Annotated in this window: 138 protein-coding genes and 1 tRNA gene (2 of these 139 cut by a window edge); 55 read left to right on the top strand and 84 right to left on the bottom strand. The window is 61.3% G+C overall.

Annotation, left to right across the window (positions count from 1 at the left end; genetic code table 11):
* The 3 genes from RPMA_RS12850 to RPMA_RS12840 all read left to right on the top strand — a co-directional run.
* Positions 1-35, top strand: the 3' end of a protein-coding gene (locus RPMA_RS12850; protein ID WP_211913162.1) for a YaiI/YqxD family protein. The gene continues 442 nt to the left of window position 1, outside the view; the window shows 35 of its 477 coding nt (coding positions 443-477); its start codon lies off the left edge, out of view; the stop codon is at positions 33-35.
* Between the two features lie 9 nt (positions 36-44).
* Positions 45-1,859, top strand: a complete 1,815-nt coding sequence (locus RPMA_RS12845; RefSeq protein WP_211913161.1) for an ABC-F family ATP-binding cassette domain-containing protein — start codon at positions 45-47, stop codon at positions 1,857-1,859.
* A gap of 151 nt (positions 1,860-2,010) precedes the next feature.
* Positions 2,011-3,090 (top strand): D-TA family PLP-dependent enzyme, encoded by a 1,080-nt coding sequence (locus RPMA_RS12840; RefSeq protein WP_211913160.1) that lies wholly within the window; start codon positions 2,011-2,013, stop codon positions 3,088-3,090.
* 121 nt (positions 3,091-3,211) lie between these two features.
* Here the strand turns inward: RPMA_RS12840 and RPMA_RS12835 are convergent, their stop codons facing one another.
* The 9 genes from RPMA_RS12835 to RPMA_RS12795 all read right to left on the bottom strand — a co-directional run bounded on the left by RPMA_RS12835 (position 3,212) and on the right by RPMA_RS12795 (position 13,562).
* Entirely contained in the window at positions 3,212-4,444 is a 1,233-nt protein-coding gene (locus RPMA_RS12835) for a BaiN/RdsA family NAD(P)/FAD-dependent oxidoreductase (protein ID WP_211913159.1), read from the bottom strand.
* Positions 4,445-4,558: 114 nt separating this feature from the next.
* Complete coding sequence (locus tag RPMA_RS12830) at positions 4,559-5,476, bottom strand: SDR family NAD(P)-dependent oxidoreductase (RefSeq protein WP_211913158.1); 918 nt, start codon at positions 5,474-5,476, stop codon at positions 4,559-4,561.
* 11 nt (positions 5,477-5,487) lie between these two features.
* Positions 5,488-5,940 carry a MaoC family dehydratase gene (locus RPMA_RS12825; protein WP_211913157.1) on the bottom strand — a complete coding sequence of 151 codons (453 nt, stop codon included), beginning with the start codon at positions 5,938-5,940 and terminating at the stop codon, positions 5,488-5,490.
* A gap of 207 nt (positions 5,941-6,147) precedes the next feature.
* Positions 6,148-7,878: an AMP-binding protein gene (locus RPMA_RS12820; RefSeq protein WP_211913156.1), complete on the bottom strand. Its 1,731-nt coding sequence runs from the start codon at positions 7,876-7,878 to the stop codon at positions 6,148-6,150.
* Between the two features lie 154 nt (positions 7,879-8,032).
* Positions 8,033-8,917, bottom strand: a complete 885-nt coding sequence (gene mmsB, locus RPMA_RS12815; protein WP_211913155.1) for a 3-hydroxyisobutyrate dehydrogenase — start codon at positions 8,915-8,917, stop codon at positions 8,033-8,035.
* Positions 8,918-8,982: 65 nt separating this feature from the next.
* Positions 8,983-10,044, bottom strand: coding sequence for an enoyl-CoA hydratase/isomerase family protein (locus RPMA_RS12810; protein WP_211913154.1), 1,062 nt, complete (start codon positions 10,042-10,044; stop codon positions 8,983-8,985).
* Positions 10,041-11,186 (bottom strand): isobutyryl-CoA dehydrogenase, encoded by a 1,146-nt coding sequence (locus tag RPMA_RS12805; RefSeq protein ID WP_211913153.1) that lies wholly within the window; start codon positions 11,184-11,186, stop codon positions 10,041-10,043. The genes RPMA_RS12810 and RPMA_RS12805 overlap by 4 nt, the downstream gene beginning before the upstream one ends.
* 80 nt (positions 11,187-11,266) lie before the next feature.
* A complete protein-coding gene (locus tag RPMA_RS12800) occupies positions 11,267-12,763 on the bottom strand; it encodes a CoA-acylating methylmalonate-semialdehyde dehydrogenase (protein WP_211913152.1) in 1,497 nt (498 codons plus the stop codon).
* Between the two features lie 172 nt (positions 12,764-12,935).
* Positions 12,936-13,562, bottom strand: coding sequence for a TetR/AcrR family transcriptional regulator (locus tag RPMA_RS12795; RefSeq protein ID WP_211913151.1), 627 nt, complete (start codon positions 13,560-13,562; stop codon positions 12,936-12,938).
* Between the two features lie 149 nt (positions 13,563-13,711).
* On the opposite strand from RPMA_RS12795, the gene RPMA_RS12790 reads away from it, so the two are divergent.
* Together RPMA_RS12790 and RPMA_RS12785 are read left to right on the top strand one after the other, a co-directional pair.
* Positions 13,712-14,482 (top strand): enoyl-CoA hydratase, encoded by a 771-nt coding sequence (locus tag RPMA_RS12790; RefSeq protein WP_211913150.1) that lies wholly within the window; start codon positions 13,712-13,714, stop codon positions 14,480-14,482.
* A gap of 230 nt (positions 14,483-14,712) precedes the next feature.
* Positions 14,713-15,996 (top strand): MFS transporter, encoded by a 1,284-nt coding sequence (locus RPMA_RS12785; protein WP_211913149.1) that lies wholly within the window; start codon positions 14,713-14,715, stop codon positions 15,994-15,996.
* Between the two features lie 99 nt (positions 15,997-16,095).
* Here RPMA_RS12785 and RPMA_RS12780 read toward each other — a convergent pair whose 3' ends face one another.
* On the bottom strand, positions 16,096-17,652 hold the full coding sequence (locus RPMA_RS12780; RefSeq protein WP_211913148.1) for an acyl-CoA carboxylase subunit beta: 1,557 nt from the start codon (positions 17,650-17,652) through the stop codon (positions 16,096-16,098).
* Positions 17,582-18,550 carry an IclR family transcriptional regulator gene (locus tag RPMA_RS12775; protein ID WP_211913147.1) on the bottom strand — a complete coding sequence of 323 codons (969 nt, stop codon included), beginning with the start codon at positions 18,548-18,550 and terminating at the stop codon, positions 17,582-17,584. The genes RPMA_RS12780 and RPMA_RS12775 overlap by 71 nt, the downstream gene beginning before the upstream one ends.
* Before the next feature lie 353 nt (positions 18,551-18,903).
* Between RPMA_RS12775 and RPMA_RS12770 the strand changes: the two genes are divergently transcribed.
* Positions 18,904-20,058, top strand: a complete 1,155-nt coding sequence (locus RPMA_RS12770; protein ID WP_211913146.1) for a TAXI family TRAP transporter solute-binding subunit — start codon at positions 18,904-18,906, stop codon at positions 20,056-20,058.
* A 191-nt stretch (positions 20,059-20,249) separates the two neighbouring features.
* Positions 20,250-22,451 (top strand): TRAP transporter permease, encoded by a 2,202-nt coding sequence (locus RPMA_RS12765; protein ID WP_211913145.1) that lies wholly within the window; start codon positions 20,250-20,252, stop codon positions 22,449-22,451.
* A gap of 86 nt (positions 22,452-22,537) precedes the next feature.
* On the opposite strand, the gene RPMA_RS12760 is transcribed toward RPMA_RS12765, so the two are convergent.
* Together RPMA_RS12760 and ilvA are read right to left on the bottom strand one after the other, a co-directional pair.
* Positions 22,538-22,990 carry a hypothetical protein gene (locus RPMA_RS12760; protein WP_211913144.1) on the bottom strand — a complete coding sequence of 151 codons (453 nt, stop codon included), beginning with the start codon at positions 22,988-22,990 and terminating at the stop codon, positions 22,538-22,540.
* A gap of 232 nt (positions 22,991-23,222) precedes the next feature.
* Positions 23,223-24,740, bottom strand: a complete 1,518-nt coding sequence (gene ilvA, locus RPMA_RS12755) for a threonine ammonia-lyase, biosynthetic (protein WP_211913143.1) — start codon at positions 24,738-24,740, stop codon at positions 23,223-23,225.
* Positions 24,741-24,869: 129 nt separating this feature from the next.
* Between ilvA and RPMA_RS12750 the strand changes: the two genes are divergently transcribed.
* A complete protein-coding gene (locus tag RPMA_RS12750) occupies positions 24,870-26,027 on the top strand; it encodes an acyltransferase family protein (RefSeq protein ID WP_211913142.1) in 1,158 nt (385 codons plus the stop codon).
* Between the two features lie 6 nt (positions 26,028-26,033).
* Here RPMA_RS12750 and RPMA_RS12745 read toward each other — a convergent pair whose 3' ends face one another.
* Entirely contained in the window at positions 26,034-27,446 is a 1,413-nt protein-coding gene (locus RPMA_RS12745; protein WP_211913141.1) for an O-antigen ligase family protein, read from the bottom strand.
* 252 nt (positions 27,447-27,698) lie between these two features.
* Between RPMA_RS12745 and RPMA_RS12740 the strand changes: the two genes are divergently transcribed.
* Both RPMA_RS12740 and RPMA_RS12735 read left to right on the top strand, forming a co-directional pair.
* Positions 27,699-27,953 (top strand): hypothetical protein, encoded by a 255-nt coding sequence (locus tag RPMA_RS12740; protein WP_211913140.1) that lies wholly within the window; start codon positions 27,699-27,701, stop codon positions 27,951-27,953.
* A 5-nt stretch (positions 27,954-27,958) separates the two neighbouring features.
* A complete protein-coding gene (locus RPMA_RS12735) occupies positions 27,959-29,104 on the top strand; it encodes a site-specific integrase (RefSeq protein WP_211913139.1) in 1,146 nt (381 codons plus the stop codon).
* Between the two features lie 24 nt (positions 29,105-29,128).
* On the opposite strand, the gene RPMA_RS12730 is transcribed toward RPMA_RS12735, so the two are convergent.
* Positions 29,129-29,338, bottom strand: coding sequence for a helix-turn-helix domain-containing protein (locus tag RPMA_RS12730; protein ID WP_211913138.1), 210 nt, complete (start codon positions 29,336-29,338; stop codon positions 29,129-29,131).
* On the bottom strand, positions 29,335-29,493 hold the full coding sequence (locus RPMA_RS12725) for a hypothetical protein (RefSeq protein WP_211913137.1): 159 nt from the start codon (positions 29,491-29,493) through the stop codon (positions 29,335-29,337). Before RPMA_RS12725 ends, RPMA_RS12730 begins: the two co-directional genes overlap by 4 nt.
* Positions 29,494-29,576: 83 nt before the next feature.
* On the opposite strand from RPMA_RS12725, the gene RPMA_RS12720 reads away from it, so the two are divergent.
* The 16 genes from RPMA_RS12720 to RPMA_RS12645 all read left to right on the top strand — a co-directional run bounded on the left by RPMA_RS12720 (position 29,577) and on the right by RPMA_RS12645 (position 37,037).
* Entirely contained in the window at positions 29,577-30,362 is a 786-nt protein-coding gene (locus tag RPMA_RS12720; protein WP_249225653.1) for a DNA cytosine methyltransferase, read from the top strand.
* Positions 30,359-30,583 (top strand): Lar family restriction alleviation protein, encoded by a 225-nt coding sequence (locus tag RPMA_RS28555; RefSeq protein WP_211913136.1) that lies wholly within the window; start codon positions 30,359-30,361, stop codon positions 30,581-30,583. The genes RPMA_RS12720 and RPMA_RS28555 overlap by 4 nt, the downstream gene beginning before the upstream one ends.
* A complete protein-coding gene (locus RPMA_RS12710) occupies positions 30,580-30,789 on the top strand; it encodes a hypothetical protein (RefSeq protein WP_211913135.1) in 210 nt (69 codons plus the stop codon). Before RPMA_RS28555 ends, RPMA_RS12710 begins: the two co-directional genes overlap by 4 nt.
* Complete coding sequence (locus RPMA_RS12705; protein ID WP_211913134.1) at positions 30,786-31,421, top strand: hypothetical protein; 636 nt, start codon at positions 30,786-30,788, stop codon at positions 31,419-31,421. Before RPMA_RS12710 ends, RPMA_RS12705 begins: the two co-directional genes overlap by 4 nt.
* Positions 31,418-31,603 carry a hypothetical protein gene (locus RPMA_RS12700; RefSeq protein WP_211913133.1) on the top strand — a complete coding sequence of 62 codons (186 nt, stop codon included), beginning with the start codon at positions 31,418-31,420 and terminating at the stop codon, positions 31,601-31,603. The genes RPMA_RS12705 and RPMA_RS12700 overlap by 4 nt, the downstream gene beginning before the upstream one ends.
* Positions 31,600-32,505: a hypothetical protein gene (locus RPMA_RS12695; protein ID WP_211913132.1), complete on the top strand. Its 906-nt coding sequence runs from the start codon at positions 31,600-31,602 to the stop codon at positions 32,503-32,505. Before RPMA_RS12700 ends, RPMA_RS12695 begins: the two co-directional genes overlap by 4 nt.
* Before the next feature lie 25 nt (positions 32,506-32,530).
* Positions 32,531-32,743, top strand: coding sequence for a hypothetical protein (locus tag RPMA_RS12690; protein WP_211913131.1), 213 nt, complete (start codon positions 32,531-32,533; stop codon positions 32,741-32,743).
* A complete protein-coding gene (locus RPMA_RS12685) occupies positions 32,740-33,042 on the top strand; it encodes a hypothetical protein (RefSeq protein WP_211913130.1) in 303 nt (100 codons plus the stop codon). The genes RPMA_RS12690 and RPMA_RS12685 overlap by 4 nt, the downstream gene beginning before the upstream one ends.
* A complete protein-coding gene (locus tag RPMA_RS12680) occupies positions 33,039-33,320 on the top strand; it encodes a hypothetical protein (protein ID WP_211913129.1) in 282 nt (93 codons plus the stop codon). The genes RPMA_RS12685 and RPMA_RS12680 overlap by 4 nt, the downstream gene beginning before the upstream one ends.
* The gene (locus RPMA_RS12675) at positions 33,310-33,819 is read left to right on the top strand and encodes a hypothetical protein (protein ID WP_211913128.1); all 510 of its coding nucleotides are present in this window, start codon (positions 33,310-33,312) and stop codon (positions 33,817-33,819) included. Before RPMA_RS12680 ends, RPMA_RS12675 begins: the two co-directional genes overlap by 11 nt.
* Entirely contained in the window at positions 33,819-34,085 is a 267-nt protein-coding gene (locus RPMA_RS12670; RefSeq protein ID WP_211913127.1) for a hypothetical protein, read from the top strand. The genes RPMA_RS12675 and RPMA_RS12670 overlap by 1 nt, the downstream gene beginning before the upstream one ends.
* A 39-nt stretch (positions 34,086-34,124) precedes the next feature.
* A complete protein-coding gene (locus RPMA_RS12665; protein WP_211913126.1) occupies positions 34,125-34,499 on the top strand; it encodes a hypothetical protein in 375 nt (124 codons plus the stop codon).
* Between the two features lie 31 nt (positions 34,500-34,530).
* Positions 34,531-34,749, top strand: coding sequence for a hypothetical protein (locus RPMA_RS12660; protein ID WP_211913125.1), 219 nt, complete (start codon positions 34,531-34,533; stop codon positions 34,747-34,749).
* Positions 34,750-35,039: 290 nt separating this feature from the next.
* Positions 35,040-35,204, top strand: coding sequence for a hypothetical protein (locus RPMA_RS12655; RefSeq protein WP_211909136.1), 165 nt, complete (start codon positions 35,040-35,042; stop codon positions 35,202-35,204).
* A gap of 374 nt (positions 35,205-35,578) precedes the next feature.
* Positions 35,579-35,782 (top strand): hypothetical protein, encoded by a 204-nt coding sequence (locus RPMA_RS12650; protein WP_211913124.1) that lies wholly within the window; start codon positions 35,579-35,581, stop codon positions 35,780-35,782.
* A gap of 463 nt (positions 35,783-36,245) precedes the next feature.
* Entirely contained in the window at positions 36,246-37,037 is a 792-nt protein-coding gene (locus RPMA_RS12645; RefSeq protein ID WP_211913123.1) for an outer membrane protein, read from the top strand.
* Between the two features lie 677 nt (positions 37,038-37,714).
* Here RPMA_RS12645 and RPMA_RS12640 read toward each other — a convergent pair.
* Both RPMA_RS12640 and RPMA_RS12635 read right to left on the bottom strand, forming a co-directional pair.
* Positions 37,715-38,800 (bottom strand): helix-turn-helix domain-containing protein, encoded by a 1,086-nt coding sequence (locus tag RPMA_RS12640; protein ID WP_211913122.1) that lies wholly within the window; start codon positions 38,798-38,800, stop codon positions 37,715-37,717.
* An 8-nt stretch (positions 38,801-38,808) separates the two neighbouring features.
* Positions 38,809-39,396: a hypothetical protein gene (locus RPMA_RS12635; RefSeq protein ID WP_211913121.1), complete on the bottom strand. Its 588-nt coding sequence runs from the start codon at positions 39,394-39,396 to the stop codon at positions 38,809-38,811.
* Between the two features lie 883 nt (positions 39,397-40,279).
* Here RPMA_RS12635 and RPMA_RS12630 point away from each other — a divergent pair.
* Complete coding sequence (locus RPMA_RS12630) at positions 40,280-40,489, top strand: hypothetical protein (protein WP_211913120.1); 210 nt, start codon at positions 40,280-40,282, stop codon at positions 40,487-40,489.
* Positions 40,490-40,601: 112 nt separating this feature from the next.
* The gene (locus RPMA_RS12625) at positions 40,602-40,832 is read left to right on the top strand and encodes a hypothetical protein (protein ID WP_249225652.1); all 231 of its coding nucleotides are present in this window, start codon (positions 40,602-40,604) and stop codon (positions 40,830-40,832) included.
* A 370-nt stretch (positions 40,833-41,202) separates the two neighbouring features.
* Here RPMA_RS12625 and RPMA_RS12620 read toward each other — a convergent pair whose 3' ends face one another.
* From RPMA_RS12620 to RPMA_RS12545, 16 genes are all read right to left on the bottom strand, one after another.
* Positions 41,203-41,490: a septal ring lytic transglycosylase RlpA family protein gene (locus tag RPMA_RS12620; RefSeq protein WP_211913632.1), complete on the bottom strand. Its 288-nt coding sequence runs from the start codon at positions 41,488-41,490 to the stop codon at positions 41,203-41,205.
* 209 nt (positions 41,491-41,699) lie between these two features.
* Complete coding sequence (locus RPMA_RS12615) at positions 41,700-42,065, bottom strand: hypothetical protein (RefSeq protein ID WP_211913119.1); 366 nt, start codon at positions 42,063-42,065, stop codon at positions 41,700-41,702.
* A complete protein-coding gene (locus tag RPMA_RS12610) occupies positions 42,050-42,463 on the bottom strand; it encodes a hypothetical protein (RefSeq protein ID WP_211913118.1) in 414 nt (137 codons plus the stop codon). The genes RPMA_RS12615 and RPMA_RS12610 overlap by 16 nt, the downstream gene beginning before the upstream one ends.
* Positions 42,460-42,687, bottom strand: a complete 228-nt coding sequence (locus RPMA_RS12605) for a hypothetical protein (protein ID WP_211913117.1) — start codon at positions 42,685-42,687, stop codon at positions 42,460-42,462. The genes RPMA_RS12610 and RPMA_RS12605 overlap by 4 nt, the downstream gene beginning before the upstream one ends.
* The gene (locus tag RPMA_RS12600; RefSeq protein WP_211913116.1) at positions 42,671-42,925 is read right to left on the bottom strand and encodes a hypothetical protein; all 255 of its coding nucleotides are present in this window, start codon (positions 42,923-42,925) and stop codon (positions 42,671-42,673) included. The genes RPMA_RS12605 and RPMA_RS12600 overlap by 17 nt, the downstream gene beginning before the upstream one ends.
* The gene (locus tag RPMA_RS12595; protein WP_211913115.1) at positions 42,925-43,344 is read right to left on the bottom strand and encodes a hypothetical protein; all 420 of its coding nucleotides are present in this window, start codon (positions 43,342-43,344) and stop codon (positions 42,925-42,927) included. Before RPMA_RS12595 ends, RPMA_RS12600 begins: the two co-directional genes overlap by 1 nt.
* A gap of 277 nt (positions 43,345-43,621) precedes the next feature.
* Positions 43,622-44,161 carry a hypothetical protein gene (locus tag RPMA_RS12590; RefSeq protein ID WP_211913114.1) on the bottom strand — a complete coding sequence of 180 codons (540 nt, stop codon included), beginning with the start codon at positions 44,159-44,161 and terminating at the stop codon, positions 43,622-43,624.
* Between the two features lie 235 nt (positions 44,162-44,396).
* A complete protein-coding gene (locus tag RPMA_RS12585) occupies positions 44,397-45,026 on the bottom strand; it encodes a hypothetical protein (RefSeq protein WP_211913113.1) in 630 nt (209 codons plus the stop codon).
* Between the two features lie 9 nt (positions 45,027-45,035).
* Positions 45,036-47,471, bottom strand: coding sequence for a hypothetical protein (locus tag RPMA_RS12580; protein WP_211913112.1), 2,436 nt, complete (start codon positions 47,469-47,471; stop codon positions 45,036-45,038).
* A gap of 18 nt (positions 47,472-47,489) precedes the next feature.
* Positions 47,490-48,068 (bottom strand): hypothetical protein, encoded by a 579-nt coding sequence (locus RPMA_RS12575; RefSeq protein WP_211913111.1) that lies wholly within the window; start codon positions 48,066-48,068, stop codon positions 47,490-47,492.
* A gap of 482 nt (positions 48,069-48,550) precedes the next feature.
* A complete protein-coding gene (locus RPMA_RS12570) occupies positions 48,551-49,312 on the bottom strand; it encodes a DUF2793 domain-containing protein (protein ID WP_211913110.1) in 762 nt (253 codons plus the stop codon).
* A gap of 1 nt (position 49,313) precedes the next feature.
* Entirely contained in the window at positions 49,314-51,017 is a 1,704-nt protein-coding gene (locus tag RPMA_RS12565) for a hypothetical protein (protein ID WP_211913109.1), read from the bottom strand.
* Positions 51,018-51,545, bottom strand: a complete 528-nt coding sequence (locus RPMA_RS12560) for a DUF6950 family protein (protein WP_211913108.1) — start codon at positions 51,543-51,545, stop codon at positions 51,018-51,020.
* The gene (locus RPMA_RS12555) at positions 51,530-52,087 is read right to left on the bottom strand and encodes a hypothetical protein (protein ID WP_211913107.1); all 558 of its coding nucleotides are present in this window, start codon (positions 52,085-52,087) and stop codon (positions 51,530-51,532) included. The genes RPMA_RS12560 and RPMA_RS12555 overlap by 16 nt, the downstream gene beginning before the upstream one ends.
* Entirely contained in the window at positions 52,087-52,740 is a 654-nt protein-coding gene (locus RPMA_RS12550; protein ID WP_211913106.1) for a hypothetical protein, read from the bottom strand. Before RPMA_RS12550 ends, RPMA_RS12555 begins: the two co-directional genes overlap by 1 nt.
* 65 nt (positions 52,741-52,805) lie before the next feature.
* Positions 52,806-55,607 carry a phage tail length tape measure family protein gene (locus RPMA_RS12545; RefSeq protein ID WP_211913105.1) on the bottom strand — a complete coding sequence of 934 codons (2,802 nt, stop codon included), beginning with the start codon at positions 55,605-55,607 and terminating at the stop codon, positions 52,806-52,808.
* Positions 55,608-55,640: 33 nt separating this feature from the next.
* Here RPMA_RS12545 and RPMA_RS12540 point away from each other — a divergent pair, with 33 nt between their 5' ends.
* The gene (locus tag RPMA_RS12540; protein WP_211913104.1) at positions 55,641-56,624 is read left to right on the top strand and encodes a single stranded DNA-binding domain-containing protein; all 984 of its coding nucleotides are present in this window, start codon (positions 55,641-55,643) and stop codon (positions 56,622-56,624) included.
* On the opposite strand, the gene RPMA_RS12535 is transcribed toward RPMA_RS12540, so the two are convergent.
* The 26 genes from RPMA_RS12535 to RPMA_RS12410 form a co-directional block, all read right to left on the bottom strand.
* On the bottom strand, positions 56,609-57,316 hold the full coding sequence (locus tag RPMA_RS12535; protein WP_211913103.1) for a hypothetical protein: 708 nt from the start codon (positions 57,314-57,316) through the stop codon (positions 56,609-56,611). The genes RPMA_RS12540 and RPMA_RS12535 overlap by 16 nt on opposite strands.
* 11 nt (positions 57,317-57,327) lie before the next feature.
* Complete coding sequence (locus RPMA_RS12530; protein WP_211913102.1) at positions 57,328-57,570, bottom strand: phage tail assembly chaperone; 243 nt, start codon at positions 57,568-57,570, stop codon at positions 57,328-57,330.
* Positions 57,571-57,695: 125 nt separating this feature from the next.
* Positions 57,696-58,142 (bottom strand): hypothetical protein, encoded by a 447-nt coding sequence (locus tag RPMA_RS12525; protein ID WP_211913101.1) that lies wholly within the window; start codon positions 58,140-58,142, stop codon positions 57,696-57,698.
* Between the two features lie 133 nt (positions 58,143-58,275).
* A complete protein-coding gene (locus RPMA_RS12520; protein ID WP_211913100.1) occupies positions 58,276-59,529 on the bottom strand; it encodes a phage tail tube protein in 1,254 nt (417 codons plus the stop codon).
* A gap of 50 nt (positions 59,530-59,579) precedes the next feature.
* A complete protein-coding gene (locus tag RPMA_RS12515; RefSeq protein ID WP_211913099.1) occupies positions 59,580-60,038 on the bottom strand; it encodes a hypothetical protein in 459 nt (152 codons plus the stop codon).
* Positions 60,038-60,382, bottom strand: coding sequence for a hypothetical protein (locus RPMA_RS12510; protein WP_249225651.1), 345 nt, complete (start codon positions 60,380-60,382; stop codon positions 60,038-60,040). The genes RPMA_RS12515 and RPMA_RS12510 overlap by 1 nt, the downstream gene beginning before the upstream one ends.
* Positions 60,379-61,008, bottom strand: a complete 630-nt coding sequence (locus RPMA_RS12505) for a head-tail connector protein (protein ID WP_211913098.1) — start codon at positions 61,006-61,008, stop codon at positions 60,379-60,381. Before RPMA_RS12505 ends, RPMA_RS12510 begins: the two co-directional genes overlap by 4 nt.
* Before the next feature lie 3 nt (positions 61,009-61,011).
* Positions 61,012-61,395: a hypothetical protein gene (locus RPMA_RS12500; RefSeq protein ID WP_211913097.1), complete on the bottom strand. Its 384-nt coding sequence runs from the start codon at positions 61,393-61,395 to the stop codon at positions 61,012-61,014.
* A gap of 54 nt (positions 61,396-61,449) precedes the next feature.
* Positions 61,450-61,716: a hypothetical protein gene (locus tag RPMA_RS12495; protein ID WP_211913096.1), complete on the bottom strand. Its 267-nt coding sequence runs from the start codon at positions 61,714-61,716 to the stop codon at positions 61,450-61,452.
* Between the two features lie 69 nt (positions 61,717-61,785).
* Positions 61,786-63,132, bottom strand: coding sequence for a phage major capsid protein (locus RPMA_RS12490; protein WP_211913095.1), 1,347 nt, complete (start codon positions 63,130-63,132; stop codon positions 61,786-61,788).
* The gene (locus RPMA_RS12485) at positions 63,129-63,818 is read right to left on the bottom strand and encodes an HK97 family phage prohead protease (protein ID WP_249225650.1); all 690 of its coding nucleotides are present in this window, start codon (positions 63,816-63,818) and stop codon (positions 63,129-63,131) included. The genes RPMA_RS12490 and RPMA_RS12485 overlap by 4 nt, the downstream gene beginning before the upstream one ends.
* 35 nt (positions 63,819-63,853) lie before the next feature.
* Entirely contained in the window at positions 63,854-65,080 is a 1,227-nt protein-coding gene (locus RPMA_RS12480) for a phage portal protein (protein WP_211913094.1), read from the bottom strand.
* The gene (locus RPMA_RS12475; protein WP_249225649.1) at positions 65,080-66,879 is read right to left on the bottom strand and encodes a terminase large subunit; all 1,800 of its coding nucleotides are present in this window, start codon (positions 66,877-66,879) and stop codon (positions 65,080-65,082) included. Before RPMA_RS12475 ends, RPMA_RS12480 begins: the two co-directional genes overlap by 1 nt.
* A gap of 25 nt (positions 66,880-66,904) precedes the next feature.
* Positions 66,905-67,351: a P27 family phage terminase small subunit gene (locus RPMA_RS12470; protein ID WP_211913092.1), complete on the bottom strand. Its 447-nt coding sequence runs from the start codon at positions 67,349-67,351 to the stop codon at positions 66,905-66,907.
* A gap of 124 nt (positions 67,352-67,475) precedes the next feature.
* The gene (locus RPMA_RS28550) at positions 67,476-67,865 is read right to left on the bottom strand and encodes an HNH endonuclease signature motif containing protein (RefSeq protein ID WP_408056526.1); all 390 of its coding nucleotides are present in this window, start codon (positions 67,863-67,865) and stop codon (positions 67,476-67,478) included.
* Between the two features lie 145 nt (positions 67,866-68,010).
* Positions 68,011-68,298: a hypothetical protein gene (locus RPMA_RS12460; RefSeq protein ID WP_211913090.1), complete on the bottom strand. Its 288-nt coding sequence runs from the start codon at positions 68,296-68,298 to the stop codon at positions 68,011-68,013.
* A 63-nt stretch (positions 68,299-68,361) separates the two neighbouring features.
* Positions 68,362-68,541, bottom strand: coding sequence for a hypothetical protein (locus tag RPMA_RS12455; RefSeq protein ID WP_211913089.1), 180 nt, complete (start codon positions 68,539-68,541; stop codon positions 68,362-68,364).
* A 226-nt stretch (positions 68,542-68,767) separates the two neighbouring features.
* Positions 68,768-69,220: a hypothetical protein gene (locus RPMA_RS12450; RefSeq protein ID WP_211913088.1), complete on the bottom strand. Its 453-nt coding sequence runs from the start codon at positions 69,218-69,220 to the stop codon at positions 68,768-68,770.
* 9 nt (positions 69,221-69,229) lie between these two features.
* On the bottom strand, positions 69,230-69,760 hold the full coding sequence (gene nusG, locus RPMA_RS12445; protein WP_211913087.1) for a transcription termination/antitermination protein NusG: 531 nt from the start codon (positions 69,758-69,760) through the stop codon (positions 69,230-69,232).
* Between the two features lie 369 nt (positions 69,761-70,129).
* Positions 70,130-71,035: a hypothetical protein gene (locus tag RPMA_RS12440; RefSeq protein ID WP_211913086.1), complete on the bottom strand. Its 906-nt coding sequence runs from the start codon at positions 71,033-71,035 to the stop codon at positions 70,130-70,132.
* Positions 71,032-71,868, bottom strand: coding sequence for a hypothetical protein (locus RPMA_RS12435; protein WP_211913085.1), 837 nt, complete (start codon positions 71,866-71,868; stop codon positions 71,032-71,034). The genes RPMA_RS12440 and RPMA_RS12435 overlap by 4 nt, the downstream gene beginning before the upstream one ends.
* Entirely contained in the window at positions 71,868-72,164 is a 297-nt protein-coding gene (locus tag RPMA_RS12430) for a DUF2312 domain-containing protein (protein ID WP_211913084.1), read from the bottom strand. Before RPMA_RS12430 ends, RPMA_RS12435 begins: the two co-directional genes overlap by 1 nt.
* Entirely contained in the window at positions 72,161-72,463 is a 303-nt protein-coding gene (locus RPMA_RS12425; protein ID WP_211913083.1) for a hypothetical protein, read from the bottom strand. Before RPMA_RS12425 ends, RPMA_RS12430 begins: the two co-directional genes overlap by 4 nt.
* Before the next feature lie 57 nt (positions 72,464-72,520).
* Positions 72,521-72,937: a hypothetical protein gene (locus RPMA_RS12420; RefSeq protein ID WP_211913082.1), complete on the bottom strand. Its 417-nt coding sequence runs from the start codon at positions 72,935-72,937 to the stop codon at positions 72,521-72,523.
* The gene (locus RPMA_RS12415) at positions 72,934-73,311 is read right to left on the bottom strand and encodes a hypothetical protein (RefSeq protein ID WP_249225648.1); all 378 of its coding nucleotides are present in this window, start codon (positions 73,309-73,311) and stop codon (positions 72,934-72,936) included. Before RPMA_RS12415 ends, RPMA_RS12420 begins: the two co-directional genes overlap by 4 nt.
* Positions 73,312-73,412: 101 nt before the next feature.
* Positions 73,413-74,228: a DNA-methyltransferase gene (locus tag RPMA_RS12410; protein ID WP_211913080.1), complete on the bottom strand. Its 816-nt coding sequence runs from the start codon at positions 74,226-74,228 to the stop codon at positions 73,413-73,415.
* A gap of 62 nt (positions 74,229-74,290) precedes the next feature.
* Here RPMA_RS12410 and RPMA_RS12405 point away from each other — a divergent pair, with 62 nt between their 5' ends.
* Positions 74,291-74,524, top strand: a complete 234-nt coding sequence (locus RPMA_RS12405) for a hypothetical protein (RefSeq protein ID WP_211913079.1) — start codon at positions 74,291-74,293, stop codon at positions 74,522-74,524.
* A gap of 110 nt (positions 74,525-74,634) precedes the next feature.
* Positions 74,635-74,874: a hypothetical protein gene (locus RPMA_RS12400; protein ID WP_211913078.1), complete on the top strand. Its 240-nt coding sequence runs from the start codon at positions 74,635-74,637 to the stop codon at positions 74,872-74,874.
* 32 nt (positions 74,875-74,906) lie between these two features.
* Here the strand turns inward: RPMA_RS12400 and RPMA_RS12395 are convergent, their stop codons facing one another.
* The 6 genes from RPMA_RS12395 to RPMA_RS12370 all read right to left on the bottom strand — a co-directional run bounded on the left by RPMA_RS12395 (position 74,907) and on the right by RPMA_RS12370 (position 77,780).
* Positions 74,907-75,257, bottom strand: a complete 351-nt coding sequence (locus RPMA_RS12395; RefSeq protein WP_211913077.1) for a hypothetical protein — start codon at positions 75,255-75,257, stop codon at positions 74,907-74,909.
* 50 nt (positions 75,258-75,307) lie between these two features.
* Entirely contained in the window at positions 75,308-75,847 is a 540-nt protein-coding gene (locus RPMA_RS12390) for a hypothetical protein (protein WP_211913076.1), read from the bottom strand.
* A complete protein-coding gene (locus RPMA_RS12385; protein WP_211913075.1) occupies positions 75,844-76,422 on the bottom strand; it encodes a GcrA family cell cycle regulator in 579 nt (192 codons plus the stop codon). The genes RPMA_RS12390 and RPMA_RS12385 overlap by 4 nt, the downstream gene beginning before the upstream one ends.
* Positions 76,419-76,967 carry a hypothetical protein gene (locus RPMA_RS12380; protein WP_211913074.1) on the bottom strand — a complete coding sequence of 183 codons (549 nt, stop codon included), beginning with the start codon at positions 76,965-76,967 and terminating at the stop codon, positions 76,419-76,421. The genes RPMA_RS12385 and RPMA_RS12380 overlap by 4 nt, the downstream gene beginning before the upstream one ends.
* A gap of 63 nt (positions 76,968-77,030) precedes the next feature.
* Positions 77,031-77,336 (bottom strand): hypothetical protein, encoded by a 306-nt coding sequence (locus RPMA_RS12375; protein ID WP_211913073.1) that lies wholly within the window; start codon positions 77,334-77,336, stop codon positions 77,031-77,033.
* A 192-nt stretch (positions 77,337-77,528) separates the two neighbouring features.
* Complete coding sequence (locus RPMA_RS12370) at positions 77,529-77,780, bottom strand: hypothetical protein (protein ID WP_211913072.1); 252 nt, start codon at positions 77,778-77,780, stop codon at positions 77,529-77,531.
* A gap of 93 nt (positions 77,781-77,873) precedes the next feature.
* On the opposite strand from RPMA_RS12370, the gene RPMA_RS12365 reads away from it, so the two are divergent.
* The 14 genes from RPMA_RS12365 to RPMA_RS12300 all read left to right on the top strand — a co-directional run bounded on the left by RPMA_RS12365 (position 77,874) and on the right by RPMA_RS12300 (position 85,758).
* Positions 77,874-78,554, top strand: a complete 681-nt coding sequence (locus RPMA_RS12365) for a S24 family peptidase (RefSeq protein WP_211913071.1) — start codon at positions 77,874-77,876, stop codon at positions 78,552-78,554.
* Positions 78,555-78,583: 29 nt separating this feature from the next.
* Positions 78,584-79,018 (top strand): hypothetical protein, encoded by a 435-nt coding sequence (locus RPMA_RS12360; protein ID WP_211913070.1) that lies wholly within the window; start codon positions 78,584-78,586, stop codon positions 79,016-79,018.
* Between the two features lie 113 nt (positions 79,019-79,131).
* Positions 79,132-79,914 (top strand): hypothetical protein, encoded by a 783-nt coding sequence (locus RPMA_RS12355; protein WP_211913069.1) that lies wholly within the window; start codon positions 79,132-79,134, stop codon positions 79,912-79,914.
* A gap of 362 nt (positions 79,915-80,276) precedes the next feature.
* Positions 80,277-81,035 (top strand): Rha family transcriptional regulator, encoded by a 759-nt coding sequence (locus RPMA_RS12350; protein WP_211913068.1) that lies wholly within the window; start codon positions 80,277-80,279, stop codon positions 81,033-81,035.
* A 10-nt stretch (positions 81,036-81,045) separates the two neighbouring features.
* Positions 81,046-81,666, top strand: coding sequence for an Nmad5 family putative nucleotide modification protein (locus RPMA_RS12345; protein ID WP_211913067.1), 621 nt, complete (start codon positions 81,046-81,048; stop codon positions 81,664-81,666).
* 1 nt (position 81,667) lies between these two features.
* Positions 81,668-81,880, top strand: a complete 213-nt coding sequence (locus RPMA_RS12340; protein ID WP_211913066.1) for a hypothetical protein — start codon at positions 81,668-81,670, stop codon at positions 81,878-81,880.
* Positions 81,880-82,182, top strand: a complete 303-nt coding sequence (locus tag RPMA_RS12335) for a hypothetical protein (RefSeq protein WP_211913065.1) — start codon at positions 81,880-81,882, stop codon at positions 82,180-82,182. Before RPMA_RS12340 ends, RPMA_RS12335 begins: the two co-directional genes overlap by 1 nt.
* 2 nt (positions 82,183-82,184) lie before the next feature.
* On the top strand, positions 82,185-82,352 hold the full coding sequence (locus RPMA_RS12330) for a hypothetical protein (RefSeq protein ID WP_211913064.1): 168 nt from the start codon (positions 82,185-82,187) through the stop codon (positions 82,350-82,352).
* The gene (locus RPMA_RS12325) at positions 82,352-83,122 is read left to right on the top strand and encodes a hypothetical protein (protein ID WP_211913063.1); all 771 of its coding nucleotides are present in this window, start codon (positions 82,352-82,354) and stop codon (positions 83,120-83,122) included. The genes RPMA_RS12330 and RPMA_RS12325 overlap by 1 nt, the downstream gene beginning before the upstream one ends.
* Positions 83,119-83,364: a hypothetical protein gene (locus tag RPMA_RS12320; protein ID WP_211913062.1), complete on the top strand. Its 246-nt coding sequence runs from the start codon at positions 83,119-83,121 to the stop codon at positions 83,362-83,364. Before RPMA_RS12325 ends, RPMA_RS12320 begins: the two co-directional genes overlap by 4 nt.
* Positions 83,364-83,525 carry a hypothetical protein gene (locus RPMA_RS12315; RefSeq protein ID WP_211913061.1) on the top strand — a complete coding sequence of 54 codons (162 nt, stop codon included), beginning with the start codon at positions 83,364-83,366 and terminating at the stop codon, positions 83,523-83,525. The genes RPMA_RS12320 and RPMA_RS12315 overlap by 1 nt, the downstream gene beginning before the upstream one ends.
* Entirely contained in the window at positions 83,522-83,917 is a 396-nt protein-coding gene (locus tag RPMA_RS12310) for an HNH endonuclease (RefSeq protein ID WP_211913060.1), read from the top strand. Before RPMA_RS12315 ends, RPMA_RS12310 begins: the two co-directional genes overlap by 4 nt.
* Entirely contained in the window at positions 83,914-84,375 is a 462-nt protein-coding gene (locus tag RPMA_RS12305; protein ID WP_211913059.1) for a hypothetical protein, read from the top strand. Before RPMA_RS12310 ends, RPMA_RS12305 begins: the two co-directional genes overlap by 4 nt.
* 87 nt (positions 84,376-84,462) lie before the next feature.
* Complete coding sequence (locus tag RPMA_RS12300) at positions 84,463-85,758, top strand: hypothetical protein (protein ID WP_211913058.1); 1,296 nt, start codon at positions 84,463-84,465, stop codon at positions 85,756-85,758.
* 1 nt (position 85,759) lies between these two features.
* Here the strand turns inward: RPMA_RS12300 and RPMA_RS12295 are convergent.
* Positions 85,760-85,836: transfer RNA gene (locus tag RPMA_RS12295), tRNA-Arg, on the bottom strand.
* Between the two features lie 118 nt (positions 85,837-85,954).
* Here RPMA_RS12295 and RPMA_RS12290 point away from each other — a divergent pair.
* From RPMA_RS12290 to RPMA_RS12280, 3 genes are all read left to right on the top strand, one after another.
* Positions 85,955-86,266: a PilZ domain-containing protein gene (locus RPMA_RS12290; protein WP_211913057.1), complete on the top strand. Its 312-nt coding sequence runs from the start codon at positions 85,955-85,957 to the stop codon at positions 86,264-86,266.
* Between the two features lie 149 nt (positions 86,267-86,415).
* Complete coding sequence (locus RPMA_RS12285; protein WP_211913056.1) at positions 86,416-86,634, top strand: hypothetical protein; 219 nt, start codon at positions 86,416-86,418, stop codon at positions 86,632-86,634.
* Positions 86,635-86,727: 93 nt separating this feature from the next.
* Complete coding sequence (locus RPMA_RS12280) at positions 86,728-87,021, top strand: hypothetical protein (RefSeq protein WP_211913055.1); 294 nt, start codon at positions 86,728-86,730, stop codon at positions 87,019-87,021.
* Here the strand turns inward: RPMA_RS12280 and RPMA_RS12275 are convergent.
* Positions 86,990-87,196, bottom strand: a complete 207-nt coding sequence (locus tag RPMA_RS12275) for a hypothetical protein (RefSeq protein ID WP_408056525.1) — start codon at positions 87,194-87,196, stop codon at positions 86,990-86,992. The genes RPMA_RS12280 and RPMA_RS12275 overlap by 32 nt on opposite strands.
* A 465-nt stretch (positions 87,197-87,661) precedes the next feature.
* Here RPMA_RS12275 and RPMA_RS12270 point away from each other — a divergent pair, with 465 nt between their 5' ends.
* Complete coding sequence (locus RPMA_RS12270) at positions 87,662-88,021, top strand: GrlR family regulatory protein (RefSeq protein WP_211913053.1); 360 nt, start codon at positions 87,662-87,664, stop codon at positions 88,019-88,021.
* A 6-nt stretch (positions 88,022-88,027) separates the two neighbouring features.
* Here the strand turns inward: RPMA_RS12270 and RPMA_RS12265 are convergent, their stop codons facing one another.
* Both RPMA_RS12265 and RPMA_RS12260 read right to left on the bottom strand, forming a co-directional pair.
* Entirely contained in the window at positions 88,028-90,709 is a 2,682-nt protein-coding gene (locus RPMA_RS12265) for a PAS domain S-box protein (protein WP_211913052.1), read from the bottom strand.
* Positions 90,710-90,821: 112 nt separating this feature from the next.
* A complete protein-coding gene (locus RPMA_RS12260) occupies positions 90,822-92,888 on the bottom strand; it encodes a PQQ-dependent dehydrogenase, methanol/ethanol family (protein WP_211913629.1) in 2,067 nt (688 codons plus the stop codon).
* A gap of 348 nt (positions 92,889-93,236) precedes the next feature.
* Here RPMA_RS12260 and RPMA_RS12255 point away from each other — a divergent pair, with 348 nt between their 5' ends.
* Positions 93,237-94,799: a long-chain-fatty-acid--CoA ligase gene (locus tag RPMA_RS12255; RefSeq protein WP_211913051.1), complete on the top strand. Its 1,563-nt coding sequence runs from the start codon at positions 93,237-93,239 to the stop codon at positions 94,797-94,799.
* 87 nt (positions 94,800-94,886) lie between these two features.
* Here the strand turns inward: RPMA_RS12255 and RPMA_RS12250 are convergent, their stop codons facing one another.
* The 6 genes from RPMA_RS12250 to RPMA_RS12225 form a co-directional block, all read right to left on the bottom strand.
* Entirely contained in the window at positions 94,887-95,738 is an 852-nt protein-coding gene (locus RPMA_RS12250) for an NUDIX hydrolase (protein WP_408056524.1), read from the bottom strand.
* A gap of 46 nt (positions 95,739-95,784) precedes the next feature.
* Positions 95,785-96,723 (bottom strand): dihydrodipicolinate synthase family protein, encoded by a 939-nt coding sequence (locus tag RPMA_RS12245; RefSeq protein WP_211913050.1) that lies wholly within the window; start codon positions 96,721-96,723, stop codon positions 95,785-95,787.
* 70 nt (positions 96,724-96,793) lie between these two features.
* A complete protein-coding gene (locus RPMA_RS12240) occupies positions 96,794-97,675 on the bottom strand; it encodes an SDR family oxidoreductase (protein WP_211913049.1) in 882 nt (293 codons plus the stop codon).
* Between the two features lie 135 nt (positions 97,676-97,810).
* Entirely contained in the window at positions 97,811-98,671 is an 861-nt protein-coding gene (locus RPMA_RS12235) for a MaoC/PaaZ C-terminal domain-containing protein (RefSeq protein ID WP_211913048.1), read from the bottom strand.
* Positions 98,672-98,809: 138 nt separating this feature from the next.
* Positions 98,810-99,199: a Zn-ribbon domain-containing OB-fold protein gene (locus RPMA_RS12230; RefSeq protein ID WP_211913047.1), complete on the bottom strand. Its 390-nt coding sequence runs from the start codon at positions 99,197-99,199 to the stop codon at positions 98,810-98,812.
* A gap of 2 nt (positions 99,200-99,201) precedes the next feature.
* A complete protein-coding gene (locus tag RPMA_RS12225) occupies positions 99,202-100,350 on the bottom strand; it encodes a thiolase domain-containing protein (protein WP_211913046.1) in 1,149 nt (382 codons plus the stop codon).
* A gap of 109 nt (positions 100,351-100,459) precedes the next feature.
* On the opposite strand from RPMA_RS12225, the gene RPMA_RS12220 reads away from it, so the two are divergent.
* Positions 100,460-100,606 (top strand): hypothetical protein, encoded by a 147-nt coding sequence (locus RPMA_RS12220; RefSeq protein WP_211913045.1) that lies wholly within the window; start codon positions 100,460-100,462, stop codon positions 100,604-100,606.
* On the opposite strand, the gene RPMA_RS12215 is transcribed toward RPMA_RS12220, so the two are convergent.
* From RPMA_RS12215 to RPMA_RS12195, 5 genes are all read right to left on the bottom strand, one after another.
* The gene (locus RPMA_RS12215) at positions 100,590-100,871 is read right to left on the bottom strand and encodes a helix-turn-helix domain-containing protein (RefSeq protein ID WP_211913627.1); all 282 of its coding nucleotides are present in this window, start codon (positions 100,869-100,871) and stop codon (positions 100,590-100,592) included. The genes RPMA_RS12220 and RPMA_RS12215 overlap by 17 nt on opposite strands.
* 11 nt (positions 100,872-100,882) lie before the next feature.
* Entirely contained in the window at positions 100,883-101,191 is a 309-nt protein-coding gene (locus RPMA_RS12210; protein ID WP_211913044.1) for a type II toxin-antitoxin system RelE/ParE family toxin, read from the bottom strand.
* Positions 101,192-102,020: 829 nt separating this feature from the next.
* Positions 102,021-102,458, bottom strand: coding sequence for a DUF1489 family protein (locus RPMA_RS12205; protein WP_211913043.1), 438 nt, complete (start codon positions 102,456-102,458; stop codon positions 102,021-102,023).
* 4 nt (positions 102,459-102,462) lie between these two features.
* Entirely contained in the window at positions 102,463-103,431 is a 969-nt protein-coding gene (locus RPMA_RS12200) for a hypothetical protein (RefSeq protein WP_211913042.1), read from the bottom strand.
* Positions 103,432-103,544: 113 nt separating this feature from the next.
* Positions 103,545-104,201 (bottom strand): glutathione S-transferase family protein, encoded by a 657-nt coding sequence (locus tag RPMA_RS12195; RefSeq protein WP_211913041.1) that lies wholly within the window; start codon positions 104,199-104,201, stop codon positions 103,545-103,547.
* Between the two features lie 143 nt (positions 104,202-104,344).
* Between RPMA_RS12195 and RPMA_RS12190 the strand changes: the two genes are divergently transcribed.
* Positions 104,345-105,073, top strand: a complete 729-nt coding sequence (locus tag RPMA_RS12190) for a DUF599 domain-containing protein (RefSeq protein ID WP_211913040.1) — start codon at positions 104,345-104,347, stop codon at positions 105,071-105,073.
* Positions 105,074-105,107: 34 nt separating this feature from the next.
* Here RPMA_RS12190 and RPMA_RS12185 read toward each other — a convergent pair whose 3' ends face one another.
* Entirely contained in the window at positions 105,108-106,043 is a 936-nt protein-coding gene (locus RPMA_RS12185; protein ID WP_211913039.1) for a hypothetical protein, read from the bottom strand.
* A gap of 114 nt (positions 106,044-106,157) precedes the next feature.
* Here RPMA_RS12185 and RPMA_RS12180 point away from each other — a divergent pair, with 114 nt between their 5' ends.
* From RPMA_RS12180 to RPMA_RS12170, 3 genes are all read left to right on the top strand, one after another.
* The gene (locus tag RPMA_RS12180; protein WP_211913038.1) at positions 106,158-106,496 is read left to right on the top strand and encodes a DUF3253 domain-containing protein; all 339 of its coding nucleotides are present in this window, start codon (positions 106,158-106,160) and stop codon (positions 106,494-106,496) included.
* 62 nt (positions 106,497-106,558) lie between these two features.
* A complete protein-coding gene (locus RPMA_RS12175; RefSeq protein ID WP_211913037.1) occupies positions 106,559-106,930 on the top strand; it encodes a type II toxin-antitoxin system RelE/ParE family toxin in 372 nt (123 codons plus the stop codon).
* A complete protein-coding gene (locus RPMA_RS12170) occupies positions 106,927-107,268 on the top strand; it encodes a helix-turn-helix domain-containing protein (protein ID WP_211913036.1) in 342 nt (113 codons plus the stop codon). Before RPMA_RS12175 ends, RPMA_RS12170 begins: the two co-directional genes overlap by 4 nt.
* On the opposite strand, the gene RPMA_RS12165 is transcribed toward RPMA_RS12170, so the two are convergent.
* Together RPMA_RS12165 and RPMA_RS12160 are read right to left on the bottom strand one after the other, a co-directional pair.
* A complete protein-coding gene (locus RPMA_RS12165) occupies positions 107,269-108,069 on the bottom strand; it encodes a YdcF family protein (RefSeq protein WP_211913035.1) in 801 nt (266 codons plus the stop codon).
* 161 nt (positions 108,070-108,230) lie between these two features.
* Positions 108,231-108,409 carry the 3' end of an aldo/keto reductase gene (locus tag RPMA_RS12160; protein ID WP_211913626.1) on the bottom strand. 640 nt of this gene lie beyond the right edge of the window, so only the last 179 of its 819 coding nucleotides appear in the window; the start codon falls outside the window, past its right edge; its stop codon occupies positions 108,231-108,233.

Raw genomic sequence — 108,409 nt, 5'->3', positions numbered from 1 at the left:
AGCGCGATCAGGCCAGCGCCCCGAAACAAAGTTGAACTGACGTCATGGCTCCTCCGCTCATCCAGCTCAAGGATATCTCGCTGACCTTTGGCGGCACGCCGCTACTCAAGGGCGTCGAACTCACGGTAAGCCAAGGCGACCGCCTCTGCCTGATCGGCCGCAACGGCTCCGGCAAATCGACGCTGCTGAAGATCGTGGCCGGCACCGTGGAGCCCGACAGCGGCAGCCGCTTCGTGCAGCCCGGCGCCACCGTGCAGTATCTCTCGCAGGAGCCGGACTTTTCCGGCTATCCGACCACGCTCGCTTATGTCGAAGCCGGCATGGCCGATGGCAATGATCACTATCAGGCACAATATCTGCTCGAACAGCTCGGCCTCACCGGCCAGGAAGACCCTCAGCATCTCTCCGGCGGCGAAGCGCGGCGCACGGCGATCGCGCGCGCATTGGCGCCCTCGCCCGACATCCTGCTGCTCGACGAGCCCACCAACCATCTCGACCTCACCACGATCGAGTGGCTGGAAGGCGAGTTGCTGAGCCGTCGCTGCGCGCTGGTGCTGATCAGCCATGACCGCCGCTTTCTCGGCAATCTCTCGCGCGGCACCGCCTGGCTCGATCGCGGCCAGATCCGCCAGATCGATCGCGGCTTCAACAATTTCGAGGAATGGCGCGATGAGGTTCTGGCCGAGGAAGAGCGCGACCAGCACAAGCTCGACCGCAAGATCGTCGATGAAGAACACTGGCTGCGCCACGGCGTCTCTGGCCGCCGGAAGCGCAACGTCAAGCGCCTCGCCGGCCTGCACGAGCTGCGCGCGCAGCGGCGCGACTATCGCGGCGCGCAGGGCAATGCAACGCTGGCTGCGGCCGAAGCGGACAAATCCGGCAAGCTCGTGGTCGAAGCCAAGGGCATTTCGCGCAGCTATGGTGACCGCAAGATCGTCGATGAATTTTCCATCCGCATCCAACGCGGCGACCGCATCGGCATTGTCGGCCCGAACGGTGCCGGCAAGACCACGCTGGTGAACATGCTGACCGGCGCGGAAGCACCGGATAGCGGCAGTTTCCGCCTCGGCACCAATCTGGAAATGGCGACGCTGGACCAGCATCGCGAAAGCCTCAATCCGAAATGGTCGCTCGCCGAAGCCCTCACCGGCGGCCGCGGCGATCATGTGATGGTCGGCGGCAAGCCGAAACATGTGGTCAGCTACATGAAGGACTTTCTGTTTGCGCAGGAGCAGATGCGCACGCCGCTGGAAGTGCTCTCGGGCGGCGAGCGCGGCCGGTTGATGCTGGCGCGCGCGCTGGCCAAGCCGTCCAACGTGCTGGTGCTGGACGAACCGACCAACGACCTCGATCTCGAAACCCTCGACGTGCTGGAAGAAATGCTCAGCGATTACGAGGGCACGGTGCTGCTCATCAGCCATGACCGCGACTTCCTCGACCGAGTCGTCACCTCGGTGATCGTGCCGGAAGGCAATGGCAAATGGGTCGAATATGCCGGCGGCTATACGGACATGCTGGCACAGCGCGGCGCGGACCTGACGCGCGAGGGTGTGAAGGGTGGCGCCGAGGCGGTGAAAGCAGCGAAGGCTGAGTCTGTTGCCGCGGCGCCTACCGCGAAGAAGAAGCTGAGCTTCAAGGACAAGCACGCGCTGGACACATTGCCGGCGACCATGGCGAAGCTGCAGGACGAGATTGCGAAGCAGCAGAAGCTGCTGGATGATCCCGCGCTATATACGAAGGATCGCAAGAAGTTCGATGCGGCGAGTGCCGCGATTGCGAGCGCGCAGCAGCAGCTCAGCGAGTCCGAAGAGAGATGGCTGGAGCTGGAAATGCTCCGTGAAGAGATCGAGAGTGCGTGAGTTTGGGGCTGCATCCTTCGAGGCTCGCTGCGCTCGCACCTCAGGATGACGGCAGAGTTTATACTGCGAACTGAATGGAAGCCGTCATCCTGAGGTGCGCGCATCTTGCGCGCCTCGAAGGACGACGGCGAAGCACCGGAGCAAGTGATCGATGACCACATCCCTCGGCGCCAAGATCGCCCGCGAATACGGCACACCAGCCCTCGTCATCGACATGGACCGCGTAGAGCGCAACATCGCACGCATCCAGAAGGTCTGCGACGATGCCGGCATCGCCAATCGCCCGCATATCAAGACGCATAAGAGCCCGGTACTCGCCAAATTGCAGATCGAGGCCGGCGCGAAAGGCATCACCTGCCAGAAGCTCGGCGAGGCCGAGATCATGGCCGATGCGGGGATCGATGACATCCTGATCAGCTACAACCTGCTCGGTGATGAGAAGATGGCGCGGCTCGGCGCGCTGCAGGCGAAGGCGAATATCACTGTCGCCGCCGACAATTCCGTTGTGATCGGCGACCTGCCGAAGGCCGCCGCCCTCTCCGGCCGCGATGTGAATGTGGTGATCGAATGCGACACCGGCCGCAAGCGCGCCGGCGTCGAGACGCCGGCCGAGGCCATCGCGCTGGCGCGTGAGGTGAAAGCGGCAAAGGGCCTGAATTTTGCGGGCTTCATGCTGTATCCGACCGAAGACGGCTGGGCCGATGCTCAAAAATTCTTCGATGAAGCCCTCGCCGGTGTGCGCGCTGAAGGCCTGGAGCCGCTGATCGTCTCCACCGGCGGCACGCCGAACCTGAAAAATGTCGGCTCGCTCAAGGGCGCCACCGAGCATCGTTTCGGCACTTACATCTATAACGACCGCATGCAGGTCGCAGCCGGCTCGGCCAGCTGGGACGACTGCGCGCTCAATGTCTATTCCACGGTGGTCAGCCGCGCCGGCCCGGAGCGCGGCATTCTCGATGCAGGCTCGAAGACGCTGACACCGGACACCGGCGGCCTCGACGGCTACGGCCTGATCCTGGAGCATCCCGAAGCGAAGATCGCCAAATTCGCCGAGGAACACGGCTTCCTCGATCTCGCCCGCAGCAATACGCGCCCGAATGTCGGTGACGTCGTGCGCATCGTGCCGAACCATGTCTGCGTGGTGGTGAACATGTTCGACGAAGTGGTGATGGTGCGCGGGGATGAGATCATCGGCACACTGCCCATCGCGGCACGCGGGAAGCTGCGCTGAGTTTTCCTCCGTCATGGCCGGGCTTGTCCCGGCCATCCACGTCTTCCGCTGCTTGCGGCTAAGACGTGGATACGCGGGACAAGCCCGCCATGACGGTGGGGATATCGTCGATCGCAACATTCTACGATCCGAGATATTTCAACGCGCCCTGCCCCGCCGCCACGCCCGTCGCAAACGACGCCTGCAGCAGGTAGCCGCCGGTCGGCGCCTCCCAGTCCAGCATCTCGCCGGCCACGAACACGCTTGGCATGCGCTTCAGCATGAAGGCATTGTCGATCTCGTCGAACACGATGCCGCCAGCGCTGGAGATCGCGCGCGCAATCGGTGCAACACCGATGAGCGTCACCGGCACGGCATTGATCAGCGACGCGAGTTTCTCGGGCGCGAGCGCAGCCACTTGAACGCCCTCTGCTATCGCCGCCTCCTGTAACAGCCCGATTGCCACCGGCGACAGATGCAGCGCCTTCCGCAAAAAATTCGAGAACGACTGTTTTCCACGCGGTGCAGCAAGCTTCGCCCTCAATTCATCGTTCGTCAGATCAGGCCGCAAGGCGATCTGGAGCACGGCTTTGCCATCCGCCATCACGGCCTCGCGCAACACCGACGACAGTGCATAGATCCCTCCACCCTCGATGCCGGAGCGCGTGACCATCGCCTCTCCACGAACGGCATGTGCGCCGAAGGACAGCGCAATGCTTTTGAGGGGCTGCCCCTCAAAACGATCCTTGAAGACATCCGACCACGCGACATCGAAGCCCACATTAGCCGGTCGCAATGGCGCGATGGCGACTCCCTTCGCAGCGAGCAGATCGACCCATGCGCCATCCGAGCCAAGCTTGGCCCAGCTTGCACCCCCGAGCGCGAGGATCGTTGCCTTTGCCGATACGAGCCTTTCGCCTTCCGGCGTCTCGAATCTCAACGCATCATCAGCGTTCCAGCCAATCCAGCGATGACGGAACGCGAGACTCACGCCGCTCTCGCCGAGCCGACGGAGCCACGCGCGCAACACCGGCGATGCCTTGAAGGCCTCGGGAAACACGCGGCCGCTGGAGCCGACAAATGTGGGCTGTCCGAGCGCATCGCTCCAGGCGCACAGATCGGTCGGCGTGAAACCTTCGATCACCGGGGCGAGCTTCGCCTGCGCCGCACCATAGCGCTTGAGAAAATCCGGCAGCGGCTCGCTATGAGTGAGATTGAGGCCGCCGCGGCCAGCCATCAGAAACTTGCGACCGGCGGAGGGCATGGCGTCGTAGACCGTGACGCGGGCCCCGCTTTGCGTGAGCACTTCGGCGGCCATGAGGCCGGCTGGCCCGGCGCCGATCACTGCGACGTCGATTGTCGGAATATCGATCATCCGAGCGGCGTAGCATGGTGGGTGGGCAAAGCGAAGCGTGCCCACCTCCAAGTGCTAGTCGGGTCAAGGTGGGCACGGCGCAAGGGCGCCTTTGCCCACCCTACAGATCAACCTTTACAGCTTGAGGCCGAGCCTCTTTGCTGCCTGCTCGACATATTTCTGCGTCTGATGAAAGGCGCCATCGAGCACACGGGCATTGGACATGTCGCTGATCTCGGCAAAGTTCGCCGCGACGGTGTCCGCGGTCCACTGATCCTCGGCAAAATTCTTGCCTTCGCTTTCGAGGATCCTGATCACCGCGAACGAACCGGCACCGGCGCCCATGATGGTCTTGGTCGGCGCGTTCTCGCTCAGCATGTATTCCACCGCCGGCGTGATCGCTTCGGGCTTCATCAGCTTCAGCGCCTCGGCAGGCAGCAGCTCTTCCGTCATGCGCGTCGCCGCCGTCGGCGAGACGATGTTGACGCGGATGTCGGTCTTGCGGCCCTCTTCCGCCAGCACATTCATCAGGCCGACCATGCCGGTCTTGGCGGCGCCGTAATTGGCCTGGCCGAAATTGCCATAGAGGCCCGAGGACGAGGTGGTGAGCACGATGCGGCCATAGTTGCGCGCGCGCATGCCGTCCCACACGGCTTTGCAGCAATAGAAGGTGCCGACCAGATGCACGTCGAGCACCTTCTGGAAATCGGCCACTTCCATCTTGCCGAACGACTTGTCGCGTAGGATACCCGCATTGGCGCAGAGCACGTCGACGCTGCCCCATTCCTTGGTGGCCTTCTCCACCATGGCGGTGACCTGTTCGAAATTCGAGACGTCGGCGCCATCAGCCATCGCCGTACCACCCGCAGCGCGGATTTCCTCGACCACGGTTTCGGCAGCGGTCAGCGAACCGCCGGTGCCATCGCGTGCGCCGCCAAAGTCGTTGACGACGACTTTGGCGCCGAGTTTTGCGAGGCCAAGCGCATGGGCGCGGCCGAGGCCATTGCCGGCGCCAGTGACGATGGCCACGCGGCCGTCAAAGCGAATGGTCATGAGGGATTCTCCTAGTTGAAGTAAACGAGGCCGAGCCAGTCGGCGACCAGCGCCGGCTTGTCCTCGCCTTCGATCTCGACGGTGGCCGATGTGCGGGTGAACAATTCATTCGGTTTGCGCAAGGTCGCTTCGGTGAGGACGAAGCGGCCGCGCAGGCGCGAGCCGGCTTTGACGGGCGACAGAAAACGGATCTTGTCGGTGCCGTAATTCACGCCCATGGCGACATCGGCGAGCTTTGGCAGCGCCTCATAGGAGAACACCGACAGCAGCGACATGGTGAGAAAGCCATGCGCAATGGTGGTGCCGAACGGTGTCTCGCGGGCCTTTGCAGGATCGACATGGATGAACTGGTGATCCTCGGTGGCGGCGGCAAAGGCATTGATGCGGGCCTGATCGACCAGGTGCCATTCGGAGACGCCGACTTCCTTGCCGACCATGGCCATATAGGCTTCACGCGAGATCATCGTTATCGGTATTCCCTTATTGTTTGCGCGCGCAGATTCCACAAAGAGGACGGCGATGCCAAGCCCCTAAAACTGCACCTTTTGGCTTAGGGAACGCCCTTCCCCTCAGCCGTCATTGCGAGGAGCCCTTGCGACGAAGCAATCCAGTTCTTCCTTTCTGGGGCACCCTGGATTGCTTCGTCGCTTCGCTCCTCGCAATGACGAGTTCTAGCCGCTGCCGATACTCGATCCGCCGCGCAACTGGGGAAAATCTTCTTCCTTGAACTCGACGCCGCGCAGCGGGTCCTGGCGGTCATTCTCATGTTCGAGGCGGCGCAGATGGACGCGGCGGATTTTTCCGGAAATCGTCTTCGGCAATTCGGTGACGAATTCGATGCGGCGGATGCGCTTGAAGGGCGCAAGGCGCTCCTGCAAATGCGTGTAGATCGACAGCGCGGTTTCGGCATCAGGCTTGGCGCTGCCGACCAGCATCACATAGGCCTTCGGGATCGCCAGACGAATGGGATCGGGGCTCGGCACGATGGCGGCTTCGGCGACGGCATCGTGTTCGATCAGGATGCTTTCGAGCTCGAACGGCGAGATGCGATAGTCCGAGGACTTGAACACGTCATCGGCACGACCGACGAAAGTGAGATAGCCGTCGTCATCGACGAAGACGACATCGCCGCTACGATAGATCTCGCCGCTGGCGCCGGTGACGCTGCCGTCATCGGCCTGATAACCCTGCATCAGGCCCGCCGGGCGATGGCTGCCGAGCACGAGACCGACCTCGCCTTCCTTCGCCGGCTGCCCATCGGCATCGATCACCTTCACGGTGTAGCCGGGCAATGGGCGGCCCATGGAGCCGACCTTCACCGGTTGCCCCGGCGAATTTCCAGCGAGTGCCGTGGTCTCGGTCTGGCCATAGCCATCGCGGATGGTGAGGCCCCAGGCGGATTGCACCTGCTCGATCACTTCCGGATTGAGCGGCTCGCCGGCACCGCAGACTTCGCGCAGCGACACCTTTGTGTCCGCAAGCTTCTCCTGAATGAACAACCGCCACACGGTCGGCGGCGCGCAGAGCGTGGTGACGCCGCAGCGGCCGATAGTGGCGAGCAGGCTCTTGGCATCGAAGCGCGGCTGATTGACCACGAACACGGTGGCGCCGGCATTCCACGGCGCGAAGAAGCAGCTCCACGCATGCTTGGCCCAGCCAGGCGACGAAATATTGAGATGGATGTCGCCGGGCTGCAGTCCGACCCAGTACATGGTGGTGAGCGCACCGACCGAATAGCTGCGCTGGCTATGCCGCACGAGCTTTGGCTTCGCCGTGGTGCCCGAGGTGAAATAGAGCAGCATCGGATCGTCGGCTTTGGTCGAGCCATCCGGGGTAAAAGTCTCGGGGAAATCCGCTGACGTCTCGAAGGCGAGCCAGCCGTCGTGCGGCGACGCCGCATTGACGACGATCTGCCCGACGCCTGCGGTCTTTAAACTGCTGAATTTAGCGACCTGATCCTCCGCCGCGACGACGAGTTTCGCCTTGCCGCGATCAAGGCGGTCCTGCAATTCGTCCGAGGTCAGCAGCGTCGTGGCGGGGATGATGACAACGCCGAGCTTGATGGCCGCCAGCATGGTCTCCCACAGCGGCACGACATTGCCGAGCAGCAGCAGGAGATGATCGCCGCGCTTCAGCCCCTGCGCACGCAGGAAATTGGCGACCTGATTGGACCGGCGCGAGAGGTCGGCGAAGGAAAGCTTTGTCTCCTTGCCGGTGGCGGCCTCGACGATCCACAGCGCCGGGCGATCCTTGCTTGCAGGATCGCACGCGAGCTCGGCATCGAACCAGTCGAGCGCCCAGTTGAAATCGACGGCATCGGGCCAGCGGAAACCGGCGACGGCCTTGTCGTAGTCGGTGCGATGTTCGAGGAGAAAGGCGCGGGCCTGCTTGAACGTGGTCATGCTTCCTCACCCTGTTTGTTTTTATACTTCTATAAACTCCACCGTCATCCTGAGGCGCCGTCGCCCTTGCGACGGCCTCGAAGGATGGCCAGGAGCTCCGCTGCCATCCTTCGAGGCTCGCTACGCTCGCGCCTCAGGATGACGACGACTGAGTTTACTTCGCCAGCTTGCGCAGGTGGTTCACGATCCCCGAGAAATCGACGCCACCCTGCCCGTCTTTATCAAAGGTTTCGTAGATGCTCTCGGCATGAGCACCGAGCGGCGTCTGTGCGCCGGCGGCCTTGGCGGCTTCCTGCGAGAGCTTGAGGTCCTTCAGCATCAGTGCGGCGGCGAAGCCGGGCTTGTATTCGTTGTTGGCCGGCGAGGTCGGCACCGGACCCGGCACCGGGCAATAGGTCGTCAGCGACCAGCACTGGCCCGACGAGGTGGACGCCACATCGAACAGCGCCTGATGCGACAGGCCCAGCTTTTCAGCCAGCACAAACGCCTCGCTAACGCCGATCATGGAAATGCCGAGGATCATGTTGTTGCAGATCTTGGCCGCCTGCCCCGCACCGGCATCGCCGCAATGGACGATCTTCTTGCCCATGGCTTCGAGGATCGGCTTGGCCGATGCAAAGGCCGAGGCCGCGCCGCCAGCCATGAAGGTCAGCGTTGCGCCCTTGGCGCCGCCGGTGCCGCCGGAGACCGGCGCATCCACCGATGGCAGGCTCTGCGCGGCTGCGAGCCCGTGGGCCTTGCGCGCGCTTTCCACATCGATGGTCGAGCAGTCGATCATCAGCGCGCCCTTCGCGGCTGCCGGGATCACCTCGCTCCAGACCGACACCACATGCTTGCCGGCGGGCAGCATGGTGATGATGACTTCGGCGCCCTTCACGGCATCGACGGCGGTAGCCGCGACGGTCACACCATCGGCCTTGGCCTGCGCGCGCGAGGCTTCGACGAGATCAAAGCCCGTCACCTTGTGGCCAGCCTTGACCAGGTTGGCGGCCATCGGGCCACCCATATTGCCGAGACCGATAAATGCAATGCTGGTCATATCCTGCCCTCGTTTGTTTTGATTGTTATCGAATGTCGGCCCCTTCAGGGGAATCCGACTTTCGTTCAGAAAATGAGCGCGACGTCGCGCGGCGCAAGATAGCGGGCCACAATCTCCGGCGTGACGCCGTTGAGATCAGGCGGCTGCCACTTCGGATTGCGATCCTTGTCGATGATCGCCGCACGCACGCCCTCGACGAAATCGGCGCTGTCGAAGACTTCGAGCGCCGCGAGATATTCGCGCGACAGACATTCTTCGAGTGAGGCCGATGCGCGCGCGAGACGCAGCAGTTTCAGCGTCACCTTGAGGCCGCGCGGCGACTTGTCGGCCATCGCCTTCAGCGTTGCCTGTGCGAAGTCGGAGCCGTCCTGCTCCAGCGCCGCGACGATGTCCTCGACGCTGTCATGGGCAAAGGCGCGATCGATCAGCGCGCGCTGCGCGGTGACAGGGCCGGTCTGATCCGGCGCGGCAAAACTCTTGAGCTTGGCCATGACAGCGGACGCATCGGCGCCCGGCGTAAGCTTCGTGAGTGCGTCGCGCAGCGCAGGCCAATTGCTGGTGTCGATCAACACGTCGGCCATGCGGGCAGCCAGCGCATCGGCGCCGTTGGCAGTCTGGCCCGTAAGACCGAAATACGTGCCGAGTTCACCCGGCGCGCGCGACAAAAGCCAGGTGCCGCCGACGTCGGGAAAGAAGCCGAGGCTCACTTCCGGCATCGCCATTTTCGTTTTCTCGGTGACGATGCGATGGCTGGCATGGCCGGCGAGACCGACGCCACCGCCCATCACGAAGCCATCCATATAGGCGACGTAGGGCTTCGGGAATTTCGAGATGCGCGCATTGAGGATGTACTCCTCGCGCCAGAAGATCTTGCCGAGATCGCCTTTCGCCTTGGCGCTCTCATAGAGGCCGCGGATGTCGCCGCCGGCGCAGAGGCCGCGCTCGCCGGCGCCTTCGAGAATGATGACGGCGATGGAGGGATCGGCCTCGAACGTGTCCAGCGCCGTGACGATCTCGCGCGTCATCTCGAGCGTCAGTGCATTCAGCGCTTTCGGCCGGTTCAGCCGCAAAATGCCGGCTGCGCCTTCCTTGCGGGCGATCAGATCGCCCTCCACGCCATCACTCATCGTGCGCCCTCGATCAGTTTGCGCGACACGATCAGCCGCATGATTTCATTGGTGCCTTCGAGGATCTGGTGCACGCGCAGATCGCGCACGATCTTCTCGACACCATATTCGGCGAGATAGCCGTAGCCGCCATGCAGTTGCAGCGCCTCATTGGCGACCTCGAAACCGATATCCGTTCCGAAGCGCTTTGCCATGGCGCACAGCATACTGGCGTCAGAATCCTTACGGTCCAGCGCTGCGGCAGCGCGCCAGAGGAAGGTGCGCGCGGCTTCCAGCTCGGTCGCCATGTCGGCGACGCGGAATTGCAGTGCCTGGAATTCATCGAGCTTCTTGCCGAAGGCTTTTCGTTCTTTCATGTAAGCGAGCGACTTGTCGAGCGCCGATTGCGCGCCGCCGAGCGAGCATGCCGCGATGTTGAGGCGGCCGCCATCGAGGCCGGCCATGGCGATCTTGAAACCGATGCCTTCGGCGCCGAGCCGGTTGGCGACAGGCACGCGCGCATTCTCGAAAATCACGGCACGGGTCGGCTGCGCATTCCAGCCCATCTTGCGCTCATTGGCGCCGAAGGAGAGACCGGGCGTATCCTTGTCGATCACCAGCGTCGATACGCCGCCAGCGCCCTCGCCTGATGTCCGCACCATCGCGACGTAGATATCGGTATCGCCGGCGCCGGAGATGAACTGCTTCTGCCCGTTCAGCACATAGTGATCACCGTCGAGCACCGCCTTGGTGCGCAACGCGGCGGCATCGGAGCCGGCGCCCGGCTCGGTCAGGCAATAGCTCGCCAGCAGCTCCATGGTGCAGAGGCGCGGCAGCCATTTCTGGCGCTGCGTATCGCTGCCATAGCTATCGATCATCCACGACGCCATGTTGTGGATCGAGATGAAGGCCGATGTCGTCGGGCATCCCGTGGCAAGCGCTTCAAAAATCAGCGCCGCATCGAATCGCGTCATGGCGGAGCCGCCGACATCGTCGCGAATATAGATGCCGCCCATGCCGAGCTCGGCAGCCGCGCGCATCACGTCTTTCGGGAAATGCTTTTCCTCGTCCCACTTCAGGGCAAAGGGAGCAATCTTTTCTGCCGCAAAATCGCGCGCCATGTCGCGGATAGCGGTTTGTTCCTCATCGAGAGCGAATTGCATGACGCCCTTCTTTGTTAATTGCGGGTGAGAAAGCAAACGGCCCGGCGCATCACAGATGCTGCCGGGCCGTTATGTTCGTCTTACTTCATCAGCGGAATGGAGAACTCCGCGCCTTCCTTGACGCCGGACGGCCAGCGCGAGGTGACCGTCTTGGTCTTGGTGTAGAAGCGGATCGAGTCCGGACCGTGCTGGTTGAGGTCGCCGAAGCCCGACTTCTTCCAGCCCCCGAAGGTGTAGTAAGCGATCGGAACCGGGATCGGCACATTGATGCCGACCATGCCGACATTCACCTTGGCGGCGAAGTCGCGCGCTGCGTCGCCGTCGCGGGTGAAGATGGCAACGCCATTGCCATAGTCGTGATCCGACGGTAGCGCGAGCGCTTCTTCGTAATCATTGGCGCGGACAACCGACAGCACCGGGCCGAAGATTTCTTCCTTGTAGATGCGCATGTCCTTAGTGACGTTGTCGAACAGGCAGCCACCGAGATAGAAGCCTTTCTCGTAGCCCTGCATCTTGAAGCCGCGGCCATCGACAGCGAGGGTCGCGCCTTCCTTGACGCCGATATCGATGTAGCTCTTCACGCGCTCGACGGCTTCCGCAGTCACCAGCGGACCGTAGTCGGCGGTCGGATCGATCGAGGTGCCGATCTTCAGGCTCTCGACGCGCGGGATCAGCTTTTCCATCAGGCGATCGGCGGTCGCCTTGCCCACCGGCACGGCAACCGAGACGGCCATGCAGCGCTCGCCGGCCGAGCCGTAGCCCGCGCCGATCAGCGCATCCACGGCCTGGTCCATGTCCGCATCGGGCATGATGATGGCGTGGTTCTTGGCGCCACCGAAGCACTGGCAGCGCTTACCGGTCTGTGCCGCACGGGTGTAGATATATTCGGCGATCGGGGTCGAGCCGACGAAGCCGACGGCCTTGATGTCCTGATCGTCGAGAATCGCATCGACGGCTTCCTTGTCGCCATTGACGACATTGAGGACGCCCGGCGGCAGGCCGGCTTCGATCATCAGCTGGGCCAGCATCATCGGCACGCCAGGGTCGCGCTCGGAAGGCTTGAGGATGAATGCGTTGCCGCAAGCGATCGCAGGACCGAACTTCCACATCGGGATCATGGCCGGGAAGTTGAACGGCGTGATGCCGGCGACGACGCCGAGCGGCTGGCGCATGGAATAGATGTCGATGTTCGGGCCAGCGCCTTCGGTATATTCGCCCTTCATCAGGTGCGGGATGCCGCATGCGAATTCGACCACTTCAAGGCCACGCTGGATGTCGCCCTTGGCGTCCGGCACCGTCTTGCCGTGCTCGCGGGCGAGGCATTCAGCCAGCTTGTCGTAATCGCGCTGGGCGAGTTCGAGGAACTTCATCAACACGCGCGCGCGGCGCTGCGGATTGGTGTTGCCCCAGGCGACCTGCGCGGCTGCAGCGTTCTCGATGGCGGCGCGCATTTCGGCCTTGGAGGCGAGCGCGACCTTGGCCTGCACATCGCCGGTCATCGGCTCGAAAACATCGGCAAAACGCCCAGATGTGCCAGCGACTTCCTTGCCGCCAATGAAATGTCCGATCGTCCGCATGCGTTCCTCCTTGGGGAGCCAATTTGGACGGGATGTTGAGCAGGCTTTGCCCGCTTTGAAAAGGCCTCGAATGCGCAGCGGTTTTGCGAAAATGCAAGGCGCTGGCCGGGGCGCACGGCCTGACAAATGTCACGACCGCGACAATGTGTCAGGCGCTCGTGTTCGAACGATTTTAAGTCTTCTTCGCAGCCTTTTTCGCAACTGCACGCTTGGCGATGGGTTGCACCGTGGCGCGCCCCAGAACAGTGTCGCGACCGACCTGCAGGAACTCGTCAGACACCTCGCCGGAGCCTGCGATGCGCGCCATCAGGATGCCGCCCATCATGGTGGCGAGGGCAGCGATCGCCTGTTTTCGCGCCGCTGCGGAATCGCCGGGATATTGCTCCGCCATCATGGCGATCATGTCGTCGAGCTTTGCCGCAAAAGCGCGGCGCGTCTTTGGGCTCTCCCGCGCGATCTCGGCGCCAAGTGCAGGCATGGCGCAGCCATGACCAGCATTGTCGCGATGCTGCGGCGAGAGATAGGTCTCGACGAGATGAGCCAGCCGCTCTTCCGGCGCCAGGTCTTCCACCTGCTGCCGCCGGCGCGCCATGGCGCGGTCCATGGCATAGTTGAAAGCCTCGACCACCAGCGCCTCGCGCGAGTCGAAATGCGCGTAGAAGCCGCCATGGGTCAGGCCGGCTTCCTTCATCAGGTCGGCCACGCCGATGCCATGGGCGCCGCGCTCGCGCAGCCGCACCGACGCCTTCTTGACGATGCGGGCGTGGGTCTCGGCCTTGTGCTCTTTGGAGTAACGCATGCCCGGTCCATTCCGCCGAAAAAGATGATACTGATCATACTAATTGCTCTGCGCCGCGCGCGCAACGCGTCCCGCTGGGCGCGCTTGACTTTAAGCAGCTGCCGCGGAACCTGAGCCTTGAAAAAAAGCTCGTGAGGCGAGGAATTCCCATGCACATGCTCAATCCGCATTGCGGCATCGACCGCGACTCCCGCGGTGTCGTCCGGCTGACGATCTGCAATGCGGGATCGCTCAACATCCTTGGCACTACTGTGATCAATCACGTCCGCGAAGGTATCGAGGCCCTCGCCGCCGATCGCGACATCCGCGTGCTGCTCATCGCCGGCCAAAGCGAAAAGAGCATGATCGGCGGCGCCGATATCAAAGAGATGGCGGGCCTCGACCAGCGCTCGGCCGAGACGTTTATCTCGGGCCTGCGCGCGCTTTGCGATGCGCCGCGGCTCTTCCCTGCCCCCGTCATCGCCCGCATTCCCGGCTGGAGCCTCGGCGGCGGGCTGGAATTCGCTGCCGCCTGCGATTTTCGCGTTGCAGCGCATGATGCGAAATTCGCCATGCCCGAGGTGCGCGTCGGTATTCCCTCGGTGATCCAGGCGGCGCTGCTGCCGCGGCTGATCGGCTGGAGCCGTGCACGCTGGTTGATCATGACAGCGGCCACCATTGATGCACCGACGGCGCTGAACTGGGGACTTGTCGATGTGGTGGCAGCCCAAGGCGCGCTCGACGCCGAGGTCGAGAAGCTGGTCGATGCCCTGCTCGAATGCGCACCGGACGCGTTGCGATCGCAAAAAGCCATGCTGCGTCAATGGGAAGAGCTGCCATTGAAGGAGTCGATGGATCTCAGCGTCGGGGTGTTCGGCCAGGCCTATCTGACCGGTGAACCGCAAAAGCTGATGGGCGACTTCATCAATCGCAAGCGGTAATTTTCGCCGTCATTGCGAGGTCAGGAAAAGCCAATTGGCTGTTCCCTTAGCGTAGCGACGAAGCAATCCAGTCTTTGGTCAAGAACTGGATTGCTTCGCCCAAAAGAATTGGCTTTGCCAATTCTTCAGGGCTCGCAATGACGGTTGAGAGGGCGGAGCGCTCCCTCCCTTGCAATTGCCGCAGCGCATCATATGATGAGCATCATCCTTTTCATCACATGGACATCACGATGATCTCCGGATGGCTTTCGACCGCACTCGCTCGCCGCAACATCCATTACGGCTGGGCGATGATTGCCGTGACCTTCATCACCGCGCTGGTGAGTGCCGCGGCGGTCGGCGCGCCCGGCGTGTTCATCGTGCCCTTGCAGAAGGAATTCGGCTGGAGCACTGCCGAGATTTCCTCGGCCATGTCGATCCGCTTCGTGCTGTTCGGCCTGATGGCACCCTTCGCCGCGGCGCTGATGAACCGCTACGGGCTGCGTAATGTTACGCTGACGGCACTGGTGATCGTGGTCGCCAGCCTGGTGCTGTCGCTCGGCATGACAGAGCTCTGGCAGTTAGTAGCCCTGTGGGGATTTGCGGTCGGCGTCGGCACCGGTATGACGGCCCTCGTCCTCGGCGCCACCGTGGCGTCGCGCTGGTTCAAGGAGCGGCGCGGCCTTGTGATCGGCATCCTCACTGCAAGCGCCGCCACCGGACAGCTAATCTTCCTGCCCATTCTAGCGAGCATCACCGCGCAAGTCGGCTGGCGCTGGGCGCTCGCTTTGATGTGCGTGATGCTCGCTTTTGCCGCTATCGCCGTGTTGCTGGTGATGCGCGATCGGCCGAGCGATCTCGATCTGCGCCCGTTCGGCGATACCAGCACCGATCCGCTGCCTCCGCCTCCCCCGGCCAATGCGCCGATCATGGCGGCGGCCCTCGGCGCGCTGCGCGATGCCGCGAAGACAAAAGTATTCTGGATCCTGTTCGCGACTTTTTTCATCTGCGGCGCCAGCACCAACGGGCTCGTGCAGGTTCACCTGATCCCCATGTGCCTGGACTTCGGCATTCCCGAAGTGCAGGCCGCTGGCCTGCTCGCGGCCATGGGCGTGTTCGATTTCGTCGGCACCATCGCATCGGGCTGGCTGTCGGATCGCTATGACAACCGCTACCTGCTGTTCTGGTATTACGGCCTGCGCGGCCTGTCGCTGCTGGCGCTGCCCTTCACCGACTTCACCTTCTACGGGCTATCGCTGTTCGCGTTGTTCTATGGCCTCGACTGGATTGCTACGGTGCCGCCGACTGTCCGTCTTACCGCCGCGCAGTTTGGCGCGGAGCGTGCCGGCCTCGTCTTCGGCTGGATCTTTGCGGGCCATCAGCTCGGCGCGGCGACGGCCGCCTTCGGCGCCGGCCTGTCGCGCACGGTGCTTTTGAGCTACCTGCCGGCATTCTTTGCGGCAGGTGCTCTTTGCATCGTGGCCGCCGTGATCGTGCTGGCGATCACGAAGGACAAGAAGATGGCGACGGCGTGAGGATGTAGGGTGGGCAAAGGCGCGAAGCGCCGTGCCCACCTTCAAGTGCCGTGCGCGTGATGGTGGGCACGCTTTGCTTTGCCCACCCTACACTATTAGTCACGGCCGCATCTGCAATCGCGCCGGGCCGGGCGTGCGCAAAGGCTCAGCGAGACGCGCAAACTCACACAGCAGCGAGCGCGTCTTCAGCGGGTTGATCACCTCTTCCACCCAGAACTTCTCGGCCGAACGGAACGGCGAACGCAGCTTGTTGAGACGCTCCTCAATTTCCTCGAGCTTGGCCTTGGGATCATCGGCCGCATCGATCTCGGCGCGATAGGCGGCCTCGATACCGCCTTCCAATGGCAGCGAGCCCCAATAGGCAGATGGCCACGCATAGCGCATCGAATAGCGGTTGGCCGGCTGATGCACCACGCCGGCGACGCCAAAAGCGTTGCGCAGGATGATCGTGCACCACGGCACCGTGCTCTGGTTCACCGCCGCCATCGCGCGCACGCCATAGCGGATGGTCGCCTGTTTCTCGGCTTCGAGGCCGACCATGAAACCCGGGCAGTCCATCAGATAGACCACCGGCAGATGGAAGGTCTCGGCGAGATCGACGAAGCGGATCACTTTCTGGCAGGCGTCTGACGTCCACGAACCGCCGTAGTGGAACGGATCGCTGGCCAGCACGAGAACAGCGCGCCCTTCGAGGCGGGCAAAACCCGTGATGATCGGGCGACCGAAATTCGCCGACATTTCGAAGAACGAGCCGCGATCGACGACAGCGTCGATGATCGGCCGCATCTTGTAGACTTCCTTGCGCCCGCGCGGCACGGCGTTGAGCAGCATCGGCTCGGCCCGCTCGGGGTCGTCATTGCAGGGAAGCGTCGGCGGCAATTCGTAGACCGATGACGGAAGGTAGGACAGGAAGCGCCGCGCGCAGGCGAAGGCCTCCTCCTCCGTATTGACCGCATGATCGACACCGCCGGCACGTGTCTGGATATCGGCGCCGCCGAGTTCTTTCTTGTCGAGGGCTGCACCAAGACGCGCGACGACCGGTGGCCCTGCGACGAACATCGCAGAGTTCTTGGTCATCACCGAATAGTGGCACGCAGCCAGACGCGCGGCACCGAGGCCGGCGACGGAGCCGAGCCCGAGACCAACCACCGGCACCTGGGACAGGTTCGCCGTTGTGTACCAGTACCAACGCGTGCCGCCGACGCCGCCGGGCAGATTGGCGGCGCCCTTGGTCTCGATGGTCTTCACCGAGCCACCGCCACCCGAACCTTCGATGACACGGATGATCGGCAGGCGCAGCTCATGCGCCATCTCCTCGGCCATCAATGGTTTGGCCGAGATCGACGCATCGGCTGATCCACCGCGCACGGTGAAGTCATCGCCGACCACGACAACGGTGCGGCCATCGATCCGCGCCCGGCCGAACACGCAGTTGGCCGGGGTCAGCTTCGTCAGCTCGCCCTTCTCGTCATATTCGCCGATGCCGGAGACGGCACCGATCTCATGAAAACTGTTGGCGTCGGTCAGCTTGTCGATGCGCTCACGAACCGTGAGCCGGCCCTGGTCATGCTGTCGCTTGACCTTGTCAGCGCCGCCCATCTCCCGCGCGAAGGCTTCGCGCCGGGCCAGGTCGTCGAGTTCCGGCTTCCAGTTCATTCATTCCCTCCGGGAGCATTTTTTTATGAATTGTTGGGGCCGAAGGGGCGCTCGACACGGCAGCCGCGGTGAGGCCGCTATCGGCATTCTGGATCATGACGCTGATCGTCTCGCTGAGCTGACGAATGATCGGGCCGATCTCGCTCGCCATCCGCTCATCGTCATACATGGCCGACAGCACGCCGATCACCACCACCACATAGGTCTGGTAATGCGGCGACCAGATCGGAACGCCGATGCCGGTAATGTGCGGGCTGAACATGCCGCTGGCGATGACATAGCCATGGTCACGCAGCGACTGGCGATTGGCTTCGATCCTGCTGCGCAGGATATTGGCCTCATCCGGCATGTCCCGCGACATGTCCTTGATCAGCGCATTGCCGACATCTTCGTCGAGCGCCGCCAGATAGGCATGGCCGGCGGCCGTACGGCCCATGGCAATGCGGCTGCCGGTGGTCGAATGCAGTCCGAGCGCGTGATCGGCGCGGGCATATTCGAGATAGACCATGTGGTGACGGTCGGGGATCGTGAAGCCGATGGTGCCGGGGATCTGATCGGCCACTTCCTGCAGCCGCATGCGGATCAGGTTGCGCACCTGCAGGCCGCGCGTCATCGAGGTGCTCATCGCCACCGCGCTGGAGCCAATGCGGTATTTTTGATCGCCGGGGAGATAAGCGAGCTGGCCCATCCGGGTCAGCGTATGCGTCAGGCGCGACACCGTCGAGCGCGGCAGGCCGCAACGCTTGGAAATTTCGAGATTACCGAGGCGCGCATCGTGGCCCTCGAAGCAGCGCAGGATATCGAATGCGCGCGAGACCACCTGAATCACGTCGCCCTCGCCCGTCTGATCGCTGGCGAGCATACCCTGCTTGGTGAGCCGTTCAGACCGTCGTCCCATAATGCGCATCCTCTTGGGCGGCGCATCTTTGGCTGGAACCGGTCGTCATTGACCTCCAGCAGCGCCGCCATCCCGTTTCGTTACGCGGAATTATATTCCGCTTGCCGGCTACGCTACCTCACGGAATTTCGAACGACAACACCATGATGCGCGCAACCCCTCATGCTTTGGGCGCGTATCGTCGCAGCACCCACACACCTTTAGCGAGCAATGACGCAATGCTTTCGCCGCCGCGCATCGGCCCAGAGAACGAGGACGGTGATGCCAATCCATGTTGTCATCGTCAAAACGCGATGACATGATCGCGAAATAACAAAAGCAATTCGCAAAGCGAATGCATTCGGGAGGGATCTATGTTGCACCGGCTCGTTGGGCTGGCGTCGATGGCTGTGCTGTGCACGGCCGGCGCCGTACAAGCACAAGACATCAAGCTTCCATCATCCATGGCGGTCACCGCCTATGACACCGGCACCGCCGGCTTCAACATCGCTGTCGCTGTCGGCAAAATGATGAAGGACAAATACGGCACCGACGTACGTGTTCTGCCCGCCGGCAACGATGTTGCCCGCATGGCGCCGCTGCGCGCCGGTCGTGCAACGATGTCGTGGATGGGCTCGGGCGTCTATTTCGCGCAGGAAGGCGTGTTCGAGTTCGGCGCCAAGGAATGGGGCCCGCAGCCCGCGCAGGTGACGCTCTCCACCATCGACTGCAACGGCGCGTCGCTTGGCGTCGCCAAGGATATCAACGTTAAAGAGATCAAGGATCTCCGCGGCAAGCGCGTCGGCTTCGTCGTAGGCTCGCCCGCCTTGAACCAGAACTCGCTCGCCATCATGGCCTATGGCGGATTGACCAAGGCCGATGTGAAGCCGATCGAATTCGCCAGCTACGGCGCGATGTGGAAAGGCATGGTGAACAACGACGTCGATGCGGCTTTCGGCACCACCATTACCGGCCCGGCCAAGGAAGCCGAGACATCGCCGCGCGGACTGATCTGGCCGCCGATGCCGGCCGAGGACAAGGCGGCATGGGAGCGCGTGAAGCGCATCGCACCGTTCTTCAATCCGCACGTCGCGACTTGCGGTGCCGGCATCACGCCGCAGACGCCGATCAAGCTCAGCACCTACCCCTATCCCATCGCGACGGTTTACGGCTCGCAGAGCGAAGACCAGATCTACGCGATCACCAAGGCGATGATCGTGAATTTCGACGCCTACAAGGATAACGCGCCCGGCGCGCTTGGCCTTGCCGTCAAGGCACAGTCGATGAAATGGGTGGTGCCTTTCCATCCCGGCGCCGTGCGCGCGTTGAAGGAGGCCAATCACTGGACCGCCGAAGATCAGATGCACAATGACGGGCTCATCAAGCGGCAGGGCATTTTGAAGGCTGCATGGGATGGTTACGCCAAAGCCAGTGCATCGAAGAGCGAAAGCGAGTTTCTCAGCGGCTGGATGACGGCGCGCGCAGATGCGCTCGTCAAGGCCAATATGCCGAACGGTTTCGAGGAATAGCGCGTTTCGATTTGAAATGTCGCTCGCTCCACAAACTCTTCCTCATCCTGAGGAGCTGTGCGTTTGCGCGGCGTCTCGAAGGATGGAGATGATCGCCATGGTTCGAGACGCGCGCCAATGGGCGCGCTCCTCACCATGAGGACGGTGTTAAGCAGCACCTCATCCGCCACAAGCCGCTGGATCGCATTGCCATGACTTCATCTTCTGACTCTGCGCGGCTGAATTCCGACGTGCCACCGAAAATGGAGCTCGACGATCCCCATGGGGTCGCCGACCTCCAGGAGTCTGAAGTCACGCGCGTGCGCGCGTTGCACGGCATCTGGCGCTGGGCCTTGATGGCTGCAACGCTCGCGACCATCCTGCTCTGCATCAATCAGCAATTCGCACTGCGCTTCCTCGTCGATTACACGCAGCTGAATACGGAATACTTCTATCTCCTGATCGCGCTGATGTTGCCGTTCACGTTCCTGATGTTTCCGGGAACGCCGAAGGCCAATCTCGATCGCGTGCCGTGGTACGACCTCATTCTCTTCGTCGGCACTTTCGCTGCCGCGATCTACCTGATGCTGAACATCCGAAAGGCCGCCCAGTTCGGCTGGGAATTCGATGGCGCGCCCAATGGCGTGATCGCGGCCGGACTCGTGATGTGGTTCGTGTTGATGGAAGCGCTGCGCCGCACCGGCGGCTGGAGCCTGCTGCTCAGCGTCGCGCCCTTCACGATCTATCCGATGGTGGCGGATTCAAGCTGGCTCGGCCCGTTCCGCGGTACCCAATCGACACTGGCGCAGACCACCGCCTATCACGTCCTCTCCGGCGAAAGCCTGCTCGGCATCCCGATCCAAGCCTTTGCCGATACGGTGATCGGCTTCCTCGTCTTCGGCACAGCGCTGATGATGACGGGCGCCGGAAAATTCTTCATCAATATCGCCTTCGCGCTTTGCGGCACGTTCCGCGGCGGCGCTGCAAAGGTCTGTATCTTCGCATCGGGCCTGCTCGGCACCGTCGGCGGCAGCATCGTCTCCAATGTGCTCACCGCCGGCACCATGACGATCCCGGCGATGAAGAAAACGGGCTTCACGCCGTCTTATGCCGGCGCGATCGAAGCCTGCGCCTCCACCGGCGCCGTGCTGGCGCCGCCGGTGCTGGGGGCAACGGCTTTCGTGATGGCGCAGTTCATGAACGTCAGCTACGCCGATGTTGCGCTGGCCGCCACCATTCCGTCGGTGCTGTATTATTTCGGCCTGTTCGCGCAGGTGGACTCCTATGCCGCACGCCACAAGCTCGAAGGCATTCCGCGCGAGGAGCTGCCGCGCTTCCGCGATGCGATCAAGGACGGCTGGTATTATCTGTTCGTCATCGCGATCCTGGTGGTGATGCTGCTCTACTTCAAACGCGAGAGCCACGCGCCGTTCTATGCCACGGCACTGCTCGTGATCCTGCATCAGTGGTCCGGGCCGGCGCCATGGAAGACCGGCAACACGCTGGTGCTGCTGCTCGCCATCGCCCTCACCGGCATCATGCTGTGGCTGGATGCGCCGAATTCGATCCTGTGGGGGATGTGCATTCTGGCCGCCCTCAACGAGTTCTTCCCCGGCAAGAACTGGGGTGGCGCGCGCTGGTTGCATTTCCTCGAACTCAACGGCAAGACCTTCGTCGAACTGATTGCCATCCTCGCCGGCTGCGGCCTGCTGATCGGTGCCTTCTCGCTGACCGGCGTGATCTCCAGCCTCGCCAATGATCTGCTCGCCATCGCCGGCGGCAATGTCTTCCTGCTGCTGGTGATGTGCGCCTTCACCAGCCTCGTGCTCGGCCTCGGCCTGACCACCACCTCCTGCTATATTTTCTTGGCCATCCTGGTGGCGCCGGCGCTGGAAAAACTCGGCCTCAACAAGATGGCCGTGCACATGTTCATCTTCTATTGGGGCATGCTGTCATCGATCACGCCGCCGGTCGCCATCGCGTCCTTTGCCGCCGCCGGCATTGCCGGCGCACCGGCGATGAAGACGGGATGGCAGAGCATGTGGGTCGGCAGCATCATCTACTTCATCCCGTTCTTCTTCGTGCTGAATCCGTCGCTGCTGCTGCAGGGCGAAATGCCTTATGCGGAGGCGCTCGGCCTCACAGCCCTCGCCTGCATCGGCATCGTCTTCATCTGCGGTGGCATTCAGGGCTATCAGGCCTGGGTCGGCGATCTCCGCCGCGCCGGCACGATGGAATGGCCGCTGCGCGTGCTGCTGATCCTTGGCGGCATCACACTGGCAACGCCGGGCGGCGGCATCAATCCGCTGTCGCAGTGGCAGATCGTGATCCTGGCGTTGGCGATCTTGGTGCCGACGGTGCTGGTGGCACTGGCGCTGGTAAGACGGAGGAATCGGAAGCTCGTCGCTTCTTAGGGTGGGAAAAGCGCAGCGGGCCCACCTTCAAGTGCACGGCTGTTTGAGGTGGGCACGCTGCGCTTTGCCCACCCTACATTCCCGCGCTAGAAAAACTCTTCCGGACAGGGATCGATGATCTTCCACAATTCCATGCCGTTCTTGACCTTCTTCATCTCCGGCGTGAGGCCGCCATTGCGGGCGAGCCAGCTTTTTACCGTGGCCGGATAATAGGACATCAGATCGGACGTCCCCTCCTGGCTGATGACCTTCATGCCGAAGGTGAACGACTTGTCGTAATAGGCCTGATGGAAACCGAGGCTGGCGCGCGGCGTCACGCAGACCTTGTTGAGCGGCACGATGCCGAGCACGAGTGTGCAGGCCGAATTGCAGATCCCATCGATGATCACCCGTTCCTTGCGCTCACGGATGCGCTCATACTTCGCCTTGTATTCCTCGACATAGCCACCGTGGTCGCGGGTAATGCGCAAATCGGCATGGGCGGGCGCAACGAAAAGCACCACCAGCGACGTCAGCAAAGGCAGCAACAAAAGGCGCATCGGGCCATGAAACCGGTAAGAAAAATCCCCCAAGGCCGCCGCCCGAGAGGGCATTGGCCTAGCCGTCCGATTCTGGCCGGACAGTGCTAGCAATTCGTTAAGCATCGGCTTCGAACGAAAAAAAGGCAGAAATGGGGAGCGTAGCCCGGATGACGCGAAGCGTAATCCGGGCTTCAGGGTAGCAGCATATCGCCGGTCCCCGGATTGCGCTGCGCTCCATCCGGGCTACAGCCTAGCCATTCAAAAACATCCGGTAGACCGGGTTGTCCGTCTCGTCCTCATAGGGATAGCCCAACGCGCTCAGGCGCTCGCCCATGCGGCCGCGATCGGCTTCGGGCACCTGCAGGCCCACCAGGATGCGGCCATAATCGGCGCCGTGGTTGCGGTAATGGAACAGCGTGATGTTCCAGTCGGGCTCCATCTGGTCGAGGAATTTTAGCAAGGCTCCAGGCCGTTCCGGGAATTCGAAGCGGAGGATCACCTCGCCCTTCAATTCCGGCGGCGCGCGCCCGCCAACCATATAGCGGATATGCAGCTTGGCCGTTTCGTCCGCGCTGATATCCAGCACCTTGTAATCGAGCGAACGCAGCTGCTCGATCAGCTTCGCTTTCTCCTGCCGCGCGTCCGACAGCTTGATGCCGACAAAGACATTGGCTTCCTTCGCCTCGGCATAGCGATAGTTGAATTCGGTGATGACCTGATTGCCGATGGTCTGGATGAAGCGGCGATAGCTGCCGGGCTTTTCCGGGATGGTTACGCCAAGCAGGATTTCACGGGCTTCGCCGACTTCGGCGCGCTCGGCCACGTGGCGCAGGCGGTCGAAGTTCATGTTGGCGCCGCTGCTGATGGCCACCAGCGCGCCTGATCGCGTCGGGTTCGCCGCGGCATAGGCCTTGAGCCCGGCCAGCGCCAGTGCGCCTGCGGGTTCGGCGATCACGCGCGTATCCTCGAAGATATCCTTGATCGCCGCACACATTTCGTCGGTGTCGGCCGTGATCACATCATTCAGCAATTCGCGGCACAGACGGAAGGTCTCGGCCCCCGCCTGACGCACGGCGACGCCATCGGCGAAAAGGCCGACGCGATTGAGCACGACACGATCGCCTGTTTCGATGGCGGCTTTCATGGACGCCGCGTCCGCAGGTTCGACACCGATCACCTTGGTCTCGGGCCGTAGGAATTTGATGAAGGACGCAACGCCTGCTGCCAGACCGCCGCCGCCGATCGGCACAAACACCGCTTCGATCGGATCGGGATGCTGTTGCAGGATCTCCATGCCAATGGTGCCCTGCCCCGCGATCACGTCGGGATCATCATAGGGATGCACGAAAGTCAGCTTCTGTTCGACCTCGAGTTTTCGCGCATGCGCGGCAGCTTCGTCGAACGTGTCGCCGAACAGCACGGCATTGCCACCCCAATAGCGGACGGCATCGATCTTGATCGGCGGCGTCGTCACCGGCATCACGATGGTGGCCTTGATGCCGAGCTTCTGCGCCGACAGCGCCACGCCCTGCGCGTGATTGCCTGCGGACGCACAGATCACGCCGGCGGCGCGCTGCTCCGGCGAGAGCTGCGCGATGCGGTTATAGGCGCCGCGAATCTTGAACGAGAACACCGGCTGTAGATCCTCGCGCTTCAACAGCACCGGGCTGCCAATACGGGCGCTGAGGCGCACCATCTTGTCCAGCGGTGTCTGTACCGCGACGTCGTAGACGCGGCTGTCGAGGATCTTGCGAACATAGTCAGTCACGGTGAAGTCCTGAAACGTGGTGCCAAATCGGTGTCAGCGATCCCACCCAAGGGGTCACATGGGTCAATTCACCGGAGATGGGCACTGAAATGCAAAGAAAATCAAGCCCGGACGTAGACTGACACCTATGTGCAGCCGGTCGGTAAGAGCCTACACACCTGCGTTAACGATGACGTATCGCGGCAATCCTATGCTTTACAGCAACAACCTTATCCGCTGAACATCGTGTCCGTGATGCCCCCCTCGCCCGATCACATCGTGACATCAGACGCTCCCGATCGTCAGGTCTGGATCGATTATGCCCGCGGCATCGGCGTCATTCTGGTCGTGTTCGGCCACGTCCTTGGAGGCCTGTTCAGCGCCCATCTGTTTCCCGACGAAACGCTGACACGCTGGATGAGCTACACGCTCTACACCTTCCACATGCCCCTGTTTTTCTTTCTCGCGGGGCTGAACGTGCAGCACAGTCTGCGGCATGGCACACGGTCATTTCTCGCCAGCAAGGCCTGGACCATCGCCTACCCCTATGTGTTGTGGTCGCTCATTCAAGGCGGCGTCATCATGGTGATGGCACGCGATGCCAATGTCCCGATCCTGCCGAGCGACCTTGCCGCGATCTGGTATCGCCCGATCGGGCAGTTCTGGTTTCTCTACGCCCTGATGATCTGCCACATCGTTGCAGCTCTCGTGCGCCGCCGTGCACTGATGATCGGGCTGGCCCTGCTGAGCTTCGCGATCTTCTGCGCGTTGCCGGCCCGGCCTGACCTCGCGCTCACGCTTCACCACTTCGCTTTCTATGTGGCCGGGCTCTACGGAGCGCGGCTCGTGACCGCGTGGCAGCCGCAGCGTGGTGCCGGCTGGCTGCTGCTGATGGCGGCTCTTGCAGGTTTCGCGGCTGCCGTTGCTGCAACAGCTCGCCTCTCGGGTTGGGATGCAAACAGCCTGCTGGCGCTGCCCGCCTGCATTTTCGGCATCGCGGCCGTCGTTCTTCTCTGCAAGCTGATGGACGCGCCCCGTCACCGCTGGCTGGCCGCAGTCGGACTGATGTCGATGACGATCTATATCCTGCACATCCTGGCCGGCTCCGGCACCCGCATCCTGATGCTGAAACTGAATGTGCCGCACTGGCCCTGGCTCTATTTGCTGGCGGGGACGGCAGCCGGCGTGATCCTGCCCATGATCGCTCATGTCGTCCTGCAGCGCCTGAACCTGCTGACGCCCCTGGGACTGGCACCTCTCGCCAGACGCAAAACGGCTTCGGTGCCCAGCACAGCGGTCACGCGTTAGACGCGTTCATGCTTCCTGGGGCACGGCGCGTGGAACGGGAGACTGGACCACCAGATCCCATGGACAGGCCATGGCAAAAATCATCCAGAACAGCACCGAGATCTCGCCGGACGCGATGCTGGTCAATGGGACGTGCAGAATGATGCCGCCGAATGCGATGGCACCGAGCACGACGCCTTCGCGTGTGGGCATGCGCCAGGCAGCGGACACACTCCATGTGGCAACCCAGAGATAGGCAGCCAGTGAAATCAGCCCGACAGGAATGCCGAATGTCAGCCAGCTGGAAATAATCTGGCCATCGATCGGCATCGCACCGGCCACGCCGACATCCGAGAAGGTAAATCCTGTTCCCCACACCATGGCATCGGGCATGTTCCACAGCGTCACGAACTCTTCGAGCCGCTCGGCGCCGCTGCCATCTTCCGAGCCGCTGCCCAGGGACTGCAGGCGCGTGGTGATCACATCGCCGAACGGCGTGAACAGCACGGCGCACACGGCCGCAACAGCAATGCCGACGCCCGTCGTGATCGCGCGAAAACGCGTGGCGCTGAAGAACATGCAGAACAGCACGCCGACTGCGAGGGCGAGCCAGCCTGCACGATAGAGCGACAGCAGCAGGCCGATCGCCGCCGGTGCCAGCGCAAACAATGACTGCCAACCCGGCCGCAAGAATCCCAGCAGCAGCATTCCTGTCGCCGTGAACGTGGCATAGGTCGCCGGGCCGTTCATCGTGCTGAACACGCGCACCATGTAAGGCAGCGGAAAGCCTGCCGAGGTGATGCTCGCATAATTCATCCAGAACCGATCCCAGTTCGGGGGATCGACATATTGCCAGATGCCATAGAGCCCCGTGATCGGGAGCACGACGAAGAAGGCGCCTGCCATCGCGTTGACCAGCTCGCCGTCCGACCGCGCACGCTGTTGCAGCGCGATTCCGTAGAGCACCGGCGCGCCCCATTTCAGCGTCCCCGTCGCGGCTGCCATCCAGTCATTTTGGAACATCGTCAGCGCCGTCCCGTAAGCGAGACATGCGAGCACGACGAACGGGCCGACGACCCACGGATTACGCGGCCGCCCGACCTGCGACAGCCACGTCCACAGGCTGGGCAGCGGCGTCAGGACAAATAGCAACGGGCCGATCAGCATGACGCTCGACTGGTCGAACCCGACCGTCAGGTCGACGACCCGCCGGACGAATGGCGTGAATGCGAACAGGACGATGGCTGACTGCACATGCGCCGCGGCGCTATGGCGCCATGCCAGCCAGCCCACGCCCGCGCAGCCGATCACGAAAAGCGGGCGCGACAGCCCACCAAGCACGGGGCCGGCCGCCAGCGTGCCGGCCAGCAACAAAACCGTGGTAAGCCACCCCGCAAAGACGAAGGCGAGCAGCCCGGACCTGAGTCGCGCCTGATTCATGGCGACAGACTAACGCGATCCCCCGATGCACTGAAAGCGTGCAGAGACGGAAACCTACGCGTCGAAAAACTCAAATGATGCATCGGTTTAATGGTGCACTCGGAGCGATTCGAACGCCCGACCCTCGGAATCGAAATCCCCTACTCACGCCTTATTCGTCAACGGACGTTCTGAATTTTCCCGGTCCGTTCACGTACTGAAATCATTGGGCTTTTCGGCACGTTCAGAATGCGCCTTCGGCCGGAGGGCAGCATGAGCTTCGAAAAAGCACGCGCCGGCCTGATCCATTTCCGGACCGAGAACGCCCGCAATCCTTCGCTCTTCCACCGCGCCAGCACTGCGGTGAGCCAGCTCGAACACCTTCAGAAGCCGGCCAGCGTTCCGCACGAGCAGCGCCTTCGCAAGGGCCTCGCGCTGACCACGGCCGAGATCGAGAAGGCACGCGCCGACGGCGGCCGGTACCTCCCGGCGAACCGCCGGACCCGTCCCTACCGGAAGTCGAGGTAACCGCCATGAAGAGCGATTGCCGCGACGTCGTCGTTTGGACCGGCCGAACCGAGCCGGACGCCCCTGTCATCGAAATCCAGGCCGTGTCTGGGCATGTCGGCCCTCGCCTCCGCGATGTCATCGATGCCTATCAGACCGACCCGTTGTCGAGCTTCCACAAGCAGCGGTTCCATGTCCGGCAGAACCACGCTGGGATGCTCCGCCGGATTCGGGACCAGCACGGCTCGACGCCGATCGGCGACATCACCGGCCGGACCCTGATTGAGTGGCACGCCGGCTGGAAGGGTGCCGACAAGGTGGCCATGGCCCATTCGATGGTCGGGCAGCTGCGCACCGTGTTCAGCTTTGGCTTCACCCACCTCGCCGACCCGCAGTGCGAGCGCATTAGCCAGATCCTGCACCGACTCAAGTTCCCGATGGCCGGCGCGCGCACCGAGCGGATCACCGCCGACCAGGCGGACGCCGTCCGGACATGGGCTCATATCGTCGGCTGGCACTCGATCGCCCTCGCCCAAGCGCTGCAGTTCGAGCTCATCCTCCGGCAGAAAGACGTCATCGGCGAGTGGGTGCCGCTCACCGAGCCTGGCGATTCTGATGAAGTTTGGGGCGACCAGAAGTGGCTACGCGGCCTCCGCTGGTCCGAGGTCAGCGATGACCTGATCCTCCGTCACGTGACCAGCAAGCGACAGAAGCCGGTCGAGGTAGACCTCACCCTTTCGGCGATGGTTATGGAGGAACTGGCATTCCTCGATGAAATCCCGGACGGCAACGAGCCGGTGATCATCAACGAAGCGACCGGCATGCCGTGGACCGCTTCGGAGTATCGGCGCAAGTGGCGCATCGTCGCGCGCTACGCCGGCGTGCCGGACAACGTATTCAACATGGACTCGCGTTCGGGCGGCATCAGCGAGGCCTTTGAGGCCGGCGTCACACCGGAGCGCATCCAGAAGTCGGCCACGCACTCCGATTTGCGCACCACCGGCCGATACAACAGAGGCGACCAGCTGCGCGCGGCGTCAGAGGTTCAGCTCGGCCGAGCATCCCAGCGTCGCGAGCTCGATAGCGACGTCCGCGCCGCCCGCTGGCACGACGCGCAGGCGATCGACGTGAAGGTCCAAGGCGGCAAGCGCCGCACCGGTGGTGTCGTATGACGCTGTCTTCCCATCAGTGCGGGACTATCCCGTCGCGAGCTTTTTCATCGCGTATTCGCCGGTCTTGCCGGTCGCAATTAGGTAGCGCAGGAACCTCTGTGCTGGCGGCGGAACGTCCCGCTCGCCGATTGCCCAGCGACGAGATGTGCGCTCGTCCACGCCAAGAAGCCGGCCGGCCGCAACCTGCGAGAGGCCCAGCTTCTCGATCGCCTCTCGGTATTCGTCCGGGGTCACTGCGGATATTCCCGCGCAACGTACTCGCGGGCCTCTGGGGTCAGGTTTCCGACCTTGAGCATCGCGCGGGCCATAGCCTCTCGCGCATCGGCCTTCTTGATCTGTCCGAACGTCTCTTTGACGTCCTTGACGGTCTGCGTTTTGCGGCTGCCCATTTTCATCTCCATCACCGGACAAAATTGCCCTTGCGATGGTCCAGATATAGGGCCATTGGCCCTATTCGTCAAGGGGGAGTTTCGTGAATGTGCTCGACCTATTCAGCGGGATTGGCGGAATGTCGCTCGGCCTTGAGCGCGCCGGCATGCACGCCGCCGCATTCTGCGAGATCGAACCTTACGCTCGCCACGTCCTCCGGAGGCACTGGCCCAGCGTGCCCTGCTACGACGACGTGTGCGCCCTCACCGCCGATCGCCTGCGATCAGACGGCATTGAGGTCAACGCTATCTGCGGCGGATTTCCGTGCCAAGACATCAGCTATGCCGGCTTCGGCGCTGGGCTCGACGGAGCCAGATCCGGTCTTTGGTTCGAATACGCCAGGCTCATTGGCGAGCTGGGACCGGACGTCGTTATCGTGGAGAACGTCTCAGCGCTGCTTGATCGAGGGATGGGAGCGGTTCTCGGAACGCTTTCCGACCTCGGGTACAATGCAATCTGGGACACTGTTACCGCATGCGCCGTGGGACTCTCACACGTGCGACGACGAGTGTTCATTGTGGCCTACGCCAACCGCCTCAATGGATGGACGCGGTTTCGGGATTCCTTTGCACGAGAATACCGGTCGCTACAAACGCTCGACCGTTTTGAGAGTGCACGCGCTCGTCAAAGAGCACGGATGGCGAATCCATCCAGCCTTTACGGAGGCGCTGATGGCCTTCCCTACGGAATGGAGCGTAATCGAGGCATTGGAAACGCCGTTGCCCCGGACGTCGCGGAAACGATCGGGAGGGCGATCATGACCGCCCTGAAAATCAGCGCGCAACCCACTACGGCCATCAGCTCCAAGGACGGAGGGCCTGCGTCATGAGCCTAGTCGATTTGAAGCCCTGCCCGTTTTGCGGAGGTTACGCCACGCTCGAACGTATGGGCGGACACGCATGGTCCTGCATCGTTACCTGCGTCGAATGCGGCTGCACGCTCGAGAGCAACGAGCAATGGCCCAACTCGGGCAAAAAATGGAACCAACGCGTTACTCCGATTGCAGACTTTTCACCATCCGGCTCCAACGAGGGAGGGCATGCGTCATGATGACCAAGCCGAAGTGCGATTACTGCGGTCGCTTTCACAACAGCATGAAGCCAGGCGCGAGCTACGCCATGCGTTACTCCGGCTGGCCGCTCTGCCCCGATCACGAGGCGACGCGCTGCGTGGCCTGCACAGAAAAACATGGTCCGCTTAGGGCTCAGCATGGCTGCGCAGACTGGACCGCCGGAATCATCGGAGATGCGGCATGACTATAACCGCTACAGACTTGCAGATCGCGACCTTAAAGCACCGCCTTCACATCGCGCGGGAGCAATTAATCAAGCTTCGCGACACGGCATACATTATCAATGCTGACGAGTTGATGATGGAGACGAACAAGGTAATCGACGGCGCGTGGCACACTCTAAATTTCGAGATGCCGGAATTGCCGTCCGACCTAGAGAGCCGTCTTGAGCATCAAAACCCGTACAAGCACGGGTGCAATCCTGCCCTGCCGATGCAGGATACGAGTCTTGACCGGCTTTTGATGATGTTTTCTGACGTGGCTGACAAATGGATCGAGTCCGATTGCTCGCCGCTCGCCATTTCAGCACTGCAATTCGCAATTGGCGCTGTTAGGGATGAGCAATTTCGTCAAGACAACCCTGTAGTTAATGCAGAACTTCATCAGATGAGAGAGCAAATTGCACAGATCGTGGCGACCTCTCCCGAGTCATTTCGACCGCGCATAGTTGCGGGCGAAGGCCTTACCGAGACGGAGAAAGAGCGACATCTACGGGTTAGAAATTCGGCTTACTACAAAGCTGATACGATAATTGCTTTGGTTGAAAGCGCGCAACTCCACCTCCGCACTGAACCCGCATCAGGAGATCAGCCATGAGCGAGCCAAAGCAAGAGGCGCTCGACAAGATCGAAGCCGCCATCGATCGGCTGGACAATTATGTCGCCTCGCTGACCGCCTTCACCACCCTTCCCGATTCCATCCACGTTTCGGCGCTCCGCGAGGGGTTGCCGGAAGTCGCGGCGGAACTGCGCGCCGCCCTCCAGGAGGCAGGACGATGAGCGAGCACGCACGACTGGCCATGGAAATCGTCGCGATGGCTCAGAAGCTGGATGACGTCAACGAGCACCGTTACGACCACAACGACGCGGTGATGATCGCCACCCGACTGCTGGAGGAAGCGTTCCCCGATCATGCCCCACCAGCGCCGGCACCCACCAATGCCACGCATTCGTCGCACATCACACGCTTCAGCGATTCCTCGTATTACGATGAGGTCTGCACGCTGTGCGGTGCGACCGACGCCAACGGGCAGGAAAAACTCAGCCAGCCGTGCCCGAAGGCTGCGCACTTTGCTGCAAGCACCGACGAACCATTCGACGTGATGGCGACCATCGATCCTGACTATGCGGAGTCGTTCGAGCGTGAACGTGAGCAAGAACAGTTTTGGGGAGCGCCTGCCCCCACCACCTCGCCCGAGCTGAACTCTTCGAAATCTTCTAACGGTTCGCCCGAGCCGGATGCGGTGAGGGAGGCGCTGGCAGATATTCTAGATCCCGCGACGAGGTACCCGAAGCGCCGCGATCCGGAAAACGTACATAATTGGCGCAGGAGGATTGCACTTGACCTCGCGGACAAGGTGATCCCGTTTTTTGCCGCCCTCTCCCGGCCAGCGCATGGGGGATGGGAGGAAGCGCTGCGACGCATCCGCGATTTCCCGCATAGCTGCAGCCCGTGCGAACAGGCGATGGCACAGATCGCCCGCGATGCCCTTGCTCGCAAAGAGTGCGCACCCGCGTTGGATGTCAGCCATTTCCTCTGCCCAGGGTGCGGCAATGACATGCGCAATCCGGCCGAGCCACATAAGGCGGACTGCGAGTTCATCGCATTCGTAAAAGCAAAGAAAACAAGCGCGGCACCCTCCGATGCCGTGTCGGGCAAGGAGGACGCCACCAATGGCTAGTTACCAAACCTGGGATGGAGTGAGCATGCAACGCGCGTTGCTCGACTGTGACATTGTCGAGGAAACCCGCGTCACAGATTGCGGCCCCGGACCCATGTATTTTTTGAAGCTCGGATCGAAAGTAATCCCCATCGGCATCGACCACCATTTCGCGGAAATGCTGAAGTTCGCATTGAAGCGAAATGCCGAAGCCTTTGAGCGCCCTAGTTCAACGCTCGTCGGGGAAAATGGCCAATGACCGATATCGTCGAGAAACTGACTATCTGGCCAGCCGCTGACGGAGCCGATGCCCTTGCCGGGCACTTCGTCGAAGCCCTGATGCAAGAAGCCGCCGCCGAGATCACCAAGCTCCGCGCCGAACGCGACGCCGCCGCGCGTGACATGCGGGAGCGGTGCGCGAAGGTGGCGGAAGAAATGAGCGAAAATCCGAACTGGTCGCCAAGCGAGCAAGACGGTGCATTCTCGCTCGCAAAGATGTTGCGCCTCCTACCCGACACGCCAGCGATCCTTGCGACTGATGGAAAGGATGAGACATGACCCTGTGGCAGCGATATCAGGTCTGGCGTCACCGTCCCGGCATGATCCTGGCAGCAAAGCTGGCTGAGCAGCAGGCGTGGAAACATCCCAATGCCAACATGCTTGGCCCCGAACAAAACCTCATGGGCTTTTGCAATTCGCTCTATTCACGTGTCGCGACGGCCGAACAGCATGGCGATGTCAGCGGCCTGTGCCTCGACGCCACGACCCCGCTAGCCAAGATCAGGCGCCACACCGCCGCGCTCACCTCTCACAAGGAAACAGCCCATGAAGGGTGAAATGCTCTCGCGCATGATCTCGCTCGCCACGGAGCGTCATGCCGGCCAGTTCGACAAAGGTGGCCGGCCGTACATCCTGCACTGCCTGACCGTGATGCACCGCCTACGCACCGACGACGAAGAATTGCAGTGCATCGCCGTCGGTCATGACCTTATCGAGGACACCGATATCGAAGCTTGCAATCTAATCGAGATGGGATTCTCGGTCCGGATTGCGGGCGGCATCCTCGACCTGACGAAGTTTCGGGACGAAACTCCGGATGCCTATCGAGCTCGCGTCAAATCGAATCCAGATGCCATCCGCGTGAAGATGGAAGACCCGCGCCACAACAGCGATATCCGGCGCCTCAAAGGCGTGACCGACAAAGATATCGCTCGCATGGTCCGGTACCACGAATTCTATCTTGATCTGGCCTCAACGCTGGTTCCGCAGCAGCAAACCAGTGGTTCGGAAATTCCGAATAACTGCCCGCAGAACACCACCCAGGAGAAGACGTGATGGCATGGCAATCGATGGAAACGGCGCCGAGAGACGGCACACCGTTTCAGGCGAAGATCCCCGGCCACGGCAGCGACAATATCCTCGCGTGGACGGACGGCCTGCTCAATTCCGACAATCAGTTCTGCGGCGGCTGGTCATTTGCCGAGGATCAGGAGCCGCCGGATTCGTGGACCGATGGCATCTGCTGGGCGGTGAATGCAGACGGCAACCCGTCTGTTCAACCGACCGAATGGAAGCCGCTGCCGCAGTCCCATCATCAGTAATCACGGCACCAACCACTCACACGCTCACAGGAGATTGCAATGTCCGAACTGATCAAGCTCGCTGAATGGTGCGAGAAGGCCAACGGCAGCGACCGCAAGATAGACGATCGCATCAAACTCGCCGTCGCCGCTATCATGTTCGCCAGCGGCCAGTCGAAGGATGCCGCCATCGCGGCGCTGGGCGGCGATCTGCACGCCGATCCCCTGCCCTACACCTCGTCGATCGACGCGGCGATGAAGCTGATCCCGCCCATCCACTCCTTTGGCATGGGCGACCTCAATGAGGATGGAAACGCATGGGCCTGCGTGACGGATCGTGCCGGCGTCGATTACGCCTCGACGAACGTGACGGAGCCCATCCTGGCCCTGTGCGCTGCGGCTCTGCGAGCGACCGCCGCCTACCCGACAGCCTGACACTCCCCCACAACCACCGTTGGAGCCCAATATGACGCCGGCAGAGTACGAATGGGAATGCGAATTGGCCGAGACCGAGATCAATGGCCTGATGCGCGAATACCCTGACAAGGCCGCACAGGCTCGCGAACGGCCCGAACTGATCGGCTGGTTCGTCAGCCGCGCAATCAAGAACCTTGGCAGCACCACCAGCGACGGCCGAGATATGATAGAGCGCCTGGCCAACGAACTGTTCGCCCGGCCGGTCTAACGCTCTGCCCCCACAACCGCCACGCCTGTGCTAGGATGCAGGCAGATGGAGAGATCATTCGTGAATACTGGGCACTTCCAAGTCGTCGGTACCAACATCCATACCGGCAGGTCATGGGATGAGGTAATCTGCAACGACATGCGATCAGCCCTGATCTCCGCTTTCGAAGCCAGCGACACCAAGTCGATCAGAATGACAGTCTACGACCATTTGGGGGTGTGGTGCGGTGAGGTCGGGCCGAGCCGGAATAAGCCACCGCGCAACCCACGCCAGCTGTGATGGAGTAAGTAATGGCCGAGAGTGATGATCAGCACTACGACCGATTGAACGCTATTGAGCGTGTAAAGGCCGCCCTCGCGAAACATGTCGCGGGCCAGACGTTTGATGCAGACCCTGCCGACATTGCTATTCTGGCCGAAGAATATGACCGGCTCCGGTCGGGCCTACCCCGCTGATGGAGTGACAGCAAACTAGACGTTTCCTTTCGTCCCGCTTTCTAACAGCCACCGCATCGCATGCGCTCGGGTGGTGAACAGCCCCACGAGTTGCTCGACGGCACCGTAGGGCCAGTGAACATCGATGACGAATTGCCCATCATCCGTTTGCCGAACTTTGTACTCTGGGCCCGGAAAATTGTTGAAAGGTTCCACCTGCTCGTCCCTTGTATTGGGCGGGAGCAGTTGGCTCTCAGTCACCGGTAACAGCCACGAACAGGCCGGGGATGACCGACGCTATCTGATCGCTGAACGCTTGTATGCAAGGAACTTGCGAGCGCGGAAGTCGCTCTGACTCTCATGGAATAGGATGGAATGGACGGCGGAGGCGCTAAATGAAAACTTTGGACATCAGCGGCGGAGCTGAACAAACTATCTTGGACGGGTTTGAAGCCTATGCGCGCGGCATGAGATGTCGAGACAATCCGTACACTGCTAACTCTGATCGCTGGCACTGGTGGGACCGAGGGTGGCACGGCGCCGAGGAAATCGATCCCTTTCGCGGCTCGAAGAATGAAGACAGATCATTACCGAACTAACGAGTTCCGTAACCGCTTAAGCGGTTGCCGATTTCGCTTACGAAGGACGCGGCGGCCTCTGCGAGACTGCGCAATTCTTCGGAACTGCGAACGGCCTGGTTGCTCTGAGAAACTTGTTCAAACCGCGAGCCCGGTTCTCTTCTTGCTGGACGTCGTACTTCCTTTTTCAACGCATTGTGACGCGTGCTTTGCGCTAGCGACCGAGTTTTTCATCGGCGGTGTACAATTATACCTCGAAGTTTTGATAGTATTGGAATACGCGAGCCTCCAGTTTTGGCGGCATTCAGTAACCGCTTACTATACTAAAATACCCAGCGGGATCAGCGACCGACCTTTTGTCTATGAACAATCGCGCGCAATCGTAGGTTTTATTTAGGAGAGACTGTTGCACAACCGTAACAGACAAAACAGCGCGAATACGTGATCCTCATGCAGCCTTCGGGTTGCAACTGAGGAATTGGAAATGAAAACACTTTTGCTTGCTACGACTGCCCTCGTTTTTGGTATTGCGTCAGCTAGCGCCGCCGATCTGGCCGCGCGTCCGTATACGAAGGCCCCCGTGATGGCGCCGACCTGGAATTGGTCCGGCTTCTATTTCGGCGGCAACGTTGGATACGGTATTGCTCACAACGAAACTGCGCAGGGCATCTTCGCCGGCACGCCGCCGACCGTTCTTCTCGGCGCAACCACCGGTCCCGTTGCCTCTGACGGTGTGATCGGCGGTGTTCAGATTGGTTGGAACACCATGTTCGCGCCTTCCTGGTTGTTCGGTATCGAAGCCGATATCCAAGGCGCGGATGTGAAGGGTCAGCAGAGGTTCGTATCTGGCCTGCTGTTCACGCCAGGCGACTTTGCCGCAGTTGAGTCTCGCCTTAACTGGTTCGGCACGGTTCGCGGTCGTCTCGGTTGGACCGCTACCCCTGAGACGTTGATTTACGTGACCGGCGGTCTCGCTTATGGCGAAGTTGAAACCCGCAATTCCAGCTCGTTTGATATCGGTGGCGGCGTGCGAGAAAATGCAGCCGCTTCGCTGAAGTCGACAAAGACCGGTTGGACCGTTGGCGGTGGTATTGAATCGCGCCTCTGGAACAGCAACTGGACTGCTAAGGCAGAGTATCTCTACGTCGATCTCGGATCGCAGACGCTCGTGAACTCTACTGGTCCGGTGACTGCCTTTGCTCACGGTTCAGACGTCGAGTCTCGGACTCACATCATCCGCGCGGGCCTGAACTACAAGTTCAATTCCTGGAATTGAGCTAGCCTACACTCCAGAAAACAAACTCAAAGCCCCGGCCTGGCCGGGGCTTTTTTTACGATCCTTCTAAGGGCCCCGCGCTCGCGAATAACGACCGCCATCTCATCTGTTAAACATGCGTCAACGCTGGCTGCGTTATGGAGCCGCATACTCAACAACCATTCTCTTTCGGAGCGGCGCGAATGCCCCTTCCCCTTTGCCCCAAGTGCCGCCACGCCATGAATTTCGAGCGTGTGGCAAGCGAGTTCATCTGTCATCGATGCAAGTCTGCCGAGAGAGATCTGCTTACAACCACTGAGGAAGACGAAGTTGTCCGCAAGTGGCCCGTAACCGCGATTGCCTAACCAGGCAGATTTACGATCGATTATCTACGTTTCTCGCACTGCTGGACATCTCGGAACTAAGTACCTCTCCCTCCATTTTTGTCATCGGAGCAAAATTGGTGGGGCGAGATGTATATGCATCAGGTGTTCAGTGTCTGCGGGTCTCACATCGCATGCCACCGGCCCATCCCGAATAATTTAAGCGTAGAAGACGCGCGGGCATATGCCAGCAAGCTTGCGACAGACTGTGTCATCGAGCTGTGGAGAGGCGATGAGTTGCTCGCCTCCTACGGTCCAGAACGGGCTGTCGAAGAGGGCTAGTCGATGACTACGATTTTGACCAAAGAGCGTGCATCATTTGATGATGCGAAGACCGCGGGGCTTTGGCGCATCTCCGGGCAATGCGTCGAAATCGTAAAATGCTGGAAACTCAGCCTGCTCCATTGTCAAAACCTTCGCGAGATCTGAGACAGAATATCCGAGCGTTTCAATATGAGTGCTGAGGAGCGTCTTGACGATTGTCGGCTTTTCACGAGGGAAGTCGAGTTCGGGAGGCTCCGAAGTCCTGATTTTAGCCATCGAAAATTGCTGCCAAAGGTAGTTCTTTTGAGCCGCAGTCAATTTGCCAGATCGATCGGCCGCAAATACTAAGCTCGCCATAGAGACACGCCACACTCGTTTGAGTGCAGCAAGTCGTGGCAGGTCAACTCGCCCTGCTCCAAAATGCGATCGGACATCTTGCGTTGGGACCAAGAAGCAACTGGCAAACAGATTGGCCTCCTTCTCCATATTGGGAGACGGAAACCGATGCATTATTATGTGTCCAAGCTCGTGACAAAGAGTGAACCGCATCCGATCAGCTGGTTGATCTTTGTTCAAAACGATCAGCGGCGGGAGACCAGGCACGCGGAAGGTCACACCCGAGATGGATGATCCCCCCATCTCCGAATGCACAATAATGATGCCAGCTTCCTCAAGTATGTGGGTTACATCTTTCAAAGGACCCGCAGGCAACATCCAATGGCGGCGAAGCACGCTCGCCACCGCTTCGGCATCGCCGTACTCGTCGATATCGAGAGAGGGTACAGTTCTGACCGGATTGATGTCAGCAGCTTGCAGCAAACGTCGCAAGTGCATCACCCTGACGTTGAGCTCTGCGACGACAGCGTCAAGCTCTCCGGCCGAGACTTCAGCCTTCTTTCGCCACATCGGATGCACAGACACGGGGGCGCCGTAGATGGTGTCGGTCAGACTAAAAAATTCATCAGGCACCCCGAACACTTTCGATGCCTTCGCCAGAAATACCTGAGATGGCTCTTTCGCGTCATTTTCGATCCGCGACAGATCGGAGGGCGACACAGACAGCTTTAGCGCTGCCTCGTTCTGTCGAATCCCCCTCCGCTGCCGCGCGAGGCGCAGCATTGCTCCCGAAATAGGCATCAAACATCTCAGTCTTTAGAATCGGCTTTCCGCGCGGTCTTTACAGTAACCAACGGGATTGCGCGATGCTGCGGGGGCATATCGGGCAAATCGAAAGGCATCTGAACCGTAACAGGCTCGCTACCCATGGGATAACCCCACAGCCGACGCTTACCGTCGCGAGCGGTTACCTCGACGCGGTCCAATTTTGTACGAAGCTTATTTTCATACCAAAGAAGCTCGACCTTCTTGACTTGAGGCATCCCCCACAGTTCGACATCGGCGTCGATAAAATCGGAATTTGCCTTCGTATCAACGTTACTCCCAAGGCCTCGATCTGATCCGTGCTTAAAGCGCAGCAAGACCTCATCGGCAAAAAGGTAACGGACACTCTTATCGTGCTCGATCTTGTGCACTCTCGGCATTGTATCGAGCACGGAGGAGGCCTCCTGCACGATGAGGTCATGCATCAAGCCAGTGCCGGTGCGGGAAAACACCAGCGTGGGCCATTCGGGATTGCTCATGAGACGATCCCAAGCTCGCAGATGGATGCCCATCAGCGGATCCTCGAAATCCTTCAGTACAGCGTGGACTTCCTCGGGCTCTGGCTGGCTCAACACAGCGACTCTCTTCGTTGAAGATACATCACCGTATCGGATCAATTCGTAATTTCAACTTAAAAATTTCAGAAACCTTGCCAAAGAGTTTCACGCTCTTGAGCAACCTGCGACGTGCGCTGGAACCGCCGCACCACGCCCGAATTATGCTCCGAAACAACGCCTTACAGGGACGGAGGAGCAATGGCGCGCAATTCTAATAAGCTCTGGACTGACGAAGATGATGCGAAGCTGCGCGCTCTGGCCGACCGAAACGTATCCCTTATGAAGGCTACAGCCGCGATGCGGCGCTCGCAAGTTGCGGTCCGACGACGCGCCTCAGATCTGGGGCTCATTTTTCTCAGCCCAACTCAGGAACGTGACAGGCTTCGCGCGGCCATGTCCGCGGGCGTTTAACCGAGTGGACGCCGAGCAGCTCACCCTCCGGAAGACGACCTTTGACGGCATCTCATACGACGACGACTGGCTCGTCATGTGGCAGGGCTTGAACGTTGGCCGCATCCTGAAACAGTCAGGGGTGACTGTAGGCGTGCCATCATGGTTCTGGGGATCAACATCTCTGGCATGCCGCAGCCGGCCCACTGGAAGGGCAACGGGACGGGCTTGGCCGACTGTCAGCGGCAGTTCAAGGCGGCGTGGGCGACTGTCCGCGCGGGCCTGAGCGACGCGGAGATCGAGGCGTGGCGAAGACGGAATGCCGCGACTGACGCCCGGTTAGGCTTCCGCGCTTAGCAGAGCCCGACTCCCAAACACCGATACAAGGACCTATATTGAGCGCTTAGTAGCGTTGCGTTTGGAGTTGCGTATGTCTTGGGACAGGTTGTTGCCATCCCCTATCCCCGTGCCAGGCGGGAAGCCGCTCGTAACCCTCAGGGATGCCGGGATGCTGATCCAGAAACTGCCGAAGGATAAGGCGTTGAGCGCGCGATGGCAGGCCGCGATCGAGGCTCTCATGCTGGCAGCCGAAGACCGCGGGCCGCTAATGCACGCCGAGGTCGGGCTCCGGAAGGCACTGCATCCCCGCGAGCCTGTGTACGATTCCAGCCGCAAAGACCCGCACTGGGGGCGCAGCAAGCTGGCGCGGGACCGATGAGCGACCAGATCGGCCCCTTCAGCTGGTTACGGCTGCTGATCGCCTTGGCGGCTACGGCGGCCGTCGTAGGCGGCACCGTCGGATCGTTCATGATCGCATTGGGGATGATCAAATGACGCCGCGCCGCTTAGCAGATCGGATGGCTTCCCGGCACGCGCGGCTTACTGGCGACGGCTATGTGCGGGAGACCTTCACCCTGCCCCGCGACGCTGCCCGAGCCAAGGCACGGGAGATCCTGGAGCGCTATCCAGCCGGCGGTTATTCGACCACGGTTGAGTTTTGGCGCCAGCTCGAGGATGGCCAGATCGAGTTCACGATGCGCCGCTTGCCGACGGCGGACTGAACTCAGCGCCTCAGCTCTTGGTTTCGCTTCGCGCGCTGAGCCAGATCGCTGGAGGCCGAGACGCGGCGTATTGTTGCCTGCACTCGGATTGCCGCCTCACTCCGCTTCAGCTGCTTAGCAACCTTCGCGATCGACACTCCATCCCGCAGCAGAGCGACCATCTTTTCGATGTCGTCTTCAGTCCATTTTCTTCGAGGCCGCATAGTCAGTTTCATCGCCATGCTGGCGGTTTAGCAAGCAGCGCCCGATACCGGCAAGCACACAAAAAAGGCCCGCCCGCGGGATCTGCGGAACGGGCCAGTTTCGTTGAGGCGCCAGAGACGAAGAACGGGCTTCGTCACCAGCTATCCGGGCTCATTCCCGGATTCGGTCATTCCACCGTGACGCGCGCCAGCCCGCCCATCCCGATCGCGCGCGCCGCGGCGTGGCTGAGATCGATGCAGCGACCACGGACGAAGGGCCCGCGGTCATTGATGCGGACCGTCACAGATCTCCTATTGGCCAGGTTCGTCACCGTCACGCGGCTGCCGAAGCGCCTGGTGCGATGCGCGGCCGTCAGGGCATGGGTATTGAACCGCTCGCCCGAGGCCGTCCGCCGGCCGTGGTAGCCGTCCCCAACGCCATAGTGGCTGGCGACGCAGGATTCGACTTTCGTCATAGTCACGTCGATCGAGCGGACGCCCGCGAAGATGTCCTGTGAATAACCAGGCGCAGACGCGAAAAGGCAGGCGCAAACGAGCGCCGCGGCAAAGCGGATCATTGATCTTTCCTATGGTGGTGATGCAGGATTTCCGGGCTGAGGATTGACCTCAATCGCCCTTGGCGAGGCCCGGCGCGTGCCTAGATTCGATCACGCGCCGGGTCACTTCATTTCGCGTCTTCGACAGCGCGGCGCAGCTCACGCACCTCATCGACCATGTCATTGCCGAGCTTGATGAGGCGCGACGAAGCCTCTTTCATCTCTTGACGATTTTCGATGGTGATCAGCGCGACCTTGTCGGCCGACAGAGCTAGGCGATCGATTGAAAGCGTGAGCCCGTTGATCGAGCCGCTGTCCGCCATAAGAGCGGAAATCCCCGCCACCCCTGCCGCCCGTTCGGGCTCTCCTTTTCGACCGCCACGCGCAGCCGAGAGGTAGCCAAAAATAGCGATGAGAATTCCGCTGATGCCTCCGCCGCCGATGATCGCGGCGATAGCGCCCCACCCTTCAAGAGATCCTACAGGCGAACCCATCGTTGCAGAGCTCCAGAGTGGTAAGAGTCACGAGCGCTGCGGAATGCACTATAGCCCTCGAAGCCGATAAAGACCGGGAACCACAGCAGCCCGGCCGGCATCGGACCTGAGTTTGCCGTCATGAAGAGAACACAAAGCAACAGCCACCAGACTATTCCGAAGATAGCACAGATCGATCGAATAAGCGGCGTCCGCTTCCATGACCCATTGATGTAAAGCGCGACAAATCGCACGCCACCAATCGCCAGCGACCATGCGGCCCAGACGAATTCTGGCGCCCACTCGCTCAGGAGTCGATATTGCGGCAGCGACATGGTGTTGCCGGGAAGAAGCAGCCCGACGCCCCATGCGAACATCATGGCGGCGAGTAGCCACTCGACCGATCGTGTCTGGGTCATCTGGACGACCCATAGGCTTTGCACTGGTCGCGAAGCAGCTTGTAGTCCGCGATCATGCCCGGCGCCGCTGCTGAAGGGTCTGCCTTCAATAACCCGCGAAGCTCGGCGCCGACCTTTTGCGTCGTGGCAGTGTCATAGCTCCGCAGCGGCGGACACTTGGTCTGGACGACAACCTCCGGCGCATCTGCCGGGAACTTGCCAGCCGCGTCAGAAGGTGTCGCCACGCTCCATCCCAGCAACGACAGCGCTGACATCAGGGCGATTGACCGCCGCTTCATTCGCACGACGCTCCGCATCGGCGCTCTCCTTGTTGATGGTGGATGTGGTTTCGGCGCGGCCGAGATCATAGAGATTGTTCTCGGCACGCTTGCGGGCGAGCCAGTCATTGAAGCCGGCACCGAAGGCGTTGAACAACGCCTCCAGCACCTTCAGCAGCGCGGCTCCGGCGAGCCCCGTAAACATCAGGTCGCCTGGCTGACGGCTGCGGGGACCGCTGCGTCACTGGCCGCGGGCTCGAGGTTGAGCCGTGCCCAGATTTTCTTGGCGAGCCCCTCTGGACCACCCGCCCACGACTGCAGCCAGCCCGGGGCGTTGTCGACTGCATACTGAAGCGCCTTGGCGAGAACCTCATTGCCGACATCCACAGTCAGCGTCTTGTCCTTCACGGCGCCCTGGACGGCGTTCAGGCCGTAGCCGACGGCGTTCTGGATAAGAAGCTCGACCCGGGCGTTTCCGAAGATGGCGACGATGTTCGCCGGCAGTTGCCGGAGCGCCCAAGCGGCGGCCAATCCGATGATATAGGCGAGCGCCTGAGCGACGGCGCCAGCTGCGCTACCCCAGCCCCAGACAACCTTCGTCGTCTCACCGGTGGCCTGCGCCACGGTCTCGGGGCAGCATCCGCGGCAAGCGCCAGCACCGGCGCGGCCACGATAAACAGGGCAGCCGCGAGGGCCGCCAGGACGAAGCGTTTCATTGTTCACCTACGATTTTGAGGGTTTGCCCGGTGCCGCCGGGCGGCGGGAACTTTAGAAAGCGGTGCGGCGTTTCATGCTCGGAAACCGCGGGAATTCAGATGCTTTCGACAGACGAGAACATGGGCGCCGTAGACTGGCTGATTGGCCTGTCGATCCTGGGCGCCGCCGTGCTTGGGTTCTTGCTCTAAACCGTCAGCGCGTAAGGGATGGTTTTCTGCCCCGCACGCGCCAACTGGTCTTTGACGTTGGCGATGAACGCCGGCCACTGCGCCGGAACGATCGTCTGGCAGCCCAGCGAGCTTGTGGTGTTCACGCCGCCACGATGGATATTGATGCCAAAATAGCCGGTCTCGGCACCCTCACCATCCCGATCGACCGTTACTTTGTCGGCCTGCACCAGCGCCTGGTACTGCTGCGCCTTCGGCTTGCTCAGCCCGTGAATGCCCAGCCGATACGACCAGAGGCCTGGGCGCAGGCTCGCAATGTGCTTTCGAAACACACTCGGATCGGTGTTGGCGTTGTAGGTGCTGAAGTGGTTCGGCCCGACAAGGATCATGGCATCGTCGTAGACGCCGCGATCGTTCACCTTCGGCTTTCCCATCGTGTCGAGGTAATAGCCGCGCATCCCGACAAGGAACACAGGTTGGCTTATCTTGAGCCCGGCGACTTTGGCGATGAGAGCGTCGCGGGTGATCTGTGGCAGGCTTTTGGGGACGATGCTCATTGGTCTTGCTCCTTGTTCGAAAGTGATCGGAACTGGCCAGAAGCGCTCGCGACTATCGGCGGATATGCCCGGGGTGGCCGCACGGGCTATCGCTGCGGCATGGAACGCCGCCACGACATGATCGCGATTGCTGCAATTTGGATTCTGACGCTGGTCGGCGCCGCCGGGATATTCTGCGCCGCGAGCTCAGCCGGGCTTTTCCGGTAGGGCTCCCGCGGTCTTCAGCGGCGACTGCCTATCGAAGGACGATGACGTCGACCGGAATGGTGACGGCCGCCCCAAGCGTCACGAGTTGCGGAAATGTCACCGACAACTCAATCGTATTAGCATCGCTGGCGCGCGCATCGCCGAGCGTGAAGGATACCGGAACCGTAACCTTCGGCGTGATGATCACCACGTCACCAGCGGCGACGCCCGCGACGGTGATCGTCTGGATCTTCTTTCCAATCAAGGACAGGCCCGCCGACACCGTCAAGCTGCCGGATAGGCGCCACACCTTGTTTGGTGCTTCTGCATTCTGCGCGCTCAGCGCATTCTTCAAGACAACAGCCTTGCCGTAGAACGGAGGCGGCGAAGAACACGCCTGCCCGTCCAGCACCGCGATCTGGCACTGGACGTCGTAAACCTGGCTACGGATCACGATGAGAGTGACAGTATCCGAATATGCAGCATCATCCGTCGCTGTAACCCGGTTAGCCTGCAGAGAAGATGAGAGGCTATCTGCACGACTAAGCAGGTCGTTGAGCTTCCCAACAAGATCGGCGCGGTTATTTGCCTTCGCTTGCGTTGCCCCTACAGGCTGAACCACAGTCTGGGCTGCCGCCGGCGAGACGAGTAAAAAAAAAGCTAGCGCATATTTTATCATGGCAGCACCTCAGCGAGCGGTGACTGAAGTCACGTAAAAATTGACAGCTTTACTATTTACAGTCTTAAGCCTGGCGCCGAATGAAGACCCCGACACGGAGCAGAGTTGATCGACAGATTCCGCGACTTTCCGCTGAGCCGCCCCACCCGAAAAGTTAGATACGGCCGAAAGAGATGCAGGGGTCCAGTTTGCCCCGCCATTGCACGTCACTTCAGCGGTGATGTCGGTGTTCAATGTCACAGAAACAAGAGGATCGTATTCGATCAGAAGGCGTCCGTTGGTGACCGTTGTGTCGGATGACTGATACGTCGTGACCAATGTCATGTTGTTCACGACGATCGGCGGGGTCTCATAAAACTGCAGTTCAGCTACAATAGCGGAGTTACTACCGTTACCATTGATCATCACCTGGTGATATCGGTAGGCGGTAGACGTATCGATGCCGGTGTTAAATGTGTAGTCCGTATTGGCGGCGGCGCCCGTCGACCCACTGGTGAATAGATCGACCCATGTAGTGCCGTTGTTCGACCCCTGCAGTTTGACGGTCGATGCGCCACCCACATTCATAAGTGCTAAATTTGACGAAGTAGAAAGCACAAATTGAGTGATGAATTTTGCGTTTCCAGAACCCCAGTCTTTCCGGATGCCCGCAGCATAGCTTCCCGGATGCACGCCATTGCTATTGGTCGTTACACTGCTGCCAGATGCGTTATGCAGATTTCCGTCGAAGGCCTGTGAGACAATACCGCTGGTGCCGCCACTATCGCTCATCCCGACGCCGGAGGCCGTTCCGGTCGCGCCGGGAATCAGAAGCTGGGAGCCCCCCGATCCCGAAGGAGCGACATACCCGCTGGCTGTGACGACGTTGTAGTTCGACGACGCCCCGGAGTTGACCCCGTCAGAGGCCTTATAGCCATCGGCGAAGGCATTTATGAAGCGCCGGTATCCGCCGAAAGTCTTAGACTGATAACCACGCTCAAGCAGAATGTTCTGGCGGTCGGCATCGGAAAGGCCGCCGCCGCCACCACCCGACTGAGTGACCCAAGTTCCGCCAGCACCGAGCACCTTGTTGGCCGCAGCATCGCCGGCGCCCGGCGCAGGAACGAGGCCCTTCGTGCCGCCGGAGCCGGCATCGCCACCCATAGTATTGAGCAATGCGGTCGACTGAGCAGAGGTGCAGTCATCTGGAGATCCTGTGCCAGCCGTGGTGCGACACTTGAATGTCGCATTCGGCATCGTGGCAAGTTCAGTATTGCTAACTAGCGTACCGACCGACCATGCATCGGTCCCGGTGCGCCGTGCGATGCCGGTGCTGCTCAGGGCCTCCAAGGCCGCTAGATCATTGGCGAGAACGAACGTTGGATTTCCTGCAACGCCGGCCGGGTTGGTGATGGTGAAGCCGGCGGCCGGCGCCGTCATGACGCGCGCGGCTCCCGTTCCAGCGCCCGTGCGCGCCCAGAAACCATCGGTCGAATTGGCGGCCAATGCGTCCAGATCGGCGTCCCATGCCTGGACGTTCGTCCCAATCACTGTGCCGGCGAGCGTGCGCAGCGCCGCCGCATCGGCCGCGTTGGCCACAGACCTGCCAAAGCTGGTGCAGTCGACAGTTGCTGCAATGCCGGCCCCGGTGAAGTAGAAGCATTTGTTAGCGGCCGATGTCAGGCCCGCCAACGCCGCCAGCTCGGCGTCATAGGCCTGCACGTCCGTGCCGATGACCAGGCCGAGCGTTGAGCGCATACCGGACGCGGCGGTGTTGGCTACCAGCGTACGCGCCAATGAGCTGAAATCCGCAAGCGCTGCCGTTCCAGACCCGGTGAAGTATGGCACCTTGTCTGCAGCGCTGGTGAGACCGGCAAGGGCGACGAGCTCGGCATCGCCGACATTCAGGGTGCCTGTCGCGAACGACAGCAGCGATCCGATTGAAACGGCCGACCAGGTATTGGCCCCTGAACGATAATAGATCGTATTGGTGCCGGAGAGCGCCGCCAACGCATCGAGGTCTGCGTCCCACGCTTGAACGTTCGATCCGATCGACACCCCCAACGTCGCGCGCGCGGTCGCCGCATCAGCGTCGTCAAGCAACGACCGGGCGAAGGCGGTGAAGTCTGTCAGGCCATAGGTCGCCGAGGCCGTCCAGTATCCAAGCCGATTGGCTGCAGTCGTTGCGTTGGCGATTGACGTCAGGTTCGCTGGCAGATCGGCCGCGGCAATGACCCGACAAGTAGGCGCCGCCCCGCTGCCAGTGCCAACCAAGAACCCGGTGCAACCATACAGCTGAACGGGGGCCGTGCCGTTACCGAACACCAGCTTGTTGGCATCAAGGGAATTGCGCCCGCTCCCGCCCTTTGGGACCGATAGCGGAGATGACCCCTCCCCAGTCTGGCCGAAAGCAGGCGCGCAGACGAGCGCGAACGCGAGGGCAAAAGCCCAGCGAGCCATTCTCATTGATGTATCCTTGCTTGCTTAGAACCAGCCGGTGCCGTCGGCACGAGGCGTCAGCGTAATTTGACCGCCATTGCCATCGATGATTGGGGTGTAATCTACGGTCCCAAACACCTTCTCTCCCGATTGCGGGACGATAGTGATGTTGTTCGTGTTGGCGTCGCCTTTGCCATCCACAATCTTGACAGCCTTCGTGCGATCAGCAGCCGGAGGCAAATTCACCGTCGTAGCCGCTGCCACTGTCTTGTCGATGACAACAATGTCCGCATCGTCAGCAGAGACCGTTACGGCGCCAGATGCCACAACAAGCCGCTGCGTCGTTGAGGTGTCGATCGGCACCTTCTTGAAGCGATTTCCATCGAGATCGATGATACAGTTAACACCGTCATCCGGCGTTGTCGTGTCGCCGGCGTCCAGATCGAAGTTGTTCTGAAGCGAGCGCACATATATTCCCCCGAACTGGCCCGAAAGCTTCGTGTTGCGCACCTCGGTTGGATTTCCGAGTTTGATACGGGCGCGGTCCTTCTCATAGCTTCGAAGCGCAGCTTTGCTGACTGCCACCCCATCGACAATAACCAGATCAATCGGGCTCGCGGTCATGGCACGAATTCCTCGACACTCAGAATACGTCGCGTAGCGCTGTCATTCGAATAAGCACTATTAAAAATGCGGACGCTGTAATCGTGTGACGCCGCGTCAGATGCATCGATTTCGAAGTGCACTGTCGTGCCAGTGGCATTGCCATTCGCCACAAACACCCAGTCAATGGCGCTTGTTTCTGCACCTCGGAAGAGCCCTATCGACATACTGGTATTAGCGACCGTGCTTGAGAATCGATAGCAAAACCGCAGTACATTTCCTGCCGTCTTCGCGGCGTAAGACAGCGTTTTTGAATCGAAATAGCAGATGTTGCTCGAGAGTGGTGGATCGCTTGGATTGTAGCCATAGCTGCCACTGCCGCCGGCTGACGCGCTGCCCGAAACCGTTCTAACGCTCTTCCGTCCGATCAGCGCGCCGCCTGCCGATAGCCACTCCGTTCCGTTGAATGTGTAAGAGTTGTTTAGCTCTTTATTATAAGCGCTTCATCCATTTGACGGGTCATAAAGCGTGAACGTGTTCGCGATCTCGCAGATAGCAATGTCACCATCTCGACCTGACCAAGCGCCAGTCGCCGATGGGCCGACGATGTAGGCGGTGCCGACCGTAGCTGTGCCTGGCGGCGAAGTGGTGGTCTGGTTCTCGACGATAATCCTTTTGCCGAAGTTGATCGCAGCAGAAAGGGGGATTGAATTTGGGGCCGTGGTCTGATTGCCGAAGCCTGACACCCATGCGCCGCCAGCATTGCGGTGATAGTACGTGTCCACATCCTCGACATAGATGAAGCGGCCAATGCCAAATACAACGAACTCCCATCCTCGAGCGGTCCTGACAGCGATGTTGCCGTCTTTACCTGCCCACGCCCCTGTTGCGGCGCTGGCCACTAGGTAGGCGTCACCAAGAGAAGGGCTTGCCGGAGGTGCCGTGTGGGTTCGGTCGATGACCGAATAGCAGAAGACGTCGGAACCGTCGCTCAGCTTGTACCGACGCCCCTCAGCCGAGACGAGACAGGTCACGCCATCATGAGCAGTGACCATGTCAGTCGGGTCATAGTGGAACAGCCGACCGAGAAACGTCATGTCGATAACGGCCGACCCCGAATCCGGATCGACCGCGATCAGATCCGTCGCGTTCTCATCGTCAGCCAGCACATACGGCATGCGAGCGGTGATCGCATTCCGCAATAGCTGCTTGTTCGCGCTCGCATCAGATGGGAGCGCGGCGACGGCGTCGTGGTTTACGGGCATCTCAGCTCACATCGAGAGGGGCGAGAACGAAAGGTTTTTCATCGACCGCGGCGCGATAGTCCGTCTCGATCGCAGCGTCGTATCCGACCAGCGACACGTTGATGGACGAGAAATTGTCCGCGAAGCTCCAGTCGGTGCACAGGTAGGTTCCGTTGGCGCTGGCGAAGAGGACACTGTCGAAGGTCACGGCGTTGCCGATCAGTTCCTCGGAGCAGTTGGCGAGCAGCAGCACGTCGCATTTGACGACCAGTTGCTTGCCAAGCCGCGCATTCTCCAGGAATGCCTTCTCGAGCCGTTGCGCCCGCCGGTGGTCCATCGTGAACGGCAGATCGAGCGTGGCATCGAGCAGTTCGCCATCGGCCGCCTTAAGATCATCCCTGGACAGCACCGGGCCATCGGCCGTCTGGTACTCGCGATCCTCTGCGACAAACCGGACCTTCAGCCGATTGATCAGATCTCGCTTCGGCTTGGCGGCTCGATAGTCCACGGCGCCTGTCAGCAAGCCATCATGGATCGTGACAACCGGCTGCCGCGGGATCGACGACGACGGCCATACCTTGCCGGCGCTCTGCAGCACCATTCCTCGGTTGGCTGAGAGCATGCCGGACACGATATTGGCGGGCGACTGGTTGAGCGTGACAACCCCGTCGATGGTGTGGCGGCGGATGTAGGTGCCGTCCAAGCACCACACCAGACCATCGTCCCAGTCCGCCGCGACGGCCGTCTTCGCCCAGTCGAAGCGACGGGGGTCGATGCGCCCGCCATAGCGCTGCGTCAGATAGTGCGCCTGGATCAGCGTAGCATTATTGCTGAATTCCCATGTCGCTTCAGCCGCAGCTACAGCCGCATCGTCGGAGGGGTCGAATTCCAGGACGTGTCCGGGACGGCGGGGATCTGGCACCGCCACACCGTCAACCAAGAAGTATGGATTCGGGCGCGACGATTGCCCCCAGAGCTCCGTATATTCCGTGTAGTCGGCGCCGTAATGGTAGCGAACGACAGCGGTCGCAATGCCGCGCTGACGAAATTCGGGGTCGAGATCAGGAAAGTCAGCCGCGAGGATCGGATCGATCGCCTGATTTGCATCACCGAGCCTGAGCGAGACCTTCAGGCGCCCCGGAAAGTTTGGCTGACCATAGACAGCTATTGGCGTCAGGATCGTGTTCGGAACAAGCGACTGAAACGCGATCTCTTGCGTTCCGATCCACATCTTGCGGAAGCTCGCGATCTTCTTCGCGCAGATCAGCCAGCCTTGGTAGAGATATGGTGGCTTCACCTCTTCAAAGAAGAGTGCGCCGCCGACCTGGGCGGTGCCGTAGATGATGCGCTTCGAAGGGATGGGCTGGCGCTCGTTGTATTTGATCGCTGTCGAATTGACCGCTGTCTCAGCTGCATATTGCGACGTAGCGATAGGTCCCGACCCTGATTTCTGCATCAGGGCCGAGGCCGCATAATTCACTGCGATCGACGCGCCGATCAGGACAGCGGTTCCTACAGCCCAAGACACGGCCGCCGGCACAGCCGTTGCTGTGAATACTCCAATGATTGCCGCACCGATCGAAATGGGCTCGGCGCTCAACGTGCGGCGCTGTCTGGCCGGCATCCGCTCGTACTGCTTAACGAGCTGGGTAAACTCCGCCGGCGGGTTATCGCGCTCCCAAACGCGGCCCAGCGCCCAAGACGCGACGTGCGGAGGAATGTTCATTCAGATCACAGCCCAAATGATGCGAACATTGGTCGACGGCATCGATGTCCAGCCGCGCTCGTTGCGACCTACGAACCAGCCAGGGGCACGGCAAATGACGACTGACAAGACACCCGACAGCACAGCGACACCAATGTCACCGACCTGCTCGCCTTCATTGATGCGCCGCCAGCCACGCTTCCGCGCTACAACCCGCGCAGCCGGAAGAAGGCCTCGACGGCCGATTAAGCGCCTCGCGCCAATACGGGTTCGATAGCGACCGCGAATGTGGGAGACCGGATCGCAACCAATCGCCACCTTGAGGATATTCGCGCACCACAGAACGCAATCATCCTTGCCCCAGACCATTTCGGATTGCGTCGCGGCATCCATCGCCGCCAGCAGAGCAATTTCAAGTTTCGCGCGCGAATTCCCGCTCTTTGCTACGGCCGCTTTCACGTTGACCTCAAACATAGCGCGATCCTTTGCGACGACCTCAGCCAACCGAGCCACCAAAACCGCGTCTGCCACCTTCACGTCGGCGTCCATTGGATATCCTGATTTTGAAGCGCCGGGATCATGTCAAGGCCAGAGTCGGTCGGATACGTCAGCTTTTGTTCTTCCGTGGTCCACGCATCGTCGAGGGCGCGTTCCAGCGTGTAGAAACCGGTGCGAGCCGTGATCGATATTGTGACCGTCCCGTCTTCCGCCGCCGAGAGAGACTGATAGTCGAGGACCGCATCGACGATCTGATACGGGTCTTTCTCAACCGTGTTGCCCTTCCCCAAGCAGGCCAGCCAGGCGCGTGCTCCAAGGTTGCGCACATCGTCATTGAGGCGAGATGCGACATCGGGATCGACGCCCGACAAGTTGAACTGCAACTCTTGAATCTGCAGCGCACTCGTCTGCTTGATCGGAGTGATAGACCCAAGCACTCCGGCCCCGGTCCATCGGTACCCATTCCATTGCAACGGTCCGATGCCGGACCAGAACCGAGCCGTCCCGTCGGGGTGCTCAATCTCAGCCAGCAGCGCCAACGGCTTTCGCTCGCGCAGCGCCTGCGCCATGCGCATCGTGATCGGCGGCGCCATTAGATACGCTCGATCGCTTCGATGAGGGAGAAGCCGAAATTCGCGGTGATCGGCGCGTTGATCTCCATCTCCGCCTGGCTATCGTCGATCAGGTGAAACACAGAGGTCGGATGGTCGAGTACGACCTGATCGCCGGCCGCGATATCCGCGCGCAGCGGCGGGCGAATTTCGACGCCGGTCTCGCCATCGGCGTTTGTCGGGCCATTCACCATCACCTGATAGAGGTGCGGGAAATCGGCTGGAATACCGTTCGGTCGGATCTCGAAGAGGTCACCGCGCCGGAGTGCTGGCACCAGCGATGCGGGCAACCCGCCGAGCACAATCGACGTGGCACCACGGGAGGCTGCGGCTAGGACGTGGCAGGTCGGCGGAATCAGGCCATCGACGAAGCCCGTGCCGTCCGTGAACATCGTTCCGTCCGACCAGACTGACGTCGTCGCCTGCCGCTCGCGGTTGTACTGGGGGATCAATCGGGACGCGTCGCCTATGCGGATGAGACCGGCCTGCCCGCCAAGGCGAGAGAAGAAGGCATCCATCTGCGGCCACACGTCGATGTCCTGTTGGATCGACGTGAGCTTCGGCATCCACAGCTGGGCATGCGGGCCGTACGCGCTATTGCCGCCAGCCCACGGCCGCGGAGACGTCTGTGACATCGCGCGCAACTGGAACCGCACGTTCGTGAATTGATACCACTCGCGAGGATACTCGTAGACCTCAGTCATCGGCCAAAGCCCGGCTTATTGGCCGCCGACTTAGCGACGATCGCCTCGACATTCCGCTCGAAGTTCTTGCGATCGTTCGCAACCACAGTCGCCAGGCGGGCGACCGACTGAGCGTCGCTGTTCGGGGCGTTAATGGTCGGATTGTAATTGAACACCATCGCCGGCCGGCTGTTGTCATTTCCTGCGCCGGAGTTGAACGGCAGAACCGGCCCGCCGTCGGCATAGCCGCGATGCAGGCGGTCGAGATTTCCGAGCCCAATCCGGCGGACCGACGATTGCGAGAACACGTATTCGCCAGCATGCACGAGGCCGGCCGGTTGATACTTCGATCCTGGGCCGGTGTACCCACCGTCCGCATAGAGGCCACCGGTACCAGTCAGGGAGAACCCGGTGCCGGCAGAAGACGCGCCGCCAATGCCTAGCAGGCTGAAGAGCCCACCGCCCGATCCGCCGAAGGCCTTCGACCACAGGCTGTCGATGGCCATATTCATGAGCTTGTCGCTGATCTTGTTCAGCGCGTTTGCACCAGCGATGCCGAGGCTTTCGAAGGCCGTCGCTCCGCCCTGAATCGCGTTACGGAAGTCAGACGCAAAGCTCTGAGTGATGCCCCGGGTAGTGTCGTTGATGTCGCGCAGAGTGTTATTGAGACGAAGCCCCTGCGCCTCGACGCTCGAAAGCCCCGTCGCTAGGTCGGGATAGATACCCTTAAGCTGCTGAGCGATAGCAACATCATTGGCGGACAGAAGCGCCGTCTGACGGCCGAAACTGATATTGTCGTTGACCGCGGCCTGGGCCGCAAGCTGAACGCGCTCCCCATACTTTCGGTTCAGCTCTTCGAGCCGCGCCATTTCGGCCTTATCAAATGCCGTGCGGTTCTGGGAAGCCTGCTGTTCGAGAGTTTGGCGCGCCTGAAGGTTCGCGCGCATTTCCGCCTGCTGGCCGATTGTCTTGCCAAGAAGGTTGATTTCAAGTTGCGCAGATTTGATGGTCTGCTCTCCGTAGAGCGCTCGAGCCCGTGCCTGCTCACCCAGCGACACCGTCACCGACTTTACGGCATTGTCGTAAGCTTGCTGACCCAGCGCTTGACGCTCTCCGTCCGTCATCTTTGAGCCGAGCGTCGACTCCAGCGATTGACGGCGCGCGATATCACCGCGGGCGCCGGGGGAGAAGGCTGTAAGCGCATCGCCAGCGATTTTGGCCTGATCGAACGACGACTGAAACGAACTCTTAAACTGCGTCGTGTTCGTATTCGCGATGCTCAAAGCCTTCGCGAGTTCCTCGTACGACATTCCCATGCGTTTGAGGATTTCAGACGCAGGGCCGCCGGTCGTCTGGACATCGACCATCGTCTTGACCAGCAGTTCCTGTTCGTTGCGCAGCTTCTGCAGCTGATCAATCTCAGGCAACTGATTGCGGACCGCCGCAGCCTGCGCAAATGACTGATTGCGCTGCTGAGCATCGACAGCAGCCTGACTGTACCGTTCGATCGCGGCTGTCAGCTCATCGACCTTGATGCGCTGCTGCTCGATCAAGTTGGTGGTGCCGAGTCCGCGATTTGCCGAAGACGATCGGCTCGCGGCAATGGCCTCCAGCTCCTGGAGCCGTGTCTGCGCTTGCTTAAGCTGCTCATCCAAACCCATCTTAAGGCCGATGCCCGTAGCGCGCGACGCGGCGGCGCCGATCTTGTCCCAAGCGTTCGACGCAGCATTCCCCAGAGCCATCCAGAATTTCGTAGAGGTGCTGACGGCGTCGCTTACGCCCTCCAGCCCGCTCACAACACCGGCCTGAAGCACGCGCTGCGCTTCCTGTACCCGGTTCTGCGCGACCAGGTTCTGGATGTTCCGCTGCATGGCGGCGTCAAGGAAGCCGAGCCGTGCATTCAGTTGATCGGCGCCGGCAACCGGGTCTGCGAACGCCTTGCCGAGCAGCTGAGCGGCGCCGGCAGCGTCAGTGCCGAACACGACGGAGATGTCATGCCCGATCTTGACGAGCGGCTCGAGGTTGTCGCGGCCGATCTTGCCAGTGGATGCCAGTTCGGCTGCGAAGGCTCGTGCCTCTGAAACCGACAGCCCCGTCGTCGAGGATCCCGACTGCGCAATGGCGTTGATGCTCGACAGGCTCTGCCCCGACGCCCGGCCGGAACCAAGCAGCGACATCTGTACTTTCTGCTGACTGTCGAGATAGGAGTTGAGCGCGAGCGACGCGACGCCGATCACCGCGGCCACACCACCAAACGCCACCCGGCCGACGGTCAGGAAATTGCCAACCGCCGTTGTCGCCTGCTTCATGAAGCCGGAGAACGAGCCTTGGCTCGACGCAAAGATATCGATGACCTGAGCAGCCTGCGAGGTCGCGACCTGCCCAACGCTGGCACCCATCGCCAGCATGGTGCCGACATCCTGCGCTTGGCGGCCCAGATTGATCAGTTCGTGTCGCGCCAACCCCATCTGCTTGACGTTGTCGTTCAAGCCACCATTGGCTGCGCGAAGACGCTCCGACGCGGCGGCCATGACAGCATTGGCCCGCTCCTGAAGTGCCGGGTTCTGCGCCACCGCAGCATTCACCATGCGCTGCGTCTTGTCGTATTCCTGTTGCGCGCGCACGGTTGCGACGTATCGCTTCTCGATGGCGTTAAACTTTTGATCGAGATTAAGGGTGGCCTTCTCCGTCTTCTGCGATTCCACCGTTACGTCGGCGAGCGCATCACCGACTTTGTGCAGAGACGCTGCCGCCTGATCGGCGCCGGGGGCACTGGTCTGGATCGTCAGCCGCCTTACAGCGTCTTGCGAGGTTGCCATTGGAATTCCTGAAATGGATCGAAGTGCGCGGTAATGGCGCTTGACTTACGGGTCTTTTTGACCCATAATCCGGGCATGGAAAACGCGCCGGACTCACTCACTGTTCTGACGGTTTCTCGCCTATTGTTGGCGACAAAATCGTACGTCCGCGACGGCGACGCGATCGGCCGGATGCCGATGAAGATGGCGAAGCGCTTCCGGGTTTCGCAGCGCAACTTCACGACCATTTTCGAACTGGCCGACATCCTTGAAAACCTGAATTCCGACCCGCGCAGCCTTGTCATTCGCGGCGAGCCGGTGCCGGGCCTCGATGTGAGCCAGCCCGTCCGGCGCCTCAAGTATTCCGACCCCAATCAGCTTGCGACTTTCCGTTCGAGCCCGATAGGCCAGCGCTGGATCTGCTTCGACTTCGACAAGGTCGCTTGCCCCGCCGGCATCGATCCAAAAACCGAGCCAGCAACCGCGATCAAGCACCTCATCAGCCTGCTGCCCGGCGCCTTCCATGGCGTGACCTGCTGGGCTCAGTGGTCCAGCAGCGCCGGCATCAAAGGCTGGTCTCAACTGTCGGCACACATCTGGTTTGTGCTCGACCGGCCCATCACCGACGACGAACTTTGGCTCTGGGGGCAATCGACCAGCGCACCAATCGACATTCGCTTATTCAACGCGGTGCAGCCTCATTTCACGGCCGCGCCGATCTTTGCTTTTGACGTCCCTGACCCCTGCCCTAACCGCTTCATGCTCATCGAAGGAGCCGCCGATGTCGCCCAAATTCGAGCCGCCGGCGCCGATGGATGCCGCAGAGATGCGGGACATCCGGAAGCAACTCGGCCACAATCAGCACGAGATGGGACAGCGCCTAGGCCTCAAGAGCCAAGACCCGCGCCGGCAAATCTCGCGATGGGAAGCGGGAGAACCCATCACCGGGCCAGTCGCGATAGCGGTTCGGTCCTTCCTTCCGAAACGCCGCTCCTGAGTGAGCGCCTTGCGATGCAATTCCGTCAGCGGTTCAACTGAGACACAACGATCGCCGGATAGGTGATCGCCGCGCCTGCCACGCGATCGGGGCGCTGGCGGGAGCTGTATATCGCCTTCCCGCCCTTGAAGTGCCGGGACCGCTGATTGAATTTCAGCCGATACGCATCGTTCAGCGAGATAAACCGCGATTGGATCTTCACGTTCTTGAACAGCGCCTTCGCGTCTCGTCCAGTGCGCTCATAGATACGGTTTGGCACCTGGATCAGAAAGTCGCGACCGGTATCCGTCTTCCCCACTTCAAGGATGCGCGAGTAAGGCACAACGTTGACGAAGGTGTATTCCTCCGCGACCGGTACATTCTGACTGACCGCAACCTCAACACCATCTGCGAAAAGCGTATGACCTCGCAGGTAATCGCCCTTCACGCGCGGCGACCGATCTTCGAGCGTCCGCGCGATCCAGATCAAGACATCGCCGACGATCTCCCACTCCGCAATGATGGAACCGCCCGCCGGCCGCACTCGCTCGAGAGGAGCGTTTGCGACGCCATCGACGGTCACCGTGCGCGGCGGGATGCGACCCAATATCCGCTGATTGGTCGCATCTGCCTCTGCAATCGCATCGCGGGCGAACGCCGCGGCAGCTTTGCCCTGCGCTTCTGGCGTCAACAGATCGCTGATGATCAAATTGATGTCGGTGGCGACCGAGTCAATTCGCGTCCGCACCGCCATCCGGAATCACCCTACGTTGCTGGTGGTTTCGGCTTCTCTTCGCTCAGCACGGCTGCGCGCAGGTATCCGAGCCGGACAATGGTCCTGGCCTCCCATGGCTCAAGCTCGATGCCCATTTGCATCCGCCAGGCTGCGAGCCCTTCCCACGTCACCACCGGCGGAGCCATGCCGCTGATCGCAAGACCCATCGATATCTCGAAGAACCACTCCCAGAGATACAGCAGAAGCGCTGGCGGCTCTGGCCCCTCCGGCATGACCGGCCGCTTGACGGAGCGCCCCAGTTTTTTCCACTGCCGCGCCGCGGACTCGTCGTGCTCGCGTTGGGACGCCCCGTCATTAAGTTTCTTGGATCCCCGAAACTCATGCTCGGCGAAGGCGACTAGCTCTTCGACGAGCCTTTCATAAAATTTGCCTCGTTGGCCACATAGACCCAAGCCTGGCGGCGCAGCCACGCGGTTTCGGGACTGGCAAACAATTCGTTCGCATTTTCCTTACTGAAGGGCACGTCGATCACGCCCTTGTCAGGACCGACAAGATGCCAACCCACCGCCAAAGCCGAGAGGCGTTCGGCTTGCTCTGCAGCCATGTCCTCATTCTCAGCTTCGGCGCGCAGTTCAGCGCGGCTGCGCTGGCGGAACCCCTTGCGAACCGCTTCCGTCGTCTTGCGGCGATCGTAGGCGCGGCCGGGCTCGGAATCCCACGGCAGGAATTCGATGTAGGCGACATTGCCGGCGCCGTCGGTCAGCGGGTCGATCTCGCCCGGCAGGATGATTTCCATGCGGGCACTCGTGCTGGTGTTCACGCCCAGCGAGGCGAACTTGTTCATTTCTCATGTCCTTTGGCGGAAGGGCGGAGCCGGATGAGCCCGCCAGCCCATCCGGTCCTGTTGCGCGCAACTGCACGACGGCCCGATTTACGGACGCGCCGAGCGGCTTTCCCCGTGACGGCGGGGATCAGGCTCAAACGATTTCGGTGTCGCAGATCTGAATTGTGGTCGATGCGATGCCGGTCGTGCCTTCGGCCGCAGTGGACTTAAGGGCCTGGAACGGCAACGTGATCGACTGCCCTCCCTCACCGGTCGTCTGCAGGTCAGCGCCGCCGAGTTTGACGCGGGGCAGATAGAACGACATCGCCGGCGCATCGACCGAATTCTCGGTCGTCAGGAACGCCAGCACCTCGATCGAATTCTCATTCCGGAAGTCGTTGATCAGATCGGCATTCTCGAACATGGCAGTCAGCTGGCCGGTCACATTTGTACGGCCAAGAAAAATTTCCGGCACCAAATTCGATCCGACGACGGGATCGGCGCTCGGGTTGAGCTGCATCTGAATGTTCATTCCGGTGACTACGGCGACGGTCTCGCCGGCCACGCGGAGTAACCCGTTGACCGCCGCAGTGATGCCGGTCGTCGTTTCCGCCGCTGGTGCGGTGAAGAACGGCGCCGCGACACCCTCATACATGGTCATGTTGCGGCCCATGAGGTCGAAATCAACCGTGCCCATGCCGCTGGCCGGTAGCTGGACGTTGAAGCCGCCGACACGGCACTCCGTGAAGAGCCTCGCGACATCGACATCCGAATTCCAGATTTCGACCGCATACTTGCGACTGACAAAGCCGGATGACGGCACAATCAGACGCTTGCCCTGCGCGGTGAAGGTGAACGACGTGTCAGCGCTCATGGTGTCGGGCGCCGGATAGACGGTCATTTCGCGATTACTGGTGCCACCGAAGCCGAGGATCAGGAACCGCTTGCCGTTGTTGTCGGGATCCGAAAGATCGGTCGCCTCGAACACCATGCCAACGCGGAAACCTTCGGTGACGGGATTGCCTCCGGTGAAGGTGAACTTGTTAGAGGCATTATCCGCAGACACGCTCGTCATATCGGTCTGATCAATGACGACCGGAGCAATCCACGAGCCGCGACATGCGGCCTCGAAGAAATCGGCGTAGGTCAGAGGCGAGAGCTCGCCGGATATATTGCCCTGAACGCGGCGCACGCCGTGGCGATAGTCGGCGATCTGCCGGTCTCCGCGAATTTCTGCCGATTGGTAGGTGTCCTTCGACAGCGCGAGCGACGACGAAACGCGGCGCAAAATCTGACCGCCGGAAGCTCCGGGATCGGTCCCGAACGCCGGCTCGACGCCGGGGGTGATGACGCCGGTCGAATGAGCCTTGTAGGCGATGCGCGCGCTTACGCCTTCCGCGAGGGCCATGTCAGTTCTCCAAGATGGAATGAAGCCGGACAGCCGGCGGGTAGCGGCGGTTAGCCGATCTGGTCGAAATGAAGTTCAATCTCAGCGACGGCGCACTGATAGTTCGACACTTCGGAAACGAAGCCGGGAGGCGCGACCTTTGAGCCAGGGCCGACCGGTATCACGTCGGCTGAGAAGCATGAGACTGCCGAATTGCGAAAGCTGCGCAGGCTGGCTGCAATGGTCTCAGCATGCGCCAGGACGATCGCCTCGCCCTCGCCTGCCGGCGAAAACACGAACGCCTCGACCAAGGCGCGATTGCGATAGAGGTTGCGGCCACGACCGCCACCAAACCCAGCCGGGCCGGCGCCGGATCCCTCGTTGTTGAAGACGAGATAGGCAAACGGCGCCGGATCGTCTGGCAGGATAGGCGCATCGTCACCACGCCAATACATTGGCATCGTGACCGTAGCATCGCCTTCCAGGCGAGCACGCAGCGCGGCCAACGCGCCAGCAGCGTTCGTGCTCATTATCCGCCAGCCTGAATTTCGAGTGCGATCAGCGTCCCGGCGATGCGCCTGGTGCTGTCATCCACTGCCTTGATGGCCAGCTCTTTGCCGCGGACCACGGCTTTGTCGTTCGTGGTGATTGGCAGGATACCCGCCAAATCATCCACCAACGCGATGATCTTCCGGTCGCCCTGCACAATGGAGCCGACCAATTCCTTGGGCTCGTATCCCATCACCCGTGCGCGGGTGGCTGTGTCGGTCTTTGGCCGCGGGGATCCAGTGCCGGTGTAGCGGCGAATGAGGATGTCCTCGCCGACCTCCTGAATGAAGCGGCGGTGCATATCGAGGGCGGCAGCGGGCGTCACGCGAGCACCCGATACTGGAACAGCAACGCGCTGACCGTGGCGTCAATCGCGGCGCCAGCATTGCCGCCGACGACATATTTCTTTGACCCAATGCCATCGACCTGCTCTTCGCTGAGAAACAGGTTTTGCGCCGACATTGACCGCATATGGCTGACCAGTAGCGCAATGGCCGATCGGATCGGCTCAGGCACGTCTGTAGCCAGGGGCCCGTAACCGGCAATGAACGTGATCTCGACAGCGCCAAACCGATGCTGCGTGTTCGGCCATGACGTGTTGGAGATCGTTGCCAGGGCCGGCCGCTGCCCCTGAAGGACTTCGTATGAAGCCGGATCAATCGTCTGCAACACACCCGAGCTGTCGTAATACCTCACGCTGCTGATTGAAATCAGCGGCGGCAGCGGGATCATGATCGGTTCACACGGGAACCCCGGAAGCAGCAGCTTCCAAGTCTGCGTGTTGAGCGCTCGCTGCAGCAACCCATCCGGACCGTCGAGCTTTTGACGAGCCGCCTTGATGAACGAGTCCATCGTGGCGTCCGAAATCTCAGAGCCGATTCCGAGGCGTGTTTTCGCCTCGGTCGCGCTCAGAGGCTCGACGGTCGGAGGGGTTACCAGAACGAGCCGCATAGATCAGGCGACCACGACGTGGAAGGCGCCGACCTTGGTGTTACCGCCCTGCGCGATAGAGATCTTTACACGATCACTCGCCAGGCCGACACGGGTCTGCACCCCGGTGCCACCCGAAGCATAAAGCGATGCAGCGCCCGCTCGGTCGTGGGTCGGCATGCGTGGCGCCACGACGACGGAAGCGTTGACATCCAATTGCGTCCAGAGGTTCACGCCCGTGGCCTCGCCGGTGATCGTGAAGTCGACACCATTGGCGTAGGCGTTAGCACCAGCGCTGGCGGTGTCCTTCACGTATTCGATCTGGTGAATCTCGCCGGCGATGCGGGGGGTATAGCCGACGGCGTTGCCGCTTGCGTCGGTCGTGAGCGTAACTTTGTAACGTCGCATGGTGGCTCTCCTTGAATGGCGCGATTGCGCCTAAGTGGAATTGAGCGAGGCCGATTAGGCCTTGCCGCCCTTCTTCCGGTGATCGGCCTTGTTCGCCGGAGCGTCCTCAGCCTTGTTTTGCGGAGCAGGTTCGGATTTGGCGATTGGAGCGATCTCGGCGGCCGGCTCAGGCTGGCTACCATCGACCTTCCGGAATTTGTCCGGGTGCTTGGTCAGCAACTCTTCGCCGTAAGTGTCGCTGACATGGAATTCTTCGCCGGGCCGCAAGGAGTCCGCCTTGACGGAACTGACCGAGACCTGGTCAAGCGCTGCGAGTTTCATGTTCGGTATCTCCATGTTGCAGGCGAAAGAGCGCCCGGCCGAAACCGGGCGCTCGCTTCGATGCTGGCGTTACGCGCCGAGAGCTGCGGTGTAAGTGCCCTTCACGAAGGCCTCGGGGCGATAGACGGCGAGAGCGAGACGCTCTTCAGCGCGGATCGTCACGAGGTTCTTGATGAAGTTGTCCTGATCTTCGGTGCTGATCTCGACGTTGGCTTCTTCACGGTCGAAGAGCTGTGCGCCGAGACGGAAGGCACCAACCAGGAACCGGTCGAGCGACATCGCCTGCGTTTCGACAACCGGGAGACGCCACAGGCGAGGCTCGGTGCCGTTCTGCGGATTGGTGAAGAGATACTGGCCCTGATCGGTCTTGGTCAGCTCGATGTCCGTCCAGTCAGACGGGTGCATCACGATGCCGGTGACCGGGTATTCGGCGAGAGCCGCCTGCAGGATGGCGAGGCGGATCACGTCGATCTTGGTCAGGTTGCCGGCTGCGCTCGGTGCGATCGGGGCCGCATAGGCGGACGCCTGCGTGTAGATACCGTTCAAATCGGTACCAGTGCCGCCGCCGTTGAGAAGCTGGTTCTCCTCAACGTACATCAGGCCGTAACGCAGGCGGCCGTCGATGTAGGACTGCAGCTGCGGTGCGTCGTCGAGGATCTGCTTCGTCGCCTTCACATAGTGCGCGATGGTCGTCACCGAGGTGTTTACCACATCGAACTTGATGTCCGACTGCGGCTTCGCAGTACCGGCAGTTTCCGTAACGGTCGCTGCGTTGTTGGTGAAGCCCGTTTCCTTCACGAACTGGATTGCGTTGCCGGCGGTGCGGCCTGGGGTGATCAGGTCACGCACGGTCATGCGACGGGTCGGCGGGGCGACGATGCCATCTACGCGCTGCGGAATGAGCAGGTCGCCAGCCGAGCCGTCGGCATCGGTCGTAAGGGCCGAGATAATGGCTTTGACCGAGACGGTTGCGCGACCACGCTTCGTTGCGTTCGCCATCAGAGCTTTCACTTCGTCGCTGTCGGTGACCGTCTGACCGAGCGACTTGCGGCGCTCCGGCTCGGTCTGACCCTTCACCAGCTTCTGTTCGATCTCGGTCATACGAGCCGAGAGCTCGTTGTGCTTGATCAGCGCGTCATCCGCGGACTTCTTGGTCTCCTCGGTGAGCTTGCCGAGATTCTTCATCTCGGTTTCCGCGGTTTCGGCGGTCTTCTTGATGTGGTCTGCCGTATCCTTCAGGAGGACCGACATTTCGCCCATCTGCTTTTCGAGCACGGCGACGCCGGCTGCGGCATCGGCGATATGGAAGCCGAGGGTATTGGCGTGAGCGATCGACGAGGCGTCGAACGCTAGGACAGCCACAACGGCGATTGCGACGATGGCAGCAAACGCCGCCCACGGGGTGATGCGCTTCATTGGTGAGTTCCTTCAGCGGGTCTGGGGATGATGGACCGCAGCGACGACATGGCATCTGCCATCGATTTCACTGCAGCTTCGCTCGCCTCTGCGCCCTCAGACTCGCTCCGAATGGCCTTCGCATAGCCGACAGAGGCGATCTGTACGGCCATGGCTTTGGGGATGCCGGCATCACGCAGGACATCCTCGAATTCTTTGATGGATGGCGGTTCGCCGTCACGCAGACGGCGCGCAAAATCGTCGAACTTCTCGTTCTTGACAGAGTCAACACGCGCGCGACGGTTGGCCGGGAATGACACAATCGAGGCTTCGAGCAGATCAAGCTTGACCAGCTTGCGTGGGCCACCCGCATCCGCCGGCTCAACGTCCACCTCGCGATAGCCGATCGACATCCCTTGAATAGCGCCGGCCTTCAGCATGATGATCGCTTCATCCGCCCGACGGACGCCCTGCAAGAGCTTCCCTTTCCCGAAGAGGCCCTTCCCGTCATCGACAAGCTCATTCCAGACACCAATCGGTTCGTCCGGGTTGTGCTGCCAGAGCATCAACGGATAGGTGCCCTCGCGCTGGTGCTTGGCGAGGCTGTCGGCGAATGCGCCAGGCATCACGACTTCGTTGTAGCTGTCACGATTGCCGAAGACGGAGGCATAGCCCTCGATCGATCCCGCGTCGTCAGCCGCCTTCACCTTGAAGGAGAAATCCTTCGTTTTATGCATAAAGCTCATGGCGTTGGTCCCGGGGTTGTTTGGGTTGTCGGCGCGAGCGATCGGCTGGCGCCTGCCGATGTGAGTGGGATCAAAGTCGAGTTGATCAGCAGCTGATCGCCGCCCGGCATTGGGCTGCGATTGTCTTTCTTGCGGCCTTCGTTCGGCGTCATCTGCGCGTTCTGGATCATCTTCGAAATGAACTCGCCCCGCGCCTCGCTGTCGGCCTGAAGCAGTGCGTTGCGATCGAACTCTGCATAATACTTGATGCGCTCTTCCGGCCGCAGAAGCCGCTTATTCACTGACTTTTCAATGTTGGTCAGGAAGGAGTTGAGCCCCAGCGTAAGCCAGGAGAGCATGATGTTTTCGACGCCACTCCCCCAGGCCGTCATCCCATCCTGCGCGTGACCAAGCAAAATAGGTGGCACACCGAGAAACCGCGCCAGCTCTTCGATATTGAAGCGTCGAGAGAGGAGCATCTCCGCATCCTTCGGAGACATATTGACCTGCTTGAAGTCGAACCCGTTCTCCAAGATGCCGTAATGTGCCTCAGCGTTATTGCCGACTATCGGGTCGATGAACGTCTTCTTGAAGTCTGCCCGCTGAACCGGATCCAGCCGCGGCCCGGTGAAGAAACCAGACGCCCGCATCCCCTGGGCAAACGTCTTGCCGGTCGCCTCTTCCGTCGCCAAGGACAAGCCTAGAGACTGCCGCGCATAGGCCAGCGGCGAGAGACCGACATCACCCCCGAGATGAAAGCCTCGCGTGTGAAAGACCTTAACGGCCGGCAGCGTCTCCGCCTTGCCGCGATCGTTGAACCGATAAACTAGGGCGCCATTTTCGCGGTCGACGCAGGTATCGCGCGGCATCGGCTCAAGCGAAACCAGGCGATCAGAGATAAACTTTTTTTCGGCGAATGCATTACCGCTGATCGTCAATGCCGCCGCCTGCGCGCCCCAGAACTCTTGGGTCGTCTGCTCCAGGTTCGGATCTTGGCCGGTGATGATCGCCACCGGGTGGTCACGGACCTGGACGCGATCGTCATTGCCGAGCCGCTCATAGAACTTCAGCGGCAGAGCTCCGGTTACGTCAGCGTATAGCCGGACACCGCGAAACCAAGCGGACAGGTTGAGCGCGCCGTCGTTGGTGACGGCTTTTCCCGACCAGGTACTTCCTCCGTAGAGCGACCACCCCTGATGGTCCGTGAGACTGAGGCTCCGACGAACCCACGATAGCAGTCCCATCAGCTCATCACCGCGCTGGCAAGCCATCCGCTCATGTCAGGCCCAGCCTTTTCGTTCATGGTTGCGGCGCCGACGGCCATTGCCGTCGTCACGATGCCGTCGATGCGTCCGCGTGATTTCGCTTTGTCGAAGCACCGATTGTCTTGCCCGTCACTGTCGATGATCGCGTTAGCGGCGCACATATAGGTCACCGGCGAGTCGTCGATCGTGATCTCACGATCAAGCACGTGATCTTCTAGCTTTTCGATCGAGGTCGGCATGGTCAGCTGCTTGTCCTCGAAGACACGCCGCTTGCCTTGATTGTGTGGAACCAGCTTCAGGCCGTACCCCTCGGGTTTATCCGGCCCCTCAAACTTCCAGACTGCCAAGCCGATCGTTTCGCAAGCAGCTATGAAATCGGCCATGCCCGCGACGTCGTAGGCCAGAAACTGCACATCGTGCTCGGCCACGAGCCTTGCGACTTCGGCCGCGGCAAAAGTCTTGTCGATTGTGGCGCCGGGCACCGCGGTGAAATCAACGGCGGGGTCTGCCGCCCATTCGACGTACTTGGCAACATCGCGGCGCGCGCGGTCAGCGAGTCCGCTTTGTGTCGTCCAGTACCAGGTCTTGACGAACAGATGCTCGGGCTCGCCAGCTTCCTCGTTCGCTTCGCGCTTCCAGCAAGCGGAGAGCGCGGTCAAGTCGTTCTTTTTCGACAGATCGAGCGACAGCCAGCACTTCTCGCCCTTATGCTCAGCTGGATCGACCTTCGCTTGGACAGCAGCCCAAGGCTCCTCGTCCATCCAAAATCCGACCACACCGAGCGGAATGCCGAAATACAGGCGCTTGACCGACATCGCAGTAGACAGTCGCTCTCGCGCCGTATTCACCTCACCACGGATATTCTCGACCGGGAAAGTAATACCCAGCGCTGGTAAGGCTTTCTGCCAGCAGGCCTCGTTATCGAACACCTTGTCTTGGTCGGCCTTATCGACACGAGCAATGAACGAGAAGTGCTCGTCGTCAATGAATTCGCCGCGCGCTATGCGCTGATAGAATGTCGAGTATTCCGTGCCGACCAATTGCGTGGACGCCGGCGTGTTGGTCCCCAGCAGCATGAAGCCATCGCCCGGCATCTTCGCGATAGCGCGCTGCCACATCTCGAGCGAGGTGTTCGTCTTGAACTCGTGGATTTCGTCGGCGGCCACGCAGATGGGTCGCGGACCCGAGACGGCCTCACCGTTGGCGAGCGCCTTAAACTTCGACTTCGATTCCGGGTGTTCGATTTGCCAGGCGTTATCGCCCTCACCACGGATTATGACCTCGCCGCGCGACTCCAGCGTATCTGTCTCACCATCCTCGGCGCCCGGAATGTTCGTCTGGCACATCGCCGCGGCGTCTTTGAACAAGACGTTTGCGGTCGCCTTCGATTGGCCGATCGAATAAATCTCGGCGCGCGGCACGCCGTACCATCCCAAGAGATACAGACCGATCGCCGCGAACATCGGGCTTTTGGCCTGCCCCTTGCCAGTTTCCGCCCAACCACTGCGGAAGCGCAGTCGACCTGTACTCGTCACCCACCCGAACATCGAGCCAATGAAGAACATGTGCCACGGCAGCGGTTCGAACGGATGACCAGCCTTGGCGCCGGCCGTGATCGGCAGAACTGCCGGAAGAAACGCGAGCGGCCCAGTAGGATTGAGAGCCTTCAGTTCTGGCCGCCAGAAAATACCTCTGCTCTCACCGTCGACAATGTCTCGCAGGTGGCGCTCGCCAGCATGCCGCGCCAATTCGCCAACGACCAGCCGGCCATCAACCATGTCCCGCGCATAAGCGGTGATCGGATCATTTGGATACTGGACGGAGGAACGCGTCCGCCGCACGCGAGGTTTTCTTGCCATGCTGCACTTTGGTCGCCTTGCCCCGGCGCACCGGCGAGAGACCGAGCTCGGCCTCGGCCACTCGGATATTCTCGTCGGCCTGGCGCATTACAGACCAATGCGGATTCCACTGACCGACCTTGGCCTTCTTACTCGTCGGCGCGAGGATCGCCCCCTTTTCGGCAACGTGGCGTGATGACCGCTCGTATTGCACCCTGAACTCGACGAGGCGTTTCGCGTAGTGGCCGTTGGCCACCGACAGGGTGCCCGCCTCCCGCATATCGCGGATGATGATGCCCCACTGCTCTTGCGCGATTGCGAGATCGTCGTCGTCACCAAAGATGGTCCGCCAGTCCGGTTCGGGAGGGACGCCATCACCGCCAGAAATTGGCGTAATTGCTAGATTATTCACCTATCTCATCCCTCAAAACCCGATCATCCCCCCCTCCTGGGATTGTTCGGAGTGCGAAGGAAGGTACCCATGCGGTGTCCACCCTTAAGCCTCAGACTTTTTGGTACCCCCGGGGTGAGTTGGATCAGCGTCGGTTCCATGGGTGCGACGGGTCGAGCGGCCGACCGTTCACGTCGTTGCCGAACGATGGAAGATGTCCGAACTGCTCGGCAGTCCTGATCCGGTGGTGGTCTGCGCATAGGCAGCGGATGTTACTGTCCTCATCCGCGCCACCTTGCGCAAGCGGGATGATGTGGTCAGGCACAGTGCTGGGGGTGTCTTTGCCCTCAGCCTTGCAGTCCCTGCATAGCGGCTCATTGGCCAGCCGCCGCAGCCGGAGCGCAACGCCCTTGCGGCCTCGGATACGGTTAGGCGAGTGCTCGCGGAATCGCTGCTTACGCTCGATCGGCTTACCCAACCGGCATCTCACATGGCGCCGTGTCGACCTCGGCCTCTGGCAAGCGAGACGCACCATACGCTCGATCCACGAACAACATCGACCGCCGCTTCAATATCCTCGTCTTCCCACCATCCACGACCTTTGGCGTGAACGCTGCATAGATGACGTTGCCTGGCTCTTTGCCCTGCATCTCTACGTCACCTATGCGGTAGGACATGACTCAATGTGGCCCGTAGAGGTAAAGCTTCGGCGTGGTCGGCACCCGAATATCGACGCCACTGCAATTGACTTCGAACCATCCGTCCTCAGCCATCGTTCCCTCGGCCAACAGCACCGTGATCAGAGCATATGAGAAGCCGATGCGATGCAGCCTATGGGCAGCACAGGCCAACGGGTTGCCCTGCTCGTCCCCAGCCTCAACCGCACGGATAAGACGCCGCACCTGATAGAACCGCAGGACCGGACGCTTCGCAGGTTCGTCCGCAGGAACTGGAAATGCGTCGAACAACGTATTCACTCCCGTCGCTATCCGCGTCCGGACACCAAGCAATGAGGTCTTGGCTGCGACGGGTTACGATGCCTTGGGGTACAGCTTATTGCCAATGGCCTTGAGCCGCTCGACATCCATATGATTCAGCCGCTGGTCATCCAGATTGACGACCAGAATGCCAGCGTTCCGGAAGCCTGACGCCTTCATGGCATCGAGGTCCATCGGACGCCCGGGCTGCGGAGCGTTGGTGCGGAGATGCATGATTGACTTTGGACACGGTTCAAGAAGCTAACCCTACGCATCGAAATGCAGGGCTTCGGTCCGGCACCGCCGGCGTGGTTGACCTGAGTAGCACTGACAGCGGCCTATGGCTCGCGGCACTAACAGATAACAACCAAATCAGCTAAACATCTAGGCTCAGCTGAACTAAACGACGCATGACTGATTTGCGGTTAGGAAGCAATACGTCGGCCAAGAAATCCACACTTCAATGCCATATCTTCAATACATGGACTGCGCCAGCAACGAGCGCCGCTACAGACAAGAACCCGAAACACAGCGAGAGAAAGCGAGTGAACTTGATGGAGAAAGCTCGACTGGGAGCCTTCGGCCAATGCTTCACGTCCGCTAAGACATTAGGATCCGCCCATTCGTCGTACTGTTGGGCTGCGATACCGAAATTACACCAAGTGGTGAACCCTGAAGCCAAAGCTAAAATGATGCCTGCCACAAACCACGAAACAGCTGATAAATAGGGCGGCGCTCCTGCTGTTGTAGACCTAAACACGAGCCCGGCAATCGCTGAACCGTGAATAAGAAACAGCGAAGAAATCAGCCATTTTCCATGGTCCACTTGAGCGTTGAACGCCGCGGCTCTGGCGTCAAGCATCTTCTTAAAAACAGCGTCCGAAATACGATCGTAGTTATTATGATCTGCCATCCGCTACACTCAAGCTGAAACAACCATATCGGCCGGAAGACTATGCCGGATCATGCCCAACAGTATCTCGATCCTACCCTTGCCGTCCACTTTGTCCACCGTCGCCAGCATCCCAGCATAGGCACCGCCGTCGGGCTCGATCCGCACTTTATCACCGCTCTTGAAGGCCGACGTCTGAAGCCATTCATGCTGCTGCTGAACCTGCCGTGCAAAGACCTTACGGATTGCCTCGTCAGGCAGCAGCACCGGTTTATCGTTGATGTACAAGAAGTCACGCACGCCGCGCGTCGCGAGAACATCGTAGAACTCGCCATCGTTCGAAGCGCGGATGAAGCCGTAACCAGGAAACATCGGGCGCGCGACAATGCGCGTGACCTTCTGTCCTTTCTTCCCAATACGTCCGGTCTTGACCCGCTTTCGTATTACAGGCGTGAACAGCTCTCGGCCTGCCTCGTGCAGGCGCCAGACTGCGAGTATTTCCTGCTGCGGCTCGGTTAGCACCACGTACCACCGGGTTGCGCTGTTGGTCTCGCCTTCCATTTCCTGCTTCCTATCTTCGAGAATTCTGCAAAATACGCGTTGGACCAACGGATAAATTTACCATTGAGGATGCACCGTGCATCTCATGCAAGATGATCTCAGCCTACTGAAAGCCCGATACTGCCGATCTGTTTTGAAAACGATCGCGATCAGCAGCCCGGATGAAGCTCGCCGTCTGATCCGTTCGCTCGCAAGTGAGACCGGAACTCCCGGCGTAGGCCGCGAGCTTGATGGAGCTGAGCAAGCCGCGTTCGAAGCGTTCCGCATCCTTGCGTCTAGGTTTGACGGCCGCAGTGTATCGAGCGTGAGGGTTGAATGGGTCAACGCTCAAAGAGCGGTCAGCGCGTGGCTTAGCCTGGGGGTCTGACATCATGCCGCATCCTCTGCTGATGGGGGAATCCGTTCGCCGAAGTCGTTGAAGCCTGGAGGGAATGGCGTGGGCTTCTTGATGCCGCGCACCATCCGTCCTTCGTGCATCACGTCGCAGATGAACATCGGTCGGCCGGTGGTCTCGCGCGTATGCTGCTGCCAACAGGTTTCCTCAAGCGTGCCCTCGATCACAACGACCCAGCCCGACATGTCGACAACGACCTGTAGCCCTTGGGGCGCTGCTTTCGAATGAGCCTCTCGGACCGCGGCGTCGCAGTAGACCAGCGATTTCATGTCCTGCTTCCGGCGCAGGATCGGCGTCACCGTGTTGGAAATGGTCGCCAAAGCGATGCCGGCGAGCAGCCAGGTTTTGATGATCGACATGTCCGGGAACACGGCCCGGCCAGAGCACTCCGCAGTGAATGCTGCTCTCAGCATCCCTTCCTGCTTCAAACCCATTTCATCAAGCTCGCGCGCCTCTGCTGTGCTTTGCTCTGATTTTGGATTTGGTTGTGCTTCTGCTTCTGTGTGTAACTGGTTACTGTCGTTACCATCCGTAACGACCGTAACGCCGTTACGCTTGTTACGCCTGTAACGCTTCATTCGTTCGCTGGCGGTCGGGTCCGTCTTGTCGCTCTTGTACTGGCGCTTGGTCCAGTTGTGCGGCACGAAAACCCCATCGACATTGTCGAATAGCTCGGCCTGCACCAGCTTGGTGATCCATTCGGCCACCTTGGCCTTATTCATGCGCAAGCGGATGGCGATATCCTCGGTCGGCGGCAGCGCACCACCATTCGCGCCAGCCACGCACATCAGCGTGTACCAGGCACGATGCATCGCATCCGAGAGCTTCAGCAGCTTCGGATGGTCGATAGACCCACATTCTGCGCGCCACCAAAGGCTCATGCTGCCGTCGTCCCTGCAATATTCTTCTCGGTCGCAACGCTCGCGACCTCGGCAAAGCGCTCCTGAAATGACGTCAAAGATGCCTCTGCCGCCTTCAGGTTCGATAGGATTCCTGGGATGGTTTGGCCCCAGCCGGAGATCTCATGCAGCCCGGTGGCCTTCAGCAATCGATAGGCGGCACCGAGCGCGGCGTCATCGAACGTCCAGTCCGATGGGTGAGCCCCCGTCACGGCCTCAAGCTTCGCCGCCATCTCGTCGATGCGCTTCCGGCGGCTGTCGATATCTCGGGCGCGGTTCTGCACCTCACGCGAGATGCGAGCCTCGTTCTCGGCCATCAGCTTGGCGTTGCTTTGCTGCACCAGCTTGTGGACCATCTCCATATCGACGGCGTTGGCATTGCGGAGCACGGCCATCATGAAGCCCGCCGTCAACGGCTCGGGCTCAAGCAGCTTTGCCTGCACCTTCGAGCGAATAGCGCCATCCTTGTAGGTCAGCAGGCCCCAAGTCGCAGGCAACTCGTCCGGCTTCACCATGCCGTCGGGGCATGCCAGAAACCATCTGGTGCAGTATTTCATCAAGCTCTGAGCCTTGGCGGGCTCTTTGAGCTCGCGCTGCCAGTCCGAACGCGAGACCTTAATCTCGATGCCCACGATTTCGTGTCCCGTGGACGGCCAGATGCCGACCGCAACAGCGTCGATCCAGCGCGACGCCTTGGCGCCTGTATCGTTGGATACCTCGAAGAACACGCGATGCGACGGCGGCGCGTAATAGCTCATCAGCGCCACACGGATGTCGCTGGAGGTGATCTTCTTGGTTGGTGCAAGCGCGTCCATCAGCCGAGCATCCCCAATGCCTGCAGATAGGTTTCCAGTATCGTTTCCTGCTCAGCACGCTGGTTGGCGTCCTGTTTCCGCATGCGTACGATGGTGCGGATCGCCTTCACATCGTATCCGGCGCCTTTCAGTTCGCCGTAGATGTCCTTGCGCGCGTCGGTCAGGTCTTTGATTTCGCCCTCGACATGCTCAATGCGCTCGACAAACGCCTTCAGCTGCTCCTTGGCGAAGCTGTGGGTGGCCTGGTCGTCGGTGATGGGGAGCGCCGCCCCGGTGTTCGATTGATCTGGCGTCATGCGGCGAGCCTCTGCTGTATCGCGTTGCGGATGATCTCGCGCGAGGCAGCGGGCATCTCGTAGCCCTCGCCCCAGCGAGATGTGATGGTGACGCCGAGATGGCCGAGTTTGGTGTTCAGCTGGCGGATATGGCGGCGTGCGAGTGGTGCGACGCTGTCTCCGCGAGCACCAGATCGAGCAGCTTCAATCACCTGATCGAATGTCATCACGCCTGCGGGCGCCGAGACGAAGGCGAGCAGCACACGCCTTTGCGCGCCATGAACCTGCCAGTCGTTCGGCAGCCATACGTTATCCGACATGACGATAGCTCAGCATTGGGTGGTCGGCATTTGTTTCACGTGGCGCTATACTCTGAATCACGCCACCCTCTTTTGCTTCTCGTCGGCAGGCTGAGCACCATCCGCGCGGGCCTTCTTCTGCCAGAAGCTCCACGCATCGCATGCCACGGAACGCCAGAACGCATGCCAGCTCAGGTGACACTTTCGACATAGCCAAACCACCATTAGTGGGAGTTCATGATCAGGGTGATGCATCTCGGCCTTGCTATCGCCGCAGACGCGGCAAGGCTCAGGCTTGAGATGGTCACGCTTTCGGTATTCGCCTGCATGGGAGCGGCTGATATCGCGCCGCTTGGCCTCGTCGCTCAGCGGATGGGTCTTCCGCCACTCGCGCATATACGCCGCATGGCACTTCGTGCAGTAGCGCTGGTGACCGCGATCGTTCTCGCGATTACACTTGCAGCAGATGGGAATAGCGCGCGGACCATCGGTCATTCGCAACCCCTCCCGACCTTGCCGTTGTCGCGATCGTCCACGAATTCCTTCCACGGCCGCCAGCCATGCGGGCAGTGAAAGCCCCATGTGCGGATAGACGGGCCGGTGATGAAAAGCGACCAGCAAGGACCGCTCGTCAGCTCGACACGGTGCGCGTAGCTGGCACCGCGAAGCTTTACTGCGCCGGCCGAATAGACGGCCTTGTGATTGACGCCGCCAGCCGAGATCGTGTGCTCGGTGTACTGGCCATCGAGCAGCACCGACGCATTCCACCACGGATGGTCGTGCAGCGCCCGGTCATCATCCGAGCGCAGGAAGTGGTGCAGATAGATGTTGAACCACTTGTTGCGCGGGATCACCCACCAGCGGCGCATGTACGGCTGTTCCGCACCGCCGATGAGAAAGTCCGGCTGGCGACCATTTGAGACGCGCTGAAGCCGACCGAAAAGCCATTTCTTTGCAAATGCTGGAATTCTCATTCTGCTGCTGCCTCTGATTGGAGAGATGCGAAGAGAGAATCCTGACGCACAGCAGCCGCGCGCGGCGCAATGAACATGTCAGGTCGCGAGGCCGCGTCTGTGATGCGCTCGCAGGCGATTTCGAAGTACCGGGCATCCTTTTCGATGCCGATGAAGCGCCGGCCGAGCCGCACGGCAGCCACGCCGGTCGAGCCCGAGCCCATGAAAGGGTCGAGGATCAGGTCACCGGGCTGGGTGAACAGGTCCACGAGCTCGAGCATGAGCGACAGCGGCTTTTCGGTCGGATGCTCGCCATGCCGATCGCTGGCATTGGTCAGGTGCGTGAAGACGTTGCGCCGACCGCCGCCGTTCCACGACGAGTAGCCAGGCCCGCACCAGGCGGTGACAAAGCACTCGGCGCCCATGGCCGGGCCCTGCCCGTTGAACTGCGGGGCACTGTCCGGCTTCACCCAGATGCAGGCGCGCTTGTATTTGGCCTGAGCCGATTCGATCTGGTCACGCCACGGCGCCACGCCCTCAGGCGTGCAGAACATGATGAACCAGCCCTGGCACATCTCGACCAGCGGCTGGGTGACCACCTCGCGTACGCCGTCGATCGACGCAAAATTCACCGGCGGCGGGTTGGCGTGGCCATCAGTGCGGATGCGCCGCTGCGCGCCAAAGACTTTTTTTTCCCGCTTTGCAGCATGCATGTGCGCTTCATACGGGGGATCCGACATGACGCAGGAGACCGGGCCAAGCGCCGGCAGATGCTCCAGGCAATCGCCATGGATTAGCTGCACCTCGCCATTGAGGAAGGTCTCGACGCTCATGCCGCCCTCGCTTGCTGGAACCGGGTGCCGGCCATAGCATTCTCGTAGCCGAGGAGAGCCGAATGCATCGAGCGCGAAAGACAGTCGAAGAACTTGAGGCCATAGGCCTGCAGCGCATTCAAGGACGCCCGGGCTGCCGGGGCCTCCGCAGCATAACGCTGACGCTGGATGAGGATGGCGAATGGTCGTTTGGTGCCTACGATCCCGGCTCGGTGGACCCAGAGTTGGCGCGTTGGGCGACGATCACCGTCAGCCACCAGATGCACGACGAGTTCGACCTGATAACGGACACATGATCCGGGACGCCGCTGGCGATGCACACACAAAGAACACATACCAGGCGTACGGTGGGACAGACCTGAGATCTCCCAGGTCGCGCTCGGACGAGCACCTTGGAACCCCTTGCATGATCTATATTACGCCGACTCGAACGAAGCCGATCGAGGACGATGCGCAGTGCAGGTCCTTTGAGATTATGGACGGGAACAAGCGGGTTGGGTGTACTCTGACGACACACTTCGAGACCCGCGATCAGGCCAGCCGTTACTTCCATAGCAACCGCCCCCTTTTGGAACAGTTGGCTAGAAAGAAGATGGCGACGTTCGGCCTCGACAATGGCAAGATCAGGCTTGTGCATCTGCCCTGACCTCCCGAGGTTTTTAGTTTTGTTCTCGCCCATCAGACGGACATCTCCGCTGTGTTGCGGGCAGCTTCAGCGAGCATGGCGCGAAGTTCGGTCTTGGTCCGCTCGCCGATGCCGGGCAGCTGGTTGCGATAGGCCGGAGACGTCTTGCTTGCCGCCGGCAAACCAGCAGCGAGGCGCGTCTCATCGACGGTCTTATGCTTCTGGCGCTGCTTCCGCTTCTTGATGGTGCCGTTGGCGCGTAGACGAGCGCGTATCTCTTCTTGCTCGGCAGCAGTGTGCCGGGCGATCTTGATGCCATGCGACGACGCGGCGCCGACGATACTCTCCACGGTGAGATTCAACCGATCGCAGATCTGCGAAACAGCCATTCCGGTCGCGGCCATAGCGCGAAGCTCGTCAAGCGCTTCGGTATTCCAACGGGATTTCCTGGGCATCAGGCGCGAGCCTCCGACATCTTACGACGATCGAGCGCGGAATACCCCGGTGGCGGATCACCGAACGTCGCGGCCGTCAGCGACTTCGCAGCTAGCGCGCGGCGCCGAGCGTCTTCGATCAGGTGCTGCGGCGCGGACGTGTGTCGCTCGCATCTAACGATCGTCGCCCTGTCATCCGAAATCAGTTCCGATAGCCGAAGCTTCTGCGGCGGACGTTTCGCCTTTCGCTTCACACGCACTTGGAGCGGCGTCTGCTCCAGCACCGCGCGCTTCCGGTCGGGCTGGCGTGCATCCTGGTACGCGCGAGCATAGGCCCGGCGCACATCACGGCGAGCCGAGACTCGCCAATAGCCGACGGTGGTCCGGTCCCTGCCGAGCAGGCGGCCGATCGCCGAGTTCGACATGCCGATGGCCGCCAACTCAGTGATAGCCATCACGCGCGCCGCCAACGGCTTCGCTGTCTTGTCCTTGCTGAAGAACTGCTCTTCAGACACGCCGGTCTCGGCCAGCACCCTTGCGATGATCTCTTTGCCAGTCATGCCGCTTCGTGACTCCCGACATAGTTGGAAACCTTGCGACCGCGACGGCTGGCATCGGCAGCCCGGAGGCGCGGTTCGGGCTTTGTGGTGAAACGACCATGATGGTGATCGCACCAAGCGCGGCCAGCACGTGTCGTGGCGCCGCAATACAGGGCGTCAGCCGTATCGCCCTCGATGGCGCGACACTGGTTCGGACGGTCGCCCGACATCTCGAAAAGATCATGCAGCGACAGACCGAGCATGCCGGCAAATGCGGGTGCCGCTTCGACCGGCTCAGCCTTGAACTTCGGCTCGCGCAGCGGGCGGGCGTCCTGCCGCTTCTTCTTGGCCTCGAGGATTTTCTCGACCCGGCGCGATTTGCGGAGGCCTTGCTCGCTTTTCGGCATGGGATTGCAAAGCCCTAGCCGGTTAGCGCGCCCGATGGCGGCGCTGCGGCTAAAGCTGGTCCCATGCTCCGTATTGATGACAGTGACGGCGTCGCGAAACGAGCGGTTCGACATCACCAGCTTCTTCAGCTGCTCGTCTTGCTCCGGCGTCCACTTCGCAGCGGCTCTAAACTCAGTCTCAACCCTCATCGTCCCCTCCCCGCGTAGGCTCGCTTGGCCGGAGCCACGGAGCGACCCGATAGGCGAGCGCCTGCGCCCGCCGCATCAGCATCTCGGCTATCCAGGTTCGGGCGCTGAACGCCCAAGGCAGTCTCAGCCCGGTCGACGGCGGCCTTGATATTTCGGTTGGCATCGAGGGCACCTTTGATGCGACGGCGCGCGCCGGTCTCGGCCGGTGCGCTCGTTTCCAGTTTCAGGATTTCTTGTTCGTCCTCGTGGCGCCGGCGCTTGATTGAGGCGACGGTCATCACCTGCTTGGCCCACCACCACCATTTCGGCTCGGCATCGGCCATGATGGCCGCGAGGAAATCGAGACCATCTTCGGACTGAAGCAGCGTCCTGATCTCATCCGCGGTGTAGGCGCGAGAGTTGGAAACTCGGTACTTCGCTGCTCGCTCTTGCAAGCCAAGCATAGAAGCCAGATGTGCCCATGTTTTCTGCGGAAATTTCGATTTTGCGACCTGCGTGAGATCGATGCTCACCGCCGAAAATGTGCACGAAACTCGATCGGGCATGCACGATCCGCCACTCCCGAAATTTGCCGCAGCCGTCCCCGTGAGCGATGGTTTGCCCATGATTTACGCCCCAACCGATGATGTGGAATTCGAAATGGTCTCGCTCGCAGCAGCGACGCGGAACGTCATCGAGTTCTTGCTGATGTCGTCCGTAGAAAGACCGGCGACGCCCGAAGACGCCGCCGGCAAGTCTAGGGAGGAAACGCCCAAGGAGGGCTTGCCCGTAAGGGCTGGCGCGCCGCGTCCGTCTTTCGCGACGTCTGAATTAGTTGTGGCGGTCGCCGCCGGGGGAGCTGCGACCACCACACGCACGTCGGCCTTGGGGGGCACCGAAGTGCGATCTGAAATCTGGATGTCGGTCTGCGTCATCCCAACCTCCGCTTCAGGTACGGGCCGATGACGAGAGACGCAGCGATGGAAACCATCGTCCACATTGCGAGGAATTTGAGCGTGAAGACAAAGGCGCCGGTCATGCGGCACCCAATAGGCGCGCGACGATCAGGATGACCGAACCGCAGAATAGGAACTCACGAGCGAATGAGGCAAAGCCTATGGTGCGCTTCATGCGGCACCTGCTTGCTCAATCAACGCAGGAGCACGAGGAGGCAGAAAGTCTTCTGCCGATAGACGAATGTTGTTCTGTTCGGCGTAGTCCAGCAGAGCGCGGTGATGGGTTTGCGGTATGAGACCGCCCGTCCCGCCCTTGGCCTTCTCGTGCTGCCATCGGTACGGCGCTGTGAACGCGAGGCCGGTGATCTCCGAAACCTTCGCTTCACCGCCGAGACGCTTGATGATCGTGCTTGCTGGCTCCATGGGCTCAATATTTCCGATTTTCCGAAATTCGGCAACTGATAAATTTCGGATAATCGAAATTGCTGGTTTTCTGGCTTTCAGAAATGCTGCGCCATGGACATAATTTCTGAAATCCGCGAAGGGCTTAGGAAGCCTGGCAAGTCGAAGATCGGCCTAGCCGCCGCCCTCGGCCGCCAACCGTCGGTCGTCACGGCTATCCTAGGCGAAGGCAAGAACGGTAAGCCGCGGCAGGTGAAGGCCGACGAGGTCGAGAAGATCCGTGCATACTTTCGCGATGGCGAGCAGACCGGCACGGTCATCCGCCCCGAAGGCCCCGAACCGTCGGAGGTGTCGCCAGCTCCAAACGCGCCGCGCTTCTCGCAATTCGGAGACTTCGACGTCGAAGTCAAAGGCATCACGGTCGGCGGAAACGACGACGAATTCTACTTCAATGGAAAGGTGAGCGAGCATGTCCGGCGCCCACCGGGACTTCTGCACAAGAAGGGTGTGTTTGCCGTAGAGGTATCCAACGACAGCATGGTCCCGCGATATGAGGTCGGGGAGATCGTGTATGTTCAGGAGAAGGTCCCCGCCTCTGGCGACCATGTCGTGATCGAGCTGTATCACCCGGACGATGAGACGCAGGCCGGCAAGAGCTTTGTGAAGAAGTTTGAGCGCCGCACGGGGCGGCGCATCTATTGCACCCAGTACAATCCGCCGAAAGAGATCGAGTTCGACACCGGCGAAGTGAAGGCAGTCTATCGAGTGTTCCCAAATCGTGAGTTGTTCGGCTAAGAGGGGCGTGAGCGATGTTTCGAGTTGGCGTGTTAGCGATCTTCACACTGGCGTCGTTTGCAGCTTACGCAGGGGTCGGCGACCAAACGCCAGTCGTGTCGGAGACCATCCGGGGCGATTATCAGCGTCTGGCGGACTGCTTTTATGAGCGCGTCGAGAAGGCTGACACTCAGACTTTCAAGTATGTCCTGAACAAGAACGATCTCCCCAGCGCGAAGAAGTCACGCATCAGCCAAGGCGCAAGCTACTTCAAGAACTGGGAGGCGACGTTTTCGGCCGCCGGGCCTCAGTCGACCAACCTTGAGGTGTCGGTGACCACGAGTCTTTGGGGACCGAACCGTGGCTGGCTGGACGGTGTCATGCCGCATGTTAGATACTGCGCCTCAGCAGAGCCGCTATCGCGACCTGACAACTCTTCAGAAAGCGGCGCCGGTGCCGGTCGTGGCACACGTAGAAAACACTAAACGTTTGTTACGCCTAATTTCTTGTGCGGTATAGCCGCGCGCACAAGACCTTGCCTCAAGTTCTCGGCACCTCACACAGAGTGAACTATGGCGAATGGCCTGAGAGTGACGAGATGGCCGACCTCCTAGATCGAGCACCAAAGGCGCTGGCCGCGCTGACGACTTTTACGCTTGTGACCACCGTCGTCCACGATTGGGGATGGTTTTCGGTAATAGGTAGCGAATTTCAGTCGCTACAAACACCCTATGACTACCTTGCCCACGCCCTCGCGTGGCTGCCGCTCAATCTTTTGGGCTTGGTTGGCATGATAGTGTTGTCTCGCGCCCTCAATCGTCTCCTATCTGCTACGCACGACGAATGGAATAACGGCTTTGGCGACCACCAAAACAAGGCGGCCAGAAAACACCTAAAGCGAATATCGATCTACATTCTTCTTCTCTGCTCGATCTCATTTTTAGTTTGTTTGACGATCCCCTCAGATCGGCCCGACTTAATAATCGTCACGCTTTCGATCCTATGGCTAGCGTTGTTCTGTCGGCTCTATCTGTCGATTGAATCTTTGAGAAAGTTATCGCGCCTCGCGGTAATCACAATTATGGCGTTGCCGTTGCTGGGAGCGCTGCTTTTTACCTCTGGATTGTCTGACGCGCGCCAAATTCTCCACAGAACTAACGCCGTCTACCACCTCTTCCTCAAAGATGGCAGATCGCAAACGATAAATTTGCTGCGCAACCTGGATAAAGGCGCGCTGATACATGACCCGACAAGATCGCGTGTTATATTGATCAGATGGGACCAGATCGATCGCCTAGAGCGTTTTGTTAGCACGAAGCGCGAGGAAACCCTCGGTTGCCGGACTATTGGCTTGGGGTGCTCGACATCGCCCTCCCCTTGATATGTTTTGCTTGAAGCGCGCTGTCGGCGCCCGCAGCTTGGACCGTGATCCGGCGCCCTGTCGCGCCGTCACCGAAGCATTTGCTGCACTTGAGCCGTGCCCAGTATTCCCGGGAGGCCGCTTTCGGAGCCTTCATCCGGCTCCCGTGACCACAGTCACGACATTCGATCCACACAACCTGCACCGCTCGCCCCGCCACAATGTTCTTGTTATGTACTCATTAAGGACTCAGGTTTATGCAGGAGTCGAGTCGAATGATTCGCCTGAGCGCGGAAAATAATTTCTGATTTTCCGAATTTTATCGCTTGCCGTTTTTCTGATTTTCCGAAATACTCTCTCCCATCAGATCGGGAGAGCGCGCTTTGCAGACCCTCACCTCCACAACTCCGACCATGTCGAGCCGCGAAATCGCGGAGCTGGTCGAAAGCCGCCATGATGACGTGAAGCGGTCGATTGACCGACTCGTCGAGCGCGGCGTCATCGTCCAACCGCCAATGGCGGATGAACCCGGCTTCGACACGTTCGGCCGATCTCGTCCCACGAAGGTCTATCGCCTCTGCAAGCGCGATAGCTACGTCGTGGTGGCGCAGCTATCGCCGGAATTCACGGCGCGCCTGGTCGATCGCTGGCAGGAACTTGAAGATGCTGCCGCGACGCTGGCGCCTGCCCTTCCCGACTTCACAAGCCCGGCCATCGCCGCGCGCGCATGGGCCGAGCAGTTCGAGGCTCGCGCCAATGCTGAAGCACAAGTCGCCGAGCAGGCTCCCAAGGTCGAGCTATATGAGCGCCTGCTGAACGCCGACGGCTTGATCGGCCTGCAGGACGCCGGCCGCGCCCTGCTCTGTCATCCTAATCTGTTCATCCGCGACGTTGTGATCCCGGAATACTGCTTCCGCGACGGCAGCCGCATCGTCGCCAAGCAGACGTCAGTTCAGCGCGGCCTGTTCGAGAACAAGGCCTTCACAGCGCCGAACGACAAAGTCCTGCTCCGCGCATGGATGACGCCCAAGGGCCTCGCCCATTTCGGCACCGTCCGCATTCCCGATCACGTCAAGAACCCGCCGCGCGCTGCGGTATCGAAACCCGTCCCTGCGCTCACCGCAGCGGCTACGGCTCATTGAGGGAATCAGAATGTCATTGCGCCTTACCAACGATATCCGTGAGCAGATTTCCCTCGCCGTGCTGCGTCATCGCTTCTCAGCCGAGGTGAATGAGCTGATGGCGCTGCGCGCCGGTCTTGCTGACGACATCTATAACGATTTTTACCGCAAGGCTGACCGCGACAAGATCGATGCACTGCCCGACGGCTGGCTGCCCAAGAGCACAAGCGTGTCCGCCAAGTTTGGCGAACATGGGAGCGGCTATTCGCAGATCGAGTTCACAGGCCGCTTCACCGGCATGCTCAACAAGCTGCGTCCGCAGCCACACAAGACGATCAACGAGGTGGCGCGCCGTGTGCTGATCAAGCACCAGCATACGTGCTGGAAGGTCTACGAGGCCGGCCACAAGCTCTCAATCCGCCATGACAAGCTGCGCGATGCAGTGTCCGACCTCGAGAGCCGCGTGCGGGTCTGCGAGAAGCAGATCGAGCAGGCCCTCAATTCGGTGACCACTGCGGCGGCGCTGGTCAAAGCCTGGCCCGAGGTCGCACCGTTCGTCGCCGCCATCATCCCGGAGGAACGGAAAGCTGTAGCCCTGCCCGTCGCTGCGCTGAATGAAGCGCTCAAGCTGCCCGTCAAGAAGGCCGCATAACATGAAGCGCCCCTTCGCCCTCACCGATGACGACAAAGCTGCATTCGATGCGCTGCCGGCCCATTGGCGGTCGCTGCTTGCCGCGGCCGGCACCGGCACCAACTACGAACAACTCGCCCTAGACTTCAATCTCAAGCTCGGCACGGTCAAGAGCCGCATACACCGCGCTCGCAGCCAGATCATTGCAGCGCGTGAAATGGCGGAGGCTGAGTGATGGCTGCACACACACCGCTGCCATGGGTGTTGGACCATTCGGAGCCGTGCCGAGGGCGCATCTATTGCGAGGATGCAACCGGTTCGATCGTTGCGTCCTGCGTAGACTTCAAATGGGCGCCAAGGCCTGTTGCAGAGCAGGACGCCAACGCAGCGCTCATCGTTCGCGCGGTCAACAACCACTCCGGTCTGATGGCCGTCGTCACCGCGCTGGCAGAATCCTCGCAGTCCGAAGCCACGTCTCGGCTGCGAGAGATGGCGAAAGCCGCCCTAGCCGAAACAGAACGGGAGCATGTGACGTGAGAATGTCAGAGCGCGCCTACGATCGCGAGGAAGAAGATCGCGAGTACGAAGGCCCCGATCAGGAGCGCGAAGATCAGCGCGAGGCTTCGAGCCTGCTGTCGTTCGTCGTTCTGTCGTTGGTGATCGGCATCGCCTGCGGGTGGGCCGGAATTCTCAGCGGGAGGATCTGATGGCGCGCATCTCGGTGACACAGCTGGCAGCGATGCCGACGCCGGAAGCTGACAAGCTTCTTGCGGGGCTGTCACCGCTTGCGCTGCAGCTGCTGATTGCCGGGTCTCAGCACCCCGAGGGGCGGCCGAACACGCTGCATGATCAGAACATCGCGTGCGCGCCGGAGCTGAAGGAATTGGAGGACCGCGGTCTGCTGCGATGGATTGGGCGAGACCCTGTCGTCACCGTCGCCGGACGCGACGCGATCGACGCACCATCGGAGTATGAGGTCAGCCTCGCAAAATTCCGCGCCGATCACCCGTGGATCGAAAAGCGCAAGCAGGAGAACGGCGGCGTTCTTCCGCGCGACAATGGCGATCCGCACATCTCAGATATGGCCTATCGGAACTATCGGACTATGGGCGTTGCAGCTGTGCCAGTCGTGCGCATGCGGATCGAGCCAACTGTCAAGGGCGATCTGTATCTGTCGCGCGATGGATCGACCCGCAAGCGGTTCTTTGTCGCTCCGAAGCGCATGATTGATCAGCCCGAAACCCGCGGCGATCTGATCCTCACGCTGCTTCCGAAATGGCTATGTCATCACATCGCGAAGCGCTTCCCAGGCGTCAACCTGCTCGGCGTCACGCCAGACCTGGTCGGCGAAAACTGGACCGACGACGACCGCAAGAAGTGGGAGTCGCTCGCCAGCCGCGCCCGCAGCATCAACACCCGTATCAGAAACGGCGGCGTCGGCCAGCGCGCTCGTGGCCGCTATGGAGCGACAGCATGAGCAATGTCATCCCACTGACGCGCCAGCCCGCGCCGTCGCAAGCGGTCGCCACCGAGTTTGGGCACGCGATCTTCTTTGCGCGCAAAGACCCATCCGACCCGGACACTTGCGAACGATACTTGCTCGACCGATATCCCGACCGCTGGCGCGAGATCCTCGCTAACCGCGAACGCGCGATGGACATCGCCGGTCAACTCTACCTCGACAAGGTCAGCGCTGCAGTCACGGCGGAGGTCGACTGATGGATGCTTCCCTCGCAATCGGCTTTATCTGCCTGGCCGCCGTGCTCGGCCTTCTGTGCGGCATCGGCTGGATGTCGCCAAAGAAGCCCCTCCGCGACACCTTCAACGAGATGCACCACTCCGATGAGAGCATCGAGCAGCGATCGCGGAGGCATCAGTGAGCCGCGCAACGCCAGAATGGATCGGCAAGACGCCTGACGCGAAGATTCCGCCGCGGGTGCGTCGCCGGGTCTTCATGGCGCATGGCGGTATCTGCCACCTCGCCGGCCGGAAGATCAAGCCGGGCGAGCCTTGGGACTGCGACCACGTCATCGCGCTCATCAACGGCGGCGAGCACCGAGAGAGCAATTTGGCGCCGGCACTGCGCGACAAGCACCGAGAGAAGACCGCCGAAGACGTGGCCGAGAAATCCCGCGTCTATCGGAAGGCTGCGAAGAACATCGGCATCGATATGCGCAAGGGGCCGAAGATGCGCGGCGGCGGGTTTCAGCGCCGGCCGGCGCAGCGGAGCGCGAGCCGACCTATCGAGCGACGGAGCGAGGTGCGACCATGACGGAGGCGCAGCGCTATATCCTCAGCGAGCAGGAAGTTTTCGACGCCTTCAACGATCGCCGGGCTACCCGCGACGGCGCGTGGTCCGGCTACATTGCCGACGAGGTGCGCCAGCGGCACGCCAAGGCCGTCCGCGCCGGCGCCGTCGGGCAAGAGCCGCGGCGCTCGCTGATCCTGCGTCGGCTTCAAGGGCTCGCGGCCAAGGGGCTGCTGGCGCGCTCCGACGGCACCAACGGTTACTACGGCTATTACTGGACGCTCACCCCTGCTGGGCAGGCTTGTGACGGCCAGGTGAACAAGTGGCGGGGTACGCACCATGAGCCGGACCGCCGAAATTCCTGCAGGTTCCTGGCCGCGGCGCATGCCGGCGGCGTTGGCGGCGGGCTATTGCGGCGAGACCAGCGTCGAGGCCTTCCTCCGACGCGTCGGGAAGGATTACCCTCACCCTCGCGTGGCTGAGGGACGGAGACGACTATGGCTGAGGGACGATCTGGACAAGGCAATCCTGCCGACGGGCGAAGCCGCCGACATCGCAGAGGATCTGTGATGGTCGAGCTGCCGCGCTACGTCATCCCGAAGAAGCTGGCAGCCGGCAAGGTTGCCTATTACTTCAACGTGCCCACGCGCTATCGGAAGCTGAACTGCACGGTTCCGAACGAGCCGCTGGGCACCGACTTCGCTGTGATGATGAAGCGCGCCGAGATGCTGAACGGGCTCTTCGACGAGTGGGATCTCGCTCGAAAAGGAACCATCACCATCGGTGCCGAAGGCCCAAAGTTTGGCTCGGTCGATTGGCTCTTCCGTGAGTTCAAGCAGAGCAAGGCATACCTTGAGAAGGTCGCCGAGCGATCCCGCTCCGACTACGAATGGGCGATGCAGCAGCTTTGCGACCTGACCACGAAGCGCGGTGACCGCGTGGGCGGGCGTATGATCCGGACAATCACACCACTCGGCGCTGACAAGATCTATGACAAGCTGCTGATCGGGCCACGCGGCAAGAAGCGCCAGCGCACGGCCGAAAAAATCGTGAAGTTGTGCCGGAAGGCCTGGCGGGTCGTGCACCGCCTCTACCCGGACCAGTTCAATCGCGAGCCGGCCGGCATCCCGAACCCATGGCTGGGCGTGACGCTGGAAACCCGCGTCAAGCTCACCAAGGCCGCCGTTACACGTGAGCAGGTCTACGTTTTCGCCCACGGCGCCATCGAGCGCGGCTACCCGGACGCCGCGGCAACCGCGGTGATCTGCTTCGAATGGCTCCAGCGACCCGAGAACGTCGTGGCGGGCCTGATCAAGTGGTCTGACTACCGGGCGCCCTCGGCGCCGTCGATCATCCGGGTTGCGCACCACAAGACCGGGACGGTCGCCCCTCATCCGCTCGAAGAGATCACTGAGGACGGCGCGGTGCGTTTCTATGCCGATGCCGAAGAGGTGCTGGCCAAGCTGCCTCGCCTGGGCCTGCCCATGATCCTACGGGATCTCGGTAAGGGCGCGGCTAAGCCGTGGCGGTACAGCTCCCTGAATCATGTGGTGGCGCGGCTCCGCAAGCAGATGAAGCTGCCGGCGCACTTCACGCTCGACGCGTGCCGGCACGGCGGGATGACTGAGCTTGAAGAGGCGGAGCTCACCGACGGCCAGGGCCGCGCGTTGTCCACACATAAGACGCAGAAGTCCTACGAGGGCTACGCGAAGCGCACCTCTAAGCGGATGCTCTCGGCGACCCGGAAGCGCTACGCGCACCGGCTTGCGAACGAAACGGCGACAGGCGTTCAGAACGCCTCATCGGACGGGATTCAGAATGAAAAGCAACGGGAGGAAACAAGTGCTTATAAAACAGCAAGTTAGATGGTGCACTCGGAGCGATTCGAACGCCCGACCCTCGGAATCGAAATCCGATGCTCTATCCAGCTGAGCTACGAGTGCGACGGCGGCACCATAGCCGGCGGCGCCGTAAATGCCACCCCTTCGACTCCATCCTGCGCATCTATTTACCGACCATTTCCAACCTGGGGTTTAGGATGCCCCCATTTAGGAAGTGCAGATGATCCCTGAAAAGCGAAATGCTGGGCGTGTGGCGTTCGAACGCGGTTTTCCGGTGTGGCTGATGGCCATCGACGGAACGTGGCGCCGTAACTGTCGCATTATGGACGTCTCCGAAACCGGCGCCCGCCTGGTGGTCGAAAGCTCCATCGAGGGGATCAACCTCAAGGAATTCTTCCTGCTGCTGTCATCGACCGGCCTCGCCTTTCGTCGCTGCGAGCTGGCTTGGGTCAATGGCGAAGAGATCGGCGCCACGTTCTTGCGTCAAGGAACCAAAAAGAAAAGCGCGAAAAACGCCGACGCCGAGGTCTGATTCGCGCTGTCCTGCCTGGCGGATCGCCATCATGTCCGCGCCACATGGTCACTCGGGGCAACTTGATACTGCCTGGAACCGCCTCGCCGCCCGTTCGTTTCCTCCACGTATCCGGTGTTTAGATCCACCACGGATCCGGGAGGCCTATCTTGAAGGATTTTTCCAACGCGGCGTTTCCGCCAGAGATGATTTCTTTGATGAAAACCGCACTGGACGGTGCAGTCTCGACGCTCCCGCATCCTGTTAGTTCAGCTCACGTACAGTCGATCGCCGAGACAATCCTGCGCACGACGCGCGAGGGCGAACGCGACCCGACCATGCTGAAAACCATGGCATTGCTGGAACTACAATTGGCCGAGCGCGAATAGTTCGTTTGTTGAGTAAGCCGGGTTCGAGTGCCCCTCTGTCATCGATGAAACCCAAAGACTGGCTCGGCGTTATTGGCGAAACGGAGACCGTCGATGCCTTACGCACTGTTCTCGAATGCCGTCAAAGTCAGCAAATCATTTTCGAACAAGGCGGATGTCTGGCGTCATGCGGCAGACAGCGGTCTGGTGATGGAAATAGGCTCCGGTGAAGAGGATCCGCCGCGCCAGATTCTGGACATGGGTTATACGATCCAGGAATGCGGCGCCGATCCCGCTGAGCCGGCCCAGTTGCGCGGTCACGACCATCACGAAATGAGCGAGTACGATATCGTCGAAATGATTGCGGCTTGCCAGGTCAATCGGCCGTCCGCAGGCGCCTCATCGTGAATTCGATCGCGCCATCGGGAAGTTCACGCCAGCGCTCGACTTCGCTCATATAGGCCTGTTTCGGAAACCGGTCGAAGAACGCTTGCGCTGTCTTTCGCGCATCGCCGCGGGCCTGGGTGAAACTCTCACGAACATAGCCGTCGTCACGCAGCCGTCGCTGGCGGCGTTCAGCCATCCCTTCCGCCAGTTCGCGTGGTGACCGAGGCACGTTGCTACTCCCACAAAGGCAACGAGCTACAGATTGGCACGACGCGACCTTGAATCAAGCGCAAAAAAGAAGGGCGCCGCACAAGCGACGCCCCTCCCCTAAACTCGCTGATCCAGGCGCCGAGGCGCCCATACGCAGCTCACCATGCAAAACCTTGCAGAGCAAACTTAGCGGGCGGCCTCAGCGAGGTGACAGCGCTTGGAATGAGACACTGGACCACCTCCTTTCATTGTTGACGATGACATGAATATAGGGCGTCGCTCGCATATGGGAAGCCCCGTTTTCAGGCCACCGTGTGCCATTGGCAGATCTACTCGCGTTGATGGGTCAACAGAAACCTGCACGGCCATCCGATCACATTGACGCTACCATGCGTTTCTTGCCATAATTTCGATCGTGCAGCCGAGCGACGGGCAGCGCTATCGGGACACCATGAAAAACGGTCTTTACTCGATCCATGTCGAACTACTGGACGGCCGTGCAGGCAAAGGCAGCGGTGTCGTAACGTTTCGCGACGGCGAAATGCTTGGCGGCGATGCCTATCTGTTTTACGTGGGTACCTATGTGATCAATCACGAGAACAGCACCTTCAAGGGTGAGGTTTCAGTGATGCAGCATACACCCAGCCCGGACATGAGTCCCCTGTTCGGAGGCCAGAGCCAGCCTGTCGGCATCGGCCTGACCGGCACTTTCACGGACACCGCGGCCACGATGAATGGTACTGCGCTGGTCGGCAAGAACAGCCAGATTTTCCGGGCGACCCTGCGCAAGCTCGCCGAATCCCAGCAATAGCAGGTTTTACTCTGCAGCCATTTCGAGCGGCGCATTGCGTGGCAGGATGATCTGGATGCGTGTGCCCTCCCCGGGCTCCGAATGCAGATGCAGACGTCCGCCAAGCCGGCTTGTCACGATACTGTAGACAATGTGCAGGCCCAGTCCGGTCCCGCCCTGGTCACGCCGCGTGGTGAAGAACGGATCGAATGCGCGCCGTCGCACTTCCGGTGTCATGCCGACACCGTTGTCGGAGAACAGGATCTCGACATGATCCTCCCCGGAATCCTGCACCTTGATTTCCACCGCGCCGCCATTGCCGTCCGGAAAGGCGTGGGCCACGGAGTTGAGCAGCAAATTCGTTAGCACCTGACCATAGGGGCCGGGATAACTGTTCATCGTCAGGTTCGGTCTGCAATCGACGGTCAGCGTCAGTTTCTGTTTGCGCAAACCGGGCTTCAGGCTCATTACCACCTGCTCGGTCAGGTCGGCCAGATCGAAGACGCGCTGATCTGAATAGTTACGGTCGGCGGCAACCTGCTTGAAGGACTGGATGAGTTCGGCTGCCCGGTTGAGATTGGAGACCAGCTGCGACGCTGCATCACGGTTCGCCTCGACAAATTCATTCAGAGAGGAACGCCTGAGATCCCCGCGCGCCACCTCTTCGCTGAATCGCGCCACCCGACGCTCGAGCGACGACGCCACGGTCAGGCCGATGCCGACGGGATTGTTGACCTCGTGGGCCACACCGGCGACCAGACGGCCAAGCGCCGCAAGTTTCTCTGCCTCGATCAGGGAGTTCTGCGTGTCCCGAAGATTGCGCAACGCAGATTCAGCCGCATCGCGCGCCTTCCGCATCTCGTGCTCGCTACGTTTGCGCTCACCGATATCCAGCGCCACCGTGACGATATTCTCGATCTCGCCATTGGCCTGTAGCAGCGGCAGCTTGTTGACGAGCCACTGCCGCATCACGCCGGACGCGTCACGATACTCTTCCTCATAGAAACCGAGCCCGTCACGCGTGGCGAGGACCCGTTTGTCATTCGCGTCGGTCTTTTCCGCACCGTAGCGCGCCATCAATTCGCGGGTGGTCTGGCCGATCGCCTCGCCCGGTTCTATCCCGAAAATGCCGGCCATGTATCGGTTCATCAACACGTAGCGGAGATCAGTATCTTTCACGTTGATCACGGCCGGGACGGTGTCGATGACCTGCTGCAGCAACCGCCGCCCTTCGCGAACCGCTTCCTCGGCGCGTTTCTGATTGGTGATGTCGCGAACCGTGCCCTCATAACGGACCACAGCGCCGAGATCGTCGCGAACGACCGTGGCGCTGTCCGACAGCCACAGAATCGTCTGTTCACGTTGATAGACTTGATACTCGAACTCGCGCACCATGCCGTCGCGTTCCATGCGGCGCTGATACTCCACCCGCGCCGTGGGATCGACATAGATATTCTTTGAAATATCCAGTGTGGCGCGGATCAGATCGTCCGGCGTGTCGAACCCCATCATGCGCGCCAGCGCCGGATTGGCGTTGAGCAGCGCGCCGGAAGGCGTCGTGACATAGATGCCGTCGATCGATCCTTCGAACAGCTTGCGATAGCTCTCTTCTGCCAGACGCTGTTCGGCGAGCGCGTGGACGGCGGCTTCGCGCGCGGCGTCCGCCTCGACCAGCGTCTTGCGAAACACTTCCGCTGCACGCGCAATGTCGCCGATCTCATTGTTCAGCGCAGTGGCGGGAATGGCGGTGTGTTGAACACCGCCAGCCAATGCCCGGATGGCGCGCGCGATCGATTTCAATGGCCGCACGATGCGACGCACCACGAACAGCGCGGCCAACAGGCCGACAACGACGCCCGAGACGCCCAACGCGATGCTCTGCCAGCGCGCTTCGGTCAAGGTTTGAGCAAATTCGCGCGACAGCACGTGACCGCGCCGATCGCTGAGGTCGCGCAGGAATTCAGTGACCAGGCCAATCTGGCGTCCGTCGGTGCCGAGAACATCGCGGTCGAGATTTCCAATTTCGCGTTCCGTCGTCGAGACCGCGACGATCGCGTCGGCATAGGCATCGGCCGCAGCGCGCATCGCCGGCGTGTTGATCGGAAGCGCGCGCATGTTCAAGGCGGCCTGTTCGGCGCGAACGGGATCGCGGGCGAGCAGCGCCGCGGCGATTTCGTTCTGCGCGCGGAACATGTTCTTCGCCGCCACCTGATTGGTAATGTCCGGGATCGAGTTCTCGAACGCCTCGCGCAAGGCTGGCAAGGTCCCGAGCAACTCGGTGCGACGGGCAATCAAGACCGTGATGCGCTCGATCCCCTGCCGGTAACGGGTTAGTCGCGCATCGACGCCATCGATCATGGCGCGTTGTTCTGGCGCCAGTTCAAGTCGGGTCTTGTTCAGGAGATCGCCAAGCGCCGCTGCCGCCTCAGACACCTTTTCCGGCTGCGCGCTCGGGTCCGTGACGTAGTCGCGCGCGGCCAGGCGAAGACTGCTGAGACCGCGATCGATGTCCTCGGCGATATCGCCCACCGTCTGCAAACGCTGCAGCTCGGCAAATGTCACATCGATATGACGTATGGCGACGACACTGGCGATGCTGGTGATGAGGATCACGGTCAGCACCAGCAGGAATCCGCCAAAGGTCAACTGGCCGATCGACAGTGACGACGACCGGACCCTGTCAAAGAACGCCGCAAAGGCAGAAGGCATGGTTTATGGACCGTACTCCAGACCACGCCAATATATCCCGACTTGGAGCTGTCAGGGAACATGCCGGACGGCGCAATGAGCACGAACCGCCCGGCATGGTTTCTGTTGTGGTTTACTTGGGCCGGATCGCGTCGGCGGTCCCCTGAATGAACGCCTGGATCTTCGTCAGGTCCGCCTCGGTCAGCTTGCCGGTAAAATCAGGCATGCCCTTATCCTTGAACGGTCCACCGAAGACGATGTCCTTCAGGTTGGTGATGGTCTCCGGCGCCGAATAGCCGAGATTAGGCACGTTGCCGCCCTTGTCCACGCCCGGCACGCCGTGGCACGACGCACAGGCGCTGACATAGATTGCCGTCCCGTCCGGCACGTCCTTCGGGTCGTATTTCACGCCCTTCAGCAGATTGCCGATCTGGTACTTGGTGAAGGCCGGCAGCGGCGCCTTGCCGCCCACAGCGAAGGTGTAGACCGTGCCCGGCCCTTCCCGATCCGTCGCGCGCTGGGTGATGCCGAACACGCCGCCCCAGCCGACCGCGATGGAGACATACTGTTTGCCATCCACCTCATAGGTCGATGGTGCCGCGACGGCTCCCGTGCCGACCGGCGTCTCCCACAGCTTCTCGCCGGTCTTGGCGTTGTAGGCGACGAAGCGTCCATCTGCCGTGCCCTGGAAGACAAGATTGCCGGCCGTGGTCAGCGTGCCGCCATTCCATGGCGCAACGTATTCAGCGCGCCAGGCTTCCTTCTGCTTCACCGGATCCCAGGCGATGAGACGACCGAATGGCAGGTTCTTCGGTGGCTCGGTATTCAGCGTGAAGCCGATATTCCAACCCGTTGTGGCTGCATATTTGAACGGCCCGGGATCGTTCTGCACGAACTTCTTCTCGCCCGTGAGGTTCAGCGGCACGCCCTGCGCCGGCAGATAGACGAGACCCGTTTGCGGATTGAACGACATCGGATGCCAGTTATGCGCACCGAATGGTCCGGGGATGCTGTCGAAGGATTTGTCGGGCGTACGCGCTTCCGGCACCTCGATCGGCCGGCCACTGGCGTCGTAGCCGGTCGCCCAGTTCACATCGACGAAATTCTTCGCCGAGATGTATTTGCCGTTGGTGCGATCGATGACGAAGAAGAAGCCGTTTTTCGGCGCGTGCAGCACCACCTTGCGCGGCTGGTTATCGATCGTGATGTCCGCCAGGATCATCGGCTGGGTCGATGTGTAGTCCCAATTGTCGCCGGGCGTTTCCTGATAGTGCCAGATATATTTTCCGGTCTCCGCATTCAGCGCGACGATGGAGCCGAGATAGAGATTATCGCCGCCGGCCGGGCTGCGGATGTTGCGATTCCACGGCGAGCCGTTTCCGGTGCCGATATAGACCATATTGAGATCGGGATCGAAGGTGATCGTATCCCAGGCGGTGCCGCCGCCGCCGCTGACCCAGTATTTGCCGGCGGGATCCCACGTCTTGGCGGCCGCCTCCATCGACCCGTCCTCGAACGGTTTTGACGGGTCGCCAGGCACCGTGAACCAGCGCCACTTCTGGTCGCCGGTCTCCGCATCATAGGCGGTGACGTATCCGCGCACGCCATATTCGGCGCCGCCATTGCCGATCACCACCTTGCCGTTGAACACGCGCGGCGCGCCGGTGATGGTGTAGGACATCTTGCGATCGGTGATCGTGTCCTTTTCCCAGACCTTCTGTCCGGACGCGGCATCGATGGCGATCAGGCGGCCGTCATAGGCGCCCACAAACACCTTGCCCTTGTATAGCGCGACACCCCGATTCACGACGTCGCAGCAGCCACGATAGCCCTTCTCGCGATCGACGCCGGGATCGAAGGTCCACAACCGCTTGCCGGTGCGGGTATCAACGGCATGGACGATGCTCCATGGCGCCGAGACATACATGATGCCATCCACCACCAGAGGCGTCGCCTCGACGCCACGGATGGATTCCAGGCTATAGGTCCACATCAAGCCGATATCCTTGACGTTGGACGCATTGATCTGGTCGAGCTTGCTGAAGCGCGTCTCGGCGTAATCCAGGCCGTAGGTCGGCCAATCCTTCGACGTCGCCGTATTGGCCTTGATCGAAGCACTATCAACGGCGCCCACAGCCGACTTGATATGCTCAGGCGAGCCTTTGGTCTGCGCGACCGCAGCGCCGCCGCCCAGCGTCATGCCAAGCGCGATGGCGAGCGAAGCACTGCGCCAGAAGGTTCGTGTTATCGAGATTGTCGTTGTTGAAATGAGCGTGTCGCTGTTGTTCGGACGCGTCGAAGCATCCCGGCGAGCAGGTTCTCTCATGCGTTTCACTCCCAATGGCCTCTCACGGGCCTGCGCGATTGTTACGCCCTGTGCGTGTGTCGTCAACAGATCAGAACGCATCTAATCTGCACAAATGTAGTTTTGCGTTGCACCGCGGATGCTGCACGGCATCGCGATGCTTGCTCATGTTTTCGCCGTGTTTATGATCACTGGCGACACAGCAGAGATGCGTTCAGCATCCGGATAGCGAGAGGGAATGCCATGAATATCACCCAGGGCCTGCGCCGCGTGTTGCAGACCGATCCGAGCATCATCGCCACCATTGATGGCGAGCGCCGCCGCACATGGCGCGAGGTCGGCGACCGCGTGGCGCGGCTTGCAGGCGGCCTGCACAAGCTCGGCATCCAGCACAATGATCGCGTGGCCGTGCTGATGCAGAATTCCGATCGCTATTTCGAACTCTATCTCGGCATCGCCTGGGCCGGCGCCGTGATCGTACCCACCAATACACGCTGGAGCCAGGCGGAAATCCTCGATTCCCTGCTCGATTGCCGGGCTTCCGCCATCGTCGTCGACAGTGCCTTCGCCGCCATGGGACTTGAGCTGGCAAGGGACGCCAAGCTGACCCTGATCTATGCCGATGACGATGCCGGTCCGGAGGAGGCGCATAATTACGATAAACTCGTCGAGACCAGCGCGCCCGTAGCTGATGCGATGCGCGGCCGCGAGGAGCTTGCCGGCATCTTCTACACTGGCGGCACGACGGGACGCTCCAAGGGCGTCATGCTGAGCCATGGCAATATCATGAGCAACTCGCTGCACATGATGAGCGAAGGCCTGATCCCGGTCGGGTCGATCTATCTCAATGCGGCCCCGATGTTTCATGTCGCCAATGGCGGCGCCATGTTCACGTCGCTCGCCAATGGCGGCACCAATGTGATCGTGCGGACTTTCAATCCCGAATTGGTGATGCAGGCAATCGCCAACGAGAAAGTCAGCGCGACACTGATCGTGCCGACCATGATCCAGATGCTGGTCGATCACCCCTCGTTTGCGGATTACGACCTGTCATCCCTTAAGCAGCTGATGTACGGCGCGTCCCCGATCAACGAAGCGCTATTGAAGCGCGCGATGAAGGGCCTGCCCAATGCCGAATTCCATCAGCTTTACGGCATGACGGAACTGTCTCCGCTGGCAACACATCTGCCGTGGGAGCAGCACTACAGCGAAGCATCCGCAGCGAAGAACCGGCTGCGCGCCTGCGGCCGCGCGGCGATCGGCTGCGAGGCACGCATTGTCGGCGATGACCGTAAGCCCGTCCCGCACGGCACCGTCGGCGAAGTCGCCGTACGCGGCCAGAATGTGATGATGGGCTATTGGGAACGTCCGGAAGAAACCGCCAAGGCAGTCATCGACGGCTGGATGCATACCGGCGACGGCGGCTATATGGACGAGGAAGGCTATATCTATCTCGTCGACCGCATGAAGGACATGATCATCTCCGGCGGCGAGAACGTCTATTCCATCGAGGTCGAGAACACGATCACCCAGCATCCGGCCGTCGCACAATGCGCGGTGATCGGCATCCCTGATCCGCATTGGGGCGAGACCGTGCATGCCTTCGTGATCCCGAAGCCGGATGCGCAGGTGAATGCGGCCGAGATCATCGCGTTCTGCCGGGATCGCATCGCGGGCTACAAATGCCCGCGGACGGTCGATGTGCGCAGCGAGGCGTTCCCGCTCTCCGGCGCCGGAAAGGTGCTGAAGCGCGAATTGCGACGCCCTTATTGGGAGAATGCGAACGTTCAGGCGAAAGCAGGCTAACCGTCATTGCGAGGAGCGAAGCGACAAAGCAATCCAGGGCCGCGATTGAGAACTGGATTGCTTCGCTACGCTCGCAATGACGAAGTACTACGGCGCGCCGGTCAGTTCGAACATTTCGCCGTCATAGCCCGCCTCGATCGGAATCCGCAGCTGGCGCTTGTCGCCGTCGCGGGTCACGATCGGGGTGACGCTCACGACCTTGCTCGCCCGCGCATCGTCCAGTGCCGCAGCCACGCCGCCCTGCTTGCCGAGCTTGATCAGGTTGCGCGTCGTCGGAAACGGCAGCGTGAAGCGACCGGACTCACCGCCCTCCAGCGCTTCGCGTGGCGACAGCCAGATCGAGTCCGTGGACTCCTTGCCGTCATGCATCCCAACCTGTTCGGGCGGCGCCTCGGCGAGAAAGAACCAGGTGTCGAAACGCTTCTTCATGCCCTCGGGCGTGATCCAGTGCGCATAGGGCACGAGCAGATCGACCGCCAGTTCCAGATCGTTCTCGGCAATGATATCGGCGAACTTGACCTTGCCTTCGTTCAGCGCATCGCGATGCTGATCGGCAATCGCACTCGCTTTGGTCGCAGCGATCAGCTCTTTCGATCCGTGTGGCCTAGCGAGCAGGATACGGCTTTCCTCAAACGTCTCGCGGATGGCAGCGATGCGAAAGGCCAGCGCCTCGGCATCGAGATGGTCGCCGCCGTCATGCAGCTCCGGCCGCTTGGCGATCTCGTGATCGCCAGCATCGACGCTGCCGCCGGGAAACACCAATGCGCCCGATGCGAATTCGATCTGATAATGCCGAACCATCATGAAGACATCGATAGGATCGGTCTCGCCCTTCCGGAGCAGAAGGATCGTCGAAGCGGGGCGGACGGTGCCGGGCTCGGGGGCATGGGGTGGGTCTCCCTCTCGGCATTCTCTGATGCCTGTTTTTTTGTAGGGCATGTAGGACGGGTGCCGCTTCGCGACAACCCGTCCTGCAAATGTCTTTTTAATTTTCGATCCGCGCACGCTTGTCGAAGCGCGCCACGCGCGACAGCAGGTAATCCACCTCTGCCTTGGCCGGCGCCGAGAGCACCGGGCCGGGCTTGCGCTGTGCCGCGGAAGCGATGATGCCGCGCTTTTGCAGTACGTATTTGCGAACGGACAGGCCCACCCCAGGCTGCTGCTCATAGCGCACCAGCGGCAGATGGGCGTCGAACAGGTCATGCGCCTTGTCGCGCTCGCCCTTCTTGGAGAGGTTGACCACGTCGATCAGCATTTCCGGGAAGGCATAGCCGGTCATGGCGCCATCGGCCCCGCGCTCCATTTCGAAATCCAGGAAAGTCCCGCCATTGCCGGTCAGGATCGACAGCTCACGCAGCGAACCGTCCTTCTGGAAGCCGCGCAGCGCGGTGATCTTCTCCAGCCCCGGCCAGTCCTCATGCTTGAGCATCACGCAGGACTTGGAATCCATGACGATCTTGCGGATCACGGCATTCGTCATGATCACGTTCAGGGTCAGCGGATAGTCCTGCAGCACCCAAGGCACGTCCTCGCCGATGGCTTCTGTTGCCTGCTTGAAATAGGTGTTGATCTGGTCGTCGGTGCGCAGATGCGGCGGCGGGGCGATCATGACGGCCGCAGCACCCGCATCCATCGACTTCAGTGCCAGCGAGCGCATGGCGGCAAAGCCCGGCGCGGAGACGCCGACGATGATCTGCAGCCTGTCGCCGGCGCGCTTGATGAAGCGGGTCGCCACGCTTTCGGACTCCGCGCTTTCCAGCTTCGGCGCCTCACCGAGAATGCCCAGCACGGTGACGCCGTCGCAGCCGATCGAGGCGTAGAAATCGATCAGGCTGTCGATGGATTTGTCATCGATGCGGCCGTCGTCGAAAAACGGGGTCGGCGCGATGGCGAAGGTACCGGCAGCTTTGGACGTCAGTTTCATCATAGGCCTCTGTTTGAAATCGCCGTCACTCTAGCCCTAAAATGAGGCGTTGTCCGCCCCCTCGCCGCGCCTAGAACCGGCGAGCGCCGTGCTTGCTGTCCTCGTCCGAAAAGAAGATTTCGGCCGCATGGGTCGCGATATCTTGCGCGCTCCACGGTTTGTCCAATGGTGGCTTCCAGCCTTCCATTTCCATCATCTTCATCTCGCGCACGCCGCGCGGGCCGGAGACGCCGAGCACCTTGCCGGTCTGGTCGCCTGAGAGATCGCTGACCATGTACAGCACCGCCGGCGCGATGCCGTCGGCATCGAGCGCGGCGCCGGGATTTTCGATATAGCGCGGCAGATCGGCGGTCATGCGCGTCAGCGCGCCCGGCGACAGCGTCCAGATGCGGATGCCGTATTTGCGGCCCTCGATGGCGAGCACATTGGAAAGCCCCCAGATGCCGCCCTTCGCAGCGCCATAATTGCTCTGGCCGAAATTGCCTATCAGGCCCGAGGTGGACGACGTGTTGACGATGACGCCGCCGCCATGGTCGCGCATGAAGTTGAAGACGGGCTTGGTGACGCAATAGGTGCCCTTGAGATGCACCTTCACGACCTTGTCCCAGGCTTCTTCAGTGGATTTTGCAAAGCTCTGGTCGCGTAGGATGCCGGCATTGTTGACGAGAATATCGACCTTGCCGAACGCCTTGATGGCGTCGTCGAACACCGACTGGCCGCCTGCGATGGTGGAGATATCGGCGCCGTTGGCAATGGCCTTGCCGCCGGCTTTGGTGACCGCATCGACCACCTGCTGCGCCATGGAGAGATCGGAGCCGGTGCCGTCGCGCGGGCCGCCGAGATCGTTGACGACCACGGACGCGCCCTCGCGTGCGAACAGCTTTGCGTAGGCTTCACCCAGGCCGCCGCCGGCACCTGTGATGATGGCAACCTTGCCGTCGAGAAGACCCATGGCGTTGCTCCCTGTTTTGTTTTTAGTCTTCTTAGTTCTCCGTCATGGCCGGACTTGATCCGGCCATCCATCTTCCTGTCTCGACGCCGAAGCTGGGTGCCCGGGTCAAGCCCGGGCATGACATCGCGTGTCTGGTTACGCCAGCACCGTCCGTCCGCTCTTGATCACGGTCACGCCGCGGTCCTTCACCTTGGCTTCGAAGGACACGATGTTGCCGTCCTTCCACAGATCCATGGTCACCGTTTCGCCCGGGAACACCGGCGAGGAGAAGCGTGCGCCGTGCTGCTTGAAGGCGGACGGATCGTAGTCGGCAAAGGTCTGCAGCACGCCGCGGCAGGTGATGCCGTAAGAGCACATGCCGTGCAGGATAGGACGCGGGAAGCCGGCCTTCTTGGCGAATTCCGGATCCGAGTGCAGCGGGTTGCGATCGCCGCAGAGGCGATAGACCAGCGCCTGATCCGGGCGCGTGGTGATGTCGATGGTCTTGTCCGGCGCGCGGGTCGGCACCTTGTGCGCTTCGGGCTGGCCTTCCGACGGACCGCCGAAACCGCCATCGCCGCGAGCAAAGCGCGAGGCCACGAGGGTCGCGAGCGCATCGCCCTTCTCGTCGCGCAGGATGGTCTGGTGCAGGATCACCGCGCCCTTGTCGGCGCCCTTGTCGAACACGCCGAGCACGCTGGAGTCAGCGGTGATCTTCGCTTCCACCGGCATCGGCTTGTGGAAAGTGATGTCGCGCTCGCCGTCGACGACCATCACGCGGTTCAGCTTCATGTCACCGGGACCCGAGCCCCATGCAGCGACGGATGCGAAAGTCGGCACGACCTTCAAAGGGCGCGGCGTATAGGTGCCTTCATTGACGAAAGCGAGTTCGGTCTCGTTCATGGGATCGGCGCCCATGCCGATGCCATAGGCGTAGAGCATGACGTCGCGATCGGTCCAGCTGTACTTCTGGCCGATATTCTTCATCGCCATCAGCTCTTCGTAGACGATAGGCATTGCTGGCTCCCGGTTTTTTGTTTGTTGGTTGTTTGATCTCTCACTGTCATCGCCCGGCTTGACCGGGCGATCCAGTAATCTTTGACACTGCAGTGTTTACTGGGTCACCCGCTTTCGCGGGTGACGACAGTTGGAGTTTTACGCCGGCGTGAAGAATGGCAGCGGCGCGCCATCCGTCGGCTTCCACACCAGCTTCACCTTCTGGCCGATCTTCAATCTCGCCGGATCGCAATCGACGATATTCGTCTGTATCGACGGGCCCTCCTTCAGCGTCACATAGGCGATGACGTAAGGGCCGGTCGCCGATTTGCGCATGTGGCTGTAGGTGTAGATCTCGGCTTCACCCGATGACTCCTCCCACTCCGTCTTGTCGGAGAAGCAGAACGGGCAGATCGAGCGCGGGAAGAAATGCGCGTCGCCGCAGGTGGTGCAGCGCTTGATCAGGAACTTGCCGTCCTTCGCCGCATCCCAGAACGGCTGCGTTTCCGGATTGCCCTGCGGGGTCGGATACTTCTTGGCTTCAGTCATAATCACACGCGCTCCAGAATGGCGGTCGAGGCAGCATGGCGCACGCCGAGCAGGCCGCCGGTGCCGTGAGCAATGGCGAGGTCGCAATTGGGGACCTGCACCTTCGGATGGGCTTCGCCGCGCAGCTGGCGCACGGCTTCCAGGATCTTGGTCATGCCACCGCGATTGATCGGGTGGTTGCTGCACAGACCGCCGCCATCGGTGTTGAAGGGCAGCTTGCCGACGCCCGAGATCAGGTTGCCGTCGGCGACGAACTTGCCGCCCTCGCCCTTCTTGCAGAAGCCGAGATCCTCGAGCTGCATCAGCACGGTGATGGTGAACGAGTCATAGATCGACGCATACTTCATGTCCTGCGGCGTCACGCCCGCTTCCGCGAAGGCGCGCGGACCGGACCACACGCCGGCCGAATAAGTGAGGTCGAGATCCTTGCCGCCGCGCGGGCCCTTCATGGCTTCGCCGTGGCCGATCAGGCGCACCAGCGGCTTCTTCAGGCTCTTGGCGATTTCCTCGGTGGTGACGATGAGCGCGCCGCCGCCATCGGTGACGACGCAGCAATCCATGCGGCGCAGCGGATCGGAGATCATCGGCGAGTTCAGCACGTCCTCGACGGTGACGACATCCTTGAGCATCGCATGCGGATTGTATTGCGCGTGATGCGAGGCGGCGACCTTGATCCAGGCGAGTTGTTCGGAGGTGGTGCCGTAATCGTGCATGTGGCGCATCGCGGCCATGCCATAGGCATTGTGCGTGGTCGCGTTATAGGCGGTCTCGAAATCGGCTTCGGCGCCCTGCGCGCGCGGCGTCGCCGGCATCGTGCGTGGCTTGCCGGCCAGCGTAATCAGCGCCACCGAGCACTTGCCGAGCGCGATCGCCTGCGCGGCATGGCCGAGCGCGATGATGTAGGAGCAGCCGCCGGTTTCGGTCGAATCCACATAGCGCGGCTTGAGACCGAGATAGTCGGTCATTGGCCAGAGGCCACCATTCGCATCGCCGGCGATGAAGAGACCATCGACGTCCTTGTGCGTCAGGCCCGCATCCTCGAGCGCGCCCTTGGCGACTTCGGCATGCAGTTGCCAGAGAGATTTGTCCGGCGCGTGCCGCGTCGGATGCTCATAGATGCCCGCGATATAGGCCTTGCCCTTGATACTCAATCGTCTCTCCGCTTGGTGTTTCGTCCCAGTTCAGTTTTTTCTGCAGGTTCAAAACAGGCTTGGCAAGCGACAACATTTCACGCTGCGGATGTAAATTTCACAGTGCGGAATGAGCGTCGAAGCGGCATGGAGTTTTGTGCTTGCAGGAAAGACGTTTGCCAATCTGGTTGGCGAGCTCTCACAAAAGCGGAGAGCTGTGTTTCCGGAATTGGTGGGCTTGATGGCCGAGGCGGCCGAGGTCAAGCCGCCTTCCTGACCTTGATCTCGATCCGCAGCCGCGCGGCGGTTGCGATATTGACCAAGGCATCCAGGGAGAATTTGGCCAGCTTGCCGCGCAAGAGATCGTTCAGCCGCGGCCGGGTCATCCCGAGCCGTTGCGCAGCCTCCGCCTGCGGGATGTCCCAGCTTTCGACGGCCTTGCGAACCGCATGCATCAGCGCCGAGCGCGCCTTTAGATTGGCGGCCTCCTGCTCATTGTCAGCGAGCGCGTCCCAGACATTGCTGGAGACCTCTGACTTCATCGCCCTGCCCGTCATTGTGCGGCCTTCCATCTTTTCAGCCTCTGGGCTGCGAGCTCGATATCCCGGTGCGGCGTAGCGCGGCTCTTCTTCTGAAACGCGTGGAGAACAAGCACGCAATCCTGCATCGTCGCGAGATAGATCACACGAAACGCGCCGGATGCTTCCCTCACGCGAATTTCTCGCACGCCTGCGCCAACGGCCGCCATCGGCTTCCAATCATCGGGCCCGTCTCCGCGCTGAAGACGCTCGAGTTGATATCCGGCGGAGAAACGCGCATCCGCGGGAAATGCTCTCACGGCATCCTTGCTGTTGCCCAGCATTTGATCGGGTTCACGCGCCCCTCCTGTATCAAATTCGATACACGCACACAACGGATGCTGAGAGTTTATTGTGTTGGACTTGGCTCAACCTATCAAACAGCCACGCTTTCGCATTCTCGCGGCGCCTGAGGCGTCCGAGGTGTGAGCATTTCTCCCCTCGAAGACATGAGGGGAGGCAGCACGCCGTAAGGCGCACTTGGGTGGCACTTGACGCAGTCCGTCTCGCTGGATCGCCAGCGAAACCGCAACCGCGCAACGCCTTACGGCGCGCCACCGCGACGTTGTTTCAGTCGAAGGACCGTTCTTCCGGGTACTGGGCAATCCCTCGCAAGGGATTTATCCGACAGGTTTCCCTGCCTTCGCCCGCACCACGTCCAGCCACGCTAGCGGCAGAGCCTCGTATTGGGCCCGGACGGTTACCCTCGACCACCCGAGTGTGAAGGATACGTCCTCCTCCACCCGCAGGCGCCGCATCTTGTCCCACTCAAAGACGCCTCATGAGAGCGCCCCTCGCGAACAAGACGGAGGGATAATAGCAGCAATGGGAATTTTGTCAAGAACGAAATAGGAACGATTTCGCGCCGATCTTTTCCCTCCTCGGAGCGAAGCGACTGGGGAGGGTGGATCAAAGCGAGCGTTCAGCGAGCTTTGAGACGGGTGGGGTCTCTCCCCACGGAAGGACGTCACGTGGGATAGCCCCCCGTCTTCGCTCTTCGAGCTTCGCCGGGGCGAGCCCGGCGCTTCGCGCCACCCTCCCCATTCGCTTCGCTCCGGGGAGGGAGACTGCGCGCTTCCGCGCGTCATCCGCCGCACGCGTACCCTGCCCCGACTACAACAACCCCAATTCCCGCAATTCGCGGCGCATGGGTTCGGGCATCGCTTCGATGCTGGCCGCGGCCTTGCCGAGATCGGGGGGCGCATCCTTGTCGGTGAGATAGCGCCAGCCCTGGAACGGGCGCAGCGGGCGCGGTGCGACGGTGACGGGTTTTGGCTCCATGATCAGCCGGCAGCGATTGATGCCCTCGCCGTCGCGAAACGGTTCGATGGCGAGAATTTTCTCGCGCAGCGCGATCTCGCCGCGGATCACCCAATAGAGCGAGCCGCCGTCGAGCAGTTCGGCATCGCGCTTCGGCACCATGCGGGTGATGTGGATGTGCTGCTGCTTCTCGCCGCGTGCCTTGGCGGCGCGCATGCGCTCGCTCAGATAGCTTTTGAAATCGGCGATGGATTCACAACCGACGGCGAGTTTGACAAGGTGCAGGGGCATGCGCTCAGTTATCCGCCTGCCCTGCCGCCGGCGCAAGCTGAACGGGCGCCGCCGGGGCAGCGGCCTGTGGACGGGGCGCTGGAGGCGCGGTCTCTTTCGGTGCAGCCTGCTTCTTCGCTGCGGGACGCGGCGCGGCCGGCGCATTGGACCGCTGCGCCGGTGCCGGCGTATCGGTCATGATCGAGATCGGCGGGATCGACGAGGACGACGGGAACTCGGCATTGGTGGGCTTGCCCGTGGGCAGCGATGCCGGCAGCCCCGCTACCGATGCCGCTACCGATGCCGCTGCGGTTGCTCCGCCCGGAATGGCGGTCAAGGCGGCCGCAGCCGGCGCTGCATTCCACACGGCCGCATAGCGCGTCACCAGCCCCTCATAGACGCGCTCTTCCATGTTCGACGCGATCTGCTTGTGATCGGCGAGCGAGGCATAGGCGGCGCAGGCTTCCGGCATGCAGCGGTCGCGCGATTGCAGGACATAGGCGACCAGACCATAGCGATCGCGCTCCACCGAGCGGCGCAGGGCCGCCAGTTCCGGCGTCATCGCGCTGTCGGCGGCCTTCACGTCACCATGGGCTTTCAGCCGATCCAGCGATACCGCTGCATGTGCGACGGCGGCTGCGACCGTATCGGGCGATGCGAACAGCGATTTCTCGCAGGCGGCCAGCACCATCTCGCCGGCGAGTTCATCAAGGCATGACAGCGCCGGCAGCGTGTTCGCGACTTGCGCGGGTGCCGCAACAGCGACAGCAGGCGCCGCACGCTCCACCGCCGCGGGCGCGCGCAGCGCGATCACCGCGGCAACACCGATGGCAAGCAGCGTGATCAGCGCCAGCACGCCATTGGCGACCGACTTCTCGGCCCGCAAGATCGTTACCAGCACGACCAGACCGACAATCGCCGCGGCGGCGAGCGCGAGCCACATCGGCAACGAGGCCGAGCGCCACAAGTGATCGAGCGAAGTCGCCGCGTTCATTCAAAAATCCCCGCGAGGTCGGCTGGACAAGATGCGGCTGCCATGCACCCGCAATATGCTGTTGTTATGGCGACGACATCCGGCAGAACAAGAGCGGATCGCAGCCCGTGCGATCACTCTTCCTCGAAGCGCGGGATCAGGAGGGTTTCGGCGAGCCCCTCCTCCGTCCATTGCCGGAATGCCGGATTCGCCTGCATCGTGTCCATGTAAGCCCGCGCGACCGGCGAGACCTCGATGGCGTAGATGCGGAAACGATGCACCACCGGCGCAAACATCGCATCCGCCGCGCTGAAGGCGCCGAACAGATACGGACCGGCAGCGCCATAGCGCTTGCGGCAGTCCGACCAGATTGCGTCGATGCGCGCGATATTCGCCTTGGCATCGTCCGACAGCGCCTTCGCCTTTACCGGGCGATGCAGGTTCATGCCGCATTCGTTGCGCAGCGGCATGAAGCCGGAATGCATTTCGGCCGACACCGCGCGCGCATGGGCGCGGTGCGCCGCCTCCTGCGGCCACAGTTTCGCGTCGGGAAAACGCTCGGCGGCATATTCGATGATGGCCAGCGAATCCCACACGGTGATGTCGCCATCGACCAGCGCCGGCACCTTGCCGGATGGCGTGACGTCCAGAATGCGCTGCTTGTCGGCGGCGTCCGTATAGAGCGGGATGAACACTTCCTCGAACGGGATGCCGGCGCCCTTGAGGGCAACCCATGGGCGCATCGACCACGACGAGTAGTTCTTGTTACCGACGACCAGCTTCAACGACATCACCCGCTCCTTGCCAAGCGTGCAAAATGCCATGCGCGGGGCAGCGCTGCAATCAAGTTGGGCACAGCGAACCGTTGCCGCATGGCTCGCGAGATGGCATGACCGCAAGCTGAGACACGAGCTAAGAGACTCGGGGGTGCTGCATGCCGAATTATACCTGGGTCGACGCGTTTGCGCTGGGCTTCTTCATCCTGGAATGGGCGGCCTATGCCTATACGCTGGAGCACAGCAAATATGGCCGCAACAGCCTGTCGGCGCGGATGCATGCCTATCGCGAGGTATGGATGCGCCGCATGCTGTCGCGCGAGGCGCGCATCGTCGATACGCATATCCTGACCTCGCTGCAGAACGGCACCGCCTGGTTCGCCTCCACCACGCTGATCGCCATTGGTGGCGCGCTGGCGCTGCTGCGCGCCACCAATGAGGTGATGCCGATCATGGCGAACCTGCCCGTCGGCTTCAATGCGTCGGCGGGCCTGTGGGAGATCAAGTGCTTCGGCTTGATCCTGATCTTCGTCTATGCGTTCTTCAAATTCGCCTGGGCGTATCGGCTGTTCAACTATGTGGCGATCCTGTTCGGCGCGATGCCGTTCGCCGCCGACCGCCACACGCCGGAAGCGGAATCGCATGTGGTGCGCACGACGCAGATGTTCGGCGCCGCGGCACGGCACTTCAACCGCGGCCAGCGCGCCTTCTTCTTCGCGCTCGGCTATCTCGGCTGGTTCGTCAGCCCGTGGGTGTTCATCGTCTCCACCGCAGCGGTGGTGATCGTGACCTGGCGGCGGCAATTCGCCTCCAATGCCTGGCGCGCCATGGGCGACGATATCGAGGCTGTGAAAAAGACGCTGGCCGAGGAAAAAGCCGGGCTCTGATCCAGAGGCGCGATATCCGCGTGTGAATGATCCGCTATCCCGCAAAATCCTGCGGCGTGAATGGCAGGTCGAGCACGCGCCATTCGTTGTATTTGTCCGCCGGCAGCATCGAATAGGGCTGGCAGGCTTCGAGCCCCTGCTTCGCCGCCTGCAGCAGCAGCGCGGCCTTGGCCGGGCGCCGCACCTCGATCACCGTCGGCTCGGCGGTGAGCCGGCCATCGGGCGACAGCACCGCACGCAGCTTCACCATGGCGTCGTCATTGCGCGCCACGCTCGGCGGCAGTTTCAGGCAGGTTTTGAGATGGCGATGGAAGGCGGCGATGTCGGCTTTCGCCACGTCGGCCTGCTCGCTGGCAGGCGCGCCGCCGAAACCGGGCAAACCGAGAATGACACCGTATTTGACGGTGATGTCGGGATCAGGCTGCGGCGGAACCTGTGCGGCAGGCGGCTGCGCGCCCGGCGGCGGCTGCAAAGCGGCCTGCTGTTGGGGCGGCTGTTGCGATGCCGGCGACTGGGCGGCCGGCGGCGGAGGTGACGGTTGGGACGCCGGCGGCTGCTGCGCCTGTTGTTGCGGCGGCGGAGGCTGCTGGGGTGCTGGCGACGGCTGCGCCTGTGACGGCGTCTTCTGGGGCTGTGGCGGCGTCTCCTGCGGCGCGGATGGCGGCTTCGCGGCGGCGCTCGCCGGCTGCGTCTTCTGCTCTTCCAGCGTCGGCTTGATGGTCAGATCAGGCAGCCGGAAGTCCGGCTTCTCTGGATCGGGCTGCTTTGTCTCGGGCTCCGGTTCGGACTTGGCCTCCTCGGCCTTCTGCTCGGCCTCCGCCAGTTCCTGCGGCGTCACCAGATCTACGCTGACATGGTCCTGATGCGGCTCCATCGGGCGCGCATCGGCCAGATAGATGCCGGCAGCCAGGGCCAGATGGGCGAGCACCGACGCAGCGATCGCGAGGCGAATGAGAGTTCGAGGTTCCATGGGACGCTTGTGACATCAGACGCCAGTGGTGCGATCTTAACGCCCCTGCCCCGCGCGCGCCATGACCGCCATGTCACAGCTTGCGTCCGGATGTGCGATCGGTCATGGCAGAGCATGGCCAAATCAGACAGCAAGACATCCAAGAAGCCCACGACATCGCCGAAGGCGGCACCCAAGCCGGCGGCACCAAAGCCGAAGCCGAAAGCGATCCCGGTGGACGAGCGCATCCTCGCCATTCTCGGCCGCGATCCCGGCAAGAGCCTGAGCGCGCCGGAGATCGCCCACCTGATCGCCCCCGAAGGCGATTGGCACGCGCTGCTGACGCCGATCCGCCGCGCCGCCGTGACGCTCGCGCTGGCGGGCCAGCTGGTGATCTATCGCAAGGGCAAGCCCGTCGAGGATCCCGAAGATTTCCGCGGCGTCTACCGGCTGGGGCTGCCGAAGGCGGAGTAACCGCCCCTGCACCTTCCTTTACGTTCGTTGACGCACGCCTATGGTTATATTACCATAGACACGTGAGCGATCCGCTGCGTCGGGTCAAACCTCTCGTCTTCGTGGGCTCGAGCCAGAAGGATCTGCGGGCCTTCCCCGCGGCTGTCCGCAGAGACGTCGGCGTCGCGCTGTTCGACGCGCAGCTCGGCATTCACCCTCACAATGCCAAACCACTCAAAGGCATGAATGGGGTTTTGGAAATTCGTGACAACTACGATGGCTACACCTATCGCGCGGTCTACACGATACGTTTCGAAGGCATCTTGTACGTCCTGCACGCGTTTCAGAAAAAATCGACAAGCGGCATCGCCACGCCGCAACGACATATCGACATGATCAGGCAACGCCTGCGCATCGCCGAGGATATTCACAAGGACAACAGGGATCGCGGATGACGAACAAGAAAGCTTCACCCGCTTTTACAAGAGGCTCCGGCAACGTGTTCGCCGACCTGGGCCTGCCCGATGCCGAAGAACTGCATCTAAAGGCAGCACTCGTTGTCGAATTGAAACGGCTGATCGCCGCGCGTGACATGACGCAGACGGCGGCCGCGAAACTGATTGCCATGTCGCAGCCCGACCTCTCGAAGCTGCTACGCGGTCAATTGCAACTGGCGTCCGTCGAGCGGCTGATGCGCATGCTGACGACGTTCGAGCAAGACATCGAGATCACGATCCGCCCTCGCCGCAAACGTGGCGAAGCTGGACGGATCACACTCGTTCCGGCGGCGTGATCACCGCTTCGGCCCCGGCAGCCATTCGCTGCTGCGGCCGGCGAGACGGTAGCTGATCAGGCCCACCCATTCATGCATCGCGACATCGCTGCGGGCGAGACCGTGGCTGGCGGCATCGAAGGTCTCGCCCGCATCGATCCAGCCGCGCGTGCGCCAGTCCACCGGATAGGCCTCGACATCGAAGCCGGCCTTGCGGAAGGCGCCGATCGAGCGCGGCATGTGCCAGGCGGAGGTCACCAGCAGCCAGCGTTCGCCGGGTTTCGGATGCACCATGCGGGCGGTGAAGCTCGCATTCTCGTCGGTGGTGCGGGAGTCGGTTTCGAGCAGCACGCGCTCGGAGGCGACACCGAAACGCCGCAGTACGTCACCGGCCACCGGCGCTTCCGACAGCGACTGTTCGATCAGGCTGCTGGCGCCGCCGGTGAAGACGATGCGCGCCTGCGGATAACGATGCGCGAGTTCGAGCATCGCAGTGATGCGCTCGCCGGACGCATTCATCTCCAACGATCCACGCGCCGTCGACGAGTCTGAATCGATGGCGCCGCCGAGCACGATGACGCCATCGGGCGCGCGGCCGTCATCCTGCCATTTCGGAAAGCGCTCGGTGAGCGGCAGCAGCATCACATTGGCCAGCGGCGAATAGCCGAACAGCAGCAGCAACAGGATGCCGGATGTGACCAGCCAGGTGCCGAGACGATGCCGGTTCATCAGCACCAGCGCCAATCCGACCACGCAAAGCGCAGCGATGAAATTGGACGGCTGGGTGAAAAAGCCGAGGATCTTGGAAGCATAGAAGAACATGATGTGTCCGCTGGCGGGCATGCAGGTGGGCGAAGGCGCCCCCGTCGTCTGTGCGATCAATACGGCAAATCGAGGTTTCCGGCGACTGCCGGCCGCGCCTGTATTTCGGTTCTGACGCGTTTTCTTCACGCGAACCGGTGTCCACTTCGCTCGAAAACGCTTTAGTCCCAATCGGGCGCAAAACCGTAATTGGTCAGCCGCCCGTTCGGGCTCGCGAGCGCGGACACACGCGCCATCTCGTCATCGGACAGTACGAAATCGAACACGTCGATATTCTCGGATAGGCGCTCGACCTTGGAAGTGCGCGGAATGGCAGCGGCGCCCTGCTGCAGCAGCCAGC

It is taken from the genome of Tardiphaga alba (assembly GCF_018279705.1).
In the GTDB taxonomy this organism is placed as follows: Bacteria; Pseudomonadota; Alphaproteobacteria; order Rhizobiales; family Xanthobacteraceae; genus Tardiphaga; species Tardiphaga alba.
This window is presented reverse-complemented; position numbering and strand designations above follow the sequence as displayed.

Coding starts and splice junctions, on each gene's coding strand:
- RPMA_RS12535 (WP_211913103.1), bottom strand. CDS start 57,316: ATGGCGGTGCGGACGCGAATTGACTCGGTCGCCACCGACATCAATTTG.
- RPMA_RS12840 (WP_211913160.1), top strand. CDS start 2,011: ATGACCACATCCCTCGGCGCCAAGATCGCCCGCGAATACGGCACACCA.
- RPMA_RS12575 (WP_211913111.1), bottom strand. CDS start 48,068: ATGACCGCGAGCCCGATTGATCTGGTTATTGTCGATGGGGTGGCAGTC.
- RPMA_RS12630 (WP_211913120.1), top strand. CDS start 40,280: ATGCTGATCCAGAAACTGCCGAAGGATAAGGCGTTGAGCGCGCGATGG.
- RPMA_RS12785 (WP_211913149.1), top strand. CDS start 14,713: ATGATCTCCGGATGGCTTTCGACCGCACTCGCTCGCCGCAACATCCAT.
- RPMA_RS12555 (WP_211913107.1), bottom strand. CDS start 52,087: ATGGCGCCGCCGATCACGATGCGCATGGCGCAGGCGCTGCGCGAGCGA.
- mmsB (WP_211913155.1), bottom strand. CDS start 8,917: ATGACCAGCATTGCATTTATCGGTCTCGGCAATATGGGTGGCCCGATG.
- RPMA_RS12165 (WP_211913035.1), bottom strand. CDS start 108,069: ATGTTCTTCTATGCTTCCAAGATCCTCGGCTTTTTCACCCAGCCGTCC.
- RPMA_RS12650 (WP_211913124.1), top strand. CDS start 35,579: ATGAAAACTTTGGACATCAGCGGCGGAGCTGAACAAACTATCTTGGAC.
- RPMA_RS12420 (WP_211913082.1), bottom strand. CDS start 72,937: ATGACCGATGGTCCGCGCGCTATTCCCATCTGCTGCAAGTGTAATCGC.
- RPMA_RS12565 (WP_211913109.1), bottom strand. CDS start 51,017: ATGAACATTCCTCCGCACGTCGCGTCTTGGGCGCTGGGCCGCGTTTGG.
- RPMA_RS12255 (WP_211913051.1), top strand. CDS start 93,237: ATGAATATCACCCAGGGCCTGCGCCGCGTGTTGCAGACCGATCCGAGC.
- RPMA_RS12690 (WP_211913131.1), top strand. CDS start 32,531: ATGCAACGCGCGTTGCTCGACTGTGACATTGTCGAGGAAACCCGCGTC.
- RPMA_RS12270 (WP_211913053.1), top strand. CDS start 87,662: ATGAAAAACGGTCTTTACTCGATCCATGTCGAACTACTGGACGGCCGT.
- RPMA_RS12390 (WP_211913076.1), bottom strand. CDS start 75,847: ATGACTGGCAAAGAGATCATCGCAAGGGTGCTGGCCGAGACCGGCGTG.
- RPMA_RS12280 (WP_211913055.1), top strand. CDS start 86,728: ATGCCTTACGCACTGTTCTCGAATGCCGTCAAAGTCAGCAAATCATTT.
- RPMA_RS12335 (WP_211913065.1), top strand. CDS start 81,880: ATGGCTGCACACACACCGCTGCCATGGGTGTTGGACCATTCGGAGCCG.
- RPMA_RS12330 (WP_211913064.1), top strand. CDS start 82,185: ATGTCAGAGCGCGCCTACGATCGCGAGGAAGAAGATCGCGAGTACGAA.
- RPMA_RS12265 (WP_211913052.1), bottom strand. CDS start 90,709: ATGCCTTCTGCCTTTGCGGCGTTCTTTGACAGGGTCCGGTCGTCGTCA.
- RPMA_RS12665 (WP_211913126.1), top strand. CDS start 34,125: ATGTCCGAACTGATCAAGCTCGCTGAATGGTGCGAGAAGGCCAACGGC.
- RPMA_RS12805 (WP_211913153.1), bottom strand. CDS start 11,186: ATGCAATTCGCTCTCGATGAGGAACAAACCGCTATCCGCGACATGGCG.
- RPMA_RS12340 (WP_211913066.1), top strand. CDS start 81,668: ATGAAGCGCCCCTTCGCCCTCACCGATGACGACAAAGCTGCATTCGAT.
- RPMA_RS12825 (WP_211913157.1), bottom strand. CDS start 5,940: ATGATCTCGCGTGAAGCCTATATGGCCATGGTCGGCAAGGAAGTCGGC.
- RPMA_RS12300 (WP_211913058.1), top strand. CDS start 84,463: ATGGTCGAGCTGCCGCGCTACGTCATCCCGAAGAAGCTGGCAGCCGGC.
- RPMA_RS12230 (WP_211913047.1), bottom strand. CDS start 99,199: ATGACTGAAGCCAAGAAGTATCCGACCCCGCAGGGCAATCCGGAAACG.
- RPMA_RS12775 (WP_211913147.1), bottom strand. CDS start 18,550: ATGGGACGACGGTCTGAACGGCTCACCAAGCAGGGTATGCTCGCCAGC.
- RPMA_RS12490 (WP_211913095.1), bottom strand. CDS start 63,132: ATGAAGCGCATCACCCCGTGGGCGGCGTTTGCTGCCATCGTCGCAATC.
- RPMA_RS12540 (WP_211913104.1), top strand. CDS start 55,641: ATGGCGCTTGACTTACGGGTCTTTTTGACCCATAATCCGGGCATGGAA.
- RPMA_RS12740 (WP_211913140.1), top strand. CDS start 27,699: ATGAGCTTCGAAAAAGCACGCGCCGGCCTGATCCATTTCCGGACCGAG.
- RPMA_RS12615 (WP_211913119.1), bottom strand. CDS start 42,065: ATGGGTTCGCCTGTAGGATCTCTTGAAGGGTGGGGCGCTATCGCCGCG.
- RPMA_RS12680 (WP_211913129.1), top strand. CDS start 33,039: ATGACCCTGTGGCAGCGATATCAGGTCTGGCGTCACCGTCCCGGCATG.
- RPMA_RS12195 (WP_211913041.1), bottom strand. CDS start 104,201: ATGTCGTTGAAGCTGGTCGTCGGTAACAAGAACTACTCGTCGTGGTCG.
- RPMA_RS12655 (WP_211909136.1), top strand. CDS start 35,040: ATGGCCGAGAGTGATGATCAGCACTACGACCGATTGAACGCTATTGAG.
- RPMA_RS12245 (WP_211913050.1), bottom strand. CDS start 96,723: ATGAAACTGACGTCCAAAGCTGCCGGTACCTTCGCCATCGCGCCGACC.
- RPMA_RS12315 (WP_211913061.1), top strand. CDS start 83,364: ATGGATGCTTCCCTCGCAATCGGCTTTATCTGCCTGGCCGCCGTGCTC.
- RPMA_RS12585 (WP_211913113.1), bottom strand. CDS start 45,026: ATGATAAAATATGCGCTAGCTTTTTTTTTACTCGTCTCGCCGGCGGCA.
- RPMA_RS12210 (WP_211913044.1), bottom strand. CDS start 101,191: ATGCTGGGCAACAGCAAGGATGCCGTGAGAGCATTTCCCGCGGATGCG.
- RPMA_RS12820 (WP_211913156.1), bottom strand. CDS start 7,878: ATGACCACGTTCAAGCAGGCCCGCGCCTTTCTCCTCGAACATCGCACC.
- RPMA_RS12345 (WP_211913067.1), top strand. CDS start 81,046: ATGTCATTGCGCCTTACCAACGATATCCGTGAGCAGATTTCCCTCGCC.
- RPMA_RS12305 (WP_211913059.1), top strand. CDS start 83,914: ATGACGGAGGCGCAGCGCTATATCCTCAGCGAGCAGGAAGTTTTCGAC.
- RPMA_RS12505 (WP_211913098.1), bottom strand. CDS start 61,008: ATGCGGCTCGTTCTGGTAACCCCTCCGACCGTCGAGCCTCTGAGCGCG.
- RPMA_RS12780 (WP_211913148.1), bottom strand. CDS start 17,652: ATGAACTGGAAGCCGGAACTCGACGACCTGGCCCGGCGCGAAGCCTTC.
- RPMA_RS12580 (WP_211913112.1), bottom strand. CDS start 47,471: ATGAGAATGGCTCGCTGGGCTTTTGCCCTCGCGTTCGCGCTCGTCTGC.
- RPMA_RS12545 (WP_211913105.1), bottom strand. CDS start 55,607: ATGGCAACCTCGCAAGACGCTGTAAGGCGGCTGACGATCCAGACCAGT.
- RPMA_RS12610 (WP_211913118.1), bottom strand. CDS start 42,463: ATGACCCAGACACGATCGGTCGAGTGGCTACTCGCCGCCATGATGTTC.
- RPMA_RS12770 (WP_211913146.1), top strand. CDS start 18,904: ATGTTGCACCGGCTCGTTGGGCTGGCGTCGATGGCTGTGCTGTGCACG.
- RPMA_RS12795 (WP_211913151.1), bottom strand. CDS start 13,562: ATGCGTTACTCCAAAGAGCACAAGGCCGAGACCCACGCCCGCATCGTC.
- RPMA_RS12435 (WP_211913085.1), bottom strand. CDS start 71,868: ATGGACGCGCTTGCACCAACCAAGAAGATCACCTCCAGCGACATCCGT.
- RPMA_RS12800 (WP_211913152.1), bottom strand. CDS start 12,763: ATGCGGACGATCGGACATTTCATTGGCGGCAAGGAAGTCGCTGGCACA.
- RPMA_RS12235 (WP_211913048.1), bottom strand. CDS start 98,671: ATGCCTATCGTCTACGAAGAGCTGATGGCGATGAAGAATATCGGCCAG.
- RPMA_RS12830 (WP_211913158.1), bottom strand. CDS start 5,476: ATGACCATTCGCTTTGACGGCCGCGTGGCCATCGTCACTGGCGCCGGC.
- RPMA_RS28555 (WP_211913136.1), top strand. CDS start 30,359: ATGAGCCTAGTCGATTTGAAGCCCTGCCCGTTTTGCGGAGGTTACGCC.
- RPMA_RS12695 (WP_211913132.1), top strand. CDS start 31,600: ATGAGCGAGCACGCACGACTGGCCATGGAAATCGTCGCGATGGCTCAG.
- RPMA_RS12670 (WP_211913127.1), top strand. CDS start 33,819: ATGGCATGGCAATCGATGGAAACGGCGCCGAGAGACGGCACACCGTTT.
- RPMA_RS12365 (WP_211913071.1), top strand. CDS start 77,874: ATGGACATAATTTCTGAAATCCGCGAAGGGCTTAGGAAGCCTGGCAAG.
- RPMA_RS12180 (WP_211913038.1), top strand. CDS start 106,158: ATGGCCAAATCAGACAGCAAGACATCCAAGAAGCCCACGACATCGCCG.
- RPMA_RS12500 (WP_211913097.1), bottom strand. CDS start 61,395: ATGCGACGTTACAAAGTTACGCTCACGACCGACGCAAGCGGCAACGCC.
- RPMA_RS12530 (WP_211913102.1), bottom strand. CDS start 57,570: ATGCCGGAGGGGCCAGAGCCGCCAGCGCTTCTGCTGTATCTCTGGGAG.
- RPMA_RS12260 (WP_211913629.1), bottom strand. CDS start 92,888: ATGACGCTGGGCGGCGGCGCTGCGGTCGCGCAGACCAAAGGCTCGCCT.
- nusG (WP_211913087.1), bottom strand. CDS start 69,760: ATGGAAGGCGAGACCAACAGCGCAACCCGGTGGTACGTGGTGCTAACC.
- RPMA_RS12250 (WP_408056524.1), bottom strand. CDS start 95,738: ATGCCCTACAAAAAAACAGGCATCAGAGAATGCCGAGAGGGAGACCCA.
- RPMA_RS12475 (WP_249225649.1), bottom strand. CDS start 66,879: ATGGTTGATGGCCGGCTGGTCGTTGGCGAATTGGCGCGGCATGCTGGC.
- RPMA_RS12570 (WP_211913110.1), bottom strand. CDS start 49,312: ATGCCCGTAAACCACGACGCCGTCGCCGCGCTCCCATCTGATGCGAGC.
- RPMA_RS12355 (WP_211913069.1), top strand. CDS start 79,132: ATGGCCGACCTCCTAGATCGAGCACCAAAGGCGCTGGCCGCGCTGACG.
- RPMA_RS12215 (WP_211913627.1), bottom strand. CDS start 100,871: ATGAAGTCAGAGGTCTCCAGCAATGTCTGGGACGCGCTCGCTGACAAT.
- RPMA_RS12275 (WP_408056525.1), bottom strand. CDS start 87,196: ATGGCTGAACGCCGCCAGCGACGGCTGCGTGACGACGGCTATGTTCGT.
- RPMA_RS12700 (WP_211913133.1), top strand. CDS start 31,418: ATGAGCGAGCCAAAGCAAGAGGCGCTCGACAAGATCGAAGCCGCCATC.
- RPMA_RS12320 (WP_211913062.1), top strand. CDS start 83,119: ATGAGCAATGTCATCCCACTGACGCGCCAGCCCGCGCCGTCGCAAGCG.
- RPMA_RS28550 (WP_408056526.1), bottom strand. CDS start 67,865: ATGGTGCGTCTCGCTTGCCAGAGGCCGAGGTCGACACGGCGCCATGTG.
- RPMA_RS12525 (WP_211913101.1), bottom strand. CDS start 58,142: ATGAACAAGTTCGCCTCGCTGGGCGTGAACACCAGCACGAGTGCCCGC.
- RPMA_RS12645 (WP_211913123.1), top strand. CDS start 36,246: ATGAAAACACTTTTGCTTGCTACGACTGCCCTCGTTTTTGGTATTGCG.
- RPMA_RS12480 (WP_211913094.1), bottom strand. CDS start 65,080: ATGGGACTGCTATCGTGGGTTCGTCGGAGCCTCAGTCTCACGGACCAT.
- RPMA_RS12290 (WP_211913057.1), top strand. CDS start 85,955: ATGATCCCTGAAAAGCGAAATGCTGGGCGTGTGGCGTTCGAACGCGGT.
- RPMA_RS12675 (WP_211913128.1), top strand. CDS start 33,310: ATGAAGGGTGAAATGCTCTCGCGCATGATCTCGCTCGCCACGGAGCGT.
- RPMA_RS12745 (WP_211913141.1), bottom strand. CDS start 27,446: ATGAATCAGGCGCGACTCAGGTCCGGGCTGCTCGCCTTCGTCTTTGCG.
- RPMA_RS12405 (WP_211913079.1), top strand. CDS start 74,291: ATGCATCGAGCGCGAAAGACAGTCGAAGAACTTGAGGCCATAGGCCTG.
- RPMA_RS12590 (WP_211913114.1), bottom strand. CDS start 44,161: ATGAGCATCGTCCCCAAAAGCCTGCCACAGATCACCCGCGACGCTCTC.
- RPMA_RS12735 (WP_211913139.1), top strand. CDS start 27,959: ATGAAGAGCGATTGCCGCGACGTCGTCGTTTGGACCGGCCGAACCGAG.
- RPMA_RS12415 (WP_249225648.1), bottom strand. CDS start 73,311: ATGCGCCGCTGGTGGGTGATCCCGCGCAACAAGTGGTTCAACATCTAT.
- RPMA_RS12550 (WP_211913106.1), bottom strand. CDS start 52,740: ATGTCACAGACGTCTCCGCGGCCGTGGGCTGGCGGCAATAGCGCGTAC.
- RPMA_RS12425 (WP_211913083.1), bottom strand. CDS start 72,463: ATGTCGGATAACGTATGGCTGCCGAACGACTGGCAGGTTCATGGCGCG.
- RPMA_RS12625 (WP_249225652.1), top strand. CDS start 40,602: ATGACGCCGCGCCGCTTAGCAGATCGGATGGCTTCCCGGCACGCGCGG.
- RPMA_RS12400 (WP_211913078.1), top strand. CDS start 74,635: ATGATCTATATTACGCCGACTCGAACGAAGCCGATCGAGGACGATGCG.
- RPMA_RS12495 (WP_211913096.1), bottom strand. CDS start 61,716: ATGAAACTCGCAGCGCTTGACCAGGTCTCGGTCAGTTCCGTCAAGGCG.
- RPMA_RS12710 (WP_211913135.1), top strand. CDS start 30,580: ATGATGACCAAGCCGAAGTGCGATTACTGCGGTCGCTTTCACAACAGC.
- RPMA_RS12190 (WP_211913040.1), top strand. CDS start 104,345: ATGCCGAATTATACCTGGGTCGACGCGTTTGCGCTGGGCTTCTTCATC.
- RPMA_RS12765 (WP_211913145.1), top strand. CDS start 20,250: ATGACTTCATCTTCTGACTCTGCGCGGCTGAATTCCGACGTGCCACCG.
- RPMA_RS12430 (WP_211913084.1), bottom strand. CDS start 72,164: ATGACGCCAGATCAATCGAACACCGGGGCGGCGCTCCCCATCACCGAC.
- RPMA_RS12395 (WP_211913077.1), bottom strand. CDS start 75,257: ATGGCCGCGACCGGAATGGCTGTTTCGCAGATCTGCGATCGGTTGAAT.
- RPMA_RS12205 (WP_211913043.1), bottom strand. CDS start 102,458: ATGCCCCTGCACCTTGTCAAACTCGCCGTCGGTTGTGAATCCATCGCC.
- RPMA_RS12560 (WP_211913108.1), bottom strand. CDS start 51,545: ATGGACGCCGACGTGAAGGTGGCAGACGCGGTTTTGGTGGCTCGGTTG.
- RPMA_RS12200 (WP_211913042.1), bottom strand. CDS start 103,431: ATGAACGCGGCGACTTCGCTCGATCACTTGTGGCGCTCGGCCTCGTTG.
- RPMA_RS12385 (WP_211913075.1), bottom strand. CDS start 76,422: ATGAGGGTTGAGACTGAGTTTAGAGCCGCTGCGAAGTGGACGCCGGAG.
- RPMA_RS12450 (WP_211913088.1), bottom strand. CDS start 69,220: ATGGCAGATCATAATAACTACGATCGTATTTCGGACGCTGTTTTTAAG.
- RPMA_RS12810 (WP_211913154.1), bottom strand. CDS start 10,044: ATGAGTGATGGCGTGGAGGGCGATCTGATCGCCCGCAAGGAAGGCGCA.
- RPMA_RS12515 (WP_211913099.1), bottom strand. CDS start 60,038: ATGAGCACGAACGCTGCTGGCGCGTTGGCCGCGCTGCGTGCTCGCCTG.
- RPMA_RS12845 (WP_211913161.1), top strand. CDS start 45: ATGGCTCCTCCGCTCATCCAGCTCAAGGATATCTCGCTGACCTTTGGC.
- RPMA_RS12640 (WP_211913122.1), bottom strand. CDS start 38,800: ATGCCTATTTCGGGAGCAATGCTGCGCCTCGCGCGGCAGCGGAGGGGG.
- RPMA_RS12705 (WP_211913134.1), top strand. CDS start 30,786: ATGACTATAACCGCTACAGACTTGCAGATCGCGACCTTAAAGCACCGC.
- RPMA_RS12410 (WP_211913080.1), bottom strand. CDS start 74,228: ATGAGCGTCGAGACCTTCCTCAATGGCGAGGTGCAGCTAATCCATGGC.
- RPMA_RS12240 (WP_211913049.1), bottom strand. CDS start 97,675: ATGGGTCTTCTCGACGGCAAGGTTGCCATCATCACAGGTGCCGGCGGC.
- RPMA_RS12835 (WP_211913159.1), bottom strand. CDS start 4,444: ATGATCGATATTCCGACAATCGACGTCGCAGTGATCGGCGCCGGGCCA.
- RPMA_RS12370 (WP_211913072.1), bottom strand. CDS start 77,780: ATGGAGCCAGCAAGCACGATCATCAAGCGTCTCGGCGGTGAAGCGAAG.
- RPMA_RS12170 (WP_211913036.1), top strand. CDS start 106,927: ATGACGAACAAGAAAGCTTCACCCGCTTTTACAAGAGGCTCCGGCAAC.
- RPMA_RS12375 (WP_211913073.1), bottom strand. CDS start 77,336: ATGACGCAGACCGACATCCAGATTTCAGATCGCACTTCGGTGCCCCCC.
- RPMA_RS12685 (WP_211913130.1), top strand. CDS start 32,740: ATGACCGATATCGTCGAGAAACTGACTATCTGGCCAGCCGCTGACGGA.
- RPMA_RS12660 (WP_211913125.1), top strand. CDS start 34,531: ATGACGCCGGCAGAGTACGAATGGGAATGCGAATTGGCCGAGACCGAG.
- RPMA_RS12185 (WP_211913039.1), bottom strand. CDS start 106,043: ATGGAACCTCGAACTCTCATTCGCCTCGCGATCGCTGCGTCGGTGCTC.
- RPMA_RS12600 (WP_211913116.1), bottom strand. CDS start 42,925: ATGTTTACGGGGCTCGCCGGAGCCGCGCTGCTGAAGGTGCTGGAGGCG.
- RPMA_RS12455 (WP_211913089.1), bottom strand. CDS start 68,541: ATGCATCTCCGCACCAACGCTCCGCAGCCCGGGCGTCCGATGGACCTC.
- RPMA_RS12790 (WP_211913150.1), top strand. CDS start 13,712: ATGCACATGCTCAATCCGCATTGCGGCATCGACCGCGACTCCCGCGGT.
- RPMA_RS12725 (WP_211913137.1), bottom strand. CDS start 29,493: ATGGGCAGCCGCAAAACGCAGACCGTCAAGGACGTCAAAGAGACGTTC.
- RPMA_RS12520 (WP_211913100.1), bottom strand. CDS start 59,529: ATGGCCCTCGCGGAAGGCGTAAGCGCGCGCATCGCCTACAAGGCTCAT.
- RPMA_RS12220 (WP_211913045.1), top strand. CDS start 100,460: ATGAGCGTCGAAGCGGCATGGAGTTTTGTGCTTGCAGGAAAGACGTTT.
- RPMA_RS12440 (WP_211913086.1), bottom strand. CDS start 71,035: ATGAGCCTTTGGTGGCGCGCAGAATGTGGGTCTATCGACCATCCGAAG.
- RPMA_RS12380 (WP_211913074.1), bottom strand. CDS start 76,967: ATGCCCGATCGAGTTTCGTGCACATTTTCGGCGGTGAGCATCGATCTC.
- RPMA_RS12325 (WP_211913063.1), top strand. CDS start 82,352: ATGGCGCGCATCTCGGTGACACAGCTGGCAGCGATGCCGACGCCGGAA.
- RPMA_RS12760 (WP_211913144.1), bottom strand. CDS start 22,990: ATGCGCCTTTTGTTGCTGCCTTTGCTGACGTCGCTGGTGGTGCTTTTC.
- RPMA_RS12620 (WP_211913632.1), bottom strand. CDS start 41,490: ATGACGAAAGTCGAATCCTGCGTCGCCAGCCACTATGGCGTTGGGGAC.